At 59.7% G+C, this 115,343-nt stretch carries 102 protein-coding genes, 1 pseudogene and 2 riboswitches (2 of these 105 cut by a window edge); of the genes and pseudogenes, 58 read left to right on the top strand and 45 right to left on the bottom strand.

From position 1 onward, the window contains the following. A protein-coding gene (locus tag PL640_RS09525) for a bifunctional rhamnulose-1-phosphate aldolase/short-chain dehydrogenase (RefSeq protein WP_271361657.1) crosses the window boundary here: on the top strand, positions 1–1,482 show its 3' portion. 615 nt of this gene lie to the left of the window's left edge; only the last 1,482 of its 2,097 coding nucleotides appear in the window; the start codon falls outside the window, past its left edge; its stop codon occupies positions 1,480–1,482. A gap of 189 nt (positions 1,483–1,671) precedes the next feature. Continuing rightward, positions 1,672–2,964, top strand: coding sequence for an L-rhamnose catabolism isomerase (rhaI, locus tag PL640_RS09520; protein ID WP_271361656.1), 1,293 nt, complete (start codon positions 1,672–1,674; stop codon positions 2,962–2,964). Positions 2,965–3,125: 161 nt separating this feature from the next. Here rhaI and panB read toward each other — a convergent pair whose 3' ends face one another. The 8 genes from panB to PL640_RS09480 form a co-directional block, all read right to left on the bottom strand. Then, a complete protein-coding gene (gene panB / locus PL640_RS09515) occupies positions 3,126–3,965 on the bottom strand; it encodes a 3-methyl-2-oxobutanoate hydroxymethyltransferase (RefSeq protein WP_271361654.1) in 840 nt (279 codons plus the stop codon). After that, positions 3,962–4,840, bottom strand: coding sequence for a pantoate--beta-alanine ligase (gene panC / locus PL640_RS09510; protein ID WP_271361653.1), 879 nt, complete (start codon positions 4,838–4,840; stop codon positions 3,962–3,964). The genes panB and panC overlap by 4 nt, the downstream gene beginning before the upstream one ends. A 141-nt stretch (positions 4,841–4,981) precedes the next feature. Then, entirely contained in the window at positions 4,982–5,758 is a 777-nt protein-coding gene (locus PL640_RS09505) for an enoyl-CoA hydratase-related protein (RefSeq protein WP_271361651.1), read from the bottom strand. After that, positions 5,748–6,674, bottom strand: a complete 927-nt coding sequence (locus tag PL640_RS09500) for a hydroxymethylglutaryl-CoA lyase (protein WP_271361649.1) — start codon at positions 6,672–6,674, stop codon at positions 5,748–5,750. The genes PL640_RS09505 and PL640_RS09500 overlap by 11 nt, the downstream gene beginning before the upstream one ends. A 1-nt stretch (position 6,675) precedes the next feature. Continuing rightward, on the bottom strand, positions 6,676–8,673 hold the full coding sequence (locus tag PL640_RS09495; RefSeq protein WP_271361648.1) for an acetyl-CoA carboxylase biotin carboxylase subunit: 1,998 nt from the start codon (positions 8,671–8,673) through the stop codon (positions 6,676–6,678). A gap of 7 nt (positions 8,674–8,680) precedes the next feature. Beyond that, on the bottom strand, positions 8,681–10,282 hold the full coding sequence (locus PL640_RS09490; protein WP_271361646.1) for a carboxyl transferase domain-containing protein: 1,602 nt from the start codon (positions 10,280–10,282) through the stop codon (positions 8,681–8,683). 7 nt (positions 10,283–10,289) lie between these two features. After that, entirely contained in the window at positions 10,290–11,462 is a 1,173-nt protein-coding gene (locus PL640_RS09485) for an isovaleryl-CoA dehydrogenase (RefSeq protein ID WP_271361645.1), read from the bottom strand. Positions 11,463–11,537: 75 nt separating this feature from the next. Beyond that, positions 11,538–12,011 (bottom strand): Lrp/AsnC family transcriptional regulator, encoded by a 474-nt coding sequence (locus tag PL640_RS09480; protein WP_003524741.1) that lies wholly within the window; start codon positions 12,009–12,011, stop codon positions 11,538–11,540. Positions 12,012–12,194: 183 nt separating this feature from the next. Between PL640_RS09480 and PL640_RS09475 the strand changes: the two genes are divergently transcribed. From PL640_RS09475 to gpmI, 6 genes are all read left to right on the top strand, one after another. Next, positions 12,195–13,358, top strand: coding sequence for an acetyl-CoA C-acyltransferase (locus PL640_RS09475; protein WP_271361642.1), 1,164 nt, complete (start codon positions 12,195–12,197; stop codon positions 13,356–13,358). Between the two features lie 12 nt (positions 13,359–13,370). Further along, entirely contained in the window at positions 13,371–14,498 is a 1,128-nt protein-coding gene (locus PL640_RS09470) for an acyl-CoA dehydrogenase family protein (RefSeq protein ID WP_271361641.1), read from the top strand. A 44-nt stretch (positions 14,499–14,542) separates the two neighbouring features. Further along, positions 14,543–15,781 carry a 3-methyl-2-oxobutanoate dehydrogenase (2-methylpropanoyl-transferring) subunit alpha gene (locus tag PL640_RS09465; RefSeq protein WP_271361640.1) on the top strand — a complete coding sequence of 413 codons (1,239 nt, stop codon included), beginning with the start codon at positions 14,543–14,545 and terminating at the stop codon, positions 15,779–15,781. A gap of 3 nt (positions 15,782–15,784) precedes the next feature. Then, positions 15,785–16,798 carry an alpha-ketoacid dehydrogenase subunit beta gene (locus PL640_RS09460; protein ID WP_153514590.1) on the top strand — a complete coding sequence of 338 codons (1,014 nt, stop codon included), beginning with the start codon at positions 15,785–15,787 and terminating at the stop codon, positions 16,796–16,798. 2 nt (positions 16,799–16,800) lie between these two features. After that, entirely contained in the window at positions 16,801–18,057 is a 1,257-nt protein-coding gene (locus PL640_RS09455) for a dihydrolipoamide acetyltransferase family protein (RefSeq protein WP_271361639.1), read from the top strand. Between the two features lie 209 nt (positions 18,058–18,266). Continuing rightward, positions 18,267–19,784 (top strand): 2,3-bisphosphoglycerate-independent phosphoglycerate mutase, encoded by a 1,518-nt coding sequence (gene gpmI / locus PL640_RS09450; RefSeq protein ID WP_271361638.1) that lies wholly within the window; start codon positions 18,267–18,269, stop codon positions 19,782–19,784. A 78-nt stretch (positions 19,785–19,862) separates the two neighbouring features. Here the strand turns inward: gpmI and PL640_RS09445 are convergent, their stop codons facing one another. From PL640_RS09445 to blh, 4 genes are read right to left on the bottom strand one after another with little or no spacing between them, the layout of a single operon-like run. Beyond that, positions 19,863–20,300, bottom strand: a complete 438-nt coding sequence (locus tag PL640_RS09445; protein ID WP_271361637.1) for a YeeE/YedE family protein — start codon at positions 20,298–20,300, stop codon at positions 19,863–19,865. Continuing rightward, the gene (locus tag PL640_RS09440; protein WP_269699174.1) at positions 20,297–20,704 is read right to left on the bottom strand and encodes a YeeE/YedE family protein; all 408 of its coding nucleotides are present in this window, start codon (positions 20,702–20,704) and stop codon (positions 20,297–20,299) included. The genes PL640_RS09445 and PL640_RS09440 overlap by 4 nt, the downstream gene beginning before the upstream one ends. Then, complete coding sequence (gene bigR, locus PL640_RS09435) at positions 20,701–21,054, bottom strand: sulfite-sensing transcriptional repressor BigR (protein ID WP_271361635.1); 354 nt, start codon at positions 21,052–21,054, stop codon at positions 20,701–20,703. Before bigR ends, PL640_RS09440 begins: the two co-directional genes overlap by 4 nt. After that, on the bottom strand, positions 21,048–22,343 hold the full coding sequence (gene blh, locus PL640_RS09430; RefSeq protein WP_271361634.1) for a bifunctional sulfur transferase/dioxygenase Blh: 1,296 nt from the start codon (positions 22,341–22,343) through the stop codon (positions 21,048–21,050). Before blh ends, bigR begins: the two co-directional genes overlap by 7 nt. 199 nt (positions 22,344–22,542) lie before the next feature. Here blh and PL640_RS09425 point away from each other — a divergent pair, with 199 nt between their 5' ends. Continuing rightward, positions 22,543–23,274 (top strand): FadR/GntR family transcriptional regulator, encoded by a 732-nt coding sequence (locus PL640_RS09425; protein ID WP_046801915.1) that lies wholly within the window; start codon positions 22,543–22,545, stop codon positions 23,272–23,274. A 26-nt stretch (positions 23,275–23,300) separates the two neighbouring features. On the opposite strand, the pseudogene PL640_RS09420 reads toward PL640_RS09425, so the two are convergent. Next, positions 23,301–23,928: pseudogene (locus PL640_RS09420) on the bottom strand (LysE family translocator). Between the two features lie 316 nt (positions 23,929–24,244). Here PL640_RS09420 and PL640_RS09415 point away from each other — a divergent pair. Genes PL640_RS09415 through PL640_RS09400 form a run of 4 tightly spaced genes read left to right on the top strand, consistent with a single transcriptional unit; the run spans position 24,245 to position 27,753 of the window. Next, positions 24,245–25,267: an ABC transporter permease gene (locus tag PL640_RS09415; RefSeq protein WP_271361633.1), complete on the top strand. Its 1,023-nt coding sequence runs from the start codon at positions 24,245–24,247 to the stop codon at positions 25,265–25,267. Continuing rightward, positions 25,267–26,154 carry an ABC transporter permease gene (locus tag PL640_RS09410; protein ID WP_052818900.1) on the top strand — a complete coding sequence of 296 codons (888 nt, stop codon included), beginning with the start codon at positions 25,267–25,269 and terminating at the stop codon, positions 26,152–26,154. The genes PL640_RS09415 and PL640_RS09410 overlap by 1 nt, the downstream gene beginning before the upstream one ends. A 4-nt stretch (positions 26,155–26,158) precedes the next feature. After that, positions 26,159–26,995, top strand: a complete 837-nt coding sequence (locus tag PL640_RS09405; protein WP_271361631.1) for an ABC transporter ATP-binding protein — start codon at positions 26,159–26,161, stop codon at positions 26,993–26,995. Further along, positions 26,995–27,753: an ABC transporter ATP-binding protein gene (locus PL640_RS09400; RefSeq protein ID WP_271361630.1), complete on the top strand. Its 759-nt coding sequence runs from the start codon at positions 26,995–26,997 to the stop codon at positions 27,751–27,753. Before PL640_RS09405 ends, PL640_RS09400 begins: the two co-directional genes overlap by 1 nt. A 387-nt stretch (positions 27,754–28,140) precedes the next feature. On the opposite strand, the gene PL640_RS09395 is transcribed toward PL640_RS09400, so the two are convergent. The 3 genes from PL640_RS09395 to PL640_RS09385 all read right to left on the bottom strand — a co-directional run bounded on the left by PL640_RS09395 (position 28,141) and on the right by PL640_RS09385 (position 31,605). Next, positions 28,141–29,739: an ABC transporter substrate-binding protein gene (locus tag PL640_RS09395; RefSeq protein ID WP_271361629.1), complete on the bottom strand. Its 1,599-nt coding sequence runs from the start codon at positions 29,737–29,739 to the stop codon at positions 28,141–28,143. An 81-nt stretch (positions 29,740–29,820) separates the two neighbouring features. Continuing rightward, entirely contained in the window at positions 29,821–30,450 is a 630-nt protein-coding gene (locus PL640_RS09390; protein ID WP_271361628.1) for an SGNH/GDSL hydrolase family protein, read from the bottom strand. Positions 30,451–30,456: 6 nt separating this feature from the next. Beyond that, complete coding sequence (locus tag PL640_RS09385) at positions 30,457–31,605, bottom strand: mandelate racemase family protein (RefSeq protein WP_271361627.1); 1,149 nt, start codon at positions 31,603–31,605, stop codon at positions 30,457–30,459. 423 nt (positions 31,606–32,028) lie between these two features. On the opposite strand from PL640_RS09385, the gene PL640_RS09380 reads away from it, so the two are divergent. Beyond that, complete coding sequence (locus tag PL640_RS09380; protein WP_271361626.1) at positions 32,029–33,057, top strand: LLM class flavin-dependent oxidoreductase; 1,029 nt, start codon at positions 32,029–32,031, stop codon at positions 33,055–33,057. Between the two features lie 79 nt (positions 33,058–33,136). On the opposite strand, the gene PL640_RS09375 is transcribed toward PL640_RS09380, so the two are convergent. Then, positions 33,137–34,444 carry an NtaA/DmoA family FMN-dependent monooxygenase gene (locus tag PL640_RS09375; RefSeq protein WP_271361625.1) on the bottom strand — a complete coding sequence of 436 codons (1,308 nt, stop codon included), beginning with the start codon at positions 34,442–34,444 and terminating at the stop codon, positions 33,137–33,139. Positions 34,445–34,799: 355 nt separating this feature from the next. Between PL640_RS09375 and PL640_RS09370 the strand changes: the two genes are divergently transcribed. From PL640_RS09370 to PL640_RS09335, 8 genes are all read left to right on the top strand, one after another. Then, positions 34,800–35,867: an ABC transporter substrate-binding protein gene (locus PL640_RS09370; protein ID WP_271361623.1), complete on the top strand. Its 1,068-nt coding sequence runs from the start codon at positions 34,800–34,802 to the stop codon at positions 35,865–35,867. 7 nt (positions 35,868–35,874) lie between these two features. Continuing rightward, positions 35,875–36,771, top strand: coding sequence for an NmrA family NAD(P)-binding protein (locus PL640_RS09365; protein WP_271361621.1), 897 nt, complete (start codon positions 35,875–35,877; stop codon positions 36,769–36,771). Beyond that, the gene (locus PL640_RS09360) at positions 36,762–37,946 is read left to right on the top strand and encodes an LLM class flavin-dependent oxidoreductase (protein ID WP_271361620.1); all 1,185 of its coding nucleotides are present in this window, start codon (positions 36,762–36,764) and stop codon (positions 37,944–37,946) included. The genes PL640_RS09365 and PL640_RS09360 overlap by 10 nt, the downstream gene beginning before the upstream one ends. A 93-nt stretch (positions 37,947–38,039) precedes the next feature. Continuing rightward, positions 38,040–39,239 carry a M20 aminoacylase family protein gene (locus tag PL640_RS09355; RefSeq protein ID WP_271361618.1) on the top strand — a complete coding sequence of 400 codons (1,200 nt, stop codon included), beginning with the start codon at positions 38,040–38,042 and terminating at the stop codon, positions 39,237–39,239. 34 nt (positions 39,240–39,273) lie between these two features. Then, on the top strand, positions 39,274–40,863 hold the full coding sequence (locus tag PL640_RS09350; protein WP_271361617.1) for an ABC transporter substrate-binding protein: 1,590 nt from the start codon (positions 39,274–39,276) through the stop codon (positions 40,861–40,863). A 437-nt stretch (positions 40,864–41,300) separates the two neighbouring features. Further along, positions 41,301–41,651, top strand: a complete 351-nt coding sequence (locus PL640_RS09345; RefSeq protein ID WP_142843646.1) for a DUF3088 domain-containing protein — start codon at positions 41,301–41,303, stop codon at positions 41,649–41,651. 40 nt (positions 41,652–41,691) lie between these two features. Next, positions 41,692–43,287 (top strand): ABC transporter substrate-binding protein, encoded by a 1,596-nt coding sequence (locus PL640_RS09340; protein ID WP_271361616.1) that lies wholly within the window; start codon positions 41,692–41,694, stop codon positions 43,285–43,287. Positions 43,288–43,335: 48 nt separating this feature from the next. Next, a complete protein-coding gene (locus tag PL640_RS09335) occupies positions 43,336–44,688 on the top strand; it encodes an LLM class flavin-dependent oxidoreductase (protein WP_271361614.1) in 1,353 nt (450 codons plus the stop codon). A gap of 16 nt (positions 44,689–44,704) precedes the next feature. On the opposite strand, the gene PL640_RS09330 is transcribed toward PL640_RS09335, so the two are convergent. The 7 genes from PL640_RS09330 to PL640_RS09300 all read right to left on the bottom strand — a co-directional run bounded on the left by PL640_RS09330 (position 44,705) and on the right by PL640_RS09300 (position 51,986). Next, positions 44,705–45,676, bottom strand: coding sequence for a LysR substrate-binding domain-containing protein (locus tag PL640_RS09330; protein ID WP_271361613.1), 972 nt, complete (start codon positions 45,674–45,676; stop codon positions 44,705–44,707). A gap of 37 nt (positions 45,677–45,713) precedes the next feature. Continuing rightward, complete coding sequence (locus PL640_RS09325; RefSeq protein ID WP_271361612.1) at positions 45,714–46,952, bottom strand: acyl-CoA dehydrogenase family protein; 1,239 nt, start codon at positions 46,950–46,952, stop codon at positions 45,714–45,716. Between the two features lie 70 nt (positions 46,953–47,022). Continuing rightward, positions 47,023–48,078, bottom strand: a complete 1,056-nt coding sequence (locus tag PL640_RS09320) for an aldo/keto reductase (protein WP_065117474.1) — start codon at positions 48,076–48,078, stop codon at positions 47,023–47,025. 18 nt (positions 48,079–48,096) lie between these two features. Beyond that, on the bottom strand, positions 48,097–49,032 hold the full coding sequence (locus PL640_RS09315) for an ABC transporter ATP-binding protein (RefSeq protein WP_110757841.1): 936 nt from the start codon (positions 49,030–49,032) through the stop codon (positions 48,097–48,099). After that, entirely contained in the window at positions 49,010–50,008 is a 999-nt protein-coding gene (locus tag PL640_RS09310) for an ABC transporter ATP-binding protein (RefSeq protein ID WP_271361609.1), read from the bottom strand. Before PL640_RS09310 ends, PL640_RS09315 begins: the two co-directional genes overlap by 23 nt. Next, the gene (locus PL640_RS09305; protein WP_065117477.1) at positions 50,005–51,000 is read right to left on the bottom strand and encodes an ABC transporter permease; all 996 of its coding nucleotides are present in this window, start codon (positions 50,998–51,000) and stop codon (positions 50,005–50,007) included. Before PL640_RS09305 ends, PL640_RS09310 begins: the two co-directional genes overlap by 4 nt. Then, positions 50,997–51,986, bottom strand: coding sequence for an ABC transporter permease (locus PL640_RS09300; RefSeq protein WP_065117478.1), 990 nt, complete (start codon positions 51,984–51,986; stop codon positions 50,997–50,999). The genes PL640_RS09305 and PL640_RS09300 overlap by 4 nt, the downstream gene beginning before the upstream one ends. A gap of 270 nt (positions 51,987–52,256) precedes the next feature. Here PL640_RS09300 and PL640_RS09295 point away from each other — a divergent pair, with 270 nt between their 5' ends. From PL640_RS09295 to PL640_RS09285, 3 genes are all read left to right on the top strand, one after another. After that, positions 52,257–53,864 (top strand): ABC transporter substrate-binding protein, encoded by a 1,608-nt coding sequence (locus PL640_RS09295; RefSeq protein ID WP_080819236.1) that lies wholly within the window; start codon positions 52,257–52,259, stop codon positions 53,862–53,864. Positions 53,865–53,930: 66 nt separating this feature from the next. Then, positions 53,931–54,962: an ABC transporter substrate-binding protein gene (locus PL640_RS09290; RefSeq protein WP_271361606.1), complete on the top strand. Its 1,032-nt coding sequence runs from the start codon at positions 53,931–53,933 to the stop codon at positions 54,960–54,962. Continuing rightward, complete coding sequence (locus PL640_RS09285; protein WP_271361605.1) at positions 54,959–56,137, top strand: acyl-CoA dehydrogenase family protein; 1,179 nt, start codon at positions 54,959–54,961, stop codon at positions 56,135–56,137. Before PL640_RS09290 ends, PL640_RS09285 begins: the two co-directional genes overlap by 4 nt. 57 nt (positions 56,138–56,194) lie before the next feature. Here PL640_RS09285 and PL640_RS09280 read toward each other — a convergent pair whose 3' ends face one another. Beyond that, positions 56,195–57,265, bottom strand: a complete 1,071-nt coding sequence (locus PL640_RS09280; RefSeq protein WP_271361604.1) for an LLM class flavin-dependent oxidoreductase — start codon at positions 57,263–57,265, stop codon at positions 56,195–56,197. Positions 57,266–57,597: 332 nt separating this feature from the next. On the opposite strand from PL640_RS09280, the gene PL640_RS09275 reads away from it, so the two are divergent. The 6 genes from PL640_RS09275 (at position 57,598) to PL640_RS09250 (ending at position 62,797) form a co-directional block, all read left to right on the top strand. Further along, positions 57,598–58,221 carry an alpha/beta hydrolase gene (locus PL640_RS09275; RefSeq protein WP_271361603.1) on the top strand — a complete coding sequence of 208 codons (624 nt, stop codon included), beginning with the start codon at positions 57,598–57,600 and terminating at the stop codon, positions 58,219–58,221. Between the two features lie 219 nt (positions 58,222–58,440). Beyond that, on the top strand, positions 58,441–59,370 hold the full coding sequence (locus PL640_RS09270; protein ID WP_271361602.1) for a sulfurtransferase: 930 nt from the start codon (positions 58,441–58,443) through the stop codon (positions 59,368–59,370). 75 nt (positions 59,371–59,445) lie between these two features. Then, positions 59,446–60,624, top strand: a complete 1,179-nt coding sequence (locus PL640_RS09265) for a YeeE/YedE family protein (protein ID WP_271361600.1) — start codon at positions 59,446–59,448, stop codon at positions 60,622–60,624. A gap of 178 nt (positions 60,625–60,802) precedes the next feature. After that, the gene (locus PL640_RS09260; RefSeq protein WP_269699258.1) at positions 60,803–61,000 is read left to right on the top strand and encodes a hypothetical protein; all 198 of its coding nucleotides are present in this window, start codon (positions 60,803–60,805) and stop codon (positions 60,998–61,000) included. 266 nt (positions 61,001–61,266) lie between these two features. After that, on the top strand, positions 61,267–61,812 hold the full coding sequence (locus PL640_RS09255; protein WP_142843630.1) for a flavin reductase family protein: 546 nt from the start codon (positions 61,267–61,269) through the stop codon (positions 61,810–61,812). 40 nt (positions 61,813–61,852) lie between these two features. Then, the gene (locus PL640_RS09250; protein ID WP_271361598.1) at positions 61,853–62,797 is read left to right on the top strand and encodes an acyl-CoA dehydrogenase family protein; all 945 of its coding nucleotides are present in this window, start codon (positions 61,853–61,855) and stop codon (positions 62,795–62,797) included. Positions 62,798–62,804: 7 nt separating this feature from the next. On the opposite strand, the gene PL640_RS09245 is transcribed toward PL640_RS09250, so the two are convergent. Next, positions 62,805–63,254 (bottom strand): RrF2 family transcriptional regulator, encoded by a 450-nt coding sequence (locus tag PL640_RS09245; RefSeq protein WP_046801485.1) that lies wholly within the window; start codon positions 63,252–63,254, stop codon positions 62,805–62,807. A 303-nt stretch (positions 63,255–63,557) separates the two neighbouring features. On the opposite strand from PL640_RS09245, the gene PL640_RS09240 reads away from it, so the two are divergent. From PL640_RS09240 to PL640_RS09210, 7 genes are all read left to right on the top strand, one after another. Then, complete coding sequence (locus PL640_RS09240; RefSeq protein ID WP_271361597.1) at positions 63,558–64,562, top strand: LLM class flavin-dependent oxidoreductase; 1,005 nt, start codon at positions 63,558–63,560, stop codon at positions 64,560–64,562. A 22-nt stretch (positions 64,563–64,584) separates the two neighbouring features. After that, entirely contained in the window at positions 64,585–65,925 is a 1,341-nt protein-coding gene (locus tag PL640_RS09235; protein WP_142843627.1) for an LLM class flavin-dependent oxidoreductase, read from the top strand. An 80-nt stretch (positions 65,926–66,005) separates the two neighbouring features. Next, positions 66,006–67,193, top strand: coding sequence for a M20 aminoacylase family protein (locus tag PL640_RS09230; RefSeq protein ID WP_142843626.1), 1,188 nt, complete (start codon positions 66,006–66,008; stop codon positions 67,191–67,193). Positions 67,194–67,214: 21 nt separating this feature from the next. Further along, complete coding sequence (locus PL640_RS09225; RefSeq protein ID WP_271361596.1) at positions 67,215–67,772, top strand: GNAT family N-acetyltransferase; 558 nt, start codon at positions 67,215–67,217, stop codon at positions 67,770–67,772. A gap of 12 nt (positions 67,773–67,784) precedes the next feature. Beyond that, entirely contained in the window at positions 67,785–69,587 is a 1,803-nt protein-coding gene (locus PL640_RS09220; protein WP_271361595.1) for an amino acid ABC transporter permease/ATP-binding protein, read from the top strand. Positions 69,588–69,608: 21 nt separating this feature from the next. Next, a complete protein-coding gene (locus tag PL640_RS09215) occupies positions 69,609–70,547 on the top strand; it encodes an ABC transporter substrate-binding protein (protein ID WP_271361593.1) in 939 nt (312 codons plus the stop codon). Positions 70,548–70,665: 118 nt separating this feature from the next. Continuing rightward, positions 70,666–71,601, top strand: a complete 936-nt coding sequence (locus PL640_RS09210; protein WP_271361592.1) for an ABC transporter substrate-binding protein — start codon at positions 70,666–70,668, stop codon at positions 71,599–71,601. A gap of 71 nt (positions 71,602–71,672) precedes the next feature. On the opposite strand, the gene PL640_RS09205 is transcribed toward PL640_RS09210, so the two are convergent. Next, the gene (locus PL640_RS09205; protein WP_271361591.1) at positions 71,673–72,998 is read right to left on the bottom strand and encodes an NAD(P)/FAD-dependent oxidoreductase; all 1,326 of its coding nucleotides are present in this window, start codon (positions 72,996–72,998) and stop codon (positions 71,673–71,675) included. 232 nt (positions 72,999–73,230) lie between these two features. On the opposite strand from PL640_RS09205, the gene PL640_RS09200 reads away from it, so the two are divergent. Then, on the top strand, positions 73,231–73,707 hold the full coding sequence (locus PL640_RS09200; protein WP_046801438.1) for an Lrp/AsnC family transcriptional regulator: 477 nt from the start codon (positions 73,231–73,233) through the stop codon (positions 73,705–73,707). A gap of 169 nt (positions 73,708–73,876) precedes the next feature. Here PL640_RS09200 and PL640_RS09195 read toward each other — a convergent pair whose 3' ends face one another. The 7 genes from PL640_RS09195 to PL640_RS09165 all read right to left on the bottom strand — a co-directional run bounded on the left by PL640_RS09195 (position 73,877) and on the right by PL640_RS09165 (position 82,343). After that, on the bottom strand, positions 73,877–75,532 hold the full coding sequence (locus PL640_RS09195; protein WP_271361590.1) for an ABC transporter ATP-binding protein: 1,656 nt from the start codon (positions 75,530–75,532) through the stop codon (positions 73,877–73,879). Then, positions 75,532–76,383 (bottom strand): ABC transporter permease, encoded by an 852-nt coding sequence (locus PL640_RS09190; protein WP_142843619.1) that lies wholly within the window; start codon positions 76,381–76,383, stop codon positions 75,532–75,534. The genes PL640_RS09195 and PL640_RS09190 overlap by 1 nt, the downstream gene beginning before the upstream one ends. Beyond that, complete coding sequence (locus PL640_RS09185) at positions 76,383–77,333, bottom strand: ABC transporter permease (protein WP_065117497.1); 951 nt, start codon at positions 77,331–77,333, stop codon at positions 76,383–76,385. The genes PL640_RS09190 and PL640_RS09185 overlap by 1 nt, the downstream gene beginning before the upstream one ends. A gap of 96 nt (positions 77,334–77,429) precedes the next feature. After that, positions 77,430–79,040, bottom strand: coding sequence for an ABC transporter substrate-binding protein (locus tag PL640_RS09180; protein WP_271361587.1), 1,611 nt, complete (start codon positions 79,038–79,040; stop codon positions 77,430–77,432). A 94-nt stretch (positions 79,041–79,134) separates the two neighbouring features. After that, positions 79,135–79,848, bottom strand: coding sequence for an HAD-IA family hydrolase (locus PL640_RS09175; RefSeq protein WP_271361586.1), 714 nt, complete (start codon positions 79,846–79,848; stop codon positions 79,135–79,137). 256 nt (positions 79,849–80,104) lie between these two features. Continuing rightward, entirely contained in the window at positions 80,105–81,478 is a 1,374-nt protein-coding gene (locus PL640_RS09170) for an aspartate aminotransferase family protein (RefSeq protein WP_271361585.1), read from the bottom strand. 28 nt (positions 81,479–81,506) lie between these two features. Next, positions 81,507–82,343 (bottom strand): GNAT family N-acetyltransferase, encoded by an 837-nt coding sequence (locus PL640_RS09165; RefSeq protein WP_271361584.1) that lies wholly within the window; start codon positions 82,341–82,343, stop codon positions 81,507–81,509. A 323-nt stretch (positions 82,344–82,666) separates the two neighbouring features. Between PL640_RS09165 and PL640_RS09160 the strand changes: the two genes are divergently transcribed. Both PL640_RS09160 and PL640_RS09155 read left to right on the top strand, forming a co-directional pair. Beyond that, positions 82,667–83,335: a haloacid dehalogenase type II gene (locus tag PL640_RS09160; RefSeq protein ID WP_271361583.1), complete on the top strand. Its 669-nt coding sequence runs from the start codon at positions 82,667–82,669 to the stop codon at positions 83,333–83,335. A 15-nt stretch (positions 83,336–83,350) separates the two neighbouring features. After that, positions 83,351–84,625 carry an NAD(P)/FAD-dependent oxidoreductase gene (locus PL640_RS09155; protein WP_271361582.1) on the top strand — a complete coding sequence of 425 codons (1,275 nt, stop codon included), beginning with the start codon at positions 83,351–83,353 and terminating at the stop codon, positions 84,623–84,625. A gap of 218 nt (positions 84,626–84,843) precedes the next feature. Here PL640_RS09155 and PL640_RS09150 read toward each other — a convergent pair whose 3' ends face one another. The 6 genes from PL640_RS09150 to argE all read right to left on the bottom strand — a co-directional run bounded on the left by PL640_RS09150 (position 84,844) and on the right by argE (position 91,482). Next, positions 84,844–86,301 (bottom strand): NAD-dependent succinate-semialdehyde dehydrogenase, encoded by a 1,458-nt coding sequence (locus PL640_RS09150; protein ID WP_271361580.1) that lies wholly within the window; start codon positions 86,299–86,301, stop codon positions 84,844–84,846. A gap of 15 nt (positions 86,302–86,316) precedes the next feature. Then, positions 86,317–87,360, bottom strand: a complete 1,044-nt coding sequence (locus PL640_RS09145; protein WP_271361578.1) for a tartrate dehydrogenase — start codon at positions 87,358–87,360, stop codon at positions 86,317–86,319. Between the two features lie 13 nt (positions 87,361–87,373). Beyond that, positions 87,374–88,837, bottom strand: a complete 1,464-nt coding sequence (locus PL640_RS09140) for an aldehyde dehydrogenase family protein (RefSeq protein WP_271361577.1) — start codon at positions 88,835–88,837, stop codon at positions 87,374–87,376. 190 nt (positions 88,838–89,027) lie between these two features. Next, complete coding sequence (locus tag PL640_RS09135) at positions 89,028–89,384, bottom strand: cupin domain-containing protein (RefSeq protein WP_004438300.1); 357 nt, start codon at positions 89,382–89,384, stop codon at positions 89,028–89,030. A gap of 28 nt (positions 89,385–89,412) precedes the next feature. Continuing rightward, positions 89,413–90,339, bottom strand: coding sequence for a 2-hydroxyacid dehydrogenase (locus tag PL640_RS09130; protein ID WP_271361576.1), 927 nt, complete (start codon positions 90,337–90,339; stop codon positions 89,413–89,415). 18 nt (positions 90,340–90,357) lie between these two features. Next, positions 90,358–91,482 (bottom strand): acetylornithine deacetylase, encoded by a 1,125-nt coding sequence (argE, locus tag PL640_RS09125; RefSeq protein WP_271361575.1) that lies wholly within the window; start codon positions 91,480–91,482, stop codon positions 90,358–90,360. Between the two features lie 231 nt (positions 91,483–91,713). Here argE and PL640_RS09120 point away from each other — a divergent pair, with 231 nt between their 5' ends. The 5 genes from PL640_RS09120 to PL640_RS09100 all read left to right on the top strand — a co-directional run bounded on the left by PL640_RS09120 (position 91,714) and on the right by PL640_RS09100 (position 96,439). Further along, the gene (locus PL640_RS09120; RefSeq protein ID WP_269699286.1) at positions 91,714–92,592 is read left to right on the top strand and encodes a GNAT family N-acetyltransferase; all 879 of its coding nucleotides are present in this window, start codon (positions 91,714–91,716) and stop codon (positions 92,590–92,592) included. A gap of 128 nt (positions 92,593–92,720) precedes the next feature. Beyond that, positions 92,721–92,955, top strand: a riboswitch (cobalamin riboswitch). 160 nt (positions 92,956–93,115) lie between these two features. After that, positions 93,116–94,147: an ABC transporter substrate-binding protein gene (locus PL640_RS09115; protein WP_142843605.1), complete on the top strand. Its 1,032-nt coding sequence runs from the start codon at positions 93,116–93,118 to the stop codon at positions 94,145–94,147. After that, positions 94,144–95,172, top strand: a complete 1,029-nt coding sequence (locus tag PL640_RS09110; RefSeq protein ID WP_110757893.1) for a FecCD family ABC transporter permease — start codon at positions 94,144–94,146, stop codon at positions 95,170–95,172. The genes PL640_RS09115 and PL640_RS09110 overlap by 4 nt, the downstream gene beginning before the upstream one ends. Beyond that, complete coding sequence (locus PL640_RS09105; RefSeq protein WP_271361573.1) at positions 95,169–95,969, top strand: ABC transporter ATP-binding protein; 801 nt, start codon at positions 95,169–95,171, stop codon at positions 95,967–95,969. Before PL640_RS09110 ends, PL640_RS09105 begins: the two co-directional genes overlap by 4 nt. After that, positions 95,966–96,439 carry a pseudoazurin gene (locus tag PL640_RS09100; protein WP_405049189.1) on the top strand — a complete coding sequence of 158 codons (474 nt, stop codon included), beginning with the start codon at positions 95,966–95,968 and terminating at the stop codon, positions 96,437–96,439. The genes PL640_RS09105 and PL640_RS09100 overlap by 4 nt, the downstream gene beginning before the upstream one ends. Positions 96,440–96,653: 214 nt before the next feature. Here the strand turns inward: PL640_RS09100 and PL640_RS09095 are convergent, their stop codons facing one another. Beyond that, positions 96,654–97,478, bottom strand: a complete 825-nt coding sequence (locus PL640_RS09095; RefSeq protein ID WP_271361571.1) for a class I SAM-dependent methyltransferase — start codon at positions 97,476–97,478, stop codon at positions 96,654–96,656. 113 nt (positions 97,479–97,591) lie between these two features. On the opposite strand from PL640_RS09095, the gene PL640_RS09090 reads away from it, so the two are divergent. The 9 genes from PL640_RS09090 to PL640_RS09050 all read left to right on the top strand — a co-directional run bounded on the left by PL640_RS09090 (position 97,592) and on the right by PL640_RS09050 (position 108,037). Further along, entirely contained in the window at positions 97,592–98,725 is a 1,134-nt protein-coding gene (locus PL640_RS09090) for an ABC transporter substrate-binding protein (protein WP_271361569.1), read from the top strand. 96 nt (positions 98,726–98,821) lie between these two features. Continuing rightward, positions 98,822–99,961, top strand: coding sequence for an ABC transporter substrate-binding protein (locus PL640_RS09085; protein ID WP_271361568.1), 1,140 nt, complete (start codon positions 98,822–98,824; stop codon positions 99,959–99,961). After that, positions 99,958–101,025, top strand: a complete 1,068-nt coding sequence (locus tag PL640_RS09080; protein ID WP_269699289.1) for a FecCD family ABC transporter permease — start codon at positions 99,958–99,960, stop codon at positions 101,023–101,025. Before PL640_RS09085 ends, PL640_RS09080 begins: the two co-directional genes overlap by 4 nt. Then, positions 101,019–101,771, top strand: a complete 753-nt coding sequence (locus PL640_RS09075) for an ABC transporter ATP-binding protein (protein ID WP_046801414.1) — start codon at positions 101,019–101,021, stop codon at positions 101,769–101,771. The genes PL640_RS09080 and PL640_RS09075 overlap by 7 nt, the downstream gene beginning before the upstream one ends. A gap of 359 nt (positions 101,772–102,130) precedes the next feature. Then, positions 102,131–102,415, top strand: a complete 285-nt coding sequence (locus PL640_RS09070) for a YMGG-like glycine zipper-containing protein (RefSeq protein ID WP_110760633.1) — start codon at positions 102,131–102,133, stop codon at positions 102,413–102,415. 198 nt (positions 102,416–102,613) lie between these two features. Continuing rightward, entirely contained in the window at positions 102,614–103,288 is a 675-nt protein-coding gene (locus tag PL640_RS09065) for a response regulator transcription factor (RefSeq protein ID WP_080820132.1), read from the top strand. A gap of 1 nt (position 103,289) precedes the next feature. Further along, a complete protein-coding gene (locus tag PL640_RS09060) occupies positions 103,290–104,639 on the top strand; it encodes a sensor histidine kinase (protein WP_271361566.1) in 1,350 nt (449 codons plus the stop codon). Between the two features lie 246 nt (positions 104,640–104,885). Then, complete coding sequence (locus PL640_RS09055) at positions 104,886–106,079, top strand: efflux RND transporter periplasmic adaptor subunit (RefSeq protein WP_271361565.1); 1,194 nt, start codon at positions 104,886–104,888, stop codon at positions 106,077–106,079. Between the two features lie 8 nt (positions 106,080–106,087). Further along, positions 106,088–108,037, top strand: coding sequence for a MacB family efflux pump subunit (locus tag PL640_RS09050; RefSeq protein WP_271361564.1), 1,950 nt, complete (start codon positions 106,088–106,090; stop codon positions 108,035–108,037). A 205-nt stretch (positions 108,038–108,242) separates the two neighbouring features. Here the strand turns inward: PL640_RS09050 and PL640_RS09045 are convergent, their stop codons facing one another. Together PL640_RS09045 and PL640_RS09040 are read right to left on the bottom strand one after the other, a co-directional pair. Further along, positions 108,243–109,124 carry a LysR family transcriptional regulator gene (locus tag PL640_RS09045; protein WP_271361563.1) on the bottom strand — a complete coding sequence of 294 codons (882 nt, stop codon included), beginning with the start codon at positions 109,122–109,124 and terminating at the stop codon, positions 108,243–108,245. Position 109,125: 1 nt separating this feature from the next. After that, entirely contained in the window at positions 109,126–109,959 is an 834-nt protein-coding gene (locus PL640_RS09040) for an acyl-CoA thioesterase (protein WP_271361562.1), read from the bottom strand. A 98-nt stretch (positions 109,960–110,057) separates the two neighbouring features. Further along, positions 110,058–110,263: riboswitch (cobalamin riboswitch) on the bottom strand. Positions 110,264–110,612: 349 nt separating this feature from the next. Here PL640_RS09040 and PL640_RS09035 point away from each other — a divergent pair. From PL640_RS09035 to PL640_RS09025, 3 genes are read left to right on the top strand one after another with little or no spacing between them, the layout of a single operon-like run. Further along, a complete protein-coding gene (locus PL640_RS09035) occupies positions 110,613–111,596 on the top strand; it encodes a DUF1852 domain-containing protein (protein WP_271362084.1) in 984 nt (327 codons plus the stop codon). Between the two features lie 27 nt (positions 111,597–111,623). Continuing rightward, complete coding sequence (locus PL640_RS09030) at positions 111,624–112,652, top strand: methionine synthase (protein WP_142843591.1); 1,029 nt, start codon at positions 111,624–111,626, stop codon at positions 112,650–112,652. Between the two features lie 27 nt (positions 112,653–112,679). Next, positions 112,680–113,180, top strand: a complete 501-nt coding sequence (locus PL640_RS09025; protein WP_271361561.1) for a flavin reductase — start codon at positions 112,680–112,682, stop codon at positions 113,178–113,180. Between the two features lie 81 nt (positions 113,181–113,261). Here PL640_RS09025 and PL640_RS09020 read toward each other — a convergent pair whose 3' ends face one another. Both PL640_RS09020 and PL640_RS09015 read right to left on the bottom strand, forming a co-directional pair. Continuing rightward, positions 113,262–114,110, bottom strand: a complete 849-nt coding sequence (locus PL640_RS09020) for a hypothetical protein (protein ID WP_271361560.1) — start codon at positions 114,108–114,110, stop codon at positions 113,262–113,264. Positions 114,111–114,122: 12 nt separating this feature from the next. Further along, positions 114,123–115,343 carry the 3' portion of a metal-dependent hydrolase family protein gene (locus PL640_RS09015; RefSeq protein WP_271361559.1) on the bottom strand. The gene runs 234 nt beyond the window's last position, so the window shows 1,221 of its 1,455 coding nt (coding positions 235–1,455); its start codon lies beyond the right edge, outside the window; the stop codon is at positions 114,123–114,125.

The raw sequence follows: 115,343 nt of genomic DNA, 5'->3' as shown, positions 1-115,343 counted from the left end.
GATAATGACGCCAAGGCATGCTATGAACTGACGCTCGCCATCATTAACAAGGCGATCGAGTGGTTTGCGGGAAAGACCGAAGGCAAGGTGATCTTCGGCGGTGCCGTGGCCAAAAGCCTACCGGTTGCTGAACGCCGCGCCATCGCCGCCCGGCTGATGCCGGAAATCCGTGGCCGCATTGGCCGCGAGGAGCGCAAGCTTGGCCATTTTGACGATCAGGACGCAGTTCTCGAATTCGTCAATTCCAGGGAATTGAAGCCACTCGGAAATCTCGGTACATCCTGCCCCGATCACTTCCTGCGCACGAAAATCCGCCCGCTGATCCTTGAGCTCGATACCGCGAACCCAGATGTGGATGCGCTGACGGCGGCTCTGGACAAAGCGCTTGAGGCTTACCGCGCCGATTACAGCCGTTATTACGAGGCTTGCCGCCACGACAATTCGCCCAAGATGCGCGATCCGAACCCGGTGATCTTCCTCATCCCCGGCGTCGGCATGCTGTCTTTCGCCAAGGACAAGGCTACCGCCCGCATTGCCGGCGAATTTTACGTCAATGCCATCAATGTCATGCGCGGCGCGTCCACCGTGTCCGAATATCAGGGCCTGCCCGAGCAGGAAGCCTTCGATATCGAATATTGGCTGCTGGAAGAAGCAAAGCTGCAGCGCATGCCGAAGCCGAAAAGTCTTGCCGGCCGCGTGGCCTTCGTCACAGGCGGCGCCGGCGGCATTGGCCGGGCAACGGCGGAACGGCTGGCGGGCGAGGGTGCCTGCGTGGTTCTGGCCGATATTGACGAGACGGCGCTGGAAGCCGCCAAAGGCGATTTCGTCAAGCGTTACAGCGCCGACGCGGTGCGTACCGTCAAGCTAGATGTGACGCAGGAAGACGCGGTCATTTCGGCCTTTGCGCAAGCGAGCGTGGAATTCGGCGGCGTGGATATTCTCGTTTCCAACGCCGGCATTGCCTCTTCCGCACCCGTGGAAGATACGACGCTTGCCATGTGGAACAAGAATATCGACATTCTCGCCACGGGTTATTTCCTCGTCTCGCGAGAAGCATTCCGGCTGCTGCGGCGTCAGAATCTCGGCGGCAACGTCGTGTTCGTCGCCTCCAAGAATGGCCTTGCCTCTTCACCCAATGCGTCGGCCTATTGCACGGCGAAGGCCGCGGAAATCCATCTGGCCCGTTGCCTTGCGCTCGAGGGCGCGGAAGCGGGCATTCGCGTCAACACCGTCAATCCCGATGCCGTGTTGCGTGGCTCGAAAATCTGGAATGGTGAGTGGCGTGAGCAGCGCGCGGCTTCATCCAAGATCGAGGTGACCGATCTGGAGGAACATTACCGCAAGCGCTCGATGCTGAAGCTCAACGTCTTCCCGGAAGACATCGCCGAGGCGATCTATTTCCTGGCGTCCGACGCTTCCGCCAAGTCCACCGGCAACATCATCAATGTTGATGCCGGCAATGCGCAGAGTTTTACGCGGTAAGGCGTTTGGCGCGTTCTTATTTCCGTCATTCCGGCCTTGAGCCGGAATCCAGCCAGCCCAAGTCCTTGGGCTGAAGGAACTTATCCCGCCGCGCAGACGTGCGTCGACTGGATACCGGCTCAAGGCCGGTATGACGGAGATGAGGTCGATAAGCTAAGCATGCACTGGACCGATTCCCGGGAGGAAAAGATGACTGAGACGAAACTCGCCGCCGATGTGATCGCGGCTGAAAACGAAAAGCGCTCCGGCGCACAGAAAGACGACTATCAGGCGCTGGGTAACCAGCTTGCGCGCCGTAACATCGATATCGATGCCGTTACGGCCAAGGTGGCGGAGTTTTTCGTCGCCGTGCCCTCCTGGGGCGTTGGCACCGGCGGCACCCGTTTTGCCCGCTTTCCGGGCACGGGGGAGCCGCGCGGCATTTTCGACAAGCTGGATGATTGCGCCGTCATCAACCAGCTGACGCGCGCTACACCAAACGTCTCCCTGCATATTCCGTGGGACAAGGAAGACCCGAAGCGGCTGAAGGCCCATGCCGATGCGCTGGGTCTCGGTTTCGACGCCATGAATTCCAACACGTTTTCGGATGCGCCCGGCCAAAGCCATTCCTACAAATACGGTTCGCTCAGCCACACGGACGCCGCCACGCGCCGGCAGGCCGTCGAGCACAACATAGAGTGCATTGAGATCGGCAATGCCATCGGCTCCAAGGCGCTGACGGTGTGGGTGGGCGACGGCTCCAATTTCCCCGGCCAGAGTAATTTCACCAGAAGTTTCGAGCGCTATCTTGCCGGCATGGCCGATATCTACAAGGCGCTGCCGGATGACTGGCGCATTTTCTCCGAACACAAGATGTACGAGCCGGCCTTCTATTCCACCGTCGTGCAGGACTGGGGCACCAATTACCTCATAGCCAATACGCTCGGCGAAAAGGCCTTCTGCCTCGTCGATCTCGGCCACCATGCGCCGAACACCAATATCGAAATGATCGTCGCCCGGCTCATCCAGTTCGGCAAGCTCGGCGGTTTCCACTTCAACGACAGCAAATATGGCGATGACGATCTGGATGCCGGTTCAATAGAACCTTATCGCCTGTTCCTCGTGTTCAACGAGCTGGTGGACGCGGAATATCGCGGCGTGAAAGGTTTCCATCCGGCCCACATGATCGACCAGTCGCATAATGTGACGGACCCGATCGAAAGCCTGATCTCCAGCGCCAATGAAATCCGCCGCGCCTATGCGCAGGCACTGCTGGTGGATCGCGTGGCTCTCGACGGCTATCAGCAGGAAAATGATGCGCTGCTGGCTTCTGATACGCTGAAACGGGCTTATCGCACCGATGTAGAGCCCATCCTCGCGCAGGCCCGGCAATTGGCTGGGGGTGCAATCGACCCCATCGCGACCTATCGGGCGAGCGGTTATCGCAAGCGGGTGGCGGCGGAACGGCCGGCTTCGATTGGTGGCAGCGGTGGTATTGTGTAGAGGCGTTTTTTTTTGGGGAGGGGACGTCCCCAACACCCATCACCCCGGACTTGATCCGGGGTCCAGCGCGATCAAGTCCTTGATCGCAAGAGACTCTTCTCACAGCGCAGACGCGCCGTGGCTGGATGCCGGATCAAGTCCGGCATGACGGAAATATGGTGCTACTTCTCCGAAGGCGATTGCCGGCGCACCTGAAACGTATGCTCAGGCCCCGGAAATGCCCCTGAGCGAACTTCGTCGGCATAAGCAGCCGTTGCTTCCGTAACCGCCGCACCAAGATCAGCAAAACGTTTGACGAATTTCGGTTTGAAATCGGAAAACAGGCCAAGCATGTCGTCGGAGACGAGCACCTGCCCGTCGCAGGCCGGTGATGCGCCGATACCGATGGTGGGGACGGAAAGTTTCTCGGTCAGCTCGCGGGCAAGCGGCTCGACGGTGCCTTCCACGACGATGGCGAAGGCGCCCGCCTGATCGACCGCAATCGCATCACGCCAGATCTTTTGCGTTTCCGCATCGGAATGGCCGAGCGAGCGGAAGCCGCCCGCGGTGTGGACAAGCTGCGGCATCAGGCCGACATGGCCAAAGACAGGAATGCCACGGGCCACCAGAAAGGCGATTGTCTCCGCCATTTCCTCGCCGCCTTCCAGCTTCACGCCGTCGCAGCCGGTTTCCTGCATCAGCCGCACCGCGTTGCGGAAGGCCTGTTCCTTCGATTCCTGATAGGTGCCGAAGGGAAGATCGACGATGACGCAGGCTCGGTTGACGCCGCGCATGACGGCGCGGCCGTGTGCGATCATCATATCCAGCGTCACGCCAACCGTCGTGTCCATGCCGTAAAGCACCATGCCGAGGGAATCGCCCACCAGCAGCAGGTCGCAATGCGGATCGAGCAGGCGGGCAATCGGCGTCGTATAGGCGGTGAGGCAGACGATGCGTGCTTCACCTTTCATCTGCCGGATGGAGGCTGTCGTCAGCCGCTTCAGTTTTCCATGGGTGCTCATTGGGCAGCCTCTCTTTTTTCAGTTCTGTCGCGGCCGATGACGCGGGTGTCGAGAAGGCGCGTGCTACCGAAGCGCACGAACAGCGCCACCAGCACAGGCCCCGACTGCACGGAGGTAACCGGCGCCAGCGTATCGGGATCGCGCACCGCAACAACCTCCGGCGAAGCCAGTGGTTCAGAGGCGATAAATTTTTCTATCGCCGCTTCCAGGGCGGCCGGATCGTCGAGACCCTGGTCATAAAGCCGGTTAGCCTCTTCAAGCGCGCGCGGCACGATTACGGCGGCAGCGCGTTGCTCGGGGGTCAGATAGACATTGCGTGAGGAGCAGGCGAGACCATCCGCTTCACGCACCGTCGCGACCGGCACGACCCGCACCGGTTGGGCAAGGTCTTCCACCATGCGGCGGATCAGCGTCACCTGCTGATAGTCCTTCTCACCGAAATAGGCGGCATCCGGCTGGACGAGGTTAAAGAGCTTGGTCACGACGGTGGTGACGCCGGCAAAATGCCCCGGCCGCACCGCGCCTTCCAGCTGGCTGCCCAGTTCCGGCACATCCACGACGGTCGACATCGGGCGCGGATACATCTCCGTTACATCGGGTGCGAAAAGAATATCGATGCCCGCCTCTTCCAGCAGCGCGCTGTCGCGGGCGAGGTCACGCGGGTAACGCGCCAGATCCTCATTCGCACCAAATTGCAGCGGGTTGACGAAGATGGAAACCACCGTCACGTCGTTTTCTGCCTTGGCTTGCGCAACGAGGGTGAGGTGGCCGATATGGAGAAAACCCATGGTCGGCACAAAGCCGACAGTCTTGCCCTCGCGGCGAAAGGCGGCAATCGCATCCCGCAATTCTGCGACGGTTTTTACAAGGCGCATGGGGTCTCCTCCGGCTGCCCGATCACCATCCGGCGAAAGGTGCTGGATAGAACGCGATTTGCTGAACGGGGTCAACGCGGCTGCGGGCATTATATCGATTAACGCCTCAAGAGGTGACGACTACAGTGAAAGTGCTGCGGTTCAGGATGTTCCCGCCCATATAGGCGGCCGCTTTTCCGCAAAAGCCTGCCGCCCTTCGCGCGCCTCATCGCTGCCGCTGAGGGTGGCGATGGTACTTTCGGCAAAGGCCAGCCGTTCATCGGACGGCATGTCGCGCATCGCCAGCAAGGCTGCCTTTCCGGCTGCGATGGCGCCCGGCGCATTCTGTCGCAGCTTTGCAAGAACATCCTCGATCAAGCGATCGAGTTCAGCCGCAGGCGCGGTGCGATTGACGAGGCCTAGGAGTGTTGCCTTCGCAGCGTTGACCGGCTGGCCGAGATAGGCCATTTCCTGAAGCCCGCCCAAGGGCATTTTCGTCAGAAGCTTTGCCGCCACCATGGCCGGGAAAAGTCCGACCCGCACTTCCGGCAGACCAAATTCCGCATGATCGGCGGCATAGGCAAGATCGCAGGCGGCAACGAGGCCTAGCCCGCCAGCCAAGACCCGGCCGTTGATGCGGGCAATGACGGGTTTTTCGCATCGCTCGATGGCGCGCATCACATCGGCGATGGGGTTTGTTCCATCGCGCGAAAGGAACATGCCACCGGCGCTTTCCTTGAGATCGGCTCCCGAACAGAAACTGCGATCTCCCGCCGCCGTTATCACCACGGCGCGCAGATCGCGGTCACCGGATGCAGCGCGGATGACATCCGTGAGCGCATCGGTCATGGCGGCATTGAGGGCGTTGTGCACCTCCGGCCGGTTGAGTGTCAGCCACAGAACATCCTTGCGTGTGTCACGCAACAACTCATCCGCCATGCAGGTCCCCCTCCTGTTTTACGGCAAGCAGCGCTTTTCCGGCGCGGGCCGCGTTCGGCCTGCCGAGATACCGGCTGATCCGGTCTCCGATTTTCGCCACGGCCATCAGGTCGATACCGGTTTTGATGCCAAGTCCCTGCAGTAGATAAACGACATCTTCGGTGGCGACATTGCCGCTCGCTCCTGGCGCAAAGGGGCAGCCACCCAGCCCGGCAACGGAACTGTCGAAAACGGCGATGCCTTCCTCAAGCGAGGCCAGCACATTGGCCACGCCCTGCCCATAGGTGTCATGGAAATGCATGGCGATTTTTTCACGCGGGATGCGGGTCGATACATGCTCGATGAGGTTGCGGATTTGGCCAGCTGTGCCGACGCCGATCGTATCGCCGAGCGAAATTTCGTAACACCCCATGGCGACAAGCGCATCGGCCATCGCCGCCACCTCATCGGGCGCAACCGCGCCGTCATAGGGGCAGCCGGCAATGCAGGAAACGTAACCGCGCATGCGGATATTCTGGCTGGTCGCTACCTGCGCGACATCGTATAGTCGCTCAAGGCTTTCCGAACGCGAACAGCCAATATTGTGCTGGCTGAAGCCTTCGGATGCGGAGACGAAAACGGCGATTTCCGTCACGCCGGCTTCAATGGCCGCCTCGAAACCTTTCATATTTGGAACGAGCGCCGGATAGGCTGTGCCGTGCCGCTGTCTTAGACCCTGAAACACCGCCGTCGAACCCGCCATCTGCGGAACTCTCTTGGGTGAAACGAAAGCGCCAGCCTCGACCGCCGGCAGGCCTGCTGCGGCGAGCCGCTCGATCAGTTCGATCTTGATGGCGACGGGAACTTCGGTGCTTTCGTTCTGCAGGCCGTCACGCGCGCCCACCTCGACGATTTTGACGGTTTCAGGCCAGCTCATGTCACGCGCCCTCCGGCTCGAAATCCACCAGCACCGCACCGGCTGCCACCATATCGCCTTCGGCGCAGTTGATGGCGGCAACGATACCTCTCGCCGGGGCACGGATCGTGTGCTCCATTTTCATCGCCTCCATCACCACCAGTGCCTCGCCGGCTTCGACGAGCGCACCTTTCTGGCTGAGCAAAGCACGGATAACGCCCGGCATGGGCGCCTCCAGACCACCGGTGTGGGTGGTGGCGTCGGCTATATCGACGGGGTCCGGCTGGCTGATGCGATAATGCTCGCCGTCCAGAAAAAGCGTATGGCCGCTGTCTTCGGCAAAGAAATAGCCCCGCCTCTGCCTGCCATCGATGACCGCACGCAGCTTGCCATTCTCCGCGAGATTGCCGCCGATGCGGATCGTCCCGCCGTCAATCTCCATTGAAAACCCGTCCTCCTCATGGGTAACGGCAACTGTGCGCGGCTGATGGTCGAGAGTGAAATACAGGGTTTCCCGCGTCGGTGCATTCAGGCGGAAAGCGCTGGTGCTGTTCCATGGGCTATAGGGATCGGCCGATGACAGAGAACTCGTCTTGGCCATTTTCTGTCGGGAAAGAAGAAGGCCAAGCGCGGCTACAGCGATCTCGCTCTCGCCGATGGCTGCGGGGGCGAATAGTGCCGCCTCGTTGCGGGCGATGAAGCCGGTATCGAGATCGGCCGCCGCGAAACTCTCGAGCCTCGCAAGCCGCGCCAGAAAGGCGACATTGCTGGTGACGCCACAGATCGCCAGTTTTTCCAGCGCCAGCCGCAGCCGCCGCACGGCAGAAGGGCGATCATGATCCCAGACGATCAGCTTGGCGATCATCGGATCGTAATGCACGGTGATGGCATCGCCGGCGCGGATACCGCTGTCGATCCTGAGATGCGGGCCCTCATCGGGAAAAACGAGATGGCTGACCGTGCCAATCGACGGCAGGAAATCATGCGCCGGGTCTTCGGCATAAATCCGCGCCTCGATGGCATGGCCGTTGATGCGGAGATCGGACCAGCCTTCCGGCAGGGTCTCGCCGTTGGCGACGCGGATCTGCCATTCGACCAGATCGAGACCGGTAATATATTCCGTCACCGGATGCTCGACCTGAAGCCTGGTGTTCATTTCCATGAAGTAGAAGTCGCCCGAGGGGTCGAGCAGAAACTCCACGGTTCCGGCCCCGCGATAAGCGATGGCGCGGGCGGCGGCGGTTGCCGCATCATACATGCGTTGCCGCAAGGCATCGGGCAGGCCGGGGGCGGGGGCTTCTTCTATCACCTTCTGGTGCCGGCGCTGGATCGAGCAGTCGCGTTCGAACAGCGAAAAACATTTGCCATGGCTATCGGCAAAGACCTGCACTTCCACATGCCGTGGCCGTTCCAGGTATTTTTCGATCAGCATGCGGTCATTGCCGAAAGCGGCAAGCGCTTCGCGTTTCGCGCCGGCAAGCTCCGGGGCGAAGTCGCGCTTTTGCCTGACAACGCGCATGCCCTTGCCACCGCCGCCAGCCGAGGCTTTGAGCAGTACCGGATAACCGATCTTGTCCGCCTCGCTTGCCAGCCGTTTTTCGGACTGTTCGTCACCGTGATAACCTGGAACGACAGGAACACCCGCCTCCGTCATCAGCGCCTTCGCCTCGCTTTTTCCGCCCATGGCGCGGATCGCCTGCGGCGGTGGGCCGATGAAAATGAGGCCGGCTGCGGCACAGGCTTCAGCGAACGCGGCATTTTCAGAGAGAAAGCCGTAACCCGGATGGATCGCCTCCACGCCGGTTGTTTTTGCCGCCGCGATGATTTTTTCCGCATCGAGATAGGAGGCGCGCGCCGGTGCGGGGCCGATGCCGATGGCCTCATCGGCCAGCGCCACATGCATGGCGTTTCGGTCGGCATCCGAATAGACTGCCACGGTGCGGATGCCCATGCGGTTGGCGGTGCGGATGATGCGGCAGGCGATTTCGCCCCTGTTGGCGATCAGTATTTTCGAGAACATCGTCGCCTCACATCCTGAATATGCCAAAACGGGTGGGTTCTATCGGTGCGTTAAGCGCGGCCGACAGTCCGAGGCCAAGTACGAGGCGGGTATCCTTCGGATCGATGATGCCGTCGTCCCATAGCCTTGCACTGGCATAATAGGGATGGCCTTCCCGTTCGTATTTTTCCCGGATCGGCTGCTTGAACGCCTCTTCGCCTTCCTTCGACCAGTGGCGGCCATCGGCCTCGATGCCGTCGCGGCGGATTTGCGCCAGAACGGACGCCGCCTGTTCGCCGCCCATCACGGAAATGCGGGCATTCGGCCACATCCACAAAAAGCGTGGCGAATAGGCCCGCCCGCACATGCCGTAATTACCGGCCCCGAAGGAGCCGCCGATGATGACGGTGAATTTCGGCACTTTGGCTGAAGCGACGGCGGTTACGAGCTTTGCGCCATCCTTGGCGATACCACCGGCTTCATAGGCCTTGCCGACCATGAAGCCGGTGATGTTTTGCAGGAAAACAAGCGGGATGCCGCGCTGGCAGCAGAGTTCGATGAAATGCGCGCCCTTCAGCGCCGATTCCGAAAAAAGGATACCGTTATTGGCGATGATGCCAACGGGATAGCCATGGATATGGGCGAAACCACAAACCAGCGTCGTGCCATAAAGCGCCTTGAACTCGTCAAATTCGGAACCATCCACCAGTCGGGCAATGATCTCGCGCACCTCGAAGGGTTTTCGCGTGTCGGCGGGAACGATGCCGTAAAGCTCGTCGGGCGGGTAAAGTGGTTCTGCCGGTTCGCGGATATCCAGCTCCACCTGTTTGCGGCGGTTGAGGGTGGAGACGATCCGCCGGGTCAGCGCCAGCGCATGGCGGTCATCGTGGGCATAATGATCGGTGACGCCGGATTGGCGGGAATGCACATCCGCGCCGCCGAGGTCCTCCGCACTTACCACCTCGCCGGTCGCCGCTTTCACCAGCGGCGGGCCGCCGAGAAAGATCGTGCCCTGATTTTTGACGATGACGGACTGGTCGCTCATGGCAGGCACATAGGCCCCGCCCGCCGTGCAACTGCCCATCACCACGGCGATCTGGGCGATACCCTGCGCCGACATAGTGGCCTGATTGTAGAAGATGCGGCCGAAATGATCGCGGTCGGGAAACACCTCGTCCTGATTGGGCAGGTTCGCGCCGCCGGAATCCACGAGGTAGATGCAGGGCAGGCGGTTCTCAGTGGCAATTTCCTGCGCGCGCAGATGTTTCTTCACTGTCAGCGGATAATAAGTGCCGCCCTTCACCGTCGCGTCATTGGCAACGATCACGCATTCCCGGCCCGAGACCCGGCCGATGCCGGTAACGATGCCGGCGGCGGGAACGGGTTCTTCATAGACCTCGTAAGCTGCAAATTGCGACAATTCCAGAAACGGGCTGCCGGGATCGAGAAGGGCTTCGATGCGATCGCGCGCCAGCAATTTGCCGCGGGAAAGATGCCGTTCGCGGGCCTTTTCGCCGCCGCCTCTGGAGATTTTTTCGACGTGTCGGCGCAGGTCATCGACCAGGCCCGACATGAAATCGACGTTGGCAGCGAAGGTGGGGTCGCGGCTTAGACTGGATGCAAGCTTCATCGCGTTCTCACCCGTTACCCTTGACCAGTTCGCGGCCGATCAGCATCCGGCGAATTTCGCTGGTGCCAGCGCCGATCTCGTAAAGCTTGGCGTCGCGCAGCAGCCGTCCGGCCGGGCTTTCATTGACATAGCCGGAACCGCCGAGAAGCTGGATGGCATCCAGCGCCACCTGTGTCGCCCGCTCGGCGGCAAAGAGGATTGCGCCAGCGGCGTCCTGCCTTGTGATGCGGCCATTGTCGCAGGCCCGGGCCACGGCATAGACATAGGCACGGGAGGCATTCATGGACGAGTAGATATCGGCGAGCTTGCCCTGCACCAGCTGGAATTCACCGATGGGTTTGCCGAATTGCTTGCGCTCGCGGGCATAGGGCAGCACCAGATCGATTGCCGCCTGCATGATACCGACGGGGCCGGCGGAAAGCACGGCGCGCTCGTAATCCAGCCCGCTCATCAGCACCGTCACGCCGTCATTGAGGCGGCCGAGAATGTTTTCTTCCGGCACCTCGCAATCCTCGAACACCAGTTCTGACGTGGGTGAGCCGCGCATGCCGAGCTTGTCGAGTTTCTGGGCCGGGCGAAACCCCTTGAAGCCTTTTTCGATCAGGAAAGCGGTGATGCCGCGCGGGCCGGCGGACATATCCGTCTTGGCGTAAACCACCAGCGTATCGGCCTCGTGACCATTGGTGATCCACATTTTTGCGCCGTTCAGCACATAGCGGTCACCCCTGCGTTCCGCCTTCAGCCGCATGGAGACGACATCCGAACCGGCTTCCGTCTCGCTCATGGCGAGAGAACCGACATGTTCACCGGAGACGAGTTTCGGCAGATATCTGTGCTTCTGCTCTTGCGTTCCCCAGCGGTGGATCTGGTTGATGCAGAGGTTGGAATGGGCGCCATAGGAAAGGCCGATGGAAGCCGAAGCCCGGCTTATCTCCTCCATCGCCACGCAATGGGCGAGATAACCCATGTCAGCGCCGCCGAACTCTTCCGAAACGGTAATGCCGTGCAGGCCGAGCTCACCCATCTCCGGCCAGAGCTTGCGTGGAAAACGGTCGTCGCGGTCGATCTCCGCCGCCAGCGGAGCGATTTTATCATCTGCGAATGCACTTGCGCTGTCGCGCAATGCTGCGATTTCCGGGCCGAGATCGGCATCGAAAATGGCGGCGAGGTTCAAACTCATCGCGTCTCCTCCTCCGGACGGCAGGCCGTCCCTCTTTTCAGCAGCCGGCACCTCCTCCGCGCCGGCAGCCCTTGATTACGGCGTGTCACCCCCGGTGAAGGCGGCGGAACGGCGCACGAATGTCTTGATGGCGAAATTGGACTGGATGCGCGACACGCCGGGAACCGTGGTCAGGAAATCCAGTAGCTCCTGATAATGCGGCAAATCCCGCACCATGGCGTGGATCAGGTAATCGGAACTGCCGCTGGTCTGATAACCGCCCACGACTTCGGGGATAGAAGCGACATGGTGTTCGAAGGTCGTCAGCGCTTCCTTGATCTGCCGTTCCAGCGTGACGGAGATGAAGACGCCCATATTGCCGAGCAGCCGGTTCTCATCGAACACGGCGGTATAGCCACGAATGATGCCTTCCTCTTCCAGCTTGCGTACACGGCGCAGCGTTGGCGTGAAGGAAAGACCGATGCGGGCCGCCAGATCGCGCCAGCTTACCCGCCCGTCATCACCGAGCACATGCAGAATCTTGCGGTCGAAACTGTCGAGCTCAATCATGGATCATTTGCTCTATGATATGACTAATTGTTGGATCAAAGATATCGTCAATCAAAAAACTGTCAATCAAAATAGCTTTGAAATGAATTCGAGTTGGTGATAGCGTTCATGTCATTCGAGGTCTGGAGGAGATCGCGATGACGGTCGTTTTCTCAAGCGAGAGAATGCCCAAGGGAGGTGAATTTGGCTGTGCATGACCCTGTCGTGATCGTCGGGGCCGCCCGTACTGCTATGGGTGGGTTCCAGGGCGAATTCAAATCGGTGGCTGCGTCCGATCTTGGGGCCGCGGCGATCCGTGCGGCTGTCGAACGGGCCGCTGTTCCGGTTTCTGATATTGATGATGTGCTGATGGGCTGTGTGCTCACGGCCGGGCAGGGGCAGGCGCCCGCCAGACAGGCAGCCATTGCCGCCGGCATTCCCAATTCGATTGGCGCAACGACCATCAACAAGATGTGCGGCTCGGGCATGAAGGCGATCATGCTGGGCCATGACCAGATCGCGGCGGGAAGCTCTTCCATCGTGCTTGCGGGCGGCATGGAAAGCATGAGCAATGCGCCCTATCTGCTGGATCGCGCCCGAAATGGCTATCGTCTCGGCCACGGCAAGGTCATCGACCATATGTTTCTCGACGGTCTCGAGGATGCTTATGACAAGGGCCGGCTGATGGGCACTTTCGCGGAAGATTGCGCTGAAACCTATCAATTTACCCGCGCCATGCAGGATGACTATGCGCTTGCCTCGCTGGAGCGGGCGCGTCGCGCCATAGCGGAGGGAGCTTTTGAAGCGGAAATCACGCCTGTCGGCGATGTTGCCGTGGACGAGCAGCCGGGCAAGGCAAGGCCGGAGAAAATCCCGCAGCTGAAGCCCGCCTTTCGCGATGGCGGAACGGTGACGGCGGCCAATTCCAGTTCTATCTCCGATGGTGCGGCCGCTCTCGTTCTCATGCGTCGCTCCGAAGCGGAAAGGCGGGGTCTTTCACCACTGGCGACCATCATCGGTCAGGCCTCCCATGCGGATGCCCCTGCCGGATATCCAACGGCTCCCATCGGCGCGATGAAAAAGCTGTTCGATAAAACCGGCTGGACGGCGAGGGATGTCGATCTCTTCGAAATCAACGAGGCCTTTGCCGTGGTGGCGATGGCGGCAATGCGCGATCTCGATCTGCCGCATGACAAGGTGAATGTGCATGGCGGGGCGTGTGCGCTCGGTCATCCGATCGGCGCTTCCGGCGCGAGGATCGTTGTCACCCTGCTGGCGGCCCTGCAGCGTCACGGGCTGAAGCGCGGCGTGGCCGCAGTCTGCATTGGCGGCGGTGAAGCAACCGCGCTCGGCATTGAGCGGCATTAAGGGGAGGCGGCGATGATCCTGAACGAAGCCCAGCAGCAGATCAGGGACATGGCCCGCGATTTCGCCCGCGAGCGGCTGGCCCCAGGGGCTGCTTCGCGTGACCGGGAAAGCCGGTTCCCGAAAGACGAACTGAAGGAAATGGGAGACCTCGGTTTCCTCGGCATGCTGGTTTCGGAGGATTATGGCGGGTCGGAAACCGGTGCCGTCGCTTATGCTTTGGCGCTGGAGGAAATTGCTGCCGGTGACGGGGCCTGTTCCACCATCATGAGCGTCCATAATTCGGTTGGCTGCGTGCCGATCCTGAAATTCGGCACGGAAGACCAGAAACAGCGTTTCCTGCCGAAACTCGCTTCCGGCGAATGGATCGGCGGTTTTGCGCTGACCGAACCGCAGGCCGGTTCAGATGCTTCCAACCTGAAGACCCGCGCCCGGCGAGATGGCGACCGCTATATTCTTGATGGTGCAAAACAGTTCATAACGTCAGGCAAGAATGGTGATGTCGTCATCGTCTTCGCCGTCACCGATGCGGCGGCGGGCAAGAAGGGCATCACCGCCTTCATCGTGCCGACGGATACGCCGGGTTACGAGGTGATAAGGGTCGAAGAAAAGCTCGGCCTGCATTCGTCCGATACCTGCCAAATCGCCTTCACCGAGATGGCGGTCCCCGTCGAATTGCGGCTGGGCGAAGAGGGGCAGGGTTATCGCATCGCGCTTGCCAATCTGGAGGGTGGCCGCATCGGCATCGCTGCACAGGCGGTCGGCATGGCGCAGGCGGCCTTCGAGGCGGCGCGGGATTATGCCCGCGAGCGCAAGGCCTTCGGGCAGGCAATCGTGGAGCACCAGGCGGTGGCGTTCCGGCTGGCGGATATGGCAACGCGGATTACGGCGGCGCGGCAGCTGGTGCTGCATGCGGCGGCGTTGAAGGAGGCGGGAGAGCCCTGTCTTTCGGAGGCCTCGATGGCCAAGCTCTTCGCGTCCGAAATGGCCGAACGCGTCTGCTCGGACGCCATCCAGATTCACGGCGGTTACGGTTACATGGCGGATTATCCGGTGGAGCGGATTTATCGCGATGTGCGAATTTGCCAGATTTACGAGGGGACAAGCGATGTCCAGCGCATGGTGATCGCAAGAAACCTTTGAGGATTGTTTCGCGGTCTGGAGGAGACCGTGACGGGAGGAGTAGAATGGATATATCAGAAACGCCACATCTCAGCCTGCATGTTCCAGAGCCTGCGGTGCGGCCCGGCGGGGAGCCGGATTTCTCCAATGTGAAGATACCCAAGGCCGGCACTGTGCCGCGCCCGGATGTGGATGCAGCGCCGGAGAGCATGCGCGATCTCGCCTATTCGATCATCCGCGTTCTCAATCATCAGGGTGAAGCCGTTGGGCCGTGGGCCGGGCTGCTTTCGGACGAGGAATTGCTGGTCGGTCTCAAAAACATGATGCGGCTTCGGGCTTTCGATGCGCGCATGCTGATGGCGCAGCGACAGGGCAAGACTTCCTTTTACATGCAGCATCTGGGGGAGGAGGCGGTCAGTTGCGCCTTCCGCAAGGCGCTTTCCAAAGGCGACATGAATTTCCCGACCTACCGGCAGGCCGGGCTGCTGATCGCCGATGACTATCCGCTCGTCACCATGATGAACCAGATTTATTCCAACGAGCTCGACCCGCTGCACGGGCGGCAATTGCCGGTGCTCTATTCCTCGAAGGAGCACGGTTTCTTTACCGTATCAGGCAACCTCGCCACACAATATGTGCAGGCGGTTGGCTGGGCGATGGCCTCGGCCATCAAGGGCGATACGAAGATCGCGGCTGCGTGGATCGGCGACGGTTCGACGGCGGAGTCGGATTTTCATTCCGCGCTGGTCTTTGCCTCCACCTACAAGGCCCCGGTCATCCTCAATATCGTCAACAATCAATGGGCCATTTCCACCTTTCAGGGCATTGCGCGCGGCGGGTCCGGCACATTTGCGGCGCGCGGGCTGGGCTTCGGCATTCCAGCACTTCGGGTCGATGGCAATGACTATCTCGCGGTTTATGCCGTGGCGCGCTGGGCCGTGGAGCGGGCGCGCCGCAATCTCGGCCCGACGCTGATCGAATATGTCACCTATCGTGTCGGCGCCCATTCCACCTCGGATGATCCTAGTGCTTACCGGCCAAAGACCGAATCCGAAGCCTGGCCGCTCGGCGATCCGGTTCTCCGCCTCAAGAAACATCTCACCCTGCGCGGCGTCTGGTCGGATGAACGGCACCGGCAGGCAGAGGCGGAAATCGCCGACGAAGTGCTTGAAGCGCAACGCGAGGCGGAAAGCCACGGCACGCTGCATGAAGGCAAAAAACCGCCGAAAAAGGATATTTTCGAAGGTATTTACGAGGAGATGCCGCCGCATCTCGCCCGCCAGCGCCAGAAGGCAGGATGGTAAGACATGGCAAGAATGACGATGATTGAAGCCGTCCGCAGCGCCATGGATGTGTCCATGGAGCGCAGCGACGATGTCGTGGTGTTCGGCGAAGACGTGGGTTATTTCGGCGGCGTCTTCCGCGCCACGCAGGGGTTGCAGGGAAAATACGGCAAGACCCGCTGTTTCGATGCGCCGATCAGCGAATCCGGCATTGTCGGCACCGCCATCGGCATGGCCGCTTACGGATTGCGACCCTGTGTCGAAATCCAGTTCGCCGATTACATGTATCCCGCCTATGACCAGATCACCCAGGAAGCGGCGCGCATTCGTTATCGCTCCAATGGCGATTTCACCTGCCCGATCGTGCTCAGAATGCCGACCGGGGGCGGCATTTTTGGTGGGCAGACGCATAGCCAGAGCCCGGAGGCGCTTTTCACCCATGTCTGCGGGCTGAAGGTGGTTGTTCCCTCCAACCCTTATGATGCCAAGGGGCTGTTGATCGCCTCGATCGAAGACCCCGACCCCGTGATGTTTCTGGAGCCGAAGCGGCTCTATAACGGTCCCTTCGACGGGCACCACGACCGGCCGGTCACCCCGTGGTCCAAGCACGATATGGGCGAGGTGCCGGAAGGGCACTACACCATCCCCATCGGTAAAGCCGAAATCCGCCGCCCCGGAAACGCTGTCACCGTCATCGCTTATGGCACCATGGTGCATGTGGCGCTGGCGGCAGCGGAAGAAACCGGTGTGGATGCCGAGATCATCGATCTGCGCAGCCTGCTGCCGCTTGATCTCGATAGTATCGTCAAATCCGTCTCCAAGACCGGCCGCTGTGTCATGGTGCATGAGGCGACGCTGACCTCCGGTTTCGGCGCAGAGGTGGTGTCGCTGGTGCAGGAACATTGTTTCTATCATCTGGAAGCTCCCGTCGTCCGCGTCGCGGGCTGGGATACGCCTTATCCCCATGCGCAGGAGTGGGACTATTTTCCGGGACCTGCCCGCGTCGGGCGCGCCCTTGTCGAAGTCATGGAGGCCTGATTATGGCGGAATATACCATTACAATGCCCGATGTCGGCGAAGGCGTCGCTGAAGCCGAACTGGTAGAATGGAACGTCAAGCCGGGTGATCCGGTGCATGAGGACATGGTGCTGGCCGCCGTGATGACTGACAAGGCAACGGTCGAAATTCCGTCGCCGGTGGCGGGCATCGTAACCTGGCTGGCCGTGACGGTCGGAAATACCGTGCCGGTGAAAGCACCGCTCGTCCGCATCGAAACCGATGTCTCTGCCGCTGCTCCCGAGGTCAACGCGCCGGAAGCCGAGGCGCCGGCGGATATGACGGAAGCACCGCCAACCGTTGAAACCCAGCCGGCTGCGCGTCCCGCCGAGGATTCGCCGCCGCCGCCGCCTCCAGCCGAACCACATCACAAACCGCTGGCGTCTCCCGCCGTTCGCCAGCGTGCCGACGATCTTGATATTGATCTCACAAAGGTCAAGGGAACCGGGCCGGACGGGCATATCACCCATGCCGATCTTGATGGGTTCTTAACCGTGCGGGAAAGGCCGGAACGCCCCGAGCCGGCAGCGGCCCACGATAGCGCCGTCGAGGAAGTGAAGGTGACGGGGCTGCGGCGCAAGATTGCCGAGAAGATGGTGCTCTCCGCTTTCCGTATTCCGCACATTACCTATGTCGAGGAAATCGACGTGACGGATCTCGAAGATTTGCGTGCGACCATGAACGGCAATCGTCGTTCCGGACAGCCGAAACTGACGATCCTGCCGTTTCTGATGCGCGCTCTGGTGAAAGCCGTGGCTGACCATCCTGGCATGAATGCCACTTTCGATGATGAGAACGGTGTCGTCCGCCATTACGAAGCCGTCCATATGGGCATTGCCACGCAGACACCGTCCGGCCTCACCGTCCCGGTCGTGCGCCACACCGAAACGCTCGGCCTTTGGCAATGCGCAGACGAGGTCTCACGCGTTGCCGAAGCCGCCCGGACCGGCACGGCGCATCGAGAGGAACTGATGGGCTCCACCATCACCATAAGTTCGCTCGGAGCCTTGGGTGGTGTCGTCTCGACGCCCATCATCAACCATCCGGAGGTGGCGATCATCGGCGTCAACAAGATCATGACGCGTCCGGTGTGGGACGGGACGCGTTTCGTGCCACGCAAGATGATGAACCTGTCGTCCAGCTTCGATCACCGGGTGGTCGATGGCTGGGATGCCGCCGTCTTCATCCAGGCCGTCAAGGCGCTCCTGGAAAAGCCGGCGCTGTTATTCATCGACGGTTGAGGTTTCATCCAAAAGCTTTTTTCCGTGAAGCACTCCGGCTTCACGGAACTGTTTCGGTGTCGGTATAGGCTTGCGTTCGTGATCTTCGGGTATAGAAGAGAAGAACGAGAAGCATGTTTTCTCATCATGATCATAGTGGCGGACGGGGGCGCTCCGGTGCCCGGCGATCCGCTGTCCGCCGGCAACCGAATGAAGAAGAAGGTCCTCCCATGCGCACTCCCAAACCCGTTGTCCTGACTATTCTCGATGGCTGGGGGCTGAGTGAGGATAAATCCAGCAACGCGCCAGTGCTGGCGAACACGCCCACCATGGATCGACTTTTCGCCACCTGCCCGAATGCGACGCTGACCACTTTCGGCCCGAATGTCGGCCTGCCCACCGGCCAGATGGGTAATTCCGAAGTCGGCCACACCAATATCGGCGCCGGCCGCATTGTTGCGATGGATCTCGGCCAGATCGATCTGGCGATCGAGGATGGCAGCTTTTTCCGCAATGCGGCGATGCTTGATTTCGCCGCCACGGTAAAGGCGGCCGGCGGCGTGGCGCATCTGATGTGCGTCGTTTCTGATGGCGGCGTCCATGGCCATATTCTCCACGGCCAGGCGGCGGTGAAGCTCATGATCAGCCATGGTCTGAAAGTCGTCGTGCATGCCATCACCGATGGCCGCGATGTCGCGCCGCAATCGGCGGAAGATTTTGTTGCGGCGCTGGTGGCGAGCCTGCCGCAAGGCGCCAGCATCGGCACCGTGATCGGCCGTTATTATGCGATGGATCGTGACAATCGCTGGGAGCGCGTTGAAAAGGCCTATGACGCCATGGTTCTCGGCAAGGGCGAACATGCGCCTGATGCGGTAAGCGCGGTCGCGCAGAGCTATAGGAACGATGTGACGGATGAATTCATCCTGCCGACGGTGATCAATGGTTATGAGGGTTTCAAGGCCGGCGATGGGTTGTTCTGCCTGAACTTCCGCGCTGACCGTGCCCGTGAAATCCTGCTTGCCATCGGTGCGGATGACTTTGATGGTTTCGCGCGTGAAAAGCCCAGGCTTTCGGCATTGCTTGGCATGGTGGAATATTCCACCCGGCACGCTGCTTTCATGACGACGGCCTATCCGAAGCGCGATATTGCCAATACGCTGGGCGCATGGGTGGCAAAACAGGGGCTCACGCAGTTCCGTCTCGCCGAAACCGAAAAATATCCGCATGTCACCTTCTTCCTGAATGGTGGCAAGGAAGAGCCGGAGGTGGGCGAAGACCGCTTCATGCCGAAATCCCCCAAGGTTGCGACGTATGATCTGCAGCCGGAAATGAGCGCGCCGGAAGTGACGGAGAAATTCGTCGAGGCGATCGGCAAGGGCTATGATCTTATCGTCACAAATTACGCCAATCCGGACATGGTTGGTCATACCGGGGATCTGCAGGCTGCTATCAAGGCTTGCGAAGCCGTGGATCGCGGGCTTGCTGCTGTCGTTGCCGCTCTCGAGAAAGTCGGTGGCGCCATGCTGGTAATCGCTGACCACGGCAATTGTGAAACCATGGTCGACCCCGTGACCGGCGGCCCGCACACGGCGCATACCACCAATCCGGTGCCGGTGATCCTGTTTGGCGGCCCGCAGGGTGCAAAGCTGCATGACGGCATTCTCGCCGATGTTGCGCCCACCTTGCTGCAACTGATGAACGTGCAACTGCCCCCGGAAATGACGGGCAAGAGCCTGATCGACCTGTAATAAGGTCTTGGCGCGGGTGTTTTGTCACCCGCGCTGTCCATTCTTATCATGCCTGGGTATGAAGGTTGGCGGGTTGCTCTATGGCTCTTTCGCCAGGAGGCGATCATGCGCCAACATGCCTGCAATCATGGCGCAGACAAAAAGAATGACCGGCAGAAGCCCGAGAGCGAAAGCCGACAGTGCCGGGCCGGGGCAGAAACCGGCAAGCCCCCAACCAATGCCGAAAATGGCTGAACCAAGGATGAGCGGCCGGTCGATGCGGGTTTTTGCCGGAAGGCTGAAGTCTTCGGCAAGAACCGGTCTGGCAATAAAATGGCTGAGCAGAATACCCGGCACGGCGACCGAGACTGCACCGCCAAGAACAAACATCAGGCTCGGGTCCCAATGGCCGCTCGCCACATCGAGAAAACCTGAAACGCGGGCCGGATCGACCATGCCGGAGAGCGACAGACCGAAACCGAACAGGGCTCCTGCCATCAATGCCAGCGCAACACGCGCCATGGCTTGATTTTTCATGACATGGCTCCCGTTATCGTTGCCGCGACAATGCCGGTCATCAGGAAGGTTGCGGTTGCGGCGATGGAGCGCCGGGAAAACCGGGCCAGCCCCATGATGCCGTGGCCGGAGGTGCAGCCGGAGCCCATGCGCGTGCCGAAACCCACCAGCAGACCGGCAATGATGATCAGCGGCCATGGGGCGATTATGGTTATCGTCGGAAGCCGGCCGAATGCGGCGGCGTAAAGATAGGGCCCGGCCAGCAGGCCGGCCAAGAAGGCCAGATCGGCAAGCCGCCGCTCCCGGCCGAGCATCCTGCCCATGATACCGCTGATGCCGGCGATGCGGCCGTTGAACAGAAACAGGAGGATGCATGCAAGACCGAGAAGCATGCCGCCGAAAAGCGAGGGCCAATAGGGGCTCACGGGGCCGCCTCCGGTGCACAGAATATGGCGTAGAGAGCCTCGATAAGCTGGGCCGCTTTCGTTTCGCTCATCCGGTAGAAAATCTGCTTGGCTTCGCGCCGGGTTTCGACGACACCCGCTTCCCGCAGCACGCCGAGCTGCTGGGAAAGTGTGGGCTGGTGAATATCAAGCTTCGTCTCCAGTTCGCCGACTGAAAATTCTGCCTGCGCCAGAGTGCAGGCCAGCATCAGCCGGGCAGGATGGGCGAGTGTCTTTAAAAGCAGCGCAACTTCGACGGCGCGTTCTTCCATGGCGGGCAGGGGGATTTCGGCGATGCCCGGGGTCTGTTGCCAATTATTGTCTTTCACCATGTGCTACCCTCCAGCCCATCGAGCGGGAATTTGAGGTAGCGTTTGCCGTTGGCCTCCGGCTCCGGCAGGCGACCACCACGGATATTGACCTGCAGTGCGTGCAGAATGAGCTTGGGCATCGGCAAGGTGCGATCCCGAGCTTCGCGCAGACGGATGAAGCCTTCTTCCGTCACGCCGGCCAAGTGCGGATTGCTGCGTTTCTGTTCTGCGACCGTGCTTTCCCATTTCGGTGCGCGGCCGCCGGGCTGGTAGTCATGGCCGGTGAAAAGCCGCGTTTCCTTTGGAAGGGCAAGAATGTCCTGAATGGAAGCCCAAAGCTCGCTGGCGCTGCCACCTGGAAAATCGGCGCGCGCGGTGCCGGAATCCGGCATGAAAACCGTATCATGCACAAAGGCGGCGTCGCCCACGACATAGGTGACGGAAGCCAGCGTGTGGCCGGGCGAAAACAGCACGCGGGCATCCAGTGAACCGATGTTGAACCTGTCACCCGCTTCAAACAGCCGGTCCCATTGCGAGCCATCGGTCTCCAGATCGGGCCAGTTATATTTCGCCTGCCAGAGTTTTTGTACACCGGTAACTTTTGCGCCGATGGCGGTCTGGGCGCCGGTTCTCTGTTTCAGGTAGTAGGCGGCGGAAAAATGGTCGGCATGCGGATGGGTATCGAGTATCCATTCCACCGACAGGCCTTCGCTTTCGATATAGGCCAGAATGGCATCGGCATTCATCGTGCCCGTCGCGCCGGATTTTTCATCGAAATCAAAGACGGGGTCGATAATGGCGCATCGTCCGGTCGCCGGGTCCGAAACGACATATTGCAGGCTGGATGTACGCGGATCGAAGAATGCCTTGACGTGGGGTGCCGCCAAAGCCCGCCGCTCCAGCCAGCGAACCGCGCCGGACAGGTCAAAACCGTGCGTCCTGCCGAAAGGCTCGATTTCGCTTTGCTGCATACGCGCGTCAAGCGCTTCGCCGAGTACGTAAAGTGTCAGTGCGCGGGTGCCGCCTTTGCAATGGGCAAAAACAGGACCGTCGGCCGCGGCCATCGCCTGCTGGAAGGCGCGAATATCGGCCTCGGTCATGGTCGGTCCGGTCACCGGAATGAAGCTGTAAGTCAGACCTGCCGTGCCGGCGGCAGTTTTTTCCCGCATATTGCCCGGCTGGCCGGCGTCTTCGCCATCCGGTCGAGCGTTGATGATGCTTTTATACCCTTGAGAGGAGAGTGAAGGGAAATCGGCGATCTCCGGCTGGCCCGCTACGGTCAGACGCTCGTTGATCTTGACGGCGCTCATCAGCATCTCCTGTTGTTCTAAATTAATATATGTTATTGTATAATGTATATCGTCTTACTGCAAGAGTTGGAAATTTCTTTTCGAGCGACAGGATGGCTGACCGCGAGGATCAGCCAAGCCAATCGTCAAGGCGGCCGGGCCTTGCAATGTTGCGGGTGTTTGCTAACATGCCAGACAGGTTAAAAACAGGTGGGCTGGAATGGACGTTGAGAGCAGCACGAAGCAGGGGGTATCGCTCGCGGCGAAAATCAGTTCGGCACTGAGACGGGATTTGTCGGAGGGCGTGTTCCGCCCCGGTGACCGTCTTCCGAGCGAGAGCGCCCTGACGCGTGAATATTCCGTAAGCCGTACCGTCGTGCGCGAAGCCATCGCCATTCTGCGTGCCGATGGTCTCGTTGAAGCTCGCAAGGGCGCGGGCGTTTTTGCCGTGGAGACGAAACCAGCCAAGGAACTGCCTTTCAACGATCTGGCTATCGGGCGGATTTCCTCGGTAATCGAGTTGCTGGAATTGCGAACGGTTTTTGAGGTTGAGTCCGCCGGCCTTGCGGCATCGCGTCGTTCCGCCGTGCAGGTGGAGGCGATTGTCGATGCGCACCGGCGGATTGGTGACTGCCTGGCCGCCGGGCTGCCGACACGGGATGCCGATTTCGAATTCCATCTGGCGATTGCGCAGGCAACGCAGAACCGGCGTTTTCCGGAATTCCTTCAGCTCATCCGTTCCGGCATCATTCCGCGTGGCGAATTGCAGGGCGCGGCACCCGGCGCACGTCCGAAGGACTATAATCTCCATCTGCAGGAGGAACACGCCAGGATCGTCGACGCCATCATAGAAAGCGATGCAGATGCCGCGCGCCAATATATGGCGGCGCATCTGCGCGGCAGTCTTGAACGTTACAAGGTACTTCTGCGCTCCCGTACAGCGGCGGAGTAAGAGGGAAAGATAGCCGTCTCAATGGCTTAGGTGCTTGCCCGGCGATAAAGGGCCAGAGAGGCGGCAAGCGTCAGCAGCGCACCGCCGCAAATCCGGTCAAGCCACAGGGCGCCGGATTTGCGTAACATTCTGACGGCCTGTGCGCCCAGCAGGGCATATCCGAACATCAGGATGAAATCGATGGCGGTAAAGACCAGCGCAAGCACCGCATATTGTGGGATTTGCGGCGCCAAAGGGTTGATGAACTGCGGCAGAAAAGAACAGATAGCCCTTGGGGTTGGTCACCGCGACAAGAAAGCTCTTGAGAAAGATCGAGCGTGCGGATGTCGCCCCGTTCCTATCTGCCGGTTGCAGCGCACCGTCGAGCGTGCCTCTGGAGCGAAGCAGCATGAGACCGAGAAAGACGAGATAACAGACGCCCACCCATTTGACGACGCTGAACCAGAATTCCGAGGCGGCGAGCAGGGCTCCCAGCCCCAGCGCAACCGCACCGATCAGAACGAAATCGGAGAGAATTGCGCCGGCCATGCCGATCAAAGCGCGCTGAATTCCGAATTTCGAGCCATTCGAAAGCGCCAGCAAAACAGTCGGACCGGGCGTCGCGATACCGATGAAAGCGACCAGGGTAAATGCCAGAAGCGTCATATCGGCCATTTTTTGCTCTCCCCCGAAGCCCTCGATGTCGTCGGCAATGCCTGGAACTGCATCCGCGCCGGCATATTTTTGAAACGGCAGAATACAGGCTTTAGCGGTTGCGACAACGTAAGGGGTTTATTTTCCGGTGAAGGGGAAACCCCGGTAACTGCAGGGTGAAATTTCCACCGGGATAAATTTTTCGGAGCCTCTGGCGCTGTCGATTTTGCCGACCCGTGCTTGACAGCTTTCTACACCTGTGACAACTTGTGAATAGTTGTCAGACAGGATTGCGCATTCATCCTTGCGCCGATCGGTTTCTGGCAAGGGAGGAATCATGTCAAAAAGACGCCTTTCGCTTTATGGCCTGTCCGGCCAGATCGGAAGTATTGCCGTTACGCTGCTTGGACTGCTGCTGCTGACCTTCTTTATCGGCCGCCTGATGCCCGCCGATCCGGTGCGGGCGATCGTCGGTGAGGATGCAACCCGTGAAACCTATGAACAGGTCTATCATGCGCTCGGCTTCGACCGTCCGCTGTGGCAGCAGTTCATCTATTATCTCGGCGATGTGTTCACCGGCGATTTCGGTACTTCGATCCGCACCGGCCGACCGGTCATCGAAGACATCATCCGGGTCATGCCCGCGACGATGGAGCTTGCGACCTTCGCGATCCTGATCGGTGCCGGCCTCGGCATTCCCATGGGCGTTTATGCCGCCGTCAAGAAAGACCGCTGGCAGGACCATCTCGTGCGCGTGCTCAGCCTGTTCGGCCATTCCATGCCGATTTTCTGGACCGGCATGATCGCGCTGATCGTTTTTTACGCCCATCTCGGCCTCGTTGGCGGCGGGGGCCGCATGGACCAGTTCTATATCGGTCTCGTGGAGGAGCGGACGGGCTTCCTGCTGATAGACAGCCTGATTGCGGGTGACATGGAAGTGTTCTGGTCGGCGATCAACCATCTCATCCTTCCCGCCGCCCTGCTCGGTTATTCCTCCTCGGCCTATATCACCCGCATGACGCGCAGCTTCATGCTGGACCAGTTGGGCCAGGAATATGTAACGACCGCACGCGTCAAAGGCCTGTCGCAGCGGCAGACGGTGTGGCTGCATGCTTTCGGCAATATCCGCGTGCAGCTGGTCACCATCATTGCCCTTGCTTACGGCTCGCTGCTGGAAGGCGCGGTGCTTATCGAGACCGTCTTCGCCTGGCCGGGTTTCGGGCAATATCTCACCAGCAATCTTATCATCGGCGACATGAATGCCGTGATGACCTGCGTGCTTATCGTCGGCGTCATCTTCATTGGGCTTAATCTCCTGTCCGACATTCTCTACCGCTTTTTCGATCCGAGGACCCGCTGATGACGGCTCGTGCAGAAACCTCCTCTCGTCTTCCCGTGCCGTTAAACGCGCTGAAGAACATCATCCTCTTCCTGCTGAAAAGCCCGACATCGGCCTTCGGCCTGCTGATCTTGCTGCTACTCGTCATTTCGGCGATTTTCGCACCGTGGCTCGCGACGCACGATCCTTATGTGCAGGATCTCGCCAACACGCTGCAACCACCGGGCAATGGCCATGTCTTCGGTACGGATGAGCTGGGACGCGATATCTACAGCCGCCTGCTCTGGGGTGCGCGCATCACGCTCACCATCATCACGCTGGTGTCGGTCATCGTCGGCCCGGTCGGCCTTCTGGTCGGCACGGCTTCCGGTTATCTCGGTGGCAAGTTCGATACAGTGATGATGCGCATCACGGATATTTTCCTGTCGTTCCCGAGCCTCATCCTGTCACTCGCTTTCGTGGCGGCGCTTGGGCCGAGCCTCAACAATGCGATCATCGCGATTGCGCTCACCTCGTGGCCGCCGATCGCGCGTCTTGCCCGCGCCGAGGCCATGACGTTTCGGAAAGCGGATTATATCGCCGCTGCGCGGCTTCAGGGCGCCTCGCCGCTGCGCATCATCGTCAAATCCATCATGCCCATGTGCCTGCCTTCGGTCCTCATCCGCCTGACGCTGAACATGGCGACCGTTATTCTCACCGCCGCCGGCCTCGGCTTTCTTGGTCTTGGCGCGCAGCCGCCGCTGCCGGAGTGGGGGGCGATGATCGCCACTGGCCGGCGTTACATGCTGGACAGCTGGTGGCTGGTGACGTTCCCCGGCGTTGCGATCCTCTCCGTCAGCCTCGCCTTCAATCTTTTAGGCGACGGCCTGCGCGATGCGCTCGATCCGAAACAGATGAACCGGAGATAAGGCCATGGAAAAACCAATCCTTGACGTCGAAAATCTCCGCATCCGTTACGGCGGCTCGGCAACCGAGGCGGTGCGTGGCATCTCCTTCACGCTTGGCCGGGAGCGGCTGGGCATCGTCGGTGAAAGCGGCTCGGGCAAATCCACCGTCGGCCGGGCTCTGCTGCGCCTTTTGCCATCGGCGACGATTACCGCCGACAAGCTCGATTTCGAAGGCCTCGATCTTCTCGCGCTCAGTGAAAAAGAAATGCTGAAGGTTCGTGGGCGACGCATGTCGATGATCCTTCAGGATCCGAAATTTTCCCTCAATCCCATTCGCCGCGTCGGCGAACAGGTAACGGAAACCTATCTTCGCCACTTCAAGGCGTCGAAATCCGAGGCTCGGGAAAAGGCGCTCGCCATGCTGGATGCGGTGAAGATCCGCGATGCTGCGCGCGTCTATGAGCAATATCCGCACGAGATTTCCGGCGGCATGGGCCAGCGCGTCATGATCGCCATGATGCTGCTCGCCGATCCAGATCTCGTCATTGCCGACGAGCCGACCTCGGCGCTTGATGTGACAGTGCGGTTGCAGGTGTTGAACATTCTCGACGGTCTGGTTCGGGATCGCGGCATTGGCCTCATCATGATCAGCCACGACCTCAACCTCGTGCGCAATTTCTGCGACCGAGTGCTCATCATGTATGCCGGCCGTGTGGTGGAAACGCTGGCCGCCCGTGATCTCGATCAGGCGCAGCATCCCTATACGCGCGGCCTCCTGGCCGCGCAGCCGCGCATCGGCGGCTCTCGCGCACCGCTTGCGGTGCTGGATCGCCGTCCAGAATGGCTGGAGGAGAACGTATAATGGCCGTTTCCGTCGAAATCCGCGATCTTTCCATCACCTTCGGCAGCGGCCATACGGCGCTGAAAGTGCTGCCCTCCGTCTCCTTCAAGGTGGAGCCGGGCGAGTGCTTCGGGCTGGTCGGCGAAAGCGGCTCGGGCAAATCCACCGTGCTGCGTTGTGTGTCGATGCTCAACGATTTCTGGACCGGCGACATCCTCATCGGCGGCAGGTCGGTGCGTGACATGCCGCTGATCGAGCGGTGCCGCATGCTGCAAATGGTATTTCAGGACCCATACGGGTCACTGCATCCCCGCCAGTCGGTGCGCACCGTGCTTTCGGAATCGCTTGCGATCCACAAGCTCGGCGACCGTGAAGAGCGCATGCGCAAGGTCATCACCGATGTCGGTCTGCCCGTCTCCTTTCTCGACCGGTTTCCGCATCAGCTCTCCGGCGGCCAGCGGCAGCGTGTGGCGATTGCCCGTGCGTTGATCCTCGAACCGTCTCTGCTTCTGCTTGATGAGCCGACCTCGGCGCTCGATGTCTCGGTGCAGGCGGAAATCCTCAATCTGTTGCAGCGGCTGCGGCAAGAGCGCGGTTTCACTTATATCATGGTCACCCACGATCTCGCCGTGGTTGATCACATGTGCGACCGTTTCGCGGTGATGCTGCGCGGTGAGATCACCGAAATCCTGCCGCGCGAGGCCATTGCCGGCAATGGCGCGACGCATCCCTATGCGCGCGAACTGATCGGCGCCTCTCTGGAATATGAAGGCGCTTGACGCCTCCCAAAACGTGACTGTCCTCCTCCGGGGCGTCACGGACAAATAACATCCTCCTTCCTTGCCCGGCCTCACTGCCGGGCATTTTTTTTGGGGGCAGGCCAAAAATAGAAAAGGCTGGGTGATGATTGGGCCTCGTGCTGCTGACAAAGCAGAAACCTCTCTTCCGTCATGCCGGACCAGATCCGGCATCCAGCCAGCCCAAGTCCTTGGGCTGAAAGGACCTTTTCCGCCGTGCAGACGCACGTCGGCTGGATTCCGGCTCAAGGCCGGAATGACGGAGGCGATATGTTTTGCCCGTCGGAGCAATTCTACGCGGTCTTCCCGCAAACAAAAAGGCGCGGGTGTTAGCCGCGCCTTTTCCTGATTAACCGCTGTGTCGGACGATTACCGCTCCTTGCTCACCTCTTCAAAGCGCGAAAGCCAGGGGCTGACGATCATGCCCTTGACATCGCTGCGGAAGGCGGCGGTGTCGATGACTTCCGAGAAAGGCTGGATCGACATGACGATCTCGTCCATATAGCCCTGCAGGTCCTCATAAAGCTTCGTCTGTTTCGCCACGTCGCGTTCGACAAGCGCTTCTTCGATCATCTTGTTCAGCTTTTCATCGAAGAAGCTGGTGCGCCAGCTCTGATAGTTTGTGAGCTTGGCATCGTCGGCATTGTTGGGGTTATAGGCGATGGAGCGCAGGTTGTTGTCCGGGTGCGGCTGCTGGCCGCCGCCGCCGCGCCCGAGCAGCAGTTCGAAATTCCGCTCGCGCATGGCGCCGTAGATCTGGTCGCCGGAGCCGCTGATCAATTCGGCCTGAATGCCGGCCTGCGCCAGCGTGTTCTGGATCGCCGTTGCCGCCTTCATGAAAGGATCTTCCGAGAGTACGCGCAGCGTCGTCTTGAACCCGTTGGGATAACCGGCCTCAGCCAGAAGCGCCTTGGCTTTTTCGATGTCGAGCTTGTAGCCCTGATCCGGCAGCGCGCCCATCACACCGGTGCTGAGGGAGCGCTGATGCAGCTTGCCGTAATAGGGCATGACCGCCTTGTCGAGACCGTCGTAATCGATCAGGTAACGCAGGGCCTCGCGCACCTTCTTATTGGCGAATTTCGCATCCTTCATCGAAACGCTGAGGTAATAAAAACCGGAGCCGGGTGTGGATTCGATGGTGACGGCCTTGTCGGCCTCAAGCGATTTCAGATCGGGGGCCTGCAGTGAATAGGCAACGTCGATATCGCCTTTTTCCAGCATCAGGCGCTGCGACTGCGATTCCGGCAGATGACGCATCAGGATGCGCTTCATCTTGGCCTTCTCACCCCAATAATCATCGTTGCGGGTGAGGATGATATATTCGTTGGATTTCCATTGCGTCAGCTTGAAGGGGCCGGAGCCGGCGGAATTCAGCGTCAGCCATGCGCCACCAAGATCGCCGTCCTTTTCATTTTCAAGCGCGGTCTTGCTGTCGATGATCGAGCCGGGGCCGTTCTGCGCTAGGATCATCAAGAGAAGATTGGGGTCGTCAGGCTTCGGAATATTCAGCACGAAGGTCTGGTCGTTTTCGGCAACGAACAGCTTGTCGGCTTCCTCCAGTTTGAAACCACGGGTTTTCAGGAAGGAAGATTGCGCCAGGTTGCGGGCAAGCAGGCGTTTCAGGCTCCACGCCACGTCCTTTGCCGTCACGGCATTGCCGGAGGCGAATTTGGCATCGGCGCGCAGATGGAAGCGGATGGATTTCCGGTCTTCGGCAATTTCCCAACGTTCGGCAAGGCGGGGCTGCACGCTGCGATCTTCAGGCGAAAGCACGACCAGCGTGTCATAGACGTTGTTCAAAACCTGGACGGTCTCGCGGCCGGTGATGGCGGCGGGATCGAGGGTCAGGATATTGCTCATGGTTGTGGCGACGATGAGCTGGTCTTTCGGCGTTTCAGCGAAAACACTGAGCGGCATCGCGCCGATCAGCAATGCGCCAAGCGCTGCGGTTGCAAGAAAATGTTTCATTTTTCCTCCCAATACGGCCGGTTCATACGGCCTTTCCACGTTTTGATCCTCGCGCCCGGTTCCTCCTCGGGCGTCGCAGGATCAGCCAAGAATCTCTCTGACGGGTGCTGCGAGCGCCCGGCCGATTGCCGCCGTTGCCGGCGCGTCCAGATGCACGCCATCCACCGGTGAGGCGCCGGCAACCGATCCGGCATCAAAGAAGGCGTGCCCCAGTTCGGCAGCGAGTTTGCGGTAAAGCGGCGCAAGCCTGAGCGATTGGCCGATGTCCCGCCCACCCGCCGGTTCTCCGCCGGGGCCTGCGACGCAGGGCGGCGGTGCGACGATCAGCAGTTTCGGCACCGCCTCGCGCGGCTTGTAGATAAAGGTTTCGACAATTTGGGCCAGCCGCCGCATGCCGGAAACTGCGGCGTCCGCCCGCCCGCCATGCACCGGCTTGATATCGTTCGTGCCCAGCATGATGATGACGAGATCAAGTGGCATGTGGCAGGACAGCGCGACTTCAAGCGCCCGCACGCCATTGCGGCAGGCGGGGCCGGCATGGTCATCATAGCAGGTGGTGCGCCCGCCAAGCCCTTCCGGGTGAACCTTTGCCTTTCCGGCAAGCTCGGCCTCCAGAACCTCCGGCCAGCGGTGTTCGGCAGGGTGCCGCAGACCCGTTGCCGGGTCAGCACCCCAGGTGAGGCTGTCTCCGAAGGCGAGCACCGTTTTCATCGCCCGTTACCTCACCCGATTGTTGTCGATGAAGGTAAAATCGATGTCCTCGCCAAGGCCCGGCCGGTCAGGGACATGCACGAAGCCGTCGTTGTCCATCGGGTCCGACAGCGATTTCAGATAATCGTGGCCGTCATCATATTCGAGGAAGGGGTGCAACAGGCCGCGCTCATACCAGCGGCAATTCTTGGTGGCGGCGACAACGTGCAGGTTCATGGCCGTGTTACCATGGACTTCGCATTCCATGCCAAAGGCTTCGGCCAGATGCATGGTCTTCAGCGCCGGCGTGATACCACCGACATCGTTGACGCCGGTGCGCAGAATATCGCAGGCGCCGGCCTTGATCCATTCGGCACGATGCCAATGCTTGCCGGCAGCGCTTTCCGGGCCGACGACCGGAATATCGAGATTGTCGGAAAGCCATTTGTAGGAGGACAGCGACTGTTCATCCATCGGCTCCTCGATCCAGTCGAAACCGAGTTTTTCGAGACCACGGCCCAGCGCTAGCGCATCGGTGCGGGAGTACCAGTGGAAAGCGTCGATCATCAGGCGAATATCGGGGCCGACCGCCTCACGAACGGCGGCGCAGGCCTTGAGGTCCATCTTCACATCCGGTGCCCAGCTGACGGGCGGCATCCAGGTGTGCAGCTTGATGCCCTTGTAACCGCGCTTTACCAGCGTTTCGGCAAAACGACCGTAATCTTCCGGCGTCGCCAGCCCGCCTTCCAGCTCGTCACCGCACATGATGGAGCCATAGGCCAGCACCTTGTCGCGATAACCGCCGATCAACTTGTATACAGGTTGGTTGAGCGAGCGCCCGGCAAGGTCCCACAATGCGCAATCCACCACCGCCAATGTGCGGTCCGTCAGCTGTGCGGCCGAACCGCGCTGCCAGTGGGCAAGGTCCTGCCACAGCCGTTCGCGGTCGCGATGGTCCTCACCGATCAGGACTTTCTTGACGAATTTTTCGATGACATGCGGGCGAACGATCTCCGACGCGGTGAAGGAGTGGCCTTCCTGCCCATCTTCCGTACGGATGGTCAGCATGGCCTGTTCCACCTGATGCGCCGGCCCCGGATGCGCGTGACCGGCGCTGTCCGAGTGGCGACGGGTCGTCGTGCGGAAAACACGGACCTCGACGTCGGTGATGATCATAATTCCTCCCTCATGCAGGTATCGCAGCGTTCATGATTGCCGCAATGTCATACATGTCTGCGTTATTTGTCAACATGTATGATAATCTGTATTACATGTTTGAGGCGGAAATCAAGTTTTTTGTCGGGTAGCCCGTAACTTGCGTCGTAGGCCAGACCGGCTTTGTGGCTGTTAGGAGCTGCGAAGGGGACGGGGGAAGTGGAGAGCAGGACGCGGCAAGATCGTCGCAAGTAACCTATAATTTTAGTAGACTATTAAATCGCGCAACGATCTTTCAACAATGACCGGGACTATAAAAGACCATGCCGTGCAAGCCGCGCCCTTCATCGGGCATTCTGCTGGAGTATGCGCGGCACGGAAGAACGGCCGCAGCAGCATCGCCTGAGCCCGTCTTCCGTCAACAACCATTCCCGGACGTTCACTATGCCTCTTTCCCGTATTTCCCATTTCGCCTTTCTGGTTCCCGGCAATTATCACGATGATGACCCCGCAAAGGGACTGGAAGAAACCCTGCAGCTTTTCGAAGCCGGGGAGGCGCTGGGTTATCACAGCGCCTGGGTGCGTCAGCGCCATCTGGAACGGGGCGTTTCATCGGCAGCCACTTTTCTTGCCGCTGCATCGCAGCGCACGAAGCGGATCGGACTAGGCACCGCCGTCATTCAGCTGGGTTATGAAAATCCCTTCAGGCTGGCCGAGGATCTCGCCACGGTTGATGTCCTGTCACACGGGCGGCTGAATGTTGGCGTTTCGGTGGGCGCGCCGCCCTTTGCGCATCTCATTTCGGACTATGTCGATATCGCTGCCGATGCGGATTACAACCACGGCCGTGCGGAAAAGCTGGCGAAGGCGTTGAGATCGGAACCTTTATCCAGTGACACGGAGGCCGGCAATGCGGCCGGTGCGCAGGTGCCGCGCCTTCGGCCCTTCGCCAGGGGTTTGACCGACCGGCTGTGGTATGGCGGCGGATCGCAGAACTCCGCCCGGTGGGCCGGCAGGGCAGGGTTCAATCTTCTGACCGGCAATATCGTCAGCGGTGAAAACACCGATGATTTTCTGACCGCACAGGCGGCTCTTGTCGCCCGCTTCCGGCAGGAATGGGCGCATGAGCGCCAGCCGCGTGTCGCGCTGGGACGGGTGATCCTGCCAACCGATAGCGCAAGCCCCGCGACACGCCGCCGTTATGCGGAATTCGCCGCTGAACGTGACAAGCGCACGCATACGCCGCATGGCGCGCGCCGCACGCTTTTCCTGCCCGACATTGTTGGCACGACTGAGGAGATTCTGGAGACGCTGTCGCGTGATCCCGTGCTGCCGCATGTCTCGGAATTCCGTCTGGAATTGCCCTATGAGTTCCAGCCGGAAGATTATCGCCAGATCGTCACGGATTTCGCCTCCGTCCTGCCGCAGCTTTCCGGCGGCCGGCCGGTTTTGAAAGTGGCGGCAGGTCAATAATACGTCCCTGGCACCCGCCATTGCCGTCCGCGGGGCGGACGATGGAGGTGTGGCGCTTTAACCGCGCCACATCCTCGGTTCAATCGGGATAAGGCAGACCATAGCGGTCGCGGATCGTCGCACCGTCATATTCACGCGGATAAACGCCGCGGTCCTGCAGCACCGGCACGACCTTTTCGACGAATTCGGCAATATCATCGGGCGCGCGCGGTGGCTGCAGGGTGTAGCCATCCACCGTGCCATCCTGCCAGAGGTCGATGATGCCATCCGCCACCTCTTCCGGTGTGCCGAGCAGCAGCCGGTGGTGCCCCTCGGAGCGGCGCACGGCCTCACGCGCGGTGAGCTTTTCATGGGTCAGCAGTTCGGAAAGGCCAAGCCCCATGCCAACAGCCCATTGCCGGTTCTGGTCGGGAATGAAGTGCTCGCCATCGAGTTTTATATCCGGGTTGAAATCGCGCGGATCAATGCCGTTTTCCTTGGCGAAGCGCGCCAGAAGCCCGTCTTCCGAGCCGGTCCCGCTGAAGAGTTCATGCTTGCGCAGCGCTTCCTCACGGGTCTCGCCGAGAATGACGACAAGGCCGGGAACGATGCGGATGCCGGCGGGATCGCGGCCGAAAGAGATAGCGCGGTCACGCACCTTTTTGCCGAAGGCCTGACCCGCCGGGCGTGACAGGATGTTGCAATAGATGATCTCGCCATGGCGAGCCGCCAGATCGATGCCACCTTCGGAAGCGCCGGCCTGCGCGATGACGGGATGTCCCTGCGGCCCGCGTGGAACGTTGAGCGGCCCTTTTACGTGGAAATATTGCCCCTCGTGATCGATGGTTTCCGCCGTTGCCGCATCCCAGAAGCGATCTTCCGGCACATCTCCCTCACGGCGCGGATCCCAGCTCGACCAGAGCTTTTTCGCGACATCGAGAAATTCGGTGGCCTTGGCATAACGTTCGCTGCGTGGTGGCAGCGGATCATTGCCGAAATTGGCCGCGACATTGGGATTGAAGGAGGAGACGATGTTGACGATCAGCCGGCCGCTGGTGACGATATCGATGGATTGTGTTCGCCTCGCAAAATTATAGGGCGAATTATAGGTGGAGGATATTGTCGCCACAAAACCGATATCCGGCACCTGCGCGGCAAGTGAGGTGGAGAGGATGAGCGGATCGATGGTGTGAAATGGGCGACTGGCCGGGTCAGTCAGCAGTGCCGGGTGGTCGGAGAGGAAAACGGCGTCGAACCGGCCTTTATGGGCCAGTTCCGTCAGCCGCCGATAATAGCCGATATCATTGATATCGTGCCGGTCTCCGCTTCTGTATTTCCAGGCACTGGGAAGATATCCCGTTGTATTGATGCCGACATTGAGATTGAGCCGGCGTTTGGTGTTGCTCATGCTTTTATTTTTCCGTCTGTATGGGATTTCCAGCCTGTGGCGGGTGCAATTGTTCGAAAGCGTAACAGCCGCGATTTCGGTCGCGAGTTAAAAATCCTTGCTGCTGGGAGAAGAAAAACTTTCGAGCCATGGCTTTTCCGGCTCCCACGTGGATGCCCCTGATAGGAGTGGCTGCGTTGGGCGTTGTGTTCGAAAATGACGCCATTTTCGAAAGGATATTTCGTTCACCATGCGAGGGCCTAGTGTTATGGAAACGAATTTCTTCAATCGCCTCCTAAATAGTACACTTTATCTATAGAAAATATCCGGCGGCGTGTAGCGTGCTGTCCAGATCGCAATTTCGAGGACGACCGCCATGGCTGATGCCGCCCTTCGCCAAGCAACCCAACCCGTGACCCTCTGGTACACCCGCTGCCCGGCACCAACGCCGCTTTCCATCGCGGTGCAGCTTGGCTGGATAGAGGAGCGTTTTGCCGGTCACGGCATCTCCGTTTCCTCCATTCGAGATGCGGCCGATCCGGCTATCAGGCAGAGCCATTTTGATCATCGGCTGGACTGGTCCTTCCGCCAGGGCGGCAACATTCCGCCAATCTGGGCGAAGGCGGGTGGCCGGCAGACGCGGCTGGTGGGGCTGACGAGAACCGATGAGTTTCAGGCGGTCATTGCGTTGCCCGCAAGCGGAATAACCAAGGACCGCGATTTGAAGGGGCGGCGCATCGGCCTGCCGAAACGTCCGAATGAAACCATCGATTTCCAGCGCGCCACGTCGCTGAAGGGCATCGTGTCGGCACTCACCGTTTCCGATCTCACCGTTGCCGATGTCGAACTCGTCGATCTGACAGCAAGAGAGCCGGTGCTGCTTGGTCCAACGGATGAGCGCTTCCATGGCCTGCGCCGGCGGCTCCCTTATGGCGAGGAAATTGCAGCACTGCACCGCGGCCAGATCGATGCATTTTTCGTCAAGGGCGCCGAAGGTGTTACCGTCGCCAATCTCATCGGTGCTCAGGTCGTCGTATCAACCGGGTTTCATCCCGATCCGAAAATCCGCATCAACAATGGCACGCCACGTCCCTTGACGGTGGACGCCACCTTTGCCGATGAGCGGCCCGATCTGGTGGCGGAACTGGTGGCCACCGTTCAGCGGGTTGCCCAGTGGGCAAATGACAATCCGGCGGAGGCCGTGCGTTTCATCGCCCGCGAGATCGGCGTCAGCGAAGAGGCGGTCCTGGCTGCCAATGGCGCGGATGTGCACCAAAATCTGCGGCTCGATCTCGATCCGGCGGAATTGGATGCGCTGAGCCATTTCAAGGATTTCCTGCTGGAATGGAAATTTATCCCTGACGATTTCGATGTGCGGGACTGGGCCGATCCACGTGCTCTTTCTTCACTGCAAGAGACCGCACAACACAAAGCTGGAAAGTGAGGACGTCATGGCAGCCACCATTCTTGTAACGGGTGCAACCGGCAAGCTCGGCCAGCGTGTCGTTAGCCGTCTTTTGCAAAAACAGGAGAGCGTTCGCGTGCTGACCCGCAGGCGCGAGGATGCACTGAAACTGTGGGGTGACAGGGTCGAGATTGCGGAGGGGAATTTTTCTGATCCGGCCAGCCTGAAGGAGGCTTCACGCGGCATAAATGCCGTCTTTGTGCTTTCCCCCATCGGGGAAACGCTGGCGGTTGATCAGAATGCGGTCATCGATGCGGCCCTCTCGGCCGGTGCTTTGCGGGTCGTGAAGATATCCGGCTCTGACTGGACCATTAAAAATGCCGCCCACTCCATCTCGGGTGCGGCCCATGCCGAGGTGGAGGCGCATCTTGCCAGAACCGGCATAGCGCATACGGTACTGCGGCCGAATGCATGGATGCAGGTGGTGCTGGAACCCGTTGTCGCCGCGCTGCAAAAGGGAGAGGATGTGCCCGCCCGCTTCGGCAATGCGGCCGTCTCTTTTATCGATGCAGACGATATCGCCGATGTGGCGGTTCACGCGCTGACTGCCGACGCAGCGTTTGCCGGCCCCCTGGTGCTGACCGGTGGCGAAGCCCTGACGGGGCTGGAGATCGCCCGCATCGCGGCCCGTATCCTGCATCGGCCGGTTGGGGTTTCGCATGATGCCGTGCTGGCCTTTCCACCGGATATCGGCGTTTTCGAACAGAAAGCGATCGGCGAATTCGGTCAGCTCATTCGCGCAGGTCTGGCGGCATCCGTCACCGATACCATCGACCGGATCACCGGTCGTCAACCCCGCGGCGTGGAGAGCTACCTACGCACCCGGTTGGCCGCAGCCGCACCGCAGGGTGATCATTCCGAGGGAGAAAAGACATGGCGCTGAGTGTTCCTTTGCCCGATGGTTCGGAGCTGAAAGGTCTTGAACTGAAAAGTCCTGCCGATTTTGACGACAGCCCGCTCAGCCGGGCGGTAAAACAGCCGCTGATGCTGGGCCTGTTCCTCAATCTTCAGGACATCAATTTCTCCAGCCTGCCGACCAGCAACAGCTGGACTTTCGATTATAACGTCGAACTGGTGAAGCGGGCGGAGGAGCTTGGTTTCGAAATCGCCTTCAGCCGCACCCAATGGCTGCCCAAGGGCGGATATGACGGCGAATCCTCACTCGACAGCTTCATTGCGCTCGGCGCCATGGCGGCGGTGACGAAGAGCATTCTGCTGATCTCGACCATCCATGTGCTTTACGGGCCTCTGCATCCGCTGCATCTCGCCAAATATGGAGCGACGCTGGATCATATCGCCAAGGGGCGTTGGGGCATCAACATCGTCACCGGCCACCGCGCCATCGAGCACGAAATGTTCGGCTGGCAGCGGATCGACCATGACAAGCGTTATGATATGGCGGGTGAATTGTTCGATGTGCTTCACCGCCTGTGGGGTGAGACAGAAAACTTCTCCTATGAAGGCAAGCTCAATCCCTGGGCAATCAACAATGGCTGGATCACGCCGAAACCGGCCTTCGGCCGCCCGCCGCTGGTGACGGCGACGGGTTCGCCTGCCGGTATCGATTTCGCCGCCCGCCATTCCGATCTGGTTTTCGTCACTTCGCCCGGCGGGGCGCATATAGACAGCGCGCTGGAAACGCTGCCCGATCATGTCGCCACGATCAAGAACCGTGCCAAAGCCTATGGCCGGCAGGTGAAGACGCTCATCAATCCGATCATTGTCAGTCGCGATACGGAAAAGGAGGCGATCGCTTATGCCGATGCCATCGAGGCTGGAAAACCGCAGGCTGGCACGCGCGCCTTCGCCACCAATAATTACGACAGCGACGCCCATGCCTGGCGCGGCCGCGGCGATGCGCGCCACAAGCAGGGGCGCAATCTCGGCGGCAATATCGAAATCATCGGTTCGCCGGAACAGGTGGTCGAGCAGCTTGTCGGTTTAAAAAAGGCCGGGATCGATGGGGTTCAGCTGAATTTCTACGATTTCCGTGAAGACCTTTATTACTTCGCCGAGCGCATTCTGCCCTTGATGAAGGAGGCTGGCCTGAGGCTCTGACGCCTTTCCAGCCCTGATTTTCCAGTTCCGAAGCTAACCCCCTTCGCAATCGCCCGATTGCGAAAATGATATTGTTTGCCCTGAGGAGATACCGTGAATATCGCCGTCGATCCCGTCAAAACATCAGCACCGAAAATTCTGGACCGGATCGGGACCTATGTTCCCGAACTCGTCTCCATCCGCCACGATCTGCACCAGCATCCGGAAATCGGCTTCGAGGAGGTAAGGACCTCGGGCATCGTCGCTGAAAAGCTCGCCTCCTGGGGCATCGAGGTGCATCGCGGTTATGGCAAGACCGGCCTGGTCGGCGTGTTGCACGGCCGCCATGCGGGTAACCGGTCCATCGGGCTTCGGGCCGATATGGACGCCCTGCCGATGCCGGAGGAAACCGGACTGCCCTATTCGTCGGTCTATCCCGGCAAGTTCCACGGTTGCGGACATGATGTGCACACTACCATCCTGCTCGGCACCGCCCGTTATCTGGCGGAAACCCGCGATTTCGCCGGCACGGTGGTGTTCATTTTCCAGCCGGCCGAGGAAGGTCTTGGCGGCGCGCGCGCCATGATTGCCGATGGGCTGTTCAAGGATTTTCCGGTCGACGAGATTTATGGCCTGCATAATTCCACCCATGCCGCGCCCAATCATCTGAAGGTTTCGCCTGGCACCATTCTGGCAGGTGCGGATTTCTTCGATATCCGGCTAAAGGGCAGGGGCGCCCACGCCGCCCATCCCGATGTCTCGCGCGACCCGGTGCCGGCGACGGGCGAACTCATTCAGGCCTTGCAGACGATCGTCAGCCGCAACGTGTCGCCGACCGATCCCGCCGTGCTGTCGATCACGCGCATCGAGGCGGGGTCGGCGTATAATGTCATTCCCGAAACGGCCTCGATTGCCGGAACGGTGCGGGCTTTTTCCGACAGCGTGCGCGAAACCATCCGGGAGCGCATCCGCACGATTTCCGATCACCTTGCCGCCGCTCATGGCCTGACCGCCGAGGTGGATATTCGCGACATATTCTCGGTTCTCACCAATGACGATGCGTCCGTGGAGATCGTTGCCGGCGTGGCACGGGAGGTTCTGGGAGACGAGCGCGTTTCCACCGAGCCGGGCCGCTTCATGGGCAGCGAGGATTTCGCCGATCTCCTGAAACACGCGCCCGGCGCATTTTTCACCCTTGGCCATTCCGGCACCGTGCCTGCCCACAATCCCGGTTTCATCGTCGATGACGCCATCCTGCCGGTTGGCGCCACGCTGTTTGCCCGGCTGGTGGAAACCCGGCTGAAACCTGCCTGAAAATTTGAAAACAAGTCTGTACGAGGAAACATCCATGAATATTACAAGACGTAAGACATTGCTTCTGAGTGCCGCGCTTGCCGGGGCCATGCTGTTGCCGTCCTTGCCTGCGGTGGCGGCGGAAACGCCGAAAAAGGGCGGGATCGTTACTCTTGCGGGTCTCGGCGAGCCGACGACGCTGGTGCCGCTTTCCGATTCCAATACGCGCACCCGCGCCATTTCCACGAAAATTCTTGAAGGGCTGGTGCGGTTCGACGGCGAGTTCAAACCGCATCCGGTTCTGGCGGAAAGCTGGGAAACATCGGCAGACGGGCTGCGCCACACGTTCAAGCTGCGCAAGGGCGTAAAATGGCATGATGGCAAGGATTTCACCGCGCAGGATGTTAAATTTTCGCTGCTCGCCTTCAAGAAGGTCGGTCCGCGCGGGCGTATCACCTTTGCCAATATTGCCGATATCGAAACGCCCGATCCGCTGACGGCGGTGGTGGTGCTTTCCAAACCCGCACCCTACCTTCTGCGGGCGCTGACGGGCGGCGAAACGCCCATACTGCCGGCCCACGCCTATGCTTCAGAGAACTATAATGAGAGCCCGAACGGCAATGCGCCCATCGGCACCGGCCCCTTCGTGTTCGAGGAATGGAAACGCGGCAGCTATGTGAAGCTGAAGAAGAACCCGCATTACTGGCAGGCCGATCTGCCTTATCTCGATGGTTTCGTGGCACGCTTCGTTGCGGATGCGGCCTCCACCACCATTTCCGTGGAAACGGGGGAGGCGGATTACACCGCTGACGTTTCCTACAGCGATCTGGAGCGTCTTCGGCAAAATCCGAGGCTTGCGGTGGAGGTCTATACAGACTCCTATCTCAACAATGCCGCCATCTTCGAGTTCAATCTGGAAAACCCGATCCTTGCCAAAAAGGAAGTCCGCCACGCGCTGGCCCATGCCATCGACCGCGATTTCATCAATGACGCGATCTTCTTCGGAACGGCCAAACCTGCTGGTTCAAACATCCCGGCTGTCTTCACCGCCTATAATGATGAAAAGCCTTTCACCTATCCTTTTGATCTCGCCAAAGCGAACGAATTGCTGGACAAGGCTGGTTACCCGAGAGGTGCTGATGGCACCCGTTTTTCGCTGCGGCTCGCCTTCCTGCCATCCGACGTCTTCCGCAAGACAGCCGACTATCTGCGCTCTTCCTTCGGCAAACTCGGCGTGAAGGTAGACATCGTCGAAGGCGATCTCGCCACCTTCATCAAGCGCGTTTACACCGAGCGCGGTTTTGACCTGACGGTGAACGGCATCAGCCGGCTGTTCGATCCAACGGCGGGCGTGCAGCGTCTCTACTGGTCCGATGGCATCAAGAACCCGGCGCCTTACGTCAATGCCGCCCACTACAATAACCCCAAGGTGGATGATCTTTTCCGTGCGGCCGCCATCGAGGTGGATGAAACGAAGCGGGCGGCGCAATTCCACGACATCCAGAAAATCACTGGTGACGACCTGCCGAATTTCTCCATCGTCGCTTTGCCGACCGTCATTCTGCGCAACACCAGTCTGAAGTCGCTCGTCACGACCATCGACATTGCCTATGGGGATTTGTCGACGGCCTGGAAAAGTGAGTAAGCGTTTTGAAATGTGAGTTCATCCCCACTCCGTCACCCCGGACTTGATCCGGGGTCCAGCGTGATCAAGTCCTTGATCGCGAGAGATTCTTCTCACGGCGCAGACGCGCCGTGGCTGGATGCCGGATCAAGCCCGGCATGACGGTAGAGCGGTCTACGATCTTCCTCATCAACTCTAGCCCGGCAATTCTGTCGGGTTTTTTATTGCTGAAAATTGCTGTCCGGCCTTTTTTCGCTGTCGCGTGATAGCGGTATTTTCGGGAAAAACATTGCTTTTGGAACAGGCCGGCGGGAACAGCGATGCCGGCATTTGAAATTTCAAAAAAATCAATTTCATCAATAATTTAACGCAAAGCAATTCTTCGTTTCAAAGCAAGAATTGCTTTCTGGACCCACGCTTTGGCTGCCTGCACTGTGAACTGGAAATCTCACCCTCACATGATGGATGCCATGGCCAAGGACACGCTTTTTCTGATCTCCCCCGGTTTTGAAGACCCCAAGCACCCGGGTGTCCGCTTCGTCTGCCCGCATTGTAACCAGATCGAGGGCCTGCTTGCCGCCTTTCCAGACCTTGCTGGGCAGATCGATATCCGCCGTGTCGGTTTTCAGCGCCCGCGTGAGGCCGTCATCGCCGCCGTGGGTGAAGAAAACCAGTCGCTGCCGCTGTTCGTCTTTGCCGGCGAGGCGCCCGCTGACGCCGCGGCAAAGGGTGATACGCACTTCATTCAGGACACCAAACGCATTTTGCAAATTCTCGCCGAGCGCCACGGGTTCCCGCAGTTGCATTGAGTTGCCGCTCCCGCACATCGGATTTTTTTCGGAGACAGACATGACCATTTCCAGACGCCAGTTTCATAAGATTGCACTTGCTGCCGGCGCATTCGTGGCGCTTCCGGGCGGTTCTTTCGCCGCTGCCGAAGAGCCCGTTTCGGGCGGCACGCTGAAGATCGTATATTTCCCTGAACCGACCCAGCTCGTGGCCATCAATACCAGTGCGGGCGGCCCGCAGTTCATCGGCTCAAAGATTTATGATGGGCTTTTGACCTATGATTACGAGCTGTCGCCCCAGCCAAGTCTTGCTAGGGAATGGAGCGTTTCGGCCGACGGGCTGGAATATGTCTTCCATCTGCAGCCGAATGCGAAATTCCATGACGGCAAACCGGTGACATCGGCGGATGTGGAATTTTCCATCCTTCGGCTGAAAGAGGCGCATCCGCGCGGCCGGGCGACGTTCTCGAACGTTGAAAGCGTCGATATATCAGATCCGCTGGTTGCGAAGGTGAAGCTTTCCAAGCCGGCGCCGGGCCTGATCACTGCGCTCGCCTCGTCGGAATCGCCAATCGTGCCGAAGCATATCTTCGAGACCTTCAAGCCGACAGATAATCCGAAGCCCGCCCAGATCATCGGCAGCGGTCCCTTCGTGCTGAAGGAATGGGTGCCGGGCAGTCATATCCTGCTGGAGAAAAACGCCGATTATTGGGACGCGCCGCGCCCCCATCTCGACCGCGTCATCATCCGCCTCATCAACGATGCGGGCGCCCGTGCTGCCGCACTGGAAACCGGCGAAGGGGATATTGGCCCCAACCCGGTCGCGCTTGCCGATCTGGAACGTCTGAAATCCATTCCGACGCTTAAGGTGGATGACCGCATCTATGCCTATGCCGGCCAGCAGAACCAGCTGGTGATTAACCTTGAGAACGAATATCTCAAGGAATTGAAGGTCAGACAGGCCATCGCCCATGCCATCGACGTTCCGGCGCTCATCGATACCGTGCTTTACGGTTATGCCGTGCCGTCGCCGACGCCGATCAGCCCCGGCCTTGCGAAGTTCCACAATGCGGATATCGGTTTTGCCAAGTTCGACGTTGCGCAGGCGGAGAAATTGCTGGATGAGGCAGGCTTTCCGCGCAAGGACGGCGGCAAGCGCTTCAAGCTGCGTGTCACCACCAACCCGTTCAATCCGCAGACCTATTCGGATTTCATCGCGCAGGCGCTGTCGAAAATCGGCATCGAGGCGGATATCCAGAAATTCGATTTCGGCACTTATGTGAAGGTTGTCTATACCGACCGCGCCTGGGACCTTTCGGTGGAATCCCTCTCCAACACTTTCGATCCAACTGCAGGTGTGCAGCGTGTCTACTGGAGCAAGAACTTCAAGATCGGCCTGCCCTTCTCCAATGCCAGCCATTACGCCAATCCGGAAGTGGACCGGCTGCTGGAAGCGGCGGCAATAGAGCCGGATATCGAAAAGCGTGCGGCTTTCTTCAAGGAATTTCAGGCCGTTGTCGCCAGGGATCTTCCCGTCATCAATCTCGTCTCTCCCATCCAGCCGGTCGTCGGCAGCGTGCGCATAAAGGACTACGCGACCGGCGCAGAGGGGCTGAGCGGCAATCTCGCCAAAGCCTGGGTGACGAAGGAGGCGTGAGCCTCCTTCGGTTTCAAACCGCATCAGAGCGAATAAGAGGTCATTTCCATGAGCAGAAAATCCGAAAAGCTGGTTCTCAATGCCTTCATCTATCCTGGCGGACATCATGAGGCGGCATGGCGGCATCCGGATTCGGAGCCCCATCGCGTCACCGATATAAAGCTCTATCAGGATATCGCCCGCAAGGCCGAAGCGGCGAAGCTGGATGCCATCTTCTTTGCCGATGCGCCGGTGCTGGATGCCAATATCCGCTATGCCGCCCGCCATCGGCTGGAGCCGATCACCATGCTGGCGGCCCTCGCCGCCGTCACCGAAAAGATCGGTTTCATCGCCACGGCCTCCACCACCTATTACGAGCCCTACAATCTCGCGCGGCTGTTTGCGTCCGTGGATCATATCAGCGGCGGCCGGGTGGGCTGGAACATCGTCACGACCTCGGCGGATGCTGCGGCCGGTAACTTCAATCTCCAGAAGCATCCGCCGCATGCCGACCGTTACCGTCAGGCCATCGAGTTCGTCGATGTGGTGACGAAGCTCTGGGACAGCTGGGAAGACGATGCCATCGTCGCCGACAAGGAAAGCGGTCTGTTTGCCGAGACAGACCGCATCCACCCCGCCAATCACGATGGCGAATTTTATCGGGTGCGGGGCGCGCTCAACGTGCCGCGTTCACCCCAGGGCCGGCCGGTCTATGTGCAGGCAGGCTCCTCGGAGGAGGGCCGTGGTTTTGCGGCTCACTATGCTGAGGCAATCTTTACCGCGCATCAGACTCTGGAGAGTGCGCGGTCTTTTTATTCTGACATCAAGAGACGTGTTGCCGCCACGGGGCGTAACCCCGCCCATGTGAAAATCCTGCCGGGCATCAGCCCCTTCATCGCCTCCACCGAAGAGGAGGCGCGCAAGCTCGAGGCCTCCTTCAACGATCTCATCCAGCCGGCCTTTTCGCTCGGGCAATTGCAGCGCATGACAGGCATAGACCTGTCATCGGCCGATCTTGACCGGCCGCTGCCAATAGAGGCCGTCGAGGCGACACGCGCGCAGGCGGATAGCAGCCGCCATCAGCTGGTCCTCGATGTCATCGACCGGGAAAACCCGACGATCCGGCAATTGCTGCACCGGCTCGCCGGCGGGCGCGGCCACAAGGTGATTTCCGGAACGCCGGAACAGGTGGCAGACTGGATAGAGACCTGGTTCCGCGAAGGCGCAGCCGATGGTTTCAACATCATGCCGCCATGGCTGAATGGCGGGTTCGATATCTTCGTGGATGAGGTGGTGCCGATCCTGAAGCGGCGTGGCCTGTTCCGTGAGGATTACGAAGGCGATACGCTGCGCGACCATTATGGCCTGCCACGGCCGGATAACATCTACGCGGCCAGAGAGTTGCAAAGGGAACGCGCCTGAGGTGGGACGGGCGTGTTCAGGCGGCGGCTTCGAGGGAGCGTATATCCTCGCGCAACAGAGCGAGTAGAGATGCGACCTCCGGCAGCCGCCGCCTGTCAGGACTGGTCAGCAGGTGGTAACGGCTTGCAGTCGGCTGTGGTGAGCCGAAGGGGGCGATAAGACGGCCGTTTTTCAGCTCTTCCGAAATTAGCGAGTGGCGCGCGAGGCCGATGCCATGGCCGGATAAGATTGCTTCTATCAGCGCCGTCTGGCGCGAAAAACGTGGGCCGGTTGCCGAAAGCCGGAGCGGAATGCGGCAGGCGCGCAGCCAATTCGCCCATTCGAAGGCGGCGTCGAGGCCATTGCCGCGCAACATCGCAAAGCCGAGATTTCGCAATTGGGCGGGCTCGCCTGCAAGCTCATGGCGGGCTGCGAACTGCGGAGTGCAGACAGCGCTAACGGTATCGGCGAAAAGCGGCTCGTGAAGAAAGCCCGGAATTTGCGCGTGGGTGGCGACGATGGCGCAATCAGCATCAAAATGGGTGAGATCGACAGTTTCACCCTCGATGGATTCGATCGAAAGCTCGACGTCTCCGAGGGCCGGAACGATGCTGCCCAGCCGCGGCGCCAGCCAGCGTGCGGCAAAGCAACCTTCCGCCAGAACCTTCAACTGCGGTCGTGCGTTCGAAACCATCAGGTCGGAAAGACTGCCGATCATGGTCTCGAAAGCATCGGCAAGGCCGGGATAAAGCGCGCTGCCGGCATCCGTCAGCAGCAATTCACCGCGCTGGCGGCTGAAAAGCGGCTGGCCGAGATGGGTTTCGAGAATACGGACCTGCTGGCCGATGGCGGCGGTGGAGACATGCAATTCCTCCGCCGCCCGCGAGAAGCTCGCATGGCGGGCGGCCACGACAAAGGCGCGCAAGGCGGTCAGCGGCGGCAGCCTGGAAAGTGTGGGCAGGCGAAAAGCTGCCCGGCTCGCGGCGGGAGTGACAAACTCCGTTCTCATTGCTGTTCCTCCTTTGCCGCCTGCATCTTCCGCATGGTCAGAACACCCGGCCTTCCCTGAGATGCGTCGTGGTGCCATTGAGGTAATAGTCACCAATCACCCGCGCCTTGTGGGCAAGCGGATTGTGATTGTAGACCGTGCGGATGTTGCGCCAGTGGCGGTCGAAATTGCGGTCGCTCGATGTCGCCGAACCGCCGCCGAGTTCATAGAGGTTGGTGGCGACGGTTAGCGAAAGCTGCGAGGCGATGATCTGGGTGCGGGCGGTGGCGAGCGAGCCTTCCAGCAGGGCTGCCTCAATGGCCTCTTCATCACCATTTGCAAAGGCGGCAGCTGTTCTGTCGAGCGTTCGGGCCGCTTCGCGAATGAGCGTCTTGACGGCGAAAGCGCCGGCACTGATTTCACCCAGCATCTTCTGCACGAAGGGATCCTGATTGGCGGTTTCCGCAGCGCTGTGAAGCGTGGTGCGCGCCTGGCGCAAAACATATTCCACACCGTCATTAAGCGCGCCCTGAACGGCGCCGGCAGCAGACGCGGCGAGATGCAGCTGCCGCATGGCCGAGCTGTGGCGGCCGATCTGGGTGCCGAGCCTGCGGGTCGTCAGCTCATGCGGCAGCACCTCGACATTTTCAAGCAACACGCCGCCGCTTGCCGTCATGCGCTGGCCCATGCTGTCCCAGTCGTCGAGAATGGTGATGCCGGTGCGATCAAGCGGAATGAGCACGCCGATCGGCTGCTCGTCATCGCCAATGGCGCTGAAGGTGCCGAAATCGGCAAAGGCTGTGCCGGTCGCATACCATTTGCGGCCGTTCAGCCGGTAGCGATCGCCATCGGCACTTAGCCGCGTGGTGATTTCGCCGGGGCGTTTGGTGCCCTGTTCGGTGCTGGCGCCCGCAAAGAGCTTGCCGGCAAGGACATGTTCAAGATGCCGCCGGTCCTCCAGCTCGATGGGTGCAAGGGCGAGATTTTCGGTGAAATTGAAATGGCTGCGAAGCGCGTGCGGAATATTGCTGTCGGCTTCGCCGAGGATCATCAGCACTTCGATGTAGTCGGCAATCGAGCCGCCCGGTCCGCCCTTGGCTTCGGGGACACGCAGCGTGCCGATCTTTGCCTCCTTGATAAGGGCGAAGATATCGAAGGGCAGTTCCCGTTGACGCTCGCGGCGGGCGGCATCCCGGGCTGCGATAGCCGCAATGTCCTTTGCCCGGGCCAGGATTTCGTCACGGCTCGGCACGCCGGAATTATTGGTGGTGGTTGTCTGTGGTTTCGGATTGGACATTGCGGTTTTCCCGTGAGCGGATGTGATAGCCTGCGGCACAATCGCGCCGCAGGCATGTTCGTCTGGACGATCAGGCGACCGCGCGCGGCTTGAGCGCCGGGCGGTGTGCGGCCTCGAGATTGCGCGGCACGCGGCCTTCGACGGGATGGCTCGGATCGTTGAAACCGGGTGTCGAGGGATGGCCTGTTGTCACAAGGCTGTCGACCAGTGCTTCATCTTCGGCATCGATTTTCACATCGAGGGCGCGGATATAGCCATTCCAGTGCTCTTCGGTGCGCGGGCCGGTGATGGCGGCGGTGACGAACTTGTTGTTCAGCACCCAGGCGAGCGCGAAATCCGCCGCCGAAACGCCCTTTGAAGCGGCATGGGCCGCGACCTTCTGGGCGATTTCAACCGATTCCGGGCGCCATTCCGTTTCCAGAACGCGCTTGTCGCCACGGCCAACGCGGGTATCGGCACCCGGCTGTTCGCCCGGCTGATATTTGCCGGTCAGTACGCCGCGTGCGAGCGGCGAATAGGACACGACACCAAGGCCATAATGATTGGCCGCCGGCAGCTGCTCGGCTTCGGCCGTGCGGTTGACGATGTTGTAGAGCGGCTGGCTGGCAACCGGCCGGTCGATGCCGAGCTGGTCGGCCAGATGCGAAATTTCAGCAATGCGCCAGCCGCGGAAGTTCGAAACGCCGAAATAGCGCAGCTTGCCGGCGCGGATGAGATCGGCGATGGCGCGCACCGGCTCTTCCAGCGGCGCATCGAAGACGGCGCGGTGGAAATAGAGGATGTCGATATAATCAGTGTTAAGGCGGCGCAGCGAATTCTCGACGGTCTCGATCACCCATTTGCGCGAATGGCCGCCAAGGTTCGGGCCCTTGGTATGGGAATTGACGAATTTCGTCGCCAGAACCCAGTGATCGCGCGTGGACTTGATGCCGCGGCCAACGACCTCTTCCGACTTGCCGTCGTGATAGACATCGGCTGTATCGATGAAGTTGATGCCCTGTTCGCGTGCCTTGTCGATGATGCGGAAGGCCACGTCATCCGGTGTCGGGCCTCCGAACATCATCGTGCCGAGGCTTAGCGGTGAAACTTTCAGCGCGCTGCGTCCGAGATAGCGATAGTCGACCATTATGGTTGCTCCTTTAAGTTATTGGGCATGGTGGCAGGCCACGGCGTGGTTCTTGCCGAAAAGGGTGTAATCCGGCGCTTTTTCGCGACAGAGATCGGTGGCGAGCGGGCAGCGTGTGTGAAACCGGCAGCCGGATGGCGGATCGTGCGGGCTCGGCAGATCGCCGGAAATGGGCGCGGCCTGCTTGCGGCGCGCGGGATCCGGAACGGCAGCGAGAAGGGCGCGAGTATAAGGATGCTTCGGAGAAGCCCAAAGTTCCGATGTCGGTGCGCTTTCGACGATCTTGCCGAGATACATGACCAGCACGCGGTCGGAGAAATAACGCACCACGGACAGATCATGCGAGACGAAGAGATAGGACAGCGAAAGCCGCTTTTTCATCTCCACCAGAAGATTGAGGATCTGCGCCTGTATCGACAGATCGAGCGCCGAGACCGGCTCGTCGCAGACCACCAGTTCCGGTTCCAGAACCAGTGCGCGGGCAATGCCGATGCGCTGGCGCTGACCGCCGGAAAATTCATGCGGATAACGGTCGAGCGAATCCGCCGGCAGGCCGACCTGCGCGACGATGGCTTCAACAATCTCCCGCTGGCGCGCCCGGTCGCCGATGCCGTGCACTTTCAGCGGCCCGGTAAGGATGGTGCGCACCGTCTGTCGCGGATTGAGGGAGGCGAAGGGATCCTGAAAGATCATCTGGATGCGGCGGCGTATGCCGCGCAGCTGCGAAGGCGTCATTGCCGTCACATCGGCGCCCTTGAAGGTGATCCTGCCGGATGACGGTTCGACCAGACGCATCAGCGACTTGCCGAGCGAGGATTTGCCGCAGCCGGATTCGCCCACCAGTGCCACGGTTTCGCCCGCCTCGATATCGAGCGAGACGTCATCGACGGCGCGCACGGTTCCGCGTCCGCCCGTATAGTGGGTGGAAAGACTATGCACTGACAAGAGCGTCATTGGACACCTCCTGGGATGTGGGGGATACGAAGGGGCAGGCGGCGTAGCGGCCTTCCGAAATCGGCCTTAGCGGTGGCACGAACTGCCCGCAGAAACCACGGGCGCTCGGACAGCGTGGCCGGAAGGCGCAACCGCGTTCCCCCGTGGCGGAAACGATGGAGCCGGGAATTTCGATGAGCGGCCCGTCGCGATAATGCTGGCCGTCTTCCGCGCGCGGCGAGGCGGCAAGCAGGCCGCGTGTATAGGGATGGTAGGGGTTGGAGAAAACCGGTTCCGGCAGCCCTTCTTCCACTTTACGGCCGGCATACATGACCATCACCCGGTCCGCCCATTGCGCCACGATGCCGAGATCGTGGGTGATAAGGATGACCGCCATGTTGAGATCGCGGCGCAGATTGTCGAGCAGTTGCAGGATCTGCGCCTGTATCGTCACGTCAAGAGCCGTCGTCGCCTCGTCGGCGATCAGGAGTTTCGGATTGCAGGCAACGCCGATGGCGATCATCACACGCTGGCGCATGCCGCCGGAAAGCTGGTGCGGATAATCATCCACCCGGCGGCTGGCATCGGGGATGTTGACGAGGTCCAGCAGTTCGATGGCGCGTTTGCGCGCCTGATGCCGGTCGATCTTCTCATGGATGCGCAGCACCTCGATGATTTGCTCGCCGACCGTCAGAACGGGGTTGAGCGAGGTCATCGGCTCCTGAAAGATCATGCCGATATCCCGGCCGCGAATGCCGCGCCATTGCCGCTCGGAAAGCGGCAGCAGATCGCGGCCCTCGAGCAGAACCCGGCCGCCGGTCTTGGCGTGGGAGGGCAGGAGGCCGATCAGGCCAAGCGCGGTCAGGGATTTGCCGGAGCCGCTTTCGCCGACAATGGCGAGCATTTCGCCGGGGCTGACATCGAAACTGACGCCTTTGACCGGCTGGGTTGAGCCGAAGCTGACGGAGAGATCATGGACTTCGATCAGTTTGCTCATCGGCGTTCCTCCGAAAAGCGGGGGTTGAGCGCATCGTTGAGGCCATCGCTGATGAGGTTCAGCGAAATGACGGTGAAGACAATGGCAAGGCCGGGAAGGGCAGTCAGATACCAGGCCGTGCGGATGACATCACGGCCGGAACCGATCATCGAACCCCAGGAGACACGGTTGGGATCGCCAAGCCCCATGAAGGACAGCGCTGCTTCCATGAGGATCGCTCCCGCCACCATGACCGAGGAGGTGACGATGATCGGTGGCAGCGCATTGGGCAGGATTTCCTGAAAAACGATGCGGGCATGGCCATAACCGAGGCTACGCGCGGCGAGCACATAGTCCTTTTCGCGGATGGCGCGGAATTCCGCACGGGTAAGACGCGCAACGAGCGGCCAGGTGATGATGCCGATGGCCGACGTGACCGTGGTGACAGACGGCTGGGCGATGGCGACGAGCACCACCAGCAGCACGAAATTGGGCAAGGTCTGGAAGATTTCGATCAGCTTGACGAGGATATCATCAATGACGCCACCGAAATAACCGGCGAAGGCGCCAACCGCGATGCCGATGGTGAGGCCGATCAGCGTTGCCACGACACCGACGGTGAGCGAAATGCGCGCGCCATGCACGATGCCGGCCAGAACATCCCGGCCCATGGAATCAGTGCCGAGCGGATAGGCCGCGTTCTGGCCCGGCCACAGGAACGGGCGGGCCACCATTTCCAGGGGATCGCCGGGATAGATTAACGGGGCGATCAGTGCGGTGACGATGACGGTGGCGAGAAACAGCAACCCGACGATGGCATTGGGATTGGTGAGGAAGATTTTCAGTTCGCGCCGCAGTCCACGTCGCGGCACGGAGACGGAGCGGGCCGAAAGCGCATCCGGCGCATGAATATAAGGCCAGGCCTTTTCTTCCGGCTTTTTCGGTTTGGGATTGGTCTCTTCAGCGCCAAGTTCGGCCGTGTTGAGAACCGCTGTTGTGTGGGATGAGTTCATCGGCTTTCTCCGATGCGGGGGTCAAGCCATGCCTGCAACAGGTCCACGGCCGCATTGACGATGATGACGACGAGGGAGGAGAGAAGCAGAATGCCGAGCAGCACGCTGAAATCCCGCGCCATCACGGCTTCGAAGGCCAGGCGGCCAAGGCCCGGCCAGCTGAAGACGGTTTCAACCACAACGGCGCCGCCGAGAAGGCCGCCAATATGCATGCCGGCCATGGTGGTGATAGGGATGAGCGCGTTGCGCAGGATATGGCGTGTGGTGAGCCTGATTGGCGAAACGCCCTTGGCGCGCGCCGTGCGCACATAGTCCTGGGATTTCACTTCCAGCATCGCCGCGCGGGTCAGGCGGGCATAAATGGCCAGAAAATAAAGCGCCAGCGACAGGGCAGGGAGCACGATGTAACGCAGCCTGTCGAGAAAGGCTGAAAACCCGGTAAGGCTGCTGCCAATGGTGCTGTCGCCGCCGGACGGAAGCCAGCCGAGCTTGACGGAAAAGGTCAGGATCAGCATCAGGCCGATCCAGAAACCCGGTACGGAATAAAAGATCAGTGAGCCAATCGAAATGATCCGGTCCGGCAGCTTGCCGGAAAAAAGCGCCATGATAGAGCCGAGGAACACGCCGACGAAGATTGCGATACCAAGGGCTGCGCCCATCAGCGCAAGCGTGCCGGGCAGGCGCTGGCCGATAAGGTCTGCCACCGGCATGCCGTATCGCGGCGAAAAACCAAGGCTGAACTGGGCCAGATTGCCGAGATAGTTCATCAGCTGATGCAGAACCGGCAAATCCAGTCCGAAGCGGGAGCGGATTTCCGCCATGGTCTCGACGGTTGCCGAACCCGCTTCCGCCGCCAGGACATCGGCGGCATCACCCGGCGCCAGCTGCAGCAGGAAGAAGTTCAGGATGACGATACCGAGAACCGTCGGAATGGCCTGAATGGCCACCCGTCTTGCCTGCGATAAAATCCGTTTCGAATTCGACATCGGCTCCAGTCCGTAAGCGTGGGAAACATAAAATCAGCCTCGAAAGGCGTGAGCATTAGTTGACTAATTTTATGGAATTTGTCAAAGAGTAATAGAATTATTTTCTGAGATTTACGGAAATATGCGCCATAAAGAAAAGATAATTCCTAATTATGAGAATGGTTGGTTCTTCATGCCAAACTCACTCTCCTCTGCGGAACAAACTTCTTCCTAAGCGCGACCGTTCAGTTTGCCGGTTTTTCGCCGGTTCAATCAAGGAGAGGGTATCGCATGACTATTTTCAACCAGACGACGCGGCGAGGATTCCTGCTGGCGTCGGTGGCGCTTGGCGTGGTGTCTTTGCCGGGGCTGAAGCTCCTCGCGGCGGAGCCGGCAAGTGGTGGCACGGCCACCCTGCTCATCTCATCGGAACCGCCGGTGCTGACGACGATCGCGCATACGGCCTATAATTCCGTCTATATATCGCCAAAGGTTACCGAAGGTCTGCTGACCTATGATTTCGATCTCAATCCCAAGCCGCTGTTGGCCAAATCATGGGATGTGAGTGCAGATGGCCTGCGTTATACCTTCAAGCTGAGGCCCGGCGTAAAGTGGCATGACGGCAAGCCCTTCACTTCCGCCGATGTGGCTTTCTCCATCAATACCATCAAGGAAGTGCATCCGCGCGGCCGTAATACATTCCTGAACCTCACAAGCGTCGAGACGCCTGATGAGTTGACGGCGGTTCTGGTTCTTTCCAAACCAGCGCCATACCTGATAACGGCGCTCGCCGCCGCCGAAACGCCCATCGTGCCGAAACATCTCTATGAAGGTACGAAAGTCACCGAAAACCCGGTCAATCTCGCCCCCATCGGCACCGGCCCGTTCAAGTTCAAGGAGTGGGTGCGCGGCAGCCATATCGTTTTCGAGCGCAATGCCGATTATTGGGATGCGCCGCGCCCCTATCTCGACAAGCTGATCGTCCGCTTCATTCCCGACGCTTCCGCCCGCGCGATTGCCATTGAAACCGGCGAGATCGATCTCGCCCCCAGCACGCCGGTCGCCTATAGCGATCTCGACCGCTTGAAAGAGCTTCCGAGCCTCGGTTTTGAGACAAACGGCTATCAATATTCGAATTCCGTCAGCCGCGTGGAGTTCAATCTCGAAAAGGATGTGTTCAAGGATGTGCGCGTCCGTCGCGCCTTCGCGCATGTGATCGACCGCAACGTCATCTTCAACACCGTTAATTACGGTTACGGCGCGACCATCACCGGGCCGATCAATCCGAAGCTGACGAAATGGTTCGTGGATGATCTGAAGACCTATCCGATCGATCTGAAGGCCGCCGAAGCGCTTCTCGATGAGGCCGGATACAAGCGCGGTGCAGATGGCATCCGTTTCAAGCTCAATCTGGATTACGTGCCCAGCACCGAAGCCTATCCGCGCGGCGCGGATTATATTCGCCAGGCGCTGGCGAAAGTCGGCGTCGATGTCACAGTGCGCACGCAGGATTTCGCCACCTATACCAAGCGCATCTACACGGATCGCGATTTCGATTTTGCCTATGAGGGCATGAGCAATCTCTTCGATCCGACCGTCGGCGTGCAGCGGCTTTATTGGTCGAAGAACTTCAAGAAGGGCGTGCCTTTCTCCAATGGTGCGGCCTACAGCAATCCGAAGGTGGATGCGCTTCTTGAAGCCGCCGCCATCGAGATCGATCCGGACAAGCGCGTCGCGCAATGGAAGGAAATCCAGCAGATTCTCGTTGAAGACGTTCCTGCAATCGACATCGTCGCAGCACCAGAAATTACCATCTTCAACAAGCGTATCGCCGATCACACCATCGGTGCCGAAGGTGTGGCGGGAAGCCTCGCCTTCGCGCATATCGCCGCATCCTGATCGTTTCACCAGACCCGGCCCCTTTGCTGCGGGCCGGGACTTTTCCCTTTCATCGAGGACAAAGCCATGAGCACGTCACTTTCTGAAATCTGGTATACACGCTGCCCTGTGCCCACGCCCGTGGGACTGGCGGCGCAGCTCGGTTATCTCGGGCAGACCTTCGAGGAGGTGGGGATATCGCTGAAATCCATCATCGATTCGCCTGACCGTTCCGTTCGTCAGAGCCATTTCAACCACACGCTGGAATGGTCCTTCCGTCACGGCGGCAATGTGCCGCCCATCCGCGCCCGTTCGGAAGGGCGCAATACGCGCCTTGTCGGCATTACCTGGACGGACGAGTTTCAGGCAATCATCACCCTGCCGGAAACCGGTATCCGCTCTGTTGCCGATCTTGTCGGTCGCCGTTTCGGCGTGCCGCGCAGGCCGGAAGGCATTGTCGATTTCATGCGGGCGACGGCGCTGAAGGGGATTGTCTCTGCGCTTTCGCTGGAAGGGCTGACGGTAGGGGATGTCGAACTGAAGGATATCGTCATCACGGATTCGGTGCTGGCCACGCAGGAAGGACCGTCGCTTTTCGGACTGAAGCGCCGGCAGTCTTTCGGTGAGGAGATCATCGCGCTATTGCGGGGTGAGGTCGATGCGATCTTCGTCAAGGGAACGGCGGGTATTGCTGCCGCCAATCTGGTCGGTGCGGTGCAGGTGGTGGAATTCGGTTTTCACCCCGATCCGAAAATACGCATCAATTCCGGTTCGCCCCGGGTGCTGACGGTTGATGGGCGGCTTGCCGATGAGCGTCCCGATCTGGTGGAGCGGCTGGTTGCCGCCATCGGCAAAGCCTCGCTCTGGGCGGAGCAGCATCCGGAAGAAACCCGTCGTTTTATTGCCCGTGAGGCCGGCGCGACGGAGGAGCAGGTTCTGGCCGCCAACGGGCCGGAGGTCTACCGCCATCTCGGCCTTGGCCTTGATGCGGACCTTGTCGCCGCTGTCGGTCACTACAAGGATTTCCTGCATCAATGGGGTTTCCTTGAAAACGACTTCGATCTCGGCGAATGGATTGACGATCGTTTCGTGACGGCAAGTGAGAGGGCGGTGGCATGAGTGGTGCGTTATCCGCCGTTCCGCGCCCACCGGAGCAGCAATCGAGCCCTGTTGCCGTTGCAACTGCGCTGGCCGACGATTTCAGCCTGAGGGCGGCGGACCATGACAAAAGCGGCGAATTCGCCGCCGGCAATTTCGAGGCGCTTTTCAAGTCCGGCCTGCTGGGTCTCGTGACGGCTGAAAAGGATGGCGGCTGGGGCGAGGGCATTGAGACGGCCCATGCCGTCATTGCAACCATTGCCAGGGGCGATCCGTCCACCGCCCTCATCCTCGCCATGCATTACAGCGTTCATGCCGCGATACGGCGCGGCAAATGGCCGGTGGCACTTGCTTCAAGGGTGCTGGCCGCCAATAGCAGGGAACCGGCGCTTTTGAACAATGCGCAGGCGGAGCCGGGGGTCGGTTCGCCGGCCCATGGCGGCCTGCCGGAAACGACGGCGCGGATCGAGGGCGATGTCTGGGTTGTCAATGGCCGCAAAAGTTTCGTCACCGGCCTGCCGGGTCTGAAATGGGCGATCGTGCTCGCTGTGACGACGGAAGAGGCGCCGCGCCTGATCCAGCTTCTGGTACCGCTCGATGCGCCGGGCATCACCCAGGAAAAGGCATGGGAGGCGACCGGCATGTATGCCACCGCAAGCCATGACCTGGTGCTGAAGGAGGTAAGGGTGGCGCTTGCTGATATCGTTGCCGAACAGCCGGCGGATGAGCCGTTGCGGCGCGATGAGGCAGACGGCTATAATTTCTTCGCACTGCTGGCTTCCGTCTATCACGGTGTTGCGCTTTCGGCACGTGACGATCTCCTGCGCCATCTGAATGGCCATGTCCCGGCAAGCCTTGGTGCGCCGCTCTCCTCCATTCCCCGCATTCAGGAAGGTCTCGGCCAGATCGAGGTGCTTCTTGCTGCAAACCGGCGCTTACTTCTCTCCGTCGCCCGCGATATCGACGCTGGCGAAAGGGTAGGAACCGATGCGCTCGCCGTTCGCCATGTGGTGATCGACAATGCGGTGGCAGTGACGGATCTGGCGCTGGAACTTGGCGGCAATCGCGGCCTGCGCCGGGATTATAATCTCGAACGCCATCATCGCGATGCCATCACGGCAAGGGCGCATGCGCCACAAAGCCACATGATCCGCACGATTCTCGGCCGTCAGAGCATCAAGGCGGCGGGTGGTTGATTGGTAAAGGTACCGGGCGGCCCTGCCTCTGCAGGATCGCCCGGCATCATCTCGGCATCAATCCCGCAACAGCGGCAACAGCCTGTCGCCCTGCCGCTCGATCTCCTGCAGATAGGGCGTGTCGGAAAGCACGAAATGGGTGATGCCAAGCGCGCGGTATTTGCGCAGTGACGCCGCGACATCCTCCGCCGAACCCACCAGCCATGTGGTTGCCGCACCGCCGCCGCCAAATTTGCCCGGTGCGGTGTAAAGATTATCGTCCAGAACATCGCCCTGGCGGTGCAGATCCAGCAGCCTGCGTTGGCCGATTGCCACGCCTTGCAGATGATCGTTCCAGCGCGCTCCGTTATTTACCGCCATCTCGGCAACCTTCGCTTCCGCGTCGCGCCATGCTTCTGCCGTCGTTTCCCGCACCAGCGTGGTGATCCGCAGGCCGAATTGCAGCGGCGGCAGGTCGCGGCCAAGCGTTTCACTGAAATGCCTGAGCCGTTCTATCCGTTCGCCCACACCGGCGAGCGGCTCGCCCCAGAACAATTGTACATCCGCCTCGGTTGCGGCGACCTGCTCGGCCGCCTCGGATGCGCCGCCGAAATAAAGCTTCGGGTGCGGCCGGCCGTCGCGTGCGGCGATACGCGGCAGGACAGTCGAATTCCTGACCCGGAAATGTTCCCCGTCGAAGGTGACATTTTCTTCCGCCCAGAGCCGCCGCACCAGCCGCATGAACTCTTTCGTGCGTGCATAACGCTGCGCCTGATCACCTTCTTCATCGCCATAGGCAGCTAGCTCGTCGCGACCCGAGACGACATTGATCCGTACCCGGCCACCCGAGAGCTGATCGAGCGTGGCGGCGGCGGATGCGAGATTGGCCGGTTTCCAGTAGCCGGGGCGGATGGCGATCAGCGGCTCGAAGGTGGTGGTGCGCGCCGCAAGGGCGGCCGCCACCGTGAATGTGTCGGGCCGGCCCCAGCCGGTGCCGATCAGCGCACCTTTCCAGCCATGATTTTCCAGTGCCTTTGCGTGGCTGGTCAATGTATCGAGGCTGTTATGGTTGTCGCTGACGGCATCGCCCCTGTGGCCGGGTTTGACGTCATTGGGGATGTACCAGAGAAATTCGCTCGTGCTGCTCACATTATCCGCCTGAATTTTCGATTCATGTCGCGGTGCGAGAATGACAAAGCGGCGGCGGATGGGCCAAGCAGCGGTGTCTCATTTGATGTGCGACGGAGGAAAAGCTTTCCGCAGGAGAGGAATATATTGCACATATTTTCTATGTAAAAAATGTAAGTAAATGATTCCGTATGAACAGGAATTTATCGGCGGTTGAGAACGCATTTTCTTCTGTATCGAATTTCTTCAGATCGATTTTTTCTTTGATCCAGAAAGGTGAGCAAGCCAGCATTCGACTGGAATCGTAAAAATCATCATGCTTTGCACGGACCACCCGCAACCACGGAGCAGGCATGTGTACCACCTTGATTGTTCCCGGACTGAACGGTTCGGATGAGGGGCATTGGCAGCGGCACTGGCTGCTGGATGATCCCGCAGCGCAGCTGGTAGATCAGGATGACTGGCAATGCCCGGTTCTCGAGGACTGGCTCGGCCGTCTTGAAGCAGCGCTTGCCTCTGTCGACAGCGCCTATATCGTCGCGCACAGCCTCGGTTGCGTGCTGGTCGCGAATATGGCCTCCCGGCCGGCGGCGGCAAAAATCAGAGGTGCGCTTCTTGTCGCGCCTGCCCATCTGGACAGGGTGGAAGCGATGCACCCCTGTATTGTCCGGTTCGGAGCCTTTCCCCTGGCGCCGCTTGCTTTCCCCAGTCTCGTCGTCGGCAGCGTGAACGACCCCTATATGAGCCCCGAAAACCTGGCGCAGACCGCCGCCAGCTGGGGAAGCGATCTCGTTAATCTTGGCCCGGCAGGGCATATCAATATCGCTGCCGGTTTTGGAAGGTGGCCAGAGGGATATGACCTGCTGGCACGCCTGAAAACGGGTGCGGGTTCTGAAACGCCTGCGACCAGATCGAGAATACGGGGACTGCCGGCGGCTCGTGGTGCGCATCTTCAGGGTGATGTAAGCGCACTTTAATCCATCCGTTGCAAACGGATTTGGTCAAGCCAAACGTCGCATACACAACCTTTGAGCGCTTTATAGCTGTTTTATCCGCCATAAATTTCGAATCTCACCTTTTGATTGTTTTGAGTGACTGCATTTATTTTCTACAGAAAATATGAAAAAGCGTTTCTTCGCTCCGGACGATTTTGTTGCGACCTTTCAATGGTCATCAAATCAGGAAGGGGTAAGGGAATGTCTAGGATCAAGTTTGTAGCGTCGGCTCTCGGCGGATTGTTGTTGTCGACGGTATCGCTGTCTGCTGCCGGAGCATCGGACGCGCTGGTGACGGCCGATTGGCTGAAGGAAAATCTCGACAATCCGAAGGTTCGGATTTTCGAAGTCAGCGTCGATACGGGTGTCTACGAGCGCGGGCATATTCCCGGCGCGGTGAACCTCAACTGGCATACGGATCTCGTCGACAAGGAACGGCGCGACATTGCCGCACGGGAAAATTTCCAGTCCCTGCTGCAAAAGGCTGGTGTTGGTGACGATACGACGATCGTTCTTTATGGCGACAACAATAACTGGTTCGCCGCCTGGGGCGCATGGATTTTTGAAACCTATGGCCTTGGCGACCGGGTGAAGCTGCTGGATGGCGGCCGCAAGCTCTGGGAAGCGCAGGGCCTGCCTTTCGACACATCAGCACCCGCAACGGCCGAAACGAAACTGAAGCTTGGCGAGCCGGACACCTCGGTGCGGGCGCGGTTTGTTGACGTGGTCGCCGTGGCCGAAGGAAAACATAATATCAAGCTCGTCGATATTCGCTCGGCGGATGAATATTCCGGCAAGATTTTCGCCCCCGATGGCGTCAAGGAGTTGTCAGTGCGGGCTGGTCATATTCCCGGCGCTGTCAACGTGCCGTGGGGCACCATCGTCAACAAGGACGGCACCTTCAAATCTGCAGATGAGATCAAGGCGATCTATGCGGAAAAGGGTATCGACGGCTCCGCCCCGGTCATCACCTATTGCCGTATCGGCGAGCGCTCCAGCCACACCTGGTTCGCCTTGAAGAAGATACTCGGTTACGACGTCCGCAACTATGACGGTTCCTGGACCGAATATGGCAATGCGGTCGGCGTTCCCATCAGCAATCCGACCGGTACGGTCTGGACGGGCAAATAAACCGCAGCCTTCGTTTTTGAAGCCGGTGCGCCAGTGCGGCGCACCGGCATTTTCTCCTGCCATATCCGGTATTTCATGCATCTTACCTTTCGCCGCTTCGCGGCCTTCGCCATTTTATGCACGCTGACTGTTGCGGCTCACCAACTGGGGACGCTTGAGAACGGCAGGCAGCTTGCGTTTTCATTGTTGGCCGGTATCGCTTTCGGCATCGTGATGCAGCGCGGGCGGTTCTGTTTCCTCTGCAATTTCCGGGATTTCATCGACGACAGGCGCTCGGATGGCGTTCTTGCAATTCTCGTCGCACTTCTTGCGGGCGTGGCATTTTATCAGATCATCACCATCGCGTGGATGCCGGTTCCGCAACCCGGTCGTCTGCCGCCCAATGCGCATATCGGCCCGGTCGGCTGGGTCCTGGCGTTGGCGTCGACGGTTTTTGGTGTCGGTGCTGCGCTTTCCGGCTCCTGCCTGTCCGGGCATTTTTACCGGTTGGGGGAGGGAGCCTTTGGTTCCGTTCTTGCCATTGCCGGTGCGGCGCTCGGTTTTCTGCTGGCGTTCCTCAGCTGGAATTTTCTTTATACGCTCAGCGTATTCAACGACCCACCGGTCTGGCTGCCGCACCATCTGGGATATGGCTTGGCACTGTTGCTTGCCGGTTTTGTTTTGGCCGGGCTGATCTTCATTGTTCTTTTTTTCGATAAGTCAGCGGCTGTTCCATCGGGCGTACCGGAAAACCGGCTGCAGCAGGCCCTGCGAAGCGTTTTTGTCGAACGCTGGCCGCCTGTCGTCACCGGGGTTCTAGTTGCAGCCATCAGCGCCTTTTCCTATTTCCGCGTTGCGCCGCTTGGGGTAACCGCCGAACTCGGCAGCATCGTCAGAACGGCCGGCGCATCCGCGGCATGGGTGCCGGAAACGCTTGCGGGCCTCGATACGGTGCGCGGCTGCATCAGCGCGGTGAAAACCACGATCCTGTCGCCTAACGGCGTCTTCGTGCTGGGGCTGATTTTCGCGAGCTTCGCAGCCGCGCTTTCGGCGGGAAAATTCCAGACATCCTGGCCGTCTGCCGGCGGGTTGGCAACTCGTTTTGCCGGAGGTGTGCTGATGGGCTGGGGTGGCATGACCGCGCTTGGCTGCACCATCGGTGTGCTGCTGTCGGGCATTCATGCGGGCGCGGTGTCGGGTTGGGTATTTTTCCTTTTTTGTGGTCTTGGCGCTTTTGCAGGCCTCATTCTCAAACGTCGGTTGGCCTGGCCGTGAGGCTCATACGCTGAAATCCTGCCGATTCTGGCCTGCGAAATGGAATTTCCCCCATTCGGGCAACCTTAGTCCACCTTTGCAGGCTGCTCACAAATTATAGAATAGTAATTTTATGGAAAATATTGACGATTTTGGATCCGCGCCGGAGGATAGTGGACGTTGAGCAAAGGAGGCGCACATGCCGCAGGGATTTCATGCGTTTACTTTTGATCTGTTCGGTCTGACCCGGCGTCGGCCGCACGCAGATGAGCAGGTTACTCTTCATCCGCTGGATCATACCGGGCGTATCAGGCAGGGAAAAAGCGATCTCGAGCTTGAGCGGGAAGAAATCTGCGAAATGAACTTCGCAATGCTTAGCCTGTACCCGGTTTTCTAAGGTTACAGACCGCCGGTGTGGCAAGGCTCGCGGGAGAGACAAACACTCCCCTCTTCGGAAAAATTGGAACGAAATTTCTTATATAGCCGGGGGAATTGGCTACCCTCTTTTTGTCCGGTTTCTTGCCGGCCGGGTTGAGTAACAAAGGGTCTGACAGATAGAACATTATTTCCATAGAATATAAATATTATGGAAAACGATGTCTATTTAATCCCCTGCCGCCGCTGCTAGCTATTGGACAATTCAGCTGTTTTCAGGAGCGATCGATGACACTGCAATATGCGGCCAAGGATCAACAATTCATCAATCTTCGCGATCCGGTCTCGGGTAAGGCTGCGGATGCCGACAGCCTCAAGGCGGCGTTGAGAACGCTCGGCGGCGGTGTCAGCGTCATCACCGCCGGAGAAGGCGAGGCGCGCACGGGTGCGACCGTCACTTCGGCTACCGCTTTGTCGGTCGATCCGCCGAGAATTCTGGTGGCGCTCAACCGTTCGTCGTCCACATGGCCAGTGGTGCAGCGTTTTGGTCACCTCGCCGTCAACATTATCGGCGCGAACCACCAGTTCATCGCCAACCAGTTTGCCGGCATTGGCGGCCTGAAGGGTGCGGATCGTTATCGCGGCGCGGAGTGGACCAGGCTTGCAAGTGGCGCGCCCATCCTTGAGGACGCCGTTGCCGCTATCGACTGCACCATCGAAGAAGCAATCGAGCGGCACAGCCACGTCATCATCATCGGCAAGGTGGAGGCGATCCGCATCGGCTCCGGACATTCGCTGGTCTATCAGAACGGGCGTTATCATTCGCTGGACTGAGTGAGCGCTTTCAACGGGTTATTTTTTGAGGGAGTTGAGCATGGGATCTGTCACGCCTCTCGGCGAAAGAATTCGTTTCGTTCCTCCACGTCTCGGCGCGGATGGCGATGTGCTGACCGTCGCCCGGGCAATTGCCGGGAAATGTCCCTTCGAAAATAGCGGGCAGATCCACGCGCGGATCGCCCGCTCCGGCCTTCTTGCCCTCTCTGTTCCGAACGAACTGGGTGGAGCGGATATAACCAACGATATTCTCGCCCAGGCACTTTCGATTATTGCTGCCGCGGATGCGGAGGCGGCGCGTGATCTGGTCGAACATTTCACTGCGCTTGAATTCATTCGAAATGCCGGCGGTGAAGAGCAACGCAAGGCCCTCTTTGCCCGTCTCGATCTTGGCGAAACCTTCGCGCTTGCTTCCTCCGATCTCAGCGCGGAGCATGCGGTTTTAACGAATGACGACGATTTCGCCCTGCGGTTTCCCGACGATGTGGTACGCTCTATTGCGACCGATGCGGATTGGATTGTCGTTCCGGCTGTGAATGCGGCTGGAAAAAGCCTGCTCGTGGTTTTGCGCAATCGGCCGGATACATCATGGGATGGCCTGCTGCGCGCTGATCAGGTTACATTTCTTGCGCAGGGCGCAGGAAATCTCGCCGCCTCCGTTGCCACCCTGCTGAAAGCCGCGGTGGCGCTGGGTGAAAAACAGCGCGAACTTTCGACGCTATTGATAGACAGATTGGCAGACGAGGGCGAGGCGCGTCCCGTCATCGGCGAGGTTTTTCTCGCCATTGAACTGCTGAAAGCGCAAATCTCCAGCCTGGCGGCAAATATCGATGCGGCGCAGGTGGGCGCGGAAAGCGTCCCCTTTCGCTCCGTCAGAAACAACGCCATCACGCTTGAAATTCTGATGGCGCGTCTCGGCCTTATCGATGGCCTGAGCGAATCCGGGCTGATTGCCTCTCTGGAGGATGATCTGCGCCGGCAATAAGCAAAGCCTATTTTCCGGCAGGAATGGAAAGCGCGTCCTGCCCATCCTTCGCGACGAATTGTGCGAGCGTCATATTGTCCAGAATGGTTGCGATGGCGTCACGCACGTCCGTCATCGAAACCCTGACCTGACAGGTCTCGGGATCGTCACAGTCGTCGCAGGCTTCAAAGGCGGTACGGCTGGCACAGCGGATGGGAGCCAAAGGCCCGTCCAGCGTGCGGATAACCTGGCCGATCATGATTTCGGATGGCATTTTCGATAGGGAATAACCGCCATTCGGTCCCTTCTTGGAGCGCAGAATACCGCTGTTGCGCAGCTCCAGAAGAATGGTGTCCAGAAATTTCTTCGGAATATTGTTGCGCGTGGCAATCTCGGTCACGAAGGCGGTTTCTCCCTGGGGCAACCGCGCCAGATCGACCAGAGCCTTTAATCCGTATTTGCCTTTTTTGGTCAACATCGCCTGATCCGCAAAGAGGGCCGGTACATTCCGCAACGCCGGCCATATTATTCCTAACTTACTAAGTAGTTTTTAGCGAATTCCCGCGCAAGCCGTTTCCTCCGGATATGGCCCTGAAAACCGCCTGTTTTCCGCCTTTTCGACGTCGCATCTCCGGCGCTGCGGATATTTTTTGCCTAGACCGGTTTCAGAATCGTGACGGAAAACAATATTTTCTCTGATCGCGCTGCAACGTGGAACGAACGTTCTTTATTAGAATATAAAATCAGTAGACAAAGTATGCATCAAAAGACGTGCGAGGTGATGATGTATACTCTCAGTTTGCTGGATAAGAGCCCCGTTTCGGCGGGCGAGGATGCGGCAGGCGCATTCCGCGACACGATCAATCTCGCCAGACGCGCCGAAGATCTGGGTTACCGCCGGTTCTGGGTGGCCGAGCATCACAATTCGCCGGAGCTTGCCGGTTCCGTGCCCGAGGCGCTGGTGGCGTGGATTCTGGCGAAGACATCCCGCATCCGCGTCGGTTCAGGTGGCGTGATGCTGCAGCATTACAGCCCCTATAAGGTTGCCGAAGTCTTCAACGTGCTATCGGCGCTTGCACCCGGCCGGGTCGATCTTGGCGTTGGCAAGACGCCGGGCGGGTTGCCGCTGGCAACCTCAGCCCTGCAACAGGCTTATGACCCAGCGAGAAAGCCGGATTTCGAAACGGCTTTCGGGGAACTCACCACATTCTTGTCCGGTGCCGCGCCACAGGACCATGCGCAGGCCGGATTGCAGGCAACGCCGGCGCCGCCGGTCGCAGCGGAGAGGTTTCTGCTCGGCGCCAGCCCGGAAAGCGCAAGGCTCGCGGCCTCAAAGGGATGGAGCTTCGTTTTTGCCGGTCACCTCAATGGTGATCCGGAGGTTCTTCGCCGCAGCCTTTCGGCTTTCCGAGAACAAAGCGGCGGCAAGGCTCCGGTCCTTGCCCTGTCGGCTTTTGCCGCGAGTGACCCCGACCATGCCGCAAGGCAGGTGGAGGGACAGCGCATCTACCGGGTATTTCTGAGCGATGGCAGGGCGTTCAATCTCGGCCGACGCGAGCAGGCGGAAGAGTTCGCCCGCCAGTCCGGTGACAGCGATTATCGCATCGAGGAGCGCAAGCCCAACGTGCTCCATGGCGCGCCGGAAGATATTCACCGGGCGTTGCGTGCGCTTTCCGAAGAACACGGCATCGAGGAATTCATCATCGAACCGCCGCATGTGGGAGCCGATCAGCGGCTTGCCTCGATTGAACTCTTGGCCACGCATCGCCTTTCGCGAGCGGCGTGATCTTGTCCTCAGGAGAAATGACATGACGAGAAAGAAAATCCGTTTCGGCATCATGCTTCAGGGTCCCGGTGGGCATATGAATGCCTGGCGGCACCCAAAAAGCCCGGTCGACGCCAGCGTCAATTTCGACTTCTTCAGGAAGACGGCTCTGAAGGCGGAAGCCGCCGGCATTGCCTTCGCCTTCGTGGCGGACGGGCTTTACATAAACGACAAGTCGATCCCGCATTTCCTCAACCGTTTCGAGCCGCTGACCATTCTTTCGGCGCTTGCCTCCGTCACCTCGAAGATCGGCCTCGCGGGTACTGTTTCGACGTCTTATAGCGACCCTTTCACGATCGCCCGCCAGTTCGCCTCGCTCGATCTGTTGAGCGGCGGCCGTGCCGGATGGAATGCCGTGACGACGCCGCTTGAAGGCACGGCGAAAAATTACAGCCGCAATCATCCGGAACATGCGCTGCGCTACGAGATCGCCGATGAATATCTCGAAGTCATCAAGGGGTTGTGGGATAGCTGGGACGACGATGCCTTCGTGCGCAACCGGGAGAGCGGACAGTTCTTCGAGCGCGACAAACTCCATACGCTCGGTCACAAGGGACGGTTCTTTCAGGTGGAAGGCCCGCTGAACATCCAGCGCTCGCCACAGGGGCAGCCGGTGGTGTTTCAGGCCGGCTCCTCCGATGCGGGCATCGGCCTTGCGGGCAAACATGCCGACGCCGTCTTCACCAATTCTGCTTCGCTGGAAGAAAACCAGACCTTCCTCAAACGTGTAAAGCAGAGCGCCGTTGCGCAGGGCAGATCCGCCAGCGACGTGAAGATTTTCCCCGGTATCGGACCGATTGTCGGCGAGACGCAGGAAGAGGCGGAGGCGAAATATGACGTCATCCGCAACCTCATCACCATCGAAGATGCGCTTGCCTATCTCGGCCGATTTTTCGATCACCACGATTTCAGCGCCTATCCGCTGGATGAAGCTTTCCCTGAACTCGGTGATATCGGCAAGAACAGCTTCCGTTCAACGACCGACCGTATCAAGCGCCGGGCAAAGGAAAAGAACCAGACACTGCGAGAAGCGGCGCTGGAGGCTGCAACCCCACGCGAAGGTTTCATCGGCACACCGGACAAGGTGGCGGACGAAATCATCCGCTGGGTGGAAAACGATGCGGCCGATGGCTTCATTCTGGGCTTCCCGGTCATTGCCGAAGGGCTGGACGATTTCATCCGCCTCGTCATTCCAGTGCTGCAGCGGCGCGGTTATTTCGATCCGCATCTGGAAGGGGCAACCTTGCGGGATCATCTCGGCCTGCCTTTCCGGGAAAGCGTCTATTCCAGCGGCGAAAGCGGCTCGGACAAGGCCATAGCATAAAGCTGCGGCCGGGCGGCAGGACCGCCGCCCGCGCAGATTACAAGACGCGGCGGGCAAAAAGCCGTGCAGGAGACAGAACCATGAATATCCGCATTGACGGCGCGCGTCCGCAGGACGACGCCGAACGGGGAATCCTTGCCTTCATCGAGGAGAGTATCGCCATCCGGCATGATCTCCACCGGCATCCGGAGCTGTCGCTCAAGGAAAACCGCACGGCGGCGCTCATCGCCCGTTATCTGCTGTCGTTCGGATATGAGGTGACGGAAGGTGTCGGCGGTCACGGTGTCGTTGCCACCCTGAAACGGGGTCATGGTGAAAAACGTCTCGGCATCCGCGCCGATATTGATGCGCTGCCAATTCATGAAGAGACCGGCCTTGCCTATGCCAGCGAAACGCCGGGCGTCATGCATGCCTGCGGTCATGATGGTCACACGACGATCCTGCTCACTGCTGCCCGTTATCTTGCTGAAACCTCTAATTTTTCCGGCACACTGACGCTGATCTTCCAGCCCGCCGAGGAGATCGGCGCGGGTGCGAGGGCGATGATAAAGGACCGGCTGTTCGAGCGGTTTCCCGTTGATGCGGTCTTCGGCCTGCACAATTGGCCGGGTGTGGAAACCGGACAGTTCGGTTTCGTCGAAGGCCCTGCCATGGCCTCCGTCGACAAGGCGCAGGTGCGTATCGTCGGCAAGGGCGGTCACGGTGCGGCGCCGCATGAGACTGTTGATCCGGTTCTGGCCTCGGCAAGCTTCATCACCGCCCTGCAGAGCATTGTTTCCCGCAACGTCGATCCGCGCGAAATGGCGGTGCTGACCGTCGGTTCCATCCATGGCGGAACCGCCTCCAACGTCATTCCCGAGAGCGTGGAATTGCAGATCACCGCCCGGGCTTTTTCACCCGCCGTGCGCGACAGGCTGGAGGAACGGCTTCCGGCACTCGCCAAGGCGCAGGCGGAAAGTTTTGGCGCGAGGGCTGACGTCGCCTATTCCCGTGGTTTTCCGCCTGTCATCAATCACGCGGCGCAGACGGTTTTCGCCCGCGATGTCGCCAGACGACATTTTCCAGCCGGACAGATCGCCGAAGGGTTTCAGCCGCGCACGGCGAGCGAAGATTTCGCTTTCATGCTGCAGGAGCGACCCGGCTCCTACCTCTTCGTCGGCAATGGCGACAGCGCGCCGCTGCACAGCCCTCACTATGATTTCAACGATGCGATCATTGCGCCTGCGGCACGCTTCTGGGTGCGCCTGGCTGAAGCATACCTCTCCTGACACGAAATTTAGGACAAGGACATGAGCGACAGTTTTTTCTACACATCGGTCAAGGATCCGCTCGCAACTCCGCTTCTGGAAGAGTTGCTGTTCGAATATGACAGCCGTTACGGCACATTCTTCAATGCGGAAGGGGCAAGGGCGGAGCTGAACAAATATCCCCCGGAAGCCTTTAGTCCGCCATCCGGCAATTTCCTGCTGCTTCTGCGGGACGGAAAGCCGATCGCCGGCGGCGCTTTCATGCGTTACGACGAGGAGACTGCCGAATTCAAGCGGGTCTGGACCCATTCGGCCCATCGTCGCCAGGGGCTGGCGAAGCTCGTGCTTCGGGAACTGGAGCAGCAGGCGATCCGGCAGGGTTATGCCCGTGTCTATCTGACCACGGGGTTCCGCCAGCCGGAAGCCGTCGGCCTCTATCTCACCAATGGTTATCGCGCCTTGTTCGACACGGCGGCCGACCCCGAGACGATCAGGTCGCTGCCCTTCGAAAAATTTCTTGCCGATGCGGCCTCCGGTCCCCTCCCGGACGGCGCGCCGATACCGACCGTCCATCCGCAACCCTCTTCCGCCCATCCGTGAAAGGCTCTTTAGATGACGATAGCCTCTGATTTTCCGCATGTGGCGGTCAGCGAGCAGAAGGGCGAGCCGGTTAAAGGTGGTTACGACCATTTCCGCATCGTTCCCGCCCGTTACCCCCTGCGCACCGTGGGCACGGTTTTTTCCGTACTGATCATTGCGGCCGTGCTGCATTCCGTTTTCGGCAATCCGCGCTGGGGTTGGGACGTCTTTGCCGAATGGTTCTTCGCCGAACCGGTGCTCGTTGGCCTTGGCCGGACATTGCTGTTGACGGCGCTGGGTGCACTATTCGGGTTTGTTCTCGGAACGCTGCTGGCACTTGCCCGTGTGTCCCGCTCGCCGTTGCTGGTTGCCGTTTCCTGGACCTATATCTGGATTTTCCGGTCGATCCCGCTGATCGTGCTTCTGCTGATCCTCAACAATCTCGGTTATCTCTATGAAACCGTGACGATCGGCGTGCCCTATACCGGCATCAATTTCTTCAGCTGGAATACGACACAGCTGATGACGCCGTTTGCGGCCGCCGTGCTGGGCCTCACTCTCAATCAGGCGGCCTTTGCATCGGAAATCGTACGTGGCGGCATTCTCTCGGTCGACCAGGGGCAGCTGGAAGCCGCCGCCGCGCTCGGCCTTCCACGTCGGCGGCAGGCCTCCCGCATCGTTCTGCCGCAGGCCATGCGGTCCATCCTCCCGACGGCCTTCAATGACATCATCGGCCTCGCAAAGGGAACATCGCAGGTCTATATCCTCGCGCTACCGGAATTGTTCTACACCATCCAGATCATCTATCGCCGTAATCTGGAAGTGATCCCGCTGCTGATGGTCGCAACCGTCTGGTATCTGGTGATACTGACGGCGCTATCGATCGTTCAGCATCATATCGAACGGCATTTTTCCCGGGGTGCGCTTCGCAATCCGCCACCTTCGCTTTTCGCCACCGTCTACCGCACCTTCCTGCCACGCCGGGCAGCGGCGGAGCCGGCGGCCGTGGTGACAGTGCCTGCAAAGCGGGAAGCTTCGGTATCTGCGCGTGCAGGAGGCTTCCGCATAGGCAATCGTGGCGGTTCGGTGAATATCCACGGTGTTTCCAAGTCTTTCGGCACACTCAAGGTGCTGGATGATGTCTCCCTTTCCATTCCGGCAGGCAGCGTCACCACCATTCTTGGCCAATCCGGTTCGGGTAAGTCCACCCTGCTGCGCTCCATCAACCATCTGGAGCGCGTCGATGACGGCTTTATCGCCATAGACGGCGAGCTGGTTGGTTATCGCCAGCAGGGCGATACACTTTATGAGCTGAAGGAGCGGGAAATCCTCAAACGCCGCGTCGAAGTGGGCATGGTGTTCCAGAGCTTCAACCTGTTTCCGCATCTTACTGCGCTTGAAAACATCATCGAAGCGCCGGTCGCGGTTCGCGGCATCTCGAAAGAACAGGCTGAAGCGGAGGCGCGCGATCTTCTGGCTCGTGTCGGCCTTGCCGAGAAGGCCAATGCCTACCCGCGCCAACTTTCCGGCGGCCAGCAGCAACGCGTGGCGATTGCCCGGGCACTCGCCCTGCGGCCAAAGGTGCTGCTGTTCGATGAGCCAACATCCGCGCTCGATCCTGAACTAGTCAATGAGGTGCTTGACGTCATCAAGGAGCTCTCCCGCTCCGGCGTCACCCTTATCATCGTCACCCATGAGATCGGTTTTGCCCGCGAAGTCTCCGACAGGGTCGTCTTCATGAAACAGGGCCGCATCGTTGAAACGGGCACACCGGAGAAGGTGTTCAACAACCCTGAACATCCGCGCACGGCTGAATTCCTCGCAAAAGTTCTCTAATCATAACAAGGAAACACTCACATGGCTTTTTCATCGAAATTATTATCCCTGCTCGCCGGCGGTCTTTTCACCGCCACCACCGTGCTCATTCCGGCCGCGCATGCGCAGGAGGTTGACCTGTCGCCCGAACAGAAGGGCCGGGTGCGCGCCGAGAAGGTTGAGGAGGCAATCAAGCTTCTGCCCGCCGGCCATAAATTCATCGCCGATGGCAAGCTGACGGTCGCGACCGTGCCCTTCCGCCTGCCGCTGGTCGACTATTCGAGCGACACAAAAACGCCGATCGGCGTGGAGCCGGATATCGCCCAGCTGGTTGCCGACAGCCTTGGGCTTGAACTTCAGCTCGTTCCGATTGCCTGGGCCGACTGGCCGCTCGGCCTTGCTTCCGGCAAATATGATGCCGTCGCATCCAACATCACGGTGACGGAAGCGCGCAAGGAGAAGTTCGATTTCTCCAGCTATCGCAACGACCTGCTCGGCTTTTATGTAGGCAACAACAGCAAGGTCACGTCCATCGGCAAACCCGAGGATGTCGCCGGGCTGAAGGTGATCGTTGGCGCAGCCACCAATCAGGAGCAGATCCTGCTGAAATGGATCAAGGACAACAAGGCGAAGGGACTGGCCGACACCGAAGTGCAATATTACGACGATCAGGCCGTGCTTGACGTCGCCCTGCAATCCGGCCGTGCGGATGCCTATCTCGGTCCCAATGCCACCTCTGCCTTTCAGGCAGCAAGCCAGAAAAAGACCAAGCTCGTCGGCACCTTCTCGGGCGGCTGGCCGGAAGCGGCGGAAATCGCCTTCGCTTCGAAAAAGGATGCCGGCATCGCCGAGGCCGTCACGGCTGCGCTGAATGCCCAGATCAAGAACGGCAATTACGGCAAGGTTCTCGCTCGCTGGAATCTCGGCTCGGAAGCCATCACCGAATCCCGCACCAATCCGCCCGGCCTGCCCAAGAGCTGAGCGTGAAAAATCGAGTTCCTAAAAGCTGAGTCGAAGGTGGGACATCACTCAGCCGGTGGCGCGGGCATCCTCCCGCCCGCGCTACCCTCGTCCCGCAATCCTCTATCGGGAAACCACAATGACCTTCACCTCTCGTTTCGCCACGGCCACGTTCGGCGTCTTTCTCTCCATCTCCGGTTTCGTCCCGGCCTTCGCAACCGATGTCTTCGATCTGTCACCGGATCAGCCCGGTCGCATCAGGGTTGAAAAAGACCCCGGCGCCATTGCCGCCGTACCGAAGGATTTCAAATTCGTCACGCCGGGCAAACTCACCGTCGCCGTCTCTCCCGGCGGGCCGCCATTAGCCACCTATGCGACGGATGCGAAGACCGTCGTGGGCGCAGACCCGGACTACGCGCTTGCCGTTGCCGATAGTCTCGGCCTTGAGCTGGAACTGGTGGCCGTGGCCTGGGCCGACTGGCCGCTCGGCCTTGCCTCGGGCAAATACGATGCCGTCATCTCCAATGTCGGCGTGACCGAACAGCGCAAGGAAAAGTTCGATTTCTCCACCTACCGCCAGGGCCTGCATGGCTTCTTCGTCAAATCCGACAGCGGCATAACCTCCATCACCGAGCCGAAGGATGCCGCCGGTCTGAGGATCATCGTTGGTGCCGGCACCAATCAGGAGCGTATTCTGCTGAAATGGAGCGACGAGAATGTCGCTGCCGGTTTGAAGCCGATCGAGTTGCAATATTACGATGACGAAGCCACCCGGCTCGTCGCGCTTTCAGCCGGCCGGGCGGATGTGATCGTACAGCCGCATGCGCAGCTGGTTTTCATCGCCGCGCGCGACAAGACCATCAAGCGGGTGGGAACGCTCTCCGCCGGCTGGCCGGAGCGCTCCGATGTCGCCATCACCACCCGCAAGGGTTCTGGACTGGCGGATGCACTGACGCTTGCCACCAATGATCTGATCAAGAGCAGTGCCTACGCGAAAATTCTCGATCGCTGGCAGCTCGCGGAAGAGGCCCTGCCGGAATCGCGTACCAATCCACCCGGCCTGCCAAAGAGCTGACTGGTCAAAAAAATGCGGCGGACGGCAATATCCGCAGGTTCGCCTGCGGATATTGTTTTGCGGTTACGGCTTCAGAAATCCGCAACCTTGCCCCATGACGAACCAAGGAAGCGGCTCGGGTGATAAGGGACGGGATCGACGATCGGGCTTGAGCCCGTGACGATATCGGCGATCAGATGACCGGCGCCCGGCCCGATGCCGAAACCATGCCCGCTGAAACCGGCGGCGAGGATGAAACCGGGCAACTCGCTGGTTTCGCCAATGGCGGGCACACCATCCGGCGTGCTGTCGATAAAGCCGGCCCAGGCTGCGGAAATCTGGGTGTTGCGAAGTGCGGGCAGAAGGTCCCGCGCCCTTTTGTGGGTCTCCCGGATGGCTGCGGCATTGGGCTTCGGATCGAGGATGCGAACCCGTTCCATCGGCGTCGGCGCATCCAGCCGCCAGCGCTTCAACGTTTCGTGGCCGCCGCGAATGCCTTCCAGCCCACCTGGCCGCAGGCTGCGCCAGCGCTTGAGGAACATCGGCACGAATTCACGCGCGAACCGCATCTGCTGCGCCGTCGGGTCGATACGGCCAAGGCCGCTGATGGCGAGGGTGTAACCGCCGTTGTTCCGGCGTGTCAGCGAAACGGCCTTTGTATGCAATGCATCCGGCAGGCCTTCAGCACCCGGGGTGACCGAGAGGATGGAGGAGCGGACGGAAGCCTGCGGGAAACGAATGCCGAGTTGACGGCAGAAGGAAGACGCCCATGCTCCGCCGGACATGATGGCGGTTTTGGTGCGGATCGTGCCTTTTTCGGTAACGACGGCGCTGACGCGGCCACCCTCGGTCTCAAGCCCGCGCGCAGCGCAATTCTGATGCACCGTGCCGCCGAGTTTGATGATGGCGCGCGCCACGGCGGGTGCCGCCATGGAGGGATCGGCCGTGCCGTCGGTGGGTGAGAAGACGCCGCCCTTCCAGCGTTTGCCGGTGGCGCGGCCGCGCTCACTTGCCTCATCGGCGCTCAGCATATGCGTCGTCACACCGGCGGTGATGGCAAAGTCGCGCCAGCGCGCCCAGCCGGCAAGTTCCGCCTCGTTGTCGCTGAGGTAAAACAATCCGCAACGGCGAAAGCCGGTGTCTTCGCCGCTTTCACTGGCAAATTGCTCCCACAATGCAAGGCTCTGGGTCGAAATCGGCAATTCACGCGCATCGCGGTTCTGCTGCCGGCACCAGCCCCAGTTGCGGCTGGATTGCTCCGCGCCAACAAGGCCTTTTTCCACCAGAGCCACTTTCAGGCCGCGCCGGGCGAGGTAATAGGCCGCGAATACCCCAACGATGCCGCCGCCGATAATGACGGCGTCCGCGGCTTTCGGCAGCTCCGGCGATGTCGTGATCTCTTGCAGCGGGGCGGGCATGGGTCGGACTCCTTATATTCGTCCTAATTTACCTTGGCTGGCGTGTAAACGCTGCCAGACTGAGTGGTTTGCCGGAATCTCCTGCTGTTCATGGCCATGTCTGCAACTCTTTATGCTGCATCAAAAAAACATGCTTACATCGACAGGGCACGTGCATGTGATAAGATTTCCACTGCAGCGTCAGAATTTTATACCGCGCACTCGAAAAAACAAAAAAGGGGTTCCGCACGTGATGAAACTTGACCGGATCGATATCAAGATCCTCTACGAACTGCAGAAAAACGGTCGCATCACCAATGTGGAACTGGCGGAGCTTGTCAATCTTTCGCCCAGCCCCTGCCTGATGCGGGTCAAGAAACTTCAGTCCGAAGGTTACATCGAAGGTTATTCGGCGCAGATCAATATCAACAAGCTCGGCCAGACACTGACGGTCTTTACCGAAATCACGCTCAAGAACCACCGGCAGATCGATTTCGCCCGCTTTCTCGGTGTCGTCGAGAAGATCGATCAGGTGGTGGAATGCCACCTCGTTTCCGGCGGTTACGATTACCTGCTGAAATTCGTCACATCAGGCATTGTTGAATATCAGTCGATCATGGAGCGGCTGACGGATATGGATGTCGGCATCGACAAATATTTCAGCTTCGTGGTGCTGAAATCGCCGATCACCAAATCGCATATGCCGCTGACCAGCCTGTTTCCGCTCTGAGGTGAGAGGGCGCCTCTTCAGTGGGGTGATTGCTCTATCTCGATGTCATCCTCGGGCTTGCCCCGAGGATCCATAGGCCGTCGAGATGAATGGATCCTCGCCTCAAGGGCGAGGATGACATCGAGGGAGATTTTGGTGCTTCCCAATCGACCTTGCCATCTTCCGCCTCTCACCGCTTGGAAAACGCCCGCACCAGCTCCGCATCCTGTTGAAGATTATCAAGCCATGTCGGATCGAGTTTCGGCACCGAGGAGAAGAGCAGCTTCGAATAGGGATGGGTAGGTGATTTGATTGCTTCGGTTTCCAGATGCTCCACTTTCTGGCCGCCATACATCACGACGATTTCGTCGCAGATTGTCTCAACCACCGAAAGATCGTGGCTGATGAAGATGTAGGAGAGGTTCAGTTCCCGCTGCAATTCTCCGAGCAGATCAATGATCGCGGCTGCGACGACGGTATCGAGCGCCGAGGTGATTTCATCGCAGATGATGAGCGATGGTTCGGCCGCAAGCGCACGGGCGAAATTGACGCGCTGCTTCTGCCCGCCGGAAAGGCCGGAGGGATGGCGGTGGCGGACCGAGCGCGGCAGCTTCACCATATCAAGCAGCTCATCGATCCGCGCATCCCGGGCCTTGCCTTTCATGCCGTGATAAAAGGTCAGCGGTCGGCCGAGAATATCTTCGATGGGTTTTGCCGGATTGAGTGCGGTATCGGCATATTGGAACACGATCTGCATGCGACGAAGCTGGTCGCTGGTTCGACGCCGGGCATCGGCGTTGAGTTCATGGCCCTCGAAGACGACGTGACCGCTTGCGGCCGGCAGGATGCCGGCAATGGCACGCGCCAGTGTCGATTTTCCGCAGCCGGATTCGCCGATGATGCCAAGATTGCGGCCGGGATAGACCGCAAGGCTGACGGAATCCACCGCACGCACCAGCGGCATGCGGTCATCGCCTTTCGTGCCATAACCGGCGATCAGCTGGTCGATATCGAGGAGCGGTGTCGCCTCACTTTGTTTGGGCGGTGTCACGACGCGCACCTTGTCGTTAAAGGCGGTCAACAATTCGCGGGTATAGGGGTGTTGGGCGTTCTCCAGAATATCCTTGGTCGTGCCGGTTTCCTGAACCTCGCCGCCTTTCAGCACCACAATCCGGTCGGCGATCTGGGCGACGACGGCAAGATCGTGCGAAACATAGACGCCGCCAATGCCGCCCTTGCGCATCGCCGATTTGAAGGCACGCAGAACCTCGATCTGGGTCGTCACATCAAGTGCGGTCGTCGGTTCGTCGAAAATCACCAGTTGAGGATTACCGATCAGCGCCATGGCGGCCGAGAGGCGCTGCAACTGGCCACCGGACACCTGATGCGGGTAACGCTCGCCGATGGTTTCCGGATTGGGCAGTGACAATGCCTTGAAAAGCTCAACCGCTTTTTTACGCGCCTCCTGGGGCGGCATAAGGTGGTGTATGCGGGTGACTTCGATGACCTGATCGATGATTTTCTGCGCCGGGTTGAATGCGGCGGCCGCACTCTGCGGCACATAGGATATTTTCGTGCCGCGCACCCTGGCGCGCTCGGCTTCGGAAAGCTGCACCATGTCCCGGCCTGCCACCGTGACGCTGCCACCGGAAATGCGGCATCCCGGCCGCGCGTACCCCATCAGGGTCAGCGCGATGGTAGTCTTGCCGGAACCGCTTTCGCCGATCAGCGCGACGATTTCGCCCTCGGCGATATCGATGTCGATACCCTTGATGATATCGATGTGGCGGCCGGAATCGGTGGTGGCCTCGACCTTCAGTCCACGGATTTCAACGAGATTGCTCATTATTCGCTCCTGTCGCGGATTTTCTGCGGCAGATTGTCGATCAGCAGGTTGACGCTGATCGTCAGGCTGGCAATCGCCAGCGACGGGAAGATGACGGCCGGGGCGGCGAAGGGCAGGCCGCCGATGTTTTCACGCACCAGCGCGCCCCAGTCGGCGTTTGGCGGCTGCAGGCCGAGACCGAGGAAGGACAGGCCGGACAGAAGCAGCACGATGAAGACGAAACGCACGCCGAGATCGGCAAGTACGGGCCGGATGATGTTGGGCAGGATTTCGGAACTGATGAGATAAAGCAGGCTCTCGCCGCGCACCCGCGCGACCGTTACGAAATCCATGGTGTTGACATTGACGGCGAGTGCCCGGGCGAAGCGATAGGCGCCGGGCGTATAGATGACCGACAGCGTGACGATGAGCACCGGAATGGACGAGCCGACGGCCGCCACGACCACGAGGCCGAACAGCTTGCTCGGAATGGAGTTCACCGCGTCGAGGAAACGGCTGAGTGCTGCATCGAACCAGCCGCCGATGACGGCGGCGCACATGCCGAGAACGACGCCGCAGGTGCAGGCGATGGTGACGGCCGCCAGCGAAATGCCGACCGTGAAACGCGCGCCCATGAGGATACGGGAGAACACGTCGCGGCCGAGATAATCGGAACCGAGCCAGAGATCTGACGTCATAGGCCCGAAATAATCGAGATCGACGATTTCACCCACCGGATGGGGAATGAGGTAGGGCGCGAAGATCGCAACCATGGCCCAGAGGAAGATGACGAGAAAGCCGAAAACGCCGACTGCGTTGATCTTGTAACCCAAACGCGCGGTCCCCTGATATGTCTTGATATGATCGGCCATCAGCGCAGCCTCGGATTGGACATGATGGCGATGATGTCTGCCGTCGTGATGAGCAGGAGATAACCGACGCAGAAGATCATCGCGCAGGTCTGGATCAGCGGCAGATCGCGGGTGGCGACGCCATCGACCATCAGCTTGGCGATACCGGGATAGTTGAAGATCGTCTCGACGATGATGACGCCACCGACAAGGTACGAAAGCGACAGCGCCACTGCATTGACGATGGGGCCGAGCGCATTGGGAAGCGCGTGACGCAGCACGATGCGCATGCGCGGCGCGCCCTTCAGCAGTGCCATTTCGACATAGGGCGTATCCAGCGTCTCGATCACCGCGGCGCGGCTCATGCGGATCATCTGGGCCGAGACGACGAAGGTTAGCGTTATGACCGGCATGGCGTAAACGCGCAGTACATCAAACAGCGTGTGAACCTCGCTGACCAGCGACAGCGCCGGCAGCCATTTCAGATAAACCGCGAAAAGCAGGACGGCGAGCGTGGCGATCATGAATTCCGGCACGGAAATGACGCCGATGGTCAGCACCGTGACGATGCGGTCATAAAGCGTTCCACGCAGCATGGCGGAGCTGATGCCGAGTGTGAGCGCCAGTGGCACGGCGATGAGCGTGGTGATGCCGGCCAGCTTCATGGAGTTGACGAAGCGCGGGCCGATAAGATCGGCAATCGCCATGTTGTTGGCATAGGAGGTGCCGAGTTCGCCGTGCAGCAGGCCGAAAAGCCAGCGAACGAAGCGCAACAGGGCGGGATCGTCGAGATGCATGGCGGTGCGCAGGCCGGCCACGGCCTCCGGCGTTGCCGCCTGACCGAGAAGGATCGTCGCCGTGTCGCCGGGCAGCAGGCTGGTGGCGGAAAAGACGATAAATGACACGATCAGCAGCGTCGTCAGCATGACGACCAGCCGCCGGGCGACAAGGGACAATATCCGGCTGTTCATTCACATGCTCCTGCGACCTGCCTGTTTGTGGAGGCTTTCCGCATCGGCGGAAAACTTGGCCGGGCGCAGCTTTTTTGCGCCCGGCTCCATGGTCTATCAGGCTTCGAGCCAGACGTATTCCGCAAAGGCGTAACCCATCATGCCGCCGAGCGGATTGGCTTCCAGGCCCTTCAGCTTGGAACTGATGGCGTCCACGTTGGTAAGATAGGCGGGAATGATGGTGCCGGCTTCGTCGGCGATCATCGTCTGCATCTCGAAGTAGATCTGCTTGCGCTTCTCCATATCGAGCAGGCCGCGCGCCTCGAGCATCAGCTTGTCGAACTTCTCCGACTTGTACTGGCTCTCGTTCCAGGGAGCGTCGGACGCATAAAGCAGCGAGAACAGGATGTCCGGTGTCGGGCGCGGGTTGATATTGCCGAAATGGATCGGTGCTTTCAGCCAGTAATTGCTCCAGTAGCCGTCGGCGGGAACACGCTGCACATCCAGCTTGAGGCCGATTTCGGCAGCGGAGGCCTGGATGATCATCGCCATGTCGATGGCCGAATTTGCCGCATCCGAGGTGATGACCGGGATGGACTGGCCGAGGAGGCCGGCTTTCTCGAAGTGGAACTTGGCCTTCTCGGGATCGAAGGCCTTCGGCTTCAGGTCCGGATTATGATAGGGGCTCATGGGCGGAACCGGCTGGTCGTTGCCGACTTCGCCAAGACCGCGCAAGGCCGCCTTGACGATCTGCTCACGATTGACGATCGACTTCATGCCGGCAATGAAATCGGCCTTGTTGCCCGGAGCCTGATCGAGGCGCATGTTGAGATTGGTGTAGTTGCCGGAAGTTCCCTTCGACAGGACGACACCTTCCTGCTTGTCGAGCAGGCGAAGCGCGCGCGGATTGATGGCGGCCGCGAGCTGGATGTCGCCGGAGAGAAGCGCATTGACGCGTGCATTGTCGTCCGAGATCGCGAAGAACTCGAAGCTGTCGACGTGCGGGCCGCCGGATTTCCAGTAATTACTGTTCTTGGACATGATCGAGCGCACACCCGGCTCGAATGTTTCAAGCTTGAAGGCGCCGGTGCCGTTGCCCTTGGAGAAGTCGGTCGCGCCGTCGGCGACGATCATGAAGTGGTGCATCGCAAGGATTGTCGGCAGGTCGGCATTGGCGCTGGCAAGCGTGATCTCGACCGTGCTCTTGTCGAGCGCCTTGAAGCCGGTCATCTGGGCGGCGATCTTGGCGACCTTGGATCCGACAGCCGGATCGAGATGGCGCTTCAGCGAATAGACCACGTCATCGGCCGTCAGCGCCTTGCCGTCGTGGAAGGTGACGCCGGAACGCAGTTTGACCGTCCAGGTCTTGGCGTCCTTGGATTCGATGGATTCGGCCAGCTCCATCTGCGGCGTGCCGGAAGCATCGAGGAAGCTCAGCCGGTTATAAAGCGCGCAGCAACGGACGTAGTCCGTGGAAAGCGAGGCTTTCGCGGGGTCGAGCGTATCGGCTGTGGAGGAGGACCAGCCGGCCGCCTTCAGCGTGCCGCCGGAAACCGGAGTGGCCGCGAGCGACTGCGAGGCGCGGCCGAGAATGGCCGAGCCGGCAGAAAGGGCGACGCCGCCGGCCAGCATCATGTGAAGCAGCTCACGCCGCGTCGCGCCGCGACGGATCGCCTGTTCAACGGCGGCATCGTCGGAGCGGGTCCAGTTTGTAATCCTGTCACTCATGGTCTTCCCCTTTTGTATGATTTGTTGAAATGCGTCTGCAGAAAATTCCGGCGGTCCGCGTCCCAGTTCGCGCCACGCCCTGGTGGAGGACGGTTCAGCCGCCCGCCTGCTTCGCGGCTTCGGCAAGGCCGGCCATCGAGGTGAAGTGATAATTTGGCTCGGTAAAGTTTTCCGGCTCGATCGTGCCGCCATATCCCTTCTGGTCGTGGCGGCGCTCAATCCAGCAATTGGTCATGCCCAGCTTCCGGGAAATGCCGATATCGTGGTACTGGCTTTGCGCGACATGCAGGATGTCGTCCTTCGAGGCGCCCTCGCTCTCAACAAACGCAAAGACCTTCTCGAAAAAGGCCGGGTCCGGCTTTTCGGTGCCGGTATCATCCGCCGTGAAAGCGGCGTGGAAGGGATTGCCGAGTTCTTTCGAGAAATGTTCAAAGGCCCAGCGCTGGGCGTTTGTCATGGCGATGAGGCGGTGTGTCTTTGCAAGCTGCCCCATGGCGGCACGGCTGTCTTCGAAACCCTTCCAGTTCTTGGCGGCGTCGCGCAGGCGTTCGCCAAGAGCACGTTCTGCCGGCAAGCCAAGTTGCGGAGCGATGATGAGATACACGCGGACGAGATCGTCCGGAAACAGGTCTGTCGCGTCTGAATAACGGGCCGCGCGGTAAAGGCCGAGCGCCTTTTCTCCATCGACTTCGACGCCATTCTCAGCACCGATCTGCGTCAGGGTCGATTTCAGGCCCCCTTCGAAATCGATGAGAGTTCCCACCACATCGAAGCTCATATATTTGAAGTCGCTCAATTTTTTGGGCAATGTCGGTCTCCGCTCTGCCGCCTCGTCCTCTTAGGGGAGGTTGCGGCATTTTATTTTGTTCCCGGACGAGATCCTTGTCCCGTTCCTATTTTTGAAAACGCCGGTTTTCATGGCGCTTTGTGCTTTTTCTAAGGATAGTTTGGCACTTCCAGCACGTCGGATTCGCCGAAATGGATCGGCTCTTCGGCAGAATATTGCGAATATGCGGTGTGTTGCGACATTTAGAGAAGGTGTCGCGATACAGCCGGGTTACGCCTCAGGCCATTGCCGCCCGCACGGCCGGGTCCTCGAGCGTCTGGTCGAGGGTTTTCAGCGTCCGCTCGATGATGGCGTCGATTTCGCCATCGGTGCAGCAGAGCGGCGGTGCGTAACCGAGGATGCCATTTGCAAAGGCCCTGACGATGAGGCCGTTTTCCCATGCGCGGTCGAAAACCTTGCGGGCCGGCGTGGCGGCTGCCGGAAGCGGCGTCTTCTTTTCCTTGTCGGTCACAAGCTCGATCGCCGCAAGCATGCCGCGGCCGCGGACATCGCCCACCAGCGGGTGGCTTCTCAAGCCCTCCAGTCCTGCCATCAGTCGGTGACCGGCGCGGCGGCCATTCTCCAGCAGCCCGCCTTCGTAGAGCTTCAGCACTTCCAGACCAACGGCGGCGCTGACGGGGTGGGCGGAATAGGTGTATCCATGCCCCACGGCCGCTTCGCCTGCGAAGTCGGCAATTGTATCATAAACATGATCGGCCATGAAGACGGCGCCCATCGGCACATAGCCTGACGTCAGGCCCTTTGCGGCGGTGATGAAGTCCGGCACGATGTCCTCGTCGGCGCAGGCGAATAGCGGGCCGGTGCGGCCAAAGCCGGTAATCACTTCATCGGCGACGAAAAGGATGCCATAGGAGCGGCAGAGGTCGCGCATCGCCTTGATCCAGCCCAGCGGCGGCACCAGAACGCCGCCCGAGCCCTGGATCGGTTCGGCATAAAACGCCGCGACCCGGTCCGGGCCTATGGCCTCGATCTTGTCCTTCAGGATTTGCAGCGAGGAGGCGATGATGGCGGCCGGGTCGTTTCCAACCGGGTTACGGTAGGCATAATGCGACGGGATTTTATGCTGCCAGTCGTAAGGCACGCCAAAACCGGCATGAAAGGCGGGCAGGGCGGTGAGGCCCGAACCGGCCGTGGTGGAACCGTGATAACCCTGTTCGATGGAGATGAACTGGTCGCGCTGCGGCTCACCCTTTGCATGCCAGTAATAACGGATGAAGCGAATGGTGCTGTCCACCGCATCGGAACCGCCAAGCGTGAAATAAACGTGGTTGAGATCGCCGGGCGCCCGGTCGGCAAGTTCGGAGGCAAGGCGGATCGCCGGTTCGCTGCCAATGTCGAAATAGGCGGTGGCATAGGGTAGTTCCCGCATCTGCTTTGCCGCCGCCTCAACGATGCTGTCATGACCGTAACCGGCGTTGACACACCAGAGACCGGCAAAACCGTCGATCAGCTGGTGGCCGGTCATATCGGTGACGGTGGCGCCTTTCGCCGATGTCAGCACCCGCACGCCAAGCTTTTCATGGCCGCGGAAGGAAGAGACGGGGTGCACCAGATGGGCGCGGTCCAGTTCGATCAGGGAATTGCTTAACATGGGTCTCTCCAGATTAAAGCCCAGCAGGTCAGCCCAGCGCCTGGCTGGTCAGTGCGAAGGTTTTCAGTTTTTTGTCAGCGGGAATTTCGGCCTTTGACCGGCGCATGGCGATGCCGCCGCCCACGTGGGCAAGGCCCTGTTCGGCAAGCCAGGGGCCAAGGCCCGTATCGACCGTGGTGTCTACGCGCAGGAAGGCGCCGGCGCGTTCAGACAGCATGAAAGCTAGCAAATCTCGTGCGATATCAGCATTTTCCGCCACAACCGGGCCAATAACTTCACCGCGGCCGAAGGCGCGCAGGCCGGCAAAACCCTTGATGGCGCCCTGTTCTTTCACGATCGCGAAACGCGCCCTGTCGGCAAGTTCCGTGAAGAGCGCGGTACGATCAGCACCGAAGGCCTGCGCATCAAGGGCGGCAAGCGCGGCCGGAGCAATCGTTTCCGCCCACTCCACACTGGCGGGCTTGGCCGAGGCTGCCGGAATTCCCTGATGCTGGCGAACTTCACCACAGGCAACGAACCCCAGCTTTTCATAAAGCGGTAGGCCATCGGCAGTAGCGGTCAGGCGGCATTCGCGATTTCCGGCGGCTTCAAGGGCGGCGTTCATCAACTGACGTCCGAGACCGCGGCCACGCATTGTCTCATCCACGATCACCATATTGACGGAGGCGCAGCTTTCACCAAGAAGCGTTGCCATCGCTGTGCCGACAACGCGGCCATTTTCCAGCGCGACGAAACCCTTGCTGAGGGAAAGGACCAGCGCCCAGTCTTCCCGGCGGTGCGGCCAGCCGGCCTGGCGGGAAAGTTCGACGGCGGCATCGAGGTGTTCAGGCTCGAAATTCTGGATATCGATCAGGCTGGCTTGCATGGCCCAACTCCGTTTATTCTGCTCATTCATTGATAGACCGGGGGTAAAAGAACATTGTCCCGACGAATGGCAAGGTTCGATATGTTTCACTGTTGCTTTTACCCGCCGCCGCATCTTATGCCGCGTGTTAGTCGCTTTCGATGCCGGGGCAGGGGCGCACGCGAGGTCGGGAGATATGCCAACGCAACTCTCTGCCAAACTGGCGGCTGCATACGCAACAATCTGCTTCCGCTGATGGCAATTGCGGTGCGCCGACCGGGCAAAGGCTTTCTATGATCAATTCATTCCGGCACGGCCGATCTCCAAGCAAGGATGACGACGACATGACCATCTTCCGCCCGAAATACATTTCCTTCGATTGCTACGGCACGCTGATCAATTTCCAGATGGCCGAAGCCGCTCGCGATCTCTATGGCGATCGTCTGGACGAAGCGCAGATGCAGCAGTTCATCAAGAATTTTTCGGCTTATCGTCTGGATGAGATCATGGGCGACTGGAAGCCCTATGCCCAGGTGGTTCATAATTCGCTCTCTCGCACCTGCAAGCGCAATGGTGTTGCTTTCAAGGATGAGGACGCGACCTTCGTTTACGAGCGTGTTCCGACCTGGGGTCCGCATGCCGATGTGCCGGCCGGTCTTGCAAAGGTGGCGAAAGAAATTCCGCTGGTTATCCTGTCCAACGCCATGAATTCGCAGATCATGTCGAATGTCGAAAAGCTTGGCGCGCCTTTCCATGCGGTCTATACGGCTGAGCAGGCGCAGGCCTACAAGCCGCGTTTCAAGCCCTTTGAATATATGTTCGATATGCTCGGCTGCGGCCCCGAAGACATGCTGCATGTCTCCTCCTCGTTTCGTTACGACCTGATGTCGGCCCATGATCTCGGTATCAAGAACAAGGTCTGGGTCAACCGCGGTCACGAGCCGGCCAACCCCTATTACGGTTATGTCGAAATCGCCGATATTTCCGGCCTCGCAGGCGTGGTTGGATTGTAAGGAAAGGTCGGGACCATGAAGTTCGTCTCCTATTGGCACGACACGGCGCCCCTGTTTGCGGGGGCGGCGCAAGGTCCCGTCGAAGGCCATTATGATGTCGCCGTCATCGGCGGCGGTTTCACCGGTCTCGGCGCTGCGCGCCAGCTTGCCAGGGCGGGCGCGCGTGTGGTGGTTCTGGAGGGCGAACGTGTCGGCTGGGGTGCCTCCGGCCGCAATGGCGGGCATCTCAACAATGGTCTTGCCCATTCCTATCTCTCCGCCAAGGCGGAGCTCGGCAAGGAACGCGCCATCGCTCTCTATAAGGCGCTGGATGATTCAGTCGATACGCTGGAAGCGCTGATCACCGAAGAAGGCATCGACTGCAATTTTCGCCGCTCGGGCAAGCTGAAACTCGCCTCCAAGCCGCAGCATTTCGAAGGTCTGGCGAAGAATTTCGAGGCATTGCATGCCGAGGTCGATCCCGACACGGCACTTCTGTCCGTCGCCGATCTCAAGGCGGAAATTGGCTCACCCTTTTATGGCGGCATGCTGTCGAAAAAGAGTGCCATGATGCATATGGGGCGCTATGTCGCCGGCCTTGCCGAGGCCGCCAGCCGTCATGGCGCGGTGATCTTCGAAAATGCGGCGGTGACGAAGCACATCCAGAACGGCAGGACCCACGAACTGGAAACCCCGCGCGGCAAGGTGACGGCCGACAATGTTCTGGTGGCGACCGGCGCTTACACGCCCGCCAACTTCGGTTATTTCCGTCGCCGCATCATCGCCGTCGGCAGTTTCATCATCGCCACGCGGTCGCTGACCGATGCGGAAGTTCGGGCCTCGGTTCCCGGCAACCGCACCTATGTCAACTCCATGAATATCGGCAATTATTTCCGGCTTGCCCCGGATAATCGGCTGATCTTCGGTGGCCGCGCCCGTTTTTCCGCCACATCCGACCAGCGTTCGGATGCAAAGAGCGGCGCGATCCTGACGGAAGCCCTGCACCGCATCTTCCCGCAGCTTTCGCATGTGCCGATCGATTATTGCTGGGGCGGCCTGGTGGATATGACCAAGGACCGTTATCCGCGCGCCGGTTTCCATGACGGCGTCTGGTACGCCATGGGCTATTCCGGCCACGGCGCCCAGCTCTCCACCCATCTTGGCATGATCATGGCCGACGCCATTCTGGGTCGGCCGGACAACAACCCGCTGAAGGGGCTGGACTGGCCGGCGGTGCCGGGCCATTTCGGCAAACCGTGGTTCCTGCCGCTGGTGGGCTATTATTACAAGATGCTGGACAAGTTTCAGTAACAGGGCTTTTTGTTCTTCCGTCATGCCGGACTTGATCCGGCATCCAGCCACCGCGCGTCTGCGCGGTGAAAGAGTCTCCTGCAATCAAGGACTTGATCGCACTGGACCCCGGATCAAGTCCGGGGTGACGGAGTGTAAATGCTGCGGCTTTTTCAGTTCCACGCGCACAAAAAGAAGGGCCGCTTAGCGGCCCTTGAGGCGGGGAGAAAGCCCAAGGCTCAGGCGAGCCCGCCGATGTGGAACGTCTTGATTTCCAGATATTCCTCGATGCCGACCTGCGCGCCTTCACGGCCGAGGCCGGATTGTTTGACGCCGCCGAAGGGTGCGACTTCGGTGGAGATCGCGCCGGTATTGAGGCCGACCATGCCGAATTCCAGCGCTTCGCCCACGCGCCAGGCGCGTTTGAGGCTTTCGGTGTAGAAATAGGCGGCAAGGCCAAAGGGCGTACCGTTGGCGATGGCGAGCGCTTCCTCTTCCGTCTCGAAACGGAAAAGCGGCGCCACCGGACCGAAGGTCTCTTCGCTTGCCAGCCGCATGGCGGTGGTCGCGCCGGTCAGGACGACGGGGGCGGTATATTGCGGACCATCCGGCAGATCATGCGGCTTGGTGATGATCGTTGCGCCCTTGGAGATGGCGTCATCGACATGGGCGCGGATCTTGGCGATGGCCGGTTCGTTGATCATCGGGCCGATGGCAACACCCGGCTCGGTGCCGGGGCCGACGCGCATGGCATCGACACGGTCAGCCAGTTTTTTCGCAAAAGCATCGTAGACGCCCGACTGAACCAGAATGCGGTTGGCGCAGACACAGGTCTGGCCGCCATTGCGAAATTTCGAGATGAGTGCACCTTCGATGGCGAGATCGAGATCGGCATCGTCGAACACGATGAAGGGCGCGTTGCCGCCAAGTTCCAGCGATAGCCGCTTGATGCTGTCGGCCGCGCCGCGCATCAAAAGGGAACCGACGCGGGTGGAGCCGGTGAAGGAAATTTTCCGCACCGTCTCATTGGCCATGATTTCGTTGCCGATGTCAGTCGGCATGCCGGTGACGATGTTGATGACGCCTGCGGGAATGCCGGCCCGTTCGGCAAGAACGCCAAGCGCCAGCGCCGAATAGGGCGTGAATTCCGATGGCTTGATGACCACGGTGCAGCCGGCGGCAAGGGCCGGCGCAACCTTGCGGGTGATCATCGCATTCGGGAAATTCCACGGCGTGATGATGCCGCAGACACCGACCGGTTCCTTCAGCACCACGATGCGCCGGTCCGGCGTCGGCGAGGGAATGGTGCCGCCGCTGATGCGCCGGGCTTCTTCCGCAAACCATTTGACGAAGGATGCGCCGTAACGGATTTCTCCCTTCGCCTCTTCAAGAGGCTTGCCCTGTTCTGTGGTGAGGATCAGGCCGAGATCGTCGACATGTTCGATCATCAGCGCGAACCATCTTTCGAGAAGGGCGGCCCGCTCCGCATGGGTTTTCTTCTTCCATGGCCCGAAAGCGGCGTTGGCGGCTTCGATCGCCGCGCGGGTTTCCGCCCCGCCCATGTCCGGCACCGTGCCGATCACCGCCTGTGTGGCGGGATCAATCACGTCGACCACCTTGCCCGATGCCGCAGCCTTCCATGCGTCGCCGATCAAACCTGTCTGGCGGAAGAGGTCCTTGTCCTTCAATCCCTGCATCATCTGTCTCCGAAATCAGTCGAGTGCCGCGAGAACCGCAGCCGTTATGGCGTCCGTCTTGTCCTTGCCCGGCACGGTGCCGACGCCCCGGCTGGTCGCCGTTTCCAGCGCCGTCATGATCTTCGCCGCCGCCGCCTTTTCGCCGAGATGCTCCAGCATCATCGCACCGGACCAGATGGCGGCGATGGGATTGGCAATGCCGAGATGGGCTATGTCAGGAGCTGAACCGTGCACCGGCTCGAACATGGATGGCGCGTTACGATCAGGATTGATATTGGCGGAGGCGGCAAAACCGAGGCCGCCCTGAATGGCAGCACCCAGATCGGTCAGAATATCGCCGAAGAGATTGGAGGCGACCACGACATCGAGGCTTTCCGGGGCCATCACCATGCGCGCCGCCATGGCGTCGATGTGATAGCTCGAAACCTCGACGTCAGGATATTCTGCAGCAAGCTTTTGCGTTACCTCGTCCCAGAACACCATCGAATATTTCTGGGCGTTCGACTTGGTGACGGAGGCAAGCTTGCCGCGCCGCTTTTGCGCCTGTTCGAAGCCGAAGCGCAAAATGCGCTCCACGCCCTTGCGGGTGAAGATCGAGGTTTCGACGGCCACCTCGTCGTCGGTGCCCTGATGCACGCGACCGCCGGCGCCGGAGTACTCACCCTCGGTATTTTCACGGATGCAGAGAATATCGAAGCCGTCCGCCCTCAAAGGCCCCTGCACGCCGGGCAGAAGCCGGTGCGGGCGGATATTGGCATATTGCACGAAGGCCTTGCGGATCGGCAGCAGCAGGCCGTGCAGCGACACCGAATCCGGCACCTGCGCCGGCCAGCCGACTGCGCCGAGCAGAATGGCGTCGAAACCGCGCAGGGTCTCGATGCCGTCCTTGGGCATCATCGCGCCGGTTTCCTTGTAGAAGGTGCAGGACCAGGGGAACTCCGTGCCTTCAAGCGCAAAACCGGAGGTTTTGGCGGCGGCGTTGAGCACCTGCCATGCGGCGTCCGTCACGCTTTTGCCGATGCCGTCTCCGGGAATGAGTGCGATGCGATGCGTTTTCAAAAGATTTCCCCTGTTACAGTCCAATCAGGACGCTTTTGCTCTTGCGGTTGGCGAGATAGGCCTCCCGCCCGAGGTCCTTGCCGATGCCGGAGCGTTTGTAACCGCCGGTCGGCAATATGTGGTCGCGTGAGCGGCCATAACGGTTGACCCAGATCGTTCCCGCCTGAATGGCGCGCGACAGGCGCATGACACGCGAAATATCCCGACTGAAAAGACCCGCCGCCAGACCGTAGGTCGGATGATCGGAAAGCGCCAGAGCCTCTTCTTCCGTTCGGAAGGTTTGCAACGTGAGCACCGGCCCAAAGATTTCCTCGGTTACGGCGGGTGAGGTCTGGTCGACATTGGCGATCAGCGTCGGCTGGTAGAAATAACCGGGGCCGTCCATGATCGCGCCACCCGTCAGGCACTCGCCACCATGGGCGACAGCTGCCTGCACGATGCCATCAATACGCTTGCGCTGAACCTCGGAAATGATCGGCGAATATTGTGTCGTCTCGTCCCATGTCGGGCCGGGCTTTACCACCTTCATGCGGGCGATGATGGCGGCTGAAAGGGCATCCGCCGCCGCTTCCTCGACGATGATGCGTGAGCCGGCAACACAGGCCTGCCCGGCATTGGAAAGAATATTGCCGGCAATCGCTGCCGCGGCCTTTTCGATATCGGCATCGGCGAAGACTATTTGTGGGCTCTTACCGCCGAGTTCCAGCGTCATGGGTTTGATGCCGGTGCGGGCGATATTGGCCATGATGGCGGCGCCCGCAGCGGTGGAGCCGGTGAAACTGACCTTGGAGATATCAGGGTGCCCGGTGATGGCATTACCGGTCACCGGCCCGTCACCCAGCACGATATTGATGAGGCCGGCGGGCAGCCCTGCCTTGATCGCCAGCTGCGCCATGAAAATGCTGGAGAAGGGGGTCATTTCCGAGGGTTTCAGCACCACGGCATTACCGGCCGCCAAGGCCGGCCCGAGCTTCCAGCCGGCCATGGACACGGGGAAATTCCAGGGCGTGATCGCGCCGACGACGCCATAGGGCTCGGTCATGATCATGCCGAGGCTGCTGTCGTCGGTCGGCACCAGATCGCCGCCTTCCTTGTCGGCGAATTCGGCGAAGAAGCGGATCTGCTCGGCGGTAACGGCGATGTCGCCGGCAATCAGCTGGCCCACCGGCCGCGTCGAGGACAGTGCCTCGATTTTCGCCAAGGTCTCGGCTTCCGCTTCGATCAAGTCGGCCCAGCGCTGCAAGATCCTGGTGCGCTCGCGCGGGCGAACGCCGCCCCAGTTGCTGCTCTTCAGCGCCGCCTTGGCGGTTTGCACCGCTTCGTCCACCAGCGTCGCATCCGCCTTCGGGCAGCCGGCATATTCCATGCCGTCCGATGGGCGGTGCATGTCGATGCCGTCTTTAGCCGGGATCAGCCGGTCGCCGATGAAATGGCCAATTGGCAAAGACAGGCTGTCTGGATCGAAGCTGAGCGTCATGGGAAATCCTCTGTGGATATGCCCTTAAAGCTAATCCCTGCCGCCAAGCGAAATCGACCGACTGTGGCGCGGGCGATGAATGAAAATCCCGTTTTGTTGCCAACAGACAGCGCAATCTTTTGCGGCGCGCTGCCTGTCGTGTGTTTCTGGCCGCTAGCGTGAGCGACCTTAAAAAAACGCGGGTTTTACATCATCCATTCACGGTGACGTAGATCTTGCGCACTGTTTCGATGGTCTTCCAGACGCCAACGAAACCGGGCTTCATGACGAAGCTGTCGCCAGCCGTATAACGTTGCGGTTCGCCGCCATCAGGGGTGATTTCGATGACGCCGGCCAGAATATGGCAAAATTCGAAGGTCTCGCCCTTGATGGAGCGGCTTTCGCCCGGGGTCGCTTCCCAGATGCCGGTTTTTACGGTTCCATCGCGGGCTTCGTCCAGCGCCCAGGTCTTGAATGAAGGATCGCCGGCAATCAGGCGTTCCGGCAACGCCTTGGAGGCCTTCGGCTCGAAATCGGGATTGGTGTCGATAGGCTTGAGAAGCGGCATGGATTTTCCTTTCTGAGACGGGGGATGATCAATATCCGCGGCTGCGGTCAACGAGGCCGAGCGGCTCGAGGCCGGATTCGTATCGTTTGATATTGTCGACGACGGTGCGGGCGGCGGAGTGGGGCTGGGTGACGCTGGCGATATGCGGCGTCAGCAGAATTTTCGGATGGGTCCAGAAACGATGGCCCTCAGGCAGTGGCTCGGGATCGGTGACGTCGATCACGGCGCCGGAAAGCCTGCCGCTGTCGAGTGCATCGAGAAGCGCGCCATGGTCGAGCTGCCTGCCGCGCCCGGCGTGGACGAGAGCCGCGCCATCCGGCAGCAGGCCGAGGCGCCCGGCATTCAAAAGCCCGGTGGTCTCGTCCGTCAGCGGCAACAGGCAGACGAGGATATCGCTGGTGGAAAGAATGGCTTTCAGCCCGTCATCGCCATGGTGGCAGGTGACGCCATTGATCTGGCGCGGTGAACGGCTCCAGCCGGCAAGCGGAAAACCGAAAGGTTTCAGCCGTTCCAGTGCCGCAACACCCAGCATGCCGAGGCCGAGAATACCGACGCGGCATTCTTCCGCCTGCCGCTGGCCCGGCAGGGCTTTCCATAGGTTTTGGCGTTGCTGTTCCAGATAGGCCGGCAGGTTGCGGTGAAGGGCAAGCACGCCGAGGCAGACATATTCCTGCATCATGCGGATGATGCCTTCATCCACCATGCGCACGACCATCACCGTTTCCGGGATTGCACTGATGTGAAACTGGTCAACACCTGCGCCGATCGAAAACAGGATTTCGAGATTGCGGTAACGCGCGATATCCTCTGGCACTGTCCATGTAATGAGGTAACGCACCGCATCGGGATCGACAGTGGCGGCATCCATCGAAAACGGCAGGTCCGGCAGTTCGGTGGCCAGAGCCTGCCGGAAGATTTCGCCGCGCTTTGCGTCGGAATTGAAGAGAAACGTCATCTAATACCCGTCATTCGGTTAAGCGGCGCAGCGGCGGCCGAGTGTTTCCAGCATCGACTGGCAGGCGGCAAGTTCGCCCGCGGTTATGAATTCGTCCGGCTTGTGGGCGCGGCCGATATCGCCCGGGCCGCAAATGATGGCATCTATGCCCGCTGCCTGGAAAAGCCCGGCCTCCGTTCCGTAGCTTACGGCTGCGAGGTTGGCGGTGCCGGTCAGTTCCTCCAGAAGCAAAGCAAGCGGCGCATCGGCTGGAAGCGACAGGGCCGGATAAGCGCTCATCGGTGTCCATTCGATATCGACGCCCGTTGCGGCGAGCGCTTCGACAGCGCTTTTTACCGGCTCCAGCAGGGCGAGCGGGGAGACGCCCGAAATTGCCCGCGCTTCCAGTTCGATTGCGCAATGATCGGGGATGATGTTTATTGCCAGCCCGCCTTTGACCGTGCCGATCTGCAAGGAGGAGTAGGGTGGCTCGAAGGTTGCTTCGAACGGTCCCCGCGTCAGCGTATCGGCGGTTTCGACTGCTTTTGCCATGATGCCGGTCATCAGGTGAATGGCGTTTATCCCCTGATCCGGCCGTGAGGAATGGCCGGACCGGCCGTGCAGGGTGATGCGCGTTGCGGCCTTGCCCTTGTGGGCGCGAACGGCACGCATATTGCTGGGTTCGCCGATGATGGCGCCCGCCGGCGGGGCACACAGTTCCGGCAGTCTGGCGATGAGATGGGGAACGCCACGGCAGCCCGCCTCCTCGTCATAGGAAAAGGCGACGTGCATCGGCCGTTCAAGCGTCATGCGCGAAAATGCCGGCGCTGCGGCGAGCACAGTGCCGAGAAACCCTTTCATGTCCGTGGTTCCGCGCCCGTAGAGCCGGTCGTTTTCGGTTCTCAGCGTGAAGGGATTGGAGGTCCATTCCAGTTCTCCGGCCGGCACCACATCCATGTGACCGGACAGGATATAACCGGCCCGATCGGCCGGGCCGAACGTGGCGAAGAGATTGGCGCGGTCGCCCTCCGGCCCCGGTAACAGTGAGACTTTCGCGCCCTGGCTTTCCAGATAATCGGCAATCCATCCGGCAATATCGCCATTGGCGGTGCCGACAACGGACGGGAAGGCGACGAGACGCTCAAGGATTTCGATTGCGTTCATGGTCGTCCCCGCTGGTCGTTCCCATTGGCCGCTGGCCGGATTATTCACCGCAGAAGCTTAGAGTGGCCGGCGGCGTTTATCTGCTGAAATGCCGATGATTTCGGTAGATTGTTGTGTCCTTCCAGTGCTTTCAGAAAATTCCTGCGGGCAGGGCCGGTTATCTTCGGATGTCGTGGGCTGGGCTTCCGGGGCCCTAGGGTTCCGCGCCGGAGGGAATGAGAGCCGTTTGCTATGGAGCTGCTCAAGGTCGATAGTTTCGAGTTGCGGACCGTGGATATCGCCGATGTGGAGGCGGATCATCTGCATGCCCTCTCCATGGCTGTCGGATGGCGGTATCATGCCAATGAATGGTGTTTCCTGCGCCAGTGCGGTGTGGGTCTTGCGGCGCTGGACGAGATTGACCGGGTTGTCGCGACCGCCATGCTTTTTCCCTATGATCAGGCTTTTGCAACGTTAGGCATGGTCATAGTCTCCCCACGCCTGCAGGGGCAGGGCGTAGCACCCTGGCTGGTCCGGCAGCTTGTGGCGAGATATCCTGCCGCCGCCTTGCGGCTGAATGCAACGGAGGTGTCCCGGCGGCTATTTGCCGGGCTCGGTTTTACCGGGGATGCGGAACGGGTGCATCTTCTGCGCGGCAAGGCCCGTCGCACCACCGAGGCGCCGCAGCTTGGCAAGAAACAGAGGATCGAGCCAGTTTCGGAACATCATCTCCCCGCCGTGGAAGATCTGGACCGGGCGGCTTTCGGCGTTTCACGCCGGGGCGTGCTGCAGCGTCTCCTGCGGGAAAACACCGGCTACGGCCTGTTCGAGGCGGATCGTCTGGCCGCCTTTGCGCTGCGGCGGGCGGCAGGGCGGGGCCACATCATCGGCCCGGTGGTTGCGGAGGGGGAAGCGGAGGCAGTCGCGCTGGTAAGGCGGCATTTTGCCGATCTCGACGGGCAGCTTGTCCGGCTCGATGCCTTGCGTGATGACGGTGTTCTCACCGATTTTCTGGCGCAATCCGGACTGGTGGTGATTGAAACACTGACGACCATGTCAAAAAATGCGCCGCAGCCGGAAGGTTCCGGCTCGGCTGGGATTTTCGCTCTGGCAGGCCCATCCCTGTGCTGAAGCACCTCGTTTCCCATCGACTTCATGTTACGCACTTTGGGTTCCTGCTGTGTGCGTGTCTTTGTCGCAGAACGGTTTCCATACCCTTGTGAGACATGCTTTGGCGATTGACGCTCCGGCTCTTGCCCCTTATGTGAGAAAGCGACGGTTCCTGCAGCCGAAAGGCGAAGGGATTAATAGGGAACATGGTGCGGGTGATGATGATCGCCCAATGCCGTGGCTGCCCCCGCAACTGTAAGCGGATTGCCGCTCATCCCCGTGGCGCCTCAAGGCGTCATGCCACTGCATTCTGCGGAATGCGGGAAGGCAGATGAACGGCGCAAATCCGTGAGCCAGGAGACCTGCCGTCAAAATATGAACCATCGTTACGGGCGGGGAAGCCCGGAGGAGGAAATTGTAATGTTATTTCATAACATTTGGTTTGCGTCCCGTCGTTGTTCTCCGTACAAGACGTCCCGCTGTTGCTGCGCGTTCTAACGCCTGCGGCTCTGGAACAAGCGATTTAATTTCGACTGGAGAACACATGTTTAATCCTGGACGCCTGCCGGCCTATGCCGGCCTTCTGGCCGCTGCGCTTACGGCTTTGCCCGCCGCTTCCGCCCATGCCGCCGAAACGGTCTATCCCCTGACGATCAACAGCTGCGGTCAGGACATCACCTTCAAACAGGCGCCGGCCCGCACGGTATCCGTCGGCCAGAGCACGACCGAGGTTCTTTATCTTCTCGGCGTTGCCGACAGGGTGGTGGGCACGGCGCTGTGGATCGGCCCGGTTCTGAAGGGTTACGAGGAAGCCAACGCGAAGGTGGAGCGTCTGGCCGACAATGATCCGAGTTTCGAGGCCGTTGTCGGCAAGAGGCCGGACCTGGTAACGACGCAGTTCCAGTGGCAGATCGGCCCGGAAGGTGTTGTCGGCACGCCGGCGCAATTTGCCGAACTCGGTATTCCCGTTTACACCTCGCCGGCCGATTGCGTCGGCAAGGATAATTCCGGCGGCGGCGACGGCGTGCGCAAGACCGGCTTCACCATGGAGCTGATCTATCAGGAGATCCGCGATCTTGCCAAAATCTTCAACGTGCAGGACCGCGGCGAAGAGGTTGTCGCCGACCTGAAAAAGCGTGAAGAAGCCGCCCGCGCCAAGATCGCTTCGGCCAATGGCAAGATTTCCGCCGTCTTCTGGTTCTCCAGCGCCGAACTGGATATCGACCCTTACGTGGCGGGCCGCCATGGCGCGCCCGGTTACATCATGTCCGCACTCGGGCTGACCAATATCATCGAAAGCGATGAGGAATGGCCGACCGTTGGCTGGGAAACCATCGCCAAGGCCAATCCGACCGTCATCGTCGCCGGCAAGATGGACCGTCGTCGTTTCCCGGCCGATGACGTTGCCGTCAAGCACAAGTTCCTTGCGACCGACCCCGTCGCCAGCATCATGCCCGCCGTCAAGGAAGGTCATGTGTTCGATATGGATGCGCAGGCGATGAACCCGACCATCCGCACGATCGAAGGTATTGAAACGCTGGCCGAGGCGATTTCGGCTGCCGGCCTCGCCAAGTGAACGGTTTTTCCGTCCATCTCGGCAGGGCGGGTCTGGCTTTTGCCGCGCTCGCCCTGCTGCTCGTCGCGCTGATGGCCGGAGCGGCCATCGGTGAGACTGCCATTCCCTTCGATGTGGTGGCGAAAACCATCGCCAACCGTGTCTTCCACGCGGGTTACCCGCTGGAGCCGCTGGATGAGGGTATCGTCTGGAGCTACCGCCTCAGCCGCGCCGTTGTCGCCGCCTGCTGCGGTGCTTCTCTGGCGCTTGCCGGCGCGGTGCTGCAATCGCTTTTGCGCAACCCGCTGGCCGATCCCTATATTCTCGGCATTTCCGCAGGCGCCTCCACCGGGGCGGTCGCGGTCGCGCTTCTGGGTTTCGGGGCAGGGTTCCTGACCATGCCGGCGGGGGCGCTGATCGGCGCTTTCGTTGCATTCTCGCTGGTTAGCCTTCTGGCGGTGCGGGCTGGTCACGGCAATAGCGCCATCATTCTGGCCGGGGTGGCCGGCTCGCAGCTGTTCAATGCAATGACCTCGTTCATCGTCACCAAATCCGCCAATGCCGAACAGGCGCGCGGCATTATGTTTTGGCTTCTCGGCAATCTTTCCGGGGTGCGCTGGCCGGATGTCTGGTTGGCCCTGCCGGTCAGCATCGCCGGTCTTGCGGTGTGCCTCTGGTATTCCCGGGCGCTGGATGCCTTCGCCTTCGGCGGTCAGGCCGCCGCCTCGCTCGGTATTCCGGTGCGCCGGACCTATGCGGTACTGATCTCGGTTTCGGCGATCATGACGGCGGTGATGGTGTCGCTGGTGGGTTCCATCGGCTTTGTCGGTCTCGTCATTCCGCACGCGGCGCGCATCTTCGTCGGCGTTCGCCACGGGTTATTGCTGCCGGTAACGGCGCTGACCGGTGCTGTTTTCATGATCGTTGCCGATATTCTCTCGCGCATCGTCATTCCCGGTCAGGTACTGCCGATCGGCGTGATTACCGCGCTCGTCGGTGCGCCGGCCTTCGCCTTCATTCTCGGGCAGAAGAGGGGGCGGTCATGAAATTATCCGCCCACGACCTGCATTTTCATGCCGGCAATGTCGATATTGTCCGTGGCGTTTCGCTCGATGTCGGTTCCGGAGAGTTTCTGGGCATTATCGGCCCAAATGGTTCCGGCAAAAGCACGCTGCTTTCCATGCTGGCCGGCATCCGCAAGCCGCGCCGTGGCCACGTCACGCTTGGTGACGATGCGCTTGCCTCATTCGGACGGCGTGATCTTGCCCGCCGGTTGGCATTTGTGGAACAGCAGGCAGAGACCACAGAGCGAATTACGGCTCGACAGGCTGTCGAACTTGGTCGCACGCCCTATCTCGGTCCGCTCTCTGCGTGGTCGGCCAATGATGACGCCATCGTCGACGCCGCGCTCGACAATGTCGACATGGCGGACAAGGCAGAACGAAGCTGGCATCACCTTTCCGGCGGCGAACGCCAGCGACTGCATATCGCTCGCGCCCTGGCGCAGCAGCCGCATATTCTGCTGTTGGATGAACCTACAAATCACCTCGATATCGGCCACCAGATCGGCCTGCTCGATCTGGTCCGCAGACAGGGGCTGACGGTCGTGGCGGCACTGCATGATCTCAATCACGCCGCCATGTTCTGCGACCGCGTCGCCATCATGCATCAGGGGCGGATGATTGCGGCCGGTCCGCCGCACGAGGTCCTCACATCGGCGACGATCGCCGATGTTTTCGGGGTGCAGTCCGTCGTCACCACGGATGAGGGCGGCTTTTCCCATATTCGTTTTCTGCCGGCCCATGGAATGGCCGCTCAGACACAGAAAGCACTGGTACGATGATGAAATTGAAAAAGATTCGCCTTGGCGTGCAGCCGCGTCATGCTCTGGCTGGAATTGCATTGGCGCTGGCCACGGGTCTTCCCCTGCATGCCATGGCCGAAACTTTCGAGGTGAAAATGCTGAACCGGGGCGAAAAAGGCCCAATGGTGTTCGAACCCGATTTTCTGGAAATCGCCCCCGGCGACCGCGTGCGTTTCGTGCCGACCCACAAGAGCCACAATGCCGCGACCATCGATGGCATGGTTCCCGAAGGTGCTGAGGGTTTCAAAAGCCGGATCAATGATGAATTCGAGACTGCTTTCGACAGACCGGGCTTTTACGGCATCAAATGTTCGCCGCATTACGGTATGGGCATGGTCATGCTGATCAAGGTGGGCGAGGCGATCCTGCCGCAGAGCTACAGGGAAGTCGACGTGCCCGGTCGCGCCAAGCCCCGGCTGGACGATCTCTTCGAGCAAGCGGAAAAATGAGGCTTCTGCGCCAAGTTTCCCTCATCCGTCATGCCGGACTAGATCCGGCATCCAGCCCCGGCGCGTCTATGCTGGGAAAGAGTCTTTCGCGGTCAAGGACTTGATCGCACTAGACTCCGGATCAGGTCCGGCGTGAAGGCGTGCGGATGATATGGATTTACCAAACCCATCACTTCCAATGACTTGGCCAGAAATTGTAGTTCTTTGACTGCCCTCAGCCTTTCGCAGACATATCCGGCTTCACGGCGCAGACCGCATAACGGTGCTGCAGGCCACGCAGGATGCCCTTTAGCAGGCTGAAGTTCTTCGACTGGGCGCGATGGATGGCCTGAAGTTCCTGATCAACCGCGACGGGTTCGAATCCCGTCGCGCGCAACATCGCCGCGACATCGTCAGCCCGCGCACCGCCGGAAAAATAGACGCGTGAAAGAATGCTGTTGAACGTATTACCCGGATCCGCCGGCTTGTGCGGCTGTTCCGGCTTCACAAGGCCGATGCTTTCCAGACCCGCGGCCAGTTTCTTGACGAGTTTTTCGCGCCAGCCGACATTGACGAAATCACCGTCGACGATCAGTAGCCGCCCGCCCGGTTTCAGCACGCGGAACCATTCGGCGAAGCTTGCCTGTGGGTCCACCAGTGTCCAGACCAAATGGCGGGTGATGATGACGTCGGCGCTTTCATCCGGTTCCATGGTGTTTTCGGCATCGCCGACAAAAAAGCGGATATTGCGCCCGCGGCTTTTCGCTTTTTCCCGGGCGAGCGCCAGCATGGTTTCCGACCAGTCCATGCCCGTGACCTGAAAACCAAGATCGTCCATCAGATGCGAAATGACGCCGGTTCCGCTGGCGAGATCGAGCGCCTTGCGGCCTTCTCCCTGTCCCAGATGCTTCAAAAGCAGGGCATGCCACGCTTCTCGCTCATCTTCGGAAAAAATCTCATGTCCGGGGGAAAGGTCGAAGGTCGCGGCGCGGCCGGACCAATAGGCTTTGATTTCGTCTCGCAGGCTGTCGTTCTTGCCATATTGGATAGTGTCGATCATTGGTCTTCAACCCATGCGCCGGTCAGTTGAGAATGGCTCTAAAACATAAATGTTGACTAGTACAGTCAGAAAATAATACAGCCCCGCCAGTCAACACTGGAGAGCAATATCCGATGCGCATCTCAGCCAAATCCACGGCACTTGCCCTTGGCCTTCTCGTATCCGCCGCCTGGCCGGCACTGGCCGAAAAGGTCACTGTCAAGGATGTGACCGGCCGGGATGTCGAAGTCAATGTTCCCGTTTCGCACGTCATTCTCGGTGAAGGCCGGCAGATCTATTTCCTCGCGGCGCTCGACAAGGAAAACCCTTTCCAGCACGTCGTCGGCTGGCGCGATGACCTCGCCAAGGCCGATCCGGAAACCTATGACGCCTATCTTGCCAAATATCCCGAGATCGCCAAGCTGCCGACCTTTGGCGGCATGAAGGACGGCACTTTCGACGTCGAGCAGGCCGTTGCGCTGAAGCCGGACGTGATCCTGATGAATATCGACGCCAAGACGGCGACCGAAGAGGCAGGCTACATCGAGAAGCTCGCCAAGGTTGGTATTCCGCTTGTTTATGTCGACTTCCGTGAAAAGCCGATGGAGAATACCGAGCCGAGCATGCGCCTGATGGGCAAGCTGACGGGCAAGGAAAAGATCGCCGAGGACTTCATCAAGCTCCGTGCCGACTCCATCGCCAAGGTCACCGATACACTCGCCAAGGCCAATCCGAAGAAGCCGGTGGTGTTTGTCGAGCGCGCCGGCGGTTACTCCGACGATTGCTGCATGTCCTTCGGCAACGAGAATTTCGGCAAGATGGTCGAGCTTGCCGGCGGCGTCAACATGGCCAAGGACATCATTCCCGGCACCTTCGGCACCGTCAATCCGGAACAGATCATCGCCTCCAACCCGGAGCAGATCATCATCACCGGCGGTAACTGGAACGGCTACGTTCCCGGCGGCAACTGGGTCGGCGTCGGTTATGGCGCGGATGTGAAGGAAGCGCATCGGAAGCTCGAAAACCTTACCAAGCGCCCGGCCTTTACCGGCGTGCAGGCGGTGAAGGACGGCAACGTCCACGCCATCTGGCACCAGTTCTACAACAACCCGTACCAGTTCGTGGCCATTCAGGAAATCGCCAAGTGGCTGCATCCTGATCTCTTCAAGGATCTCGATCCCGAAGCGACCTTCAAGGAACTGCATGCCCGCTTCCTGCCGCTTGACTACAAGCCCGGCTACTTCGTGTCGCTGAAGGACGCGAAATAAGACAGGGACGGTGAAGAGGAGCGCCGTCCGTTCGATGGGTGAGACCGCAGTGATGCGGTTTCATCATTTTCTTTTGGAACTCTATGAGGACTTCTCATGCGGCTCAATGCTCTGAGGCATCTTGCGGTGCTGGCCTTCTCTCTTCTCGCCATGACAGCCCATGCAGGCGAGATCACCGATGTCACCGGCCGCAAGGTCGAACTGGACTTGCCGGCCAAGCGCGTCATCGTTGGCGAAGCCCGCCAGATCCACGTCATCGCGGCGCTGAAGGGCGACAAGACCTTCGAAAACATCGTCGGCTGGCGTGACGATCTGCTCAAGAAAGACCCTGACAGCTACACGGCCTATGTCGAGCGTTTTCCGCAGATCGAGAAACTGCCGCGCTTCGGTTATCTGCCGCAGGGTGATTTCAGCCTGGAAACGGCGATCACCCTTTCTCCTGACGTGATCACCCTCAATCTGGAAACGGAAAAAACCGCCAAGGAAAGTGGTTTCGAAGAGAAGGCTGCCGCTGCCGGCATCAAGATCGTTTATCTCGATTTCCGCATCGATCCCGACAAGAACAGCGAAGCCTCGATCGAAATTCTCGGAAAACTGTTCGGTGCGGAAGAGCGCGCCGAGGAATTCATCGCCTATCGCCGCGCTGAAATCGCCCGCGTGACCGACCGGGTCGCCAGCGTCAAGGACCTCAAGCGCCCGAATGTCTTTATCGAGCGTTCGCCCGGCATTTCCGGCGAGAACAATTGCTGCCGCACCTTTGGATCCGCCAATTTCGGCGCGATGGTTGATCTGGCCGGTGGTCACAATATTGCCGACGGCATCATCAAGACGACTTTCGGCGATCTCAATCCCGAGCAACTGGTCGTCGCTGATCCTGACCATGTCATCGTCACCGGCTCGAACTGGGCGGCGGAATCCGACATCAACCAGTTCGTTCCCCTTGGACTTGGCGCAGACACGGCGCTTTCGCGCGAGCGGCTGGCCAATCTGATGACGCGTACGCCGTTTCCGGAACTGAAGGCGGTCAAGCAGGGCAATGTCCATGCCGTCTGGCACCAGTTTTATGGCGCTCCTTACGAGTTTTTGCCGATCCAGCAATTTGCCAAGTGGTTCCATCCGGACCTCTTCGCTGATCTCGACCCGGAAAAAAACGCTGAGGAATTTTACCGGAAGTTCCTCCCCGTTACCTACAAGCCGGGCTATTTCGCCTCGCTCGAAAAAGGTTTGAACCAATGAGTTCGCTGAATGAAAGTGCCGTTGGCGTCAGTGGGCGCGATCAATATCGCGCCCTTGCCGCGCGCAGGATCGTTATTCTTGTCGGGCTTTTCATCGCCCTGTGTTTCAGCATGGCCGCGGATATGGCGCTCGGCCCGGCGCGCTATACAATTTCCGAAGTTCTGGCGACCATTGCCGATCCGGCCGCTGCTGCAAACCAGCTGCGAGTAGTGATATGGGATATCCGTATGCCGATTGCGCTGATGGCGGTCACTGTCGGTGCATCACTGTCGGTTGCGGGCGCGCAGATGCAGACCATCCTGTCCAACCCGCTCGCCAGCCCCTTCACGCTCGGCATTTCCGCCGCTGCAAGTTTTGGCGCGGCACTGGCGCTCGTTGGTGGCGTGGCGATCTTTCCGGGTGCCGTGCATTACATGGTGCCGATCAACGCCTTCATCATGGCCATGGTTGCGGCGCTTTTCATCCATTTTGCCTCGACGCTGCGTGGTGTGACGGTCGAAACCATCGTGCTCCTCGGCATCGCGTTGGTCTTCACCTTTAATGCGGCGCTGTCGCTGCTGGAATATCTGGCCTCCGAACAGGCGCTTGCCGCCGTCGTTTTCTGGACCATGGGCAGCCTGACGAAGGCAACCTGGGAAAAAGTCTATGTGACCGCGGCCATTCTCGTCATCACCGTGCCGATGTTCATGCGCAACGCCTGGGCGCTGACGGCACTCAGGCTGGGCGATGACAAGGCGGCCAGCATGGGCATCAATGTGCGCCGGCTGCGGTTGCAAACCATGCTGACGGTCAGCCTTCTGGCGGCCATTCCTGTTTCTTTCGTCGGCACCATCGGATTTGTCGGGCTTGTCGGTCCGCATATCGCCCGTATGCTGGTCGGTGAAGATCAGCGCTTTTTCCTGCCCGGCTCGGTGATCTGCGGCGCGCTGCTTCTGTCGACCACCTCGGTCATCAGCAAGATCCTCATCCCCGGCGCCATTCTGCCGATCGGGGTCATCACGGCGCTGGTCGGCGTACCGTTCTTTTTCGTGCTCATTTTCGGCAACAGGAGACGCGCATGGTAGCGCTCGCACTGAAGGATGTCGGTGCCGCCTATGGCCGCACCACGGTTCTGTCCAAGGTCGGCATCGATACGCTGGAAAGCGGCAGCGTGACGGCGGTGATCGGCCCCAACGCCGCCGGCAAATCCACGCTTTTCAAGCGCATTGCCAGCCTGATCTCCGGTCCCGGTCTGGTGGAGCTCTCCGACACGGCGCGCGGCAACCGCGCCATTTGTTACATGCCGCAGGATACCGGCGCCAATGCCGTGCTGACGGTCTATGAATCCGTGCTTCTTTCCGCCAAACAGGGCGGTGGCTGGCGGGTTCAGGATGATGAGCTGTTTGAGATCGATGCCATTCTCAAGGCGCTGAAAATCCACGATCTTGCTTTCCGCGGCCTTGGCGAGCTATCCGGCGGCCAGCGGCAGCTGGTGTCGCTGGCGCAGGCGCTGGCGCGCAAGCCGGAAGTGCTGCTGATGGACGAGCCGACATCGGCGCTTGATCTTCACCGGCAGATCGAGGTTCTGGGCTTCGTCACCGAGCTTGCCCAGAAAACCGGCATGATCGTGTTGATCGCCCTGCACGACCTCAACCATGCGCTGCGTTATTGCGAGAATACGATGGTGATCGCCCGCGGTGAAATGGTGGTGAGCGGCAGTACCGAAGCGGTGATAACCTCGGACATGCTGCGCGATATCTATCGCATCGATGCCCGCATCGAGCCCTGTTCCCAGGGCCGGCCGATGGTTATCGTCGACGGAGCTATCTGACGGCTGCAGAAACAGGCCATCTGCCGGCGGCCGGACTATCCTTCCGGTCAGGGCCGCCGAACCGCCGTCAATCTCCATAGGCAAGCTCGGCAACGGTCTGCCCCAGTATTTCGACCCACCGTTCTCAAACGCAGTGATTGACACGGCGGCGTCGGAGCCTATCGATGAGGCGGGCGGAATTAGCTGAGAATGACTTATCGTGAAGACGCGCATCCTACACGAATTTGCACTTTCGACCGGTGTCCACGCCGACGGTTCTGCGTAACTTCCACGTAATTTTCGGTGGCCATATGTCTGCACCTTGGTGCGTCTCCACGGTCGACGGGCGACCGTAGCGGCGATGGATTGAAAGGACAGACATGAAAAAGATCATTTCAGGCATATTCGTTTGTTTGACGCTGACGGCTTGCAGCCAGACGGAAAAGGGCGCCGGTATTGGTGCGGCCAGTGGTGCAATCATCGGCGGGCTGGCAAGCGGCACGTGGCAAGGTGCTGCAGTGGGAGCCGCCGCGGGAGGTGCTGGAGGGGCTGTGATTGGGAACATCAGTGAACGAAACGACAGGAACCGTCGCGATCACTGGGAAAATCGGGACCGGCGCGATTACGGTTGCAGATATCGCGATAACTACGGCCGCTGCCGATAAGGGGCTGGCCTTGGCGACGGGGACTAAAAGCCGGCTGGATACTCAGCAGGTTTCGGTTCCCCGGTGCCGGACATCTGGACCGCCGATTGACTTGGCGGACAGTCGGTCATGGCAGTCGAGTTTATCTGAGCCACACATATAAATTTGCTGTTAGAATTCTTGAGAACAGCTGTCCGGGACTTGCACGATCAGGCCACTATGAAACTTCTGCTTATCGAAGACGATCCGGAAATGACGGATGCCTTGAGGACGGCCCTCTCGCAGCATGGCATCGTGCTGGACGCTGTTGGAGATCTGGCGATGGCGCGGGAAGCAATCGCCATGGCGGATTACGATATTGTCCTTATCGACCGGCAACTGCCGGATGGCGATGGCAGTACCTTCCTCGCCGATTTGCACCGCACCGGTTCAAATACGCGATCGATTATCATCTCCGCTCTGAGGTCAACCGACGAGCGAATTTCCGGCCTCAATGACGGTGCCGATGACTATTTGCCGAAGCCGTTCGAAATTCCCGAGCTTATTGCCAGAATGAGCGCTGTGCTGAGGCGGGTGCCGACAGCCGGCCCATTCGTCCTGTCGGCAGGAAACGTTACCTATGATCGGGTTTCATGCGATGTGCATGTCAACGGCATCAGGCTTGCGCTCACCCGAAGGGAACTGCTCATCATCGAAACTCTTCTGAGAAACCGCGGTCGTACCGTGTTGCGCTCGTCCCTTGAGGGGCAGGTCTATTCCTTTGACGATGAAATCCAGTCGAACTCGCTGGAATCCAATATGTCTCGCCTGCGCCGAAAGCTTGGCGAAGCGGAGGCCGATATTGTTATCAAGAACATTCGTGGCATAGGCTACTACCTTCATGAGCAGAAATAGGATGACCAGCACATCCCTTCGCTGGCGATTCACTTTTGGTTTTATCGTTCTGCAGCTCTGCGCGGTCATCGCCTCGCTCAGCCTGGTTTTCTATCTCCTTTCTGGCCTCAAGCCCGATGTGGCGATCACGTCCATCTGGCTGTCTCAGGAAATCGCAGACTCGGTTCGTCTCGAGCCGAATGGCCGGCCCCATCTGGTTCCAACGGCCGAGCTTAAAGAGATTATGGAGGAAGCGCCTGACCTGTGGTTCGTGGCAGACCTTGGAAAAGATATTGTCCTTGCACACGGCGCGCCTCCCGGGAAAATTGCCGACAACATGCCATTCCTGCGGGCGTTCAGAAGTGTCGAGCTCCATGGTGACCTGAACGATCCGCTGAGTGTCGCCCGCATGGAGCGTTTCGACACAGAGGCCGGAGAGGCAACGATTTTTGCCGGCGGTGTTTCGATGTCCCAATATGGTGTGACCGTGCTGTTGGGGAACCTTGCCATCGGCGTGCCGGCGCTGATCCTCGTCGCCATTTCCCTGATTGGCGTCCCGTTTGTCACACGCTGGGCTTTGCGGTCCTTCAGCGACCTGACCAGGCGTCTCGACAGGATCGATCTCGACACACGTGGCGCCCTGGTGGAAGAGCGGGGCTTGCCCACCGAGGTGCTTCGTCTGGTGCGCGACATCAACAGGGCGCTGCGTCGTCTCGATAGCGGCTTCGAGGCGACGGAGCGCTTCTTCGTCAACGCGGCCCATGAACTTCGAACGCCGATTGCTGTCCTGCAGGTGAGAATCGATACGCTTTCACCAGGTGCGGATAAGACACACCTGCAGACGGCCATCAAGCGACTTACAGCGATCGCGAACCAGCTTCTCGACACCGAGAAGTACCGGCAGAAGCCCCAGCAGAATGCACCTGTCGATCTCAACAGCGTTGTGTCGAAGGTGGTCGCCGACCTTGCTCCCCTGGCGATCGCCGAAGGTTACGAGATTTCGTTCGATAGCGATGGGGAAAGCCTGTTCGTTCCCGGGGATGCCGAAGCTCTGGAGCGTGCATTCGTCAATCTGGTTCGTAATGCAGTCCAGTATGGAGGCGGACGAGGACAGATATCGGTCAGTATTGAGGCTGACGGCAGCGTGACTGTCGCCGATCAGGGCTGCGGAATTGCCGGCGACAAGCAGTCGCGCATATTCGAGCCGTTCTACCGGGTCAGCCCTCACGGCTCAGGTGCGGGGCTGGGGCTCAGCATGGTCAACGAGATCGTCACCCGTCACGGCGGCTACGTTGAGCTTTCGTCCGCTCCAGGCAAGGGCAGTACATTTGCCGTACGCTGGCGCGAGAAGCGCGTTTTCCAGCAGCGGTAGGTCCGTCGCCTGCGCCAACAGGTCAAGGCGTTTTCATCCGTCGACGTTGGCTGAGCACGGCCGCGATCGCTTGATGCCTGGCGGGCAATCTCTGGCACGCCATCCACATCGCAAACACTCTTTGCCGATCGGTTGATTTTACAGCGCGTGCCAAACGGATAGGCACGACGATGGCTCCCCGTAATTTTCAGGTAACTCTCGTGACAGAGAAAGCCCGCAAGTTTCAATAGCATGGGCCACGACTAAATGACACGACACATTACCCGCAAGCGTTTGATCCTGGGGGCGGCAACCCTTGTCGGCCTGCTGGGCGTCTGGCTGCTGTTTCTGCGTCCGCCGGCAAAGCTTGAACTGGTGACGGCGCAGGCGCGAACGGGTGACATTGAAGAGGTGGTGCTGGCGACCGGGGTTCTCGAACCGCTCGAGCTGGTGCGTGTCGGCGCTCAGGCCTCGGGTCGCATTGAGCATCTGGCTGTCAAGATCGGTGATATCGTCGAGGCTGGCCAATTGGTGGCCGAGATCGACTCCCAGACCCGGCGCAACACCTTGCGGGACCGCGAGGCCGCTTTGGCCAACATCCGCGCCGTTCACGCCGCGCGCAGCGCCGGTCTGGTGAAAGCCGAGAAGGATTTCGAGCGCGAGCGTGATCTGCTGGCAGGTGGTTCCACGCCGCGCGCCCAGTATGACGCCGCGGTTGCGATGCGAGACACCGCGCGGGCTGAGGTTCAGTCGCTGGACGCTCAGGTCTCCCAAGCGCAGGTCGCGCTGGAGTCTGCTGGTATAGAACTGGATTATACGCGCATCACTGCCCCAATCGCCGGCACGGTGGTCGCGATCGTCACCGACGAGGGCCAAACCGTGAATGCCCTGCAGACCGCGCCGACCATCGTCATGATCGCGCGATTGGACACAATGACGGTGCGCGCGGATATCTCCGAGGCTGACGTCGTGCGTGTGCGGCGGGGCCTGCCGGTCTGGTTCAGCATTCTTGGCGATCCGAAGCGCCGTTTCGATGGGGAGTTGCGACAGGTGGAACCGGCCCCGGCCTCCATCGCCAACGAGAGCAACGCCGCCGCGAGCCGGATTGGCTCAACCAACGGTGCGGTCTATTACACGGGGCTGATCGACGTGGCGAATGCGGACGGGGTCCTGCGGCCCTCCATGACGGCGCAGGTGTCCATCGTCTTGAGCCGCGTCAGCGGCGCCGTGCTGGTTCCGCTCAGTGCGGTGGAAGGAGCGCCCCGGGCCGGCGATACGGCGCGTGTGCGCATACTGGACGCGATGGGCGAGGTCCAGATCCGGCAGGTCCAGGTCGGTATCGATAACGGCGCGGACATCCAGATCCTTAGCGGTCTTCAGGCAGGCGACACCATCGTCCTGGGAGCATCCACGGACGAACGCACGGATGGCCAGGCTCAACTGGCCGCTGCGAAGCGGTAGGGCGCGTTATGACTGAACCACTGATCCGCGTACGTGGGGTATCCCGCGCTTTCCCCGCAGGCGACGAGATGGTGCGGGTGCTGAAAGACGTCGACCTCGACATCGAGGCCGGCGAGATGATGGCCATCATCGGCGCCTCGGGCTCCGGCAAGTCGACGCTGATGAACATCCTTGGCTGCCTCGATCGTCCGACGGACGGCAGCTACTGGATCGAAGGACGCGAGACCTCGAAGATGTCCGTGGACGAACTGGCGGCGCTACGCCGCGAGCGTTTTGGTTTCATCTTCCAGCGTTATCATCTGCTTGGCGATCTCAGCGCGGCCAGCAACGTCGAGGTGCCGGCCATCTATGCCGGACGCAGCCGATCCGACCGGCACAAGCGAGCGATCTCCTTGTTGACCCGACTGGGCCTTGCCGAGCGGACGGGCAATATCCCGGGCAAGCTTTCGGGCGGCCAGCAGCAGCGGGTGTCGATCGCCCGCGCCCTGATGAATGGCGGCGAGATAATTCTGGCCGACGAACCAACCGGAGCGCTGGATACGCACAGTGGCGCCGAAGTCATGAAGATCCTGCGCGAGCTTCATGCCGAAGGGCACACCATCATCCTCGTCACTCACGACAAGAAGATCGCCGAACACGCGGATCGGGTTGTCGAGATCAGCGACGGCGTTATCATTTCCGATGAGCGCAATATATCCAAATCCGCCGCGACGGCGCGTCCCATCCGCGAGCACGCGCCGGGCGCTGGTTGGCGTGGTGCGATTGACCGGATGGCTGAAGCTTTTCGTATGGCGGGCGCGGCAATCTGGGCGCACAAGATGCGCTCGCTTCTGACCATGCTCGGCATCATCATCGGTATCGCCTCGGTGGCGGCTATCTCGGCACTGGGAGCCGGCTCGCAGCAACAAATCCTGAGCAGTATCAGTTCGCTTGGCACCAACACGATCGAGGTGCGGGCCGGGAAAGGCTTCGGCGATCTGGAAGCGGGCAAGATACGGACCCTGGTTCCCGCCGATGCCGAAGCGCTGGTGAACCAGCCCTATGTCGACAGCGTAACACCAACCGTCACGACGAGCGTAACTGTCAAGCGCGCCGCCGTGGCCGTCAATGCGTCAGTCACCGGAGTTGGCGCCGACTTCTTTCGTGTACGGGGCCTTGAGGTGGCGCATGGACAACTGTTCGACGCCCAGGACGTTACCGCCTACAGCCAGAATGTGGTGATCGATGCAAACGCCGCGCGAGACCTGTTTCCAGACCGGGTAAACGCGGTGGGGCAGGTCATCCTTCTGGGCACAATGCCGGCGAGGGTCGTAGGTGTGACGAAACGGGAAAACTCCTTCGGCCCGGCGGTTGATACGTTGACCGTTTATGCGCCCTACACAACCGTCATGGGCCGCATGCTGGGTCGTCCGAACGTCGACGGCATAACGGTCCGTATCAGAGACGATGTCGATCCGGGCAATGTCGAGGCCGCAGTTTCCCGCCTTATCGAGCGTCGGCATGGCGCGAAAGACTTCTTCCTTACCAACTCGGCGACCATTCGCGAGACTATCGAGACCACCACGCAAACCCTGACGTTGCTGATTTCGTCAGTTGCCGTGATCTCGCTGATTGTCGGCGGCATCGGCGTGATGAATATCATGCTGGTATCCGTGACTGAACGCACCAAGGAGATCGGCGTTCGTGTGGCCGTCGGGGCGCGCCGCAGCGACATCATTTCCCAGTTCCTGATCGAGGCCGTCATGGTCTGCCTTGTCGGCGGCTTCCTGGGAGTGATGCTCGCCCTGGGGATCAGCGCTCTTTTCAATTTGCTGAGCCCCGATTTCAAAATGATCTTCTCTTCAGGCTCCATCATGGTGGCCTTCGCCTGCTCAACCCTGATCGGAATCGTCTTCGGCTTCCTTCCCGCCCGCAATGCGGCAAAGCTTGACCCGATCGAAGCCTTGGCGCGTGACTGATGAACTACAAGCGTCTGCTCGGTGGCCAGAGGCAATCTGCGCGGTTGATGCCTGCGCTCATCGTTTTACTGCTGCTCTTGTAATTGGCGCTTCTTTTCTACGGAGCACTGGTCGGCTGTTTTCTGGGATATGCTCGGCAGAAAGCCTTGTCGGCCACACAGGTTTTGTCACATGGAGGGTCTAATCGCCGCTGCGATCGCGACGCTCATCTTTGCCGTGACGTCTCAACAAACCCGGCTATGAAATCCACAGCGTCGTCGCCCTCTCTTAGTCCGAGGTGGATGCTTTTCCGTATGCCGTCCGGACCAATGTGGATGGGGCGGACGCCGAGCGCTGCCGCTTCCCGACGTACCAGCCAGTCGGGAACGGCGCTGACCCCGCGCCCTGCCGCGACGAGTTGAAGCATCATCTCCGTCGTCTCGACATTGCGATGGTGGCGAGGGCGGCAGTTCGCGGGCACCAGAAACTGTGTGAAGACGTCCAGCCGCTCCGGCGGCACCGGATAGGTGAACAGTGTCTCATCCAGCAGGTCCATGGGTTCTGCGTGGTCTTTCAATGCCAGTGGATGATCGATTGGCACGGCAAGCACCAACTCGTAGTCAAACACCGGCAAATAATGGATGCCAGGTGCCTCGATCGGATCCGGGGTGATCAGGATGTCGATTTCGTATCCCGTGAGAGCTGTCACGCCGCCGAAGGCAAATGAGGTCGTCAGTTCCAGGCCCACATCTGGCCATTCCATAAGATAGGGCTTTGTGACACCCATCAACCATTGATGGCAAGGATGGCATTCCATGCCGATCTTGAGCGAGCCGCGCTGGCCGTGGCGATAATCTGACAGGACATCTTCGGCCCTTTCGATCTGTGGGAGAACGCGCTGCGCCAATGTCACGATGTAGCGGCCGGCCTCGGTGAGACGGAGGTTGCGGCCGTCCTTCTCCCACATCGGCACGCCATAGCGTTCTTCCAGCTTGCGGATCGTGTGGCTAAGAGCAGACTGGGAGACGTTCAGCCGCTCCGCCGCCGCTGTCAGGCTGCCCAAGCGGTCGACTTCACGCAGGATCGATAGATGTTGTCTGTCCAGCATGTTATGCCCGCCCTTGGTAAGGAGCCGGGTGTGCAGGAGTGCTGTCGCGGACAGGAACCGGCCGGTGGTCCGCGTCGACCGCGACCATCGTGAAATGTCCGGTGGCGGTAATATGTCTCTCACCGGTCAGCAGGTTTTCGGACCAGAGTTTTGTTTCGATGGACATGGAGCTGCGGCCAACACGCGTGACGTGCGCCACCGCCTCGACAATCTCACCGATCTCGATTGATCTTGCAAAGTCGATGCGCTCGGATGAGGCCAGTACCACAAGCTTGCCGGAGTAGCGCGACGCCGCAACGAATGCCGCCTTGGTCATGTAGGCGATCGCTTCGCCCCCGAACATCCGGCCGACACTGTTGGCCTGATCTGGAAATACGATCTCCACCATGGCCACTGTTTCCGTGGCTTCCCTGGTCTCTTCGGGAGCGAGTACGGGCAAGGCGTAGCTCGATGCATTCTCGCCCTCTGGAACGGCAACCATATGAAAGATGCCCTTCGTGCAGGTGTGCCGCTGACGACCGGCAATGGTTTCCGCCACCATTTCGACCTCAACCGTCAGAGAGCGCCGGCCGGCCCTGACTGGTCTGGCCGTGAATTCGACGATGTGCCCGATGCGCGCCGGCTGCCGGAAATCAATGCGCTCGCAAGAGGCGGTCACGAAAGGTGCCCGCCCGAACCGGGTCGCCGCAATGAAGGCAACACGATCCATGAGTGCGAGACCGGTTCCTCCGAAGAGCGTACCGTGGTGATTTGTATCTCCTGGAAAGACGATATCGATAAGACTGGTTATTGCGCCGCGCTGAGCAGGCTTTTCTATTGTCGGGATTTCTGTCATCGGCACTACCATCAGCTTTTGGCAGGGCAGGAACATGACGCAAGACGACGGCACGGGAATGCCTGTCGCGAAAGCGGCACTCCGGGACACCCCGCCCGTGGACGTTATCTATCGCGGCAGGTCTCCTGGCTTACGGGTCGTCGCTTTGGTCCGTCTTCCCGAGGCTTGCCTCAGTGACATGGATGGACTTTCGCTCGCCGTTTACAGTTGCGGGGGCAGCTTCGGCTTCAGGCAGCAAAGCCCTGACCGAATTCCCTCTTAGCTCCGGACTTTCGCCCGCAGAACCACGATGACAAACCAATGTCGTATGTCGCTGGAGTGGTCAAGGCGTCCACCATCGGTTTCGTGGAAGTGAAGGTCATCACCTCGGCCGAGATATATATTCGTCCCGCCCTAAGGGTTTCGGAAGACTGGGACATTCCCAAACTCCGGGCGGACCGTCTCTCGTGCCAAATCATGAGCAGGGCTCATACTTCCGTGAGATAATACCATTTTTATTCGATCGATCTCTCAGGCACAAAACGCACATCGCTCTCGGGTCGGGACAGATTAAAAGCTGTCGACTGAGGCAATGGAAAATAACATCCGGTGCGTCCTGAAACTTACGTCAATAAAATCAGGGTTCATCTGGGGATTTAGGGCGTTCGATCGTGATGACCAAAGATTTTAGCTTCAATATAAAGAAGATCTCTTTTGATGAGGGTTATCGCCCGTCAGAAAATACGCGTGTCACGACGAATTTTGCCAATCTTGCCAGAGGCGAGAACCGCGCGGAGAACCTCCGCAACGCCTTGAGGATGATTGACAATCGTTTCAACGCTCTGGCGCACTGGGATAACCCCGAAGGTAATCGTTATTCTGTCGAACTCGAAATCATTTCGGTTGAGATGAATGTCGGTGCGCAGGGCAATAGTGATGCCTTTCCCCTGATTGAAATCCTGAAAACGAATATTGTTGATCAAAAGACCGGCGAGCGTATCGAAGGCATAGTAGGAAACAACTTTTCCTCTTACGTCCGGGATTACGACTTCAGCGTCGTGCTGCCTGCTTACAACAAGGATCGCCCCGCCTTCGGTACGCCAGAGGATTTCGGCGATCTGCATGGAAACCTGTTCAAATGTTTCCTGAACTCACAGGCTTACAAAGAGCATTTTCACAAACCGCCAGTCATTTGCCTGAGTGCCTCCAGCAGCAGGACATATCGTCGAACCGGTAATCAGCATCCTGTATTAGGTATTGAATACCAGCAGGATGAATTGTCTTCGACCGATCACTACTTCCAGAAAATGGGGTTGCAGGTTCGATTTTTCATGCCGCCGAACAGCGTAGCACCTTTTGCTTTTTATTTTCTCGGTGATCTGCTCGATGACTACACCAATCTTGAGCTTATCAGCACCATCAGCACGATGGAGACTTTCCAGAAAATCTACCGGCCGGAGATTTACAACGCCAATTCTGCGGCAGGGGCCTGCTTTCAGCCCAATCTCCGGCACCAGGATTATTCCCTGACGCGCATCGTCTACGATCGCGAGGAACGCAGCCGGCTGGCTGTCGAGCAGGGAAGGTTTGCTGAAGAGCATTTCATCAAACCGTACAAGACCGTTCTTGAGCAATGGTCTGCCAATCACGTTCACTGACGAGCCAAACACACAAGGTTGCCTATCATGAAAACACTGTTGCCCACGTCAACCGCCGGCAGCTTGCCCAAGCCTTCGTGGCTTGCAGAACCTGAGAAATTGTGGTCGCCTTGGAAACTGCAGGACGAGGAATTGATCAGCGGCAAGCAGGACGCTCTGCGTTTGTCTCTCGATGATCAACGGCAGGCAGGTATCGATATTGTTAGCGATGGCGAGCAAACACGCCAGCATTTCGTCACGACGTTCATCGAGAACCTCGAAGGCGTTGACTTCGAGAAGCGCGAGACGGTCAGAATTCGGGATCGCTATGATGCCAGTGTCCCGACAGTCGTTGGTGCTGTCTCTCGCAAAAAGGCAGTTTTTGTCGAAGACGCCAAGTTCCTGCGTCAGCAGACCAGCCAGCCGATCAAATGGGCTCTGCCCGGTCCGATGACGATGATCGATACACTCTTTGACAGCCACTATAAAAGCCGTGAAAAGCTGGCCTGGGAATTCGCCAAAATCCTCAACGAGGAAGCGAGGGAACTGGAGGCTGCCGGTGTCGATATCATTCAGTTCGACGAGCCCGCCTTTAACGTCTTCTTTGATGACGTGAATGATTGGGGGGTCGCTACCCTGGAAAAGGCAATCGAAGGGCTCAAATGCGAAACTGCCGTCCATATTTGCTATGGCTACGGCATCAAGGCCAATACAGATTGGAAAAAGACCCTGGGGTCGGAGTGGCGTCAATACGAGGAATCCTTCCCCAAACTGCAAAAATCCAGCATCGATCTGATCTCGCTGGAATGCCACAACTCTCATGTGCCGATAGATCTCATTGAGCTCCTTCGAGGTAAAAAGGTGATGGTGGGCGCCATTGACGTGGCAACCAATACCGTTGAGACCCCGGAGGAAGTCGCCGATACTCTGCGAAAAGCACTTCAGTTCGTAGATGCTGACAAGCTCTACCCTTGCACCAACTGCGGGATGGCACCCCTGTCTCGTCGCGTAGCCAGAGGCAAGTTGAATGCCCTCGCCGCCGGTGCGGAAATTGTCCGCAAAGAACTATTGGTCTAAGCGTTGGCTCAGCAGCAGGAGGCCGACATGAACATGGTGAACCACCGCTTCGAAATTGTGGACAAAGCCGCGTTTCGAAATGGCATGTCGCGCCTCGGCTCTGCGGTCAACGTCGTCACCACCAGATCAGGCGGCAAGCGTTATGGCTTCACGGCCTCGGCGGTTTGCAGTGTCAGCGATACGCCGCCAACACTTCTCGTCTGCGTCAATCGTGCGAGCTCGTGTTTTCATGCCTTCGAGAACACGCGCCATTTCTGCGTTAACACGTTGATGCCAGGTCAGGAGCACCTATCCGAACGCTTTGGTGGAAAGACGCCGACAGAAGATCGATTTGCGCTCGGCGATTGGAGGGATGGGCTTACGGGCTCGCCGATCCTTGCCAACTCCTCGGTCAGCTTCGAATGCGAGGTATCCAATACTGTCGACGAGGCGACGCACCGCATCTTCTTCGGACGTGTGATCGACATTCGTGAGAATGAAGCACGGGCAACGCTGCTCTATTGCATGCGTCGCTATCTCGCCGGCTAGGCGCAGGTCGCGAGTTCGTATCCGTTCGAGACACGACTGTGTAGCCACAACTGTCTGAGGGCTACTTTCAGTGAAAGCCAATCAGAACCGCCAGGTCATCCCAAGGACAGGTCCATTCAACATCGTGTCGTAGACATGACCGTCGCGATCATAATCGACTTTCAATGCCTTGTAGCCGGCAGATACCGAGAGGTTATCCGTAACCAGATAGTTGGCAGTAGCAAGCACTGACCAGGTGATGTCGGATCCTGCTCCAAAGCCGCCGACATCGGCTTGGGCCTGAACGGAGAGCTTCTCAGTCAGCGGAAGGAACGCTCGCAGGCCCACCACCGGGTCGACCCATCCAAAGCTCTCATCGTGCGTGGCCGTTTGGCTTCCGATGGCGAAATGACTTGCGGTGACCGTGACGTCATTCGAAATATGCCAGAAACGTGCTCCAGCAAGAGCATCCAGTGTGAACTGCGATGTGTCGATAACCCGGTATCCGCCCTGCAGCGTCGCCATGAACTGTCTTGTGTCAACCTTCCCGTCAATTGTAGCCCCAGGCGGTATCGTGACACCCAATCCTGGAATCTGGAAGGCGGAGAGCGCCCCTGTGGCATGACTATCAGTGGTGTCGACATACATGATGTCGCCTGAGAAGATAAAACGGTCGTAACGCCCCCACAGGTTTACAAACCCGCCGAAGTTGAGGTCGTCCATCACATCGGAAAAGGATTTGTCCACGTCTATCGTTGGACCGCGCCTAAAAGGTGACAGGCTGCCATCAAGGTCTGCCGCCCACAGGTAAGGCGTTACCTGAAACGCCCAGCCTGGATGAGAGGTCCGTTCTGGAACGGGTTCGGACAGCAGGTCACGAGTTGTGTCAGCCGCATATGCAACCGGCATCCCGCAAAGAGACAGCGCAATGAAAAGAGAAAACCGCTTCAATTTTTTCCTCACTCAGGCTGAAATCGTGTTTTTATGGATCCGGCCATCCTTGATGATGAGTTTCATCGTGCGATCGGGATCAGCGATCAGCGAGATGTCCTCAAGCGGATTGCCATCTATCAGCAGAAGGTCCGCATAAGCACCGGCTTCAATGCGCCCGAGCTTTGCCGGATAGGGGTTGCGTGGTCCCGAGAGGCCTGCGAGTTCCGCGTTCCCACTTGTCAGCAGGCGTAGCACATCGACATTGTCATACCATCGAGCGAATTTGGCGAGTTGTCGACCTTGTGTCGCAGTTCCCTTGGGATTGAACAGGATGTCTGTGCCGAGCGCCATTTTTACTCCGTACTTGCGTCCGAGTTCCACAGCGCGGGCCGTGCCCTCGGCAATACTTTGCTGCTGCGCTCGCTGCTCGGGCAAAGGATAGGTATTCGCGTCTTCATCAGCGAGAAAAGGTTGGATGCTCCACCAAACGCCTGCGTCAGCCATGAGCCTGACCGTTTTATCGTCGGCAAGCTGACCGTGCTCAATCGATTTGACGCCGCAGGAAATCGCTCTTTGTATCGCCGCCGACGTGTAAGCGTGGATACATACGTATGTCCCCCAATCTGCCGCAGCAGATACCGCAGCTTTCATTTCTGCCTCTGAATATTGAAGAGCATCGACCGGATCGTAACTCGAGGCAACCCCACCCCCGCCCATGATCTTGATCTGGCTCGCACCAAGCATGAGTTGCTCGCGCACGCGGCGGAGAACTTCCGCTTCTCCATCGGCGATCGCCGAAATCCCGGCCTGCTCCGCAATGCTAAGGGTGCTTTGTGATGTACGCGGCAGATCATTACGCATACGAAAGTCGCCATGCCCTGATGTCTGCGAAATCATCGCACCGGAAGGGTATATTCTCGGCCCTGCGACGCGCCCCTCATCTATGGCCCGTTTGAGCGAAAATGAGGGCCCACCGACATCTCTGACGGTTGTAAAGCCGCGCAATACCGTCCGTTCGGCTTCCTGTGCGGCAACCAGATGAACGTAGGGAATATCAGCAGTCATCGCTGTTATTTGCGAAATGCCCGCAAGGAGCGAATGCCAATGCGCATCGATCATGCCTGGCATGAGGGTCCGCCCACCGCACTCAATAACGTCTGCATCGGCAACGTCGTCGGCCGATGCGACCAGGGCTTTAATGAACTTGCCGTCCACGAGAACGCTTCGGCCTGTGATCAGCCTGGAGTTTAT

This window comes from Agrobacterium sp. ST15.16.024, from assembly GCF_027956545.1.
Taxonomy (GTDB): Bacteria; Pseudomonadota; Alphaproteobacteria; order Rhizobiales; family Rhizobiaceae; genus Agrobacterium; species Agrobacterium cucumeris.
This window is presented reverse-complemented; position numbering and strand designations above follow the sequence as displayed.

What these genes read in the sequence shown, in the direction of transcription:
- rhaI (WP_271361656.1), top strand. Translation starts at nt 1,672, where the DNA reads ATGACTGAGACGAAACTCGCCGCCGATGTGATCGCGGCTGAAAACGAA.
- panB (WP_271361654.1), bottom strand. Translation starts at nt 3,965, where the DNA reads ATGAGCACCCATGGAAAACTGAAGCGGCTGACGACAGCCTCCATCCGG.
- panC (WP_271361653.1), bottom strand. Translation starts at nt 4,840, where the DNA reads ATGCGCCTTGTAAAAACCGTCGCAGAATTGCGGGATGCGATTGCCGCC.
- PL640_RS09505 (WP_271361651.1), bottom strand. Translation starts at nt 5,758, where the DNA reads ATGGCGGATGAGTTGTTGCGTGACACACGCAAGGATGTTCTGTGGCTG.
- PL640_RS09500 (WP_271361649.1), bottom strand. Translation starts at nt 6,674, where the DNA reads ATGAGCTGGCCTGAAACCGTCAAAATCGTCGAGGTGGGCGCGCGTGAC.
- PL640_RS09495 (WP_271361648.1), bottom strand. Translation starts at nt 8,673, where the DNA reads ATGTTCTCGAAAATACTGATCGCCAACAGGGGCGAAATCGCCTGCCGC.
- PL640_RS09490 (WP_271361646.1), bottom strand. Translation starts at nt 10,282, where the DNA reads ATGAAGCTTGCATCCAGTCTAAGCCGCGACCCCACCTTCGCTGCCAAC.
- PL640_RS09485 (WP_271361645.1), bottom strand. Translation starts at nt 11,462, where the DNA reads ATGAGTTTGAACCTCGCCGCCATTTTCGATGCCGATCTCGGCCCGGAA.
- PL640_RS09480 (WP_003524741.1), bottom strand. Translation starts at nt 12,011, where the DNA reads ATGATTGAGCTCGACAGTTTCGACCGCAAGATTCTGCATGTGCTCGGT.
- PL640_RS09470 (WP_271361641.1), top strand. Translation starts at nt 13,371, where the DNA reads ATGATCCTGAACGAAGCCCAGCAGCAGATCAGGGACATGGCCCGCGAT.
- PL640_RS09465 (WP_271361640.1), top strand. Translation starts at nt 14,543, where the DNA reads ATGGATATATCAGAAACGCCACATCTCAGCCTGCATGTTCCAGAGCCT.
- PL640_RS09460 (WP_153514590.1), top strand. Translation starts at nt 15,785, where the DNA reads ATGGCAAGAATGACGATGATTGAAGCCGTCCGCAGCGCCATGGATGTG.
- PL640_RS09455 (WP_271361639.1), top strand. Translation starts at nt 16,801, where the DNA reads ATGGCGGAATATACCATTACAATGCCCGATGTCGGCGAAGGCGTCGCT.
- gpmI (WP_271361638.1), top strand. Translation starts at nt 18,267, where the DNA reads ATGCGCACTCCCAAACCCGTTGTCCTGACTATTCTCGATGGCTGGGGG.
- PL640_RS09445 (WP_271361637.1), bottom strand. Translation starts at nt 20,300, where the DNA reads ATGAAAAATCAAGCCATGGCGCGTGTTGCGCTGGCATTGATGGCAGGA.
- bigR (WP_271361635.1), bottom strand. Translation starts at nt 21,054, where the DNA reads ATGGTGAAAGACAATAATTGGCAACAGACCCCGGGCATCGCCGAAATC.
- blh (WP_271361634.1), bottom strand. Translation starts at nt 22,343, where the DNA reads ATGAGCGCCGTCAAGATCAACGAGCGTCTGACCGTAGCGGGCCAGCCG.
- PL640_RS09425 (WP_046801915.1), top strand. Translation starts at nt 22,543, where the DNA reads ATGGACGTTGAGAGCAGCACGAAGCAGGGGGTATCGCTCGCGGCGAAA.
- PL640_RS09415 (WP_271361633.1), top strand. Translation starts at nt 24,245, where the DNA reads ATGTCAAAAAGACGCCTTTCGCTTTATGGCCTGTCCGGCCAGATCGGA.
- PL640_RS09410 (WP_052818900.1), top strand. Translation starts at nt 25,267, where the DNA reads ATGACGGCTCGTGCAGAAACCTCCTCTCGTCTTCCCGTGCCGTTAAAC.
- PL640_RS09405 (WP_271361631.1), top strand. Translation starts at nt 26,159, where the DNA reads ATGGAAAAACCAATCCTTGACGTCGAAAATCTCCGCATCCGTTACGGC.
- PL640_RS09400 (WP_271361630.1), top strand. Translation starts at nt 26,995, where the DNA reads ATGGCCGTTTCCGTCGAAATCCGCGATCTTTCCATCACCTTCGGCAGC.
- PL640_RS09395 (WP_271361629.1), bottom strand. Translation starts at nt 29,739, where the DNA reads ATGAAACATTTTCTTGCAACCGCAGCGCTTGGCGCATTGCTGATCGGC.
- PL640_RS09390 (WP_271361628.1), bottom strand. Translation starts at nt 30,450, where the DNA reads ATGAAAACGGTGCTCGCCTTCGGAGACAGCCTCACCTGGGGTGCTGAC.
- PL640_RS09385 (WP_271361627.1), bottom strand. Translation starts at nt 31,605, where the DNA reads ATGATCATCACCGACGTCGAGGTCCGTGTTTTCCGCACGACGACCCGT.
- PL640_RS09380 (WP_271361626.1), top strand. Translation starts at nt 32,029, where the DNA reads ATGCCTCTTTCCCGTATTTCCCATTTCGCCTTTCTGGTTCCCGGCAAT.
- PL640_RS09375 (WP_271361625.1), bottom strand. Translation starts at nt 34,444, where the DNA reads ATGAGCAACACCAAACGCCGGCTCAATCTCAATGTCGGCATCAATACA.
- PL640_RS09370 (WP_271361623.1), top strand. Translation starts at nt 34,800, where the DNA reads ATGGCTGATGCCGCCCTTCGCCAAGCAACCCAACCCGTGACCCTCTGG.
- PL640_RS09365 (WP_271361621.1), top strand. Translation starts at nt 35,875, where the DNA reads ATGGCAGCCACCATTCTTGTAACGGGTGCAACCGGCAAGCTCGGCCAG.
- PL640_RS09360 (WP_271361620.1), top strand. Translation starts at nt 36,762, where the DNA reads ATGGCGCTGAGTGTTCCTTTGCCCGATGGTTCGGAGCTGAAAGGTCTT.
- PL640_RS09350 (WP_271361617.1), top strand. Translation starts at nt 39,274, where the DNA reads ATGAATATTACAAGACGTAAGACATTGCTTCTGAGTGCCGCGCTTGCC.
- PL640_RS09345 (WP_142843646.1), top strand. Translation starts at nt 41,301, where the DNA reads ATGATGGATGCCATGGCCAAGGACACGCTTTTTCTGATCTCCCCCGGT.
- PL640_RS09340 (WP_271361616.1), top strand. Translation starts at nt 41,692, where the DNA reads ATGACCATTTCCAGACGCCAGTTTCATAAGATTGCACTTGCTGCCGGC.
- PL640_RS09335 (WP_271361614.1), top strand. Translation starts at nt 43,336, where the DNA reads ATGAGCAGAAAATCCGAAAAGCTGGTTCTCAATGCCTTCATCTATCCT.
- PL640_RS09330 (WP_271361613.1), bottom strand. Translation starts at nt 45,676, where the DNA reads ATGAGAACGGAGTTTGTCACTCCCGCCGCGAGCCGGGCAGCTTTTCGC.
- PL640_RS09325 (WP_271361612.1), bottom strand. Translation starts at nt 46,952, where the DNA reads ATGTCCAATCCGAAACCACAGACAACCACCACCAATAATTCCGGCGTG.
- PL640_RS09320 (WP_065117474.1), bottom strand. Translation starts at nt 48,078, where the DNA reads ATGGTCGACTATCGCTATCTCGGACGCAGCGCGCTGAAAGTTTCACCG.
- PL640_RS09315 (WP_110757841.1), bottom strand. Translation starts at nt 49,032, where the DNA reads ATGACGCTCTTGTCAGTGCATAGTCTTTCCACCCACTATACGGGCGGA.
- PL640_RS09310 (WP_271361609.1), bottom strand. Translation starts at nt 50,008, where the DNA reads ATGAGCAAACTGATCGAAGTCCATGATCTCTCCGTCAGCTTCGGCTCA.
- PL640_RS09305 (WP_065117477.1), bottom strand. Translation starts at nt 51,000, where the DNA reads ATGAACTCATCCCACACAACAGCGGTTCTCAACACGGCCGAACTTGGC.
- PL640_RS09300 (WP_065117478.1), bottom strand. Translation starts at nt 51,986, where the DNA reads ATGTCGAATTCGAAACGGATTTTATCGCAGGCAAGACGGGTGGCCATT.
- PL640_RS09295 (WP_080819236.1), top strand. Translation starts at nt 52,257, where the DNA reads ATGACTATTTTCAACCAGACGACGCGGCGAGGATTCCTGCTGGCGTCG.
- PL640_RS09290 (WP_271361606.1), top strand. Translation starts at nt 53,931, where the DNA reads ATGAGCACGTCACTTTCTGAAATCTGGTATACACGCTGCCCTGTGCCC.
- PL640_RS09285 (WP_271361605.1), top strand. Translation starts at nt 54,959, where the DNA reads ATGAGTGGTGCGTTATCCGCCGTTCCGCGCCCACCGGAGCAGCAATCG.
- PL640_RS09275 (WP_271361603.1), top strand. Translation starts at nt 57,598, where the DNA reads ATGTGTACCACCTTGATTGTTCCCGGACTGAACGGTTCGGATGAGGGG.
- PL640_RS09270 (WP_271361602.1), top strand. Translation starts at nt 58,441, where the DNA reads ATGTCTAGGATCAAGTTTGTAGCGTCGGCTCTCGGCGGATTGTTGTTG.
- PL640_RS09265 (WP_271361600.1), top strand. Translation starts at nt 59,446, where the DNA reads ATGCATCTTACCTTTCGCCGCTTCGCGGCCTTCGCCATTTTATGCACG.
- PL640_RS09260 (WP_269699258.1), top strand. Translation starts at nt 60,803, where the DNA reads ATGCCGCAGGGATTTCATGCGTTTACTTTTGATCTGTTCGGTCTGACC.
- PL640_RS09255 (WP_142843630.1), top strand. Translation starts at nt 61,267, where the DNA reads ATGACACTGCAATATGCGGCCAAGGATCAACAATTCATCAATCTTCGC.
- PL640_RS09250 (WP_271361598.1), top strand. Translation starts at nt 61,853, where the DNA reads ATGGGATCTGTCACGCCTCTCGGCGAAAGAATTCGTTTCGTTCCTCCA.
- PL640_RS09245 (WP_046801485.1), bottom strand. Translation starts at nt 63,254, where the DNA reads ATGTTGACCAAAAAAGGCAAATACGGATTAAAGGCTCTGGTCGATCTG.
- PL640_RS09240 (WP_271361597.1), top strand. Translation starts at nt 63,558, where the DNA reads ATGATGTATACTCTCAGTTTGCTGGATAAGAGCCCCGTTTCGGCGGGC.
- PL640_RS09235 (WP_142843627.1), top strand. Translation starts at nt 64,585, where the DNA reads ATGACGAGAAAGAAAATCCGTTTCGGCATCATGCTTCAGGGTCCCGGT.
- PL640_RS09230 (WP_142843626.1), top strand. Translation starts at nt 66,006, where the DNA reads ATGAATATCCGCATTGACGGCGCGCGTCCGCAGGACGACGCCGAACGG.
- PL640_RS09225 (WP_271361596.1), top strand. Translation starts at nt 67,215, where the DNA reads ATGAGCGACAGTTTTTTCTACACATCGGTCAAGGATCCGCTCGCAACT.
- PL640_RS09220 (WP_271361595.1), top strand. Translation starts at nt 67,785, where the DNA reads ATGACGATAGCCTCTGATTTTCCGCATGTGGCGGTCAGCGAGCAGAAG.
- PL640_RS09215 (WP_271361593.1), top strand. Translation starts at nt 69,609, where the DNA reads ATGGCTTTTTCATCGAAATTATTATCCCTGCTCGCCGGCGGTCTTTTC.
- PL640_RS09210 (WP_271361592.1), top strand. Translation starts at nt 70,666, where the DNA reads ATGACCTTCACCTCTCGTTTCGCCACGGCCACGTTCGGCGTCTTTCTC.
- PL640_RS09205 (WP_271361591.1), bottom strand. Translation starts at nt 72,998, where the DNA reads ATGCCCGCCCCGCTGCAAGAGATCACGACATCGCCGGAGCTGCCGAAA.
- PL640_RS09200 (WP_046801438.1), top strand. Translation starts at nt 73,231, where the DNA reads ATGAAACTTGACCGGATCGATATCAAGATCCTCTACGAACTGCAGAAA.
- PL640_RS09195 (WP_271361590.1), bottom strand. Translation starts at nt 75,532, where the DNA reads ATGAGCAATCTCGTTGAAATCCGTGGACTGAAGGTCGAGGCCACCACC.
- PL640_RS09190 (WP_142843619.1), bottom strand. Translation starts at nt 76,383, where the DNA reads ATGGCCGATCATATCAAGACATATCAGGGGACCGCGCGTTTGGGTTAC.
- PL640_RS09185 (WP_065117497.1), bottom strand. Translation starts at nt 77,333, where the DNA reads ATGAACAGCCGGATATTGTCCCTTGTCGCCCGGCGGCTGGTCGTCATG.
- PL640_RS09180 (WP_271361587.1), bottom strand. Translation starts at nt 79,040, where the DNA reads ATGAGTGACAGGATTACAAACTGGACCCGCTCCGACGATGCCGCCGTT.
- PL640_RS09170 (WP_271361585.1), bottom strand. Translation starts at nt 81,478, where the DNA reads ATGTTAAGCAATTCCCTGATCGAACTGGACCGCGCCCATCTGGTGCAC.
- PL640_RS09165 (WP_271361584.1), bottom strand. Translation starts at nt 82,343, where the DNA reads ATGCAAGCCAGCCTGATCGATATCCAGAATTTCGAGCCTGAACACCTC.
- PL640_RS09160 (WP_271361583.1), top strand. Translation starts at nt 82,667, where the DNA reads ATGACCATCTTCCGCCCGAAATACATTTCCTTCGATTGCTACGGCACG.
- PL640_RS09155 (WP_271361582.1), top strand. Translation starts at nt 83,351, where the DNA reads ATGAAGTTCGTCTCCTATTGGCACGACACGGCGCCCCTGTTTGCGGGG.
- PL640_RS09150 (WP_271361580.1), bottom strand. Translation starts at nt 86,301, where the DNA reads ATGCAGGGATTGAAGGACAAGGACCTCTTCCGCCAGACAGGTTTGATC.
- PL640_RS09140 (WP_271361577.1), bottom strand. Translation starts at nt 88,837, where the DNA reads ATGACGCTCAGCTTCGATCCAGACAGCCTGTCTTTGCCAATTGGCCAT.
- PL640_RS09135 (WP_004438300.1), bottom strand. Translation starts at nt 89,384, where the DNA reads ATGCCGCTTCTCAAGCCTATCGACACCAATCCCGATTTCGAGCCGAAG.
- PL640_RS09130 (WP_271361576.1), bottom strand. Translation starts at nt 90,339, where the DNA reads ATGACGTTTCTCTTCAATTCCGACGCAAAGCGCGGCGAAATCTTCCGG.
- argE (WP_271361575.1), bottom strand. Translation starts at nt 91,482, where the DNA reads ATGAACGCAATCGAAATCCTTGAGCGTCTCGTCGCCTTCCCGTCCGTT.
- PL640_RS09120 (WP_269699286.1), top strand. Translation starts at nt 91,714, where the DNA reads ATGGAGCTGCTCAAGGTCGATAGTTTCGAGTTGCGGACCGTGGATATC.
- PL640_RS09115 (WP_142843605.1), top strand. Translation starts at nt 93,116, where the DNA reads ATGTTTAATCCTGGACGCCTGCCGGCCTATGCCGGCCTTCTGGCCGCT.
- PL640_RS09105 (WP_271361573.1), top strand. Translation starts at nt 95,169, where the DNA reads ATGAAATTATCCGCCCACGACCTGCATTTTCATGCCGGCAATGTCGAT.
- PL640_RS09100 (WP_405049189.1), top strand. Translation starts at nt 95,966, where the DNA reads ATGATGAAATTGAAAAAGATTCGCCTTGGCGTGCAGCCGCGTCATGCT.
- PL640_RS09095 (WP_271361571.1), bottom strand. Translation starts at nt 97,478, where the DNA reads ATGATCGACACTATCCAATATGGCAAGAACGACAGCCTGCGAGACGAA.
- PL640_RS09090 (WP_271361569.1), top strand. Translation starts at nt 97,592, where the DNA reads ATGCGCATCTCAGCCAAATCCACGGCACTTGCCCTTGGCCTTCTCGTA.
- PL640_RS09085 (WP_271361568.1), top strand. Translation starts at nt 98,822, where the DNA reads ATGCGGCTCAATGCTCTGAGGCATCTTGCGGTGCTGGCCTTCTCTCTT.
- PL640_RS09080 (WP_269699289.1), top strand. Translation starts at nt 99,958, where the DNA reads ATGAGTTCGCTGAATGAAAGTGCCGTTGGCGTCAGTGGGCGCGATCAA.
- PL640_RS09075 (WP_046801414.1), top strand. Translation starts at nt 101,019, where the DNA reads ATGGTAGCGCTCGCACTGAAGGATGTCGGTGCCGCCTATGGCCGCACC.
- PL640_RS09070 (WP_110760633.1), top strand. Translation starts at nt 102,131, where the DNA reads ATGAAAAAGATCATTTCAGGCATATTCGTTTGTTTGACGCTGACGGCT.
- PL640_RS09065 (WP_080820132.1), top strand. Translation starts at nt 102,614, where the DNA reads ATGAAACTTCTGCTTATCGAAGACGATCCGGAAATGACGGATGCCTTG.
- PL640_RS09060 (WP_271361566.1), top strand. Translation starts at nt 103,290, where the DNA reads ATGACCAGCACATCCCTTCGCTGGCGATTCACTTTTGGTTTTATCGTT.
- PL640_RS09055 (WP_271361565.1), top strand. Translation starts at nt 104,886, where the DNA reads ATGACACGACACATTACCCGCAAGCGTTTGATCCTGGGGGCGGCAACC.
- PL640_RS09050 (WP_271361564.1), top strand. Translation starts at nt 106,088, where the DNA reads ATGACTGAACCACTGATCCGCGTACGTGGGGTATCCCGCGCTTTCCCC.
- PL640_RS09045 (WP_271361563.1), bottom strand. Translation starts at nt 109,124, where the DNA reads ATGCTGGACAGACAACATCTATCGATCCTGCGTGAAGTCGACCGCTTG.
- PL640_RS09040 (WP_271361562.1), bottom strand. Translation starts at nt 109,959, where the DNA reads ATGACAGAAATCCCGACAATAGAAAAGCCTGCTCAGCGCGGCGCAATA.
- PL640_RS09035 (WP_271362084.1), top strand. Translation starts at nt 110,613, where the DNA reads ATGACCAAAGATTTTAGCTTCAATATAAAGAAGATCTCTTTTGATGAG.
- PL640_RS09030 (WP_142843591.1), top strand. Translation starts at nt 111,624, where the DNA reads ATGAAAACACTGTTGCCCACGTCAACCGCCGGCAGCTTGCCCAAGCCT.
- PL640_RS09025 (WP_271361561.1), top strand. Translation starts at nt 112,680, where the DNA reads ATGAACATGGTGAACCACCGCTTCGAAATTGTGGACAAAGCCGCGTTT.